We start from the raw sequence: 115,343 nt of genomic DNA on the forward strand, positions 1-115,343 counted from the left end.
TACATGATCGGTGCCTACACCGCGCTGATCGCCATCACTGGCCTCGCCACCCTGGGCATCGCCTGGTTACCACTGGTGCTGATCGTCGCGCTGATCTGCGCCATGATCGTATCCAGCTCCATGGGCTGGGCGGTGGAAAGGGTAGCCTACCGGCCAGTGCGCGGCCGGCACCGGCTGATTCCGCTGATCTCTGCCATCGGCATGTCCATCTTCCTGCAAAACTATGTTCACCTGGCGCAAGGCTCACGCAATGTTGGCTTCCCGGCGCTGATTGATGGCAGCTTCCGTTTTGGTACGGGCGAAGGCTTCCAGCTGTCGATTTCCTACATGCAGATCACCATCTTCATCACCACCCTGGTCTGCATGACAATCCTTTCGCTATTTATTGCCCGTTCGCGCATCGGCCGCGCCTGCCGGGCCGTATCCCAGGATCTGGGCATGGCCAACCTGCTGGGCATTGATACTAACCGCATCATCTCCGCCACCTTCGTGATCGGCGCCGCACTGGCGGCGGTGGCTGGCTTGCTGTTGGGCATGTACTACGGCTCGGTGGACCCCTTGTTCGGTTTTATCGCCGGCCTGAAAGCCTTTACTGCGGCGGTGCTCGGCGGCATCGGCAGCATTCCCGGCGCCATGCTCGGCGGGCTGATTCTGGGCGTTGCCGAAAGCATGACCTCCGGCTATCTGAGCGGAGAGTATAAAGACGTGGTGTCGTTCAGCCTGCTGATTCTGATTCTGCTGTTCAAACCCACCGGACTGCTGGGCAAACCGGAGGTTGAGAAGATCTGATGGCAGCACACAACTTCAAACATGCCTTGTTCTGCGCGGTGGTCACCATGGTCATCGCCTTCCCCATCCTGGGCCTTAACCTGGTGGCCCGGGGCACCCGGGTCGGCCTTGAAGGCGCTGATGCCAGCACCATTATTTCGGTGTTCGTAGCCGCCGCCATTGTGTTTTTCTTCCAGCTGTATCGTGACACCATCATGGGAAATCTCGGCAAGCTGCCGGCACTGAACCCGCTGGCTGGCCGGGAGCCCCTGCCCCAGGCCAAGCGGGTAAAACTGGAGTCCTGGGCCCTGACCGGCATCATTGTGCTGGCCCTGTTCTGGCCGTTCTTTGTGTCTCGGGGTTCAGTGGATCTGGCCACTCTGGTGCTTATCTACGTGATGCTCGCCCTCGGCCTGAACGTGGTGGTTGGCCTGGCCGGGCTGCTCGATCTTGGCTACGTCGCTTTCTACGCCGTGGGTGCCTATACCTTTGCCCTGCTGTCCCAGTACATGGGCATTTCATTCTGGATGGCCTTACCCATTGGCGCCCTGCTCGCCGCCCTGTTCGGCCTGGTACTGGGTTTTCCCGTACTGCGATTGCGCGGTGACTACCTGGCCATCGTGACACTTGGTTTCGGGGAGATAATCCGGATTTTGCTGAATAACTGGACCTCCATCACCGGCGGCCCAAATGGTATCGGTGGCATTCCCGAGCCCACTTTGTTCGGTATGGAATTCGGCCGGCGCGTTAAGGAAGAAGGCAATACCTCGTTCCACGAAACCTTTGGCATTGCATACAGCGGCGAGCACAAGGTGATTTTCCTGTACCTGATAGCCCTGGTACTGGCGGTGATGACCGCTCTGGTGATCCGCCGCCTGATGCGCATGCCAGTGGGCCGCGCCTGGGAAGCCTTGCGGGAAGATGAAATTGCTGCCCGTTCTCTGGGCCTCAGCCGCACCGCGGTGAAGCTGTCTGCGTTTACCATCGGTGCATTTTTTGCCGGCTTTGCCGGTACCGTGTTTGCCTCCAAGCAGGGCTTTATCAGCCCGGAGTCGTTCGTGTTCCTTGAATCCGCCATCATTCTGGCCATTGTGGTGCTCGGCGGTATGGGCTCGCAAATCGGCGTCATACTCGCCGCCATTGCGGTCACCATATTGCCGGAACTGGCCCGTGAGTTTGCCGACTACCGTATGCTGGTGTTCGGTGCAGCCATGGTGCTGATGATGGTGTGGCGGCCACAGGGTCTGATGCCCATGCGTCGGATTCACATTGAACTAAAACGGCAGGAGTGACAGACATGCTGGATGTAAAAAATCTGTCCATGCGCTTCGGCGGCCTGCTGGCAGTCGATCAGGTCAGCCTGGATGTGCAGGAACACGAAATCGTTTCCATCATCGGGCCAAACGGTGCCGGCAAAACCACAGTGTTTAACTGCATCAGCGGGTTCTACAAACCCAGTGGTGGCAAGATCCTGTTCGAAGGCAAAGAGGTGCAAGGCAAGCCCGACTACAAAATCTCGCGGCTGGGCATGGTGCGGACCTTTCAGCACGTTCGCCTGTTCAACAAAATGACCGTGGTGGAAAACCTTCTGGTGGCCCAGCATCGGCACCTGAACACCAACCTGCTGTCCGGACTGATTAAAACCCCCAACTACCGATCACGGGAGCAGAAATCCCTGGACCGGGCAGCCTACTGGCTGGAGCGGGTGGGTCTGCTTGAGCTTGCCAACCGGGATGCCGGCAACCTGGCCTACGGCCAGCAACGGCGCCTAGAGATTGCCCGCTGCATGGTGACCGAGCCCAAACTGCTGATGCTGGATGAACCCGCAGCTGGCCTGAACCCGGCAGAAACCAAAGACCTCAATCAACTGATTGTCAGCCTCAAAGAGGACTATAACGTCTCGGTACTGTTGATCGAGCACGATATGAGCCTGGTGATGGACATCTCCGATCGGATTACCGTGATCAACCAGGGCCGTCCCCTGGCTGCAGGCACACCGGACGAAGTGCGCCAGAACGATGACGTTATCAAAGCTTATCTGGGCGAGGCCTGAGGAAACACCATGCTAGTACTGGAAAACGTGCACACCCACTACGGCAAGATCGAGGCCTTGCACGGGGTATCGGTTGAAGTGAACAAAGGCGAGATCGTCTCGCTGATCGGCGCCAACGGCGCGGGCAAAACCACGCTGTTGATGACCGTTTGCGGCAACCCCCAAGCCAGTGCCGGGCGGGTGATCCTGGAAGGCCGGGATATTACCAATGACGCCACCTCCAACATCATGCGCTCCGGTATCGCTATCGTGCCTGAGGGCCGGAGGGTCTTCTCCGGGCTGACCGTGGAAGAGAACCTGGCCATGGGCGGGTTCTTCAACACCAAGGCCGAGATCCGTAAAAGCCAGGATCACGTGTACGAGCTGTTCCCCCGCCTGAAGGAGCGGGAACACCAGCGGGCCGGCACTATGTCTGGCGGCGAGCAGCAGATGCTGGCGATCGGCCGGGCCCTGATGAGCAAGCCCAGGATGATCATCCTGGATGAGCCGTCACTGGGTCTGGCGCCGATTATCATCAAGCAGATCTTCGAGATCATCGGACAGTTGCGAGAGGAAGGCATTACCGTGTTCCTGGTGGAACAGAACGCCCATCAGGCCCTGAACCTGGCCGACCGGGGTTATGTGCTGGAAACCGGGCGCATCCGGCTGCACGATACGGGTAAAAACCTGTTAGCCAACCCGGAGGTGCGGGAGGCTTATCTGGGCGGGTGATCGTTACCCGCCGCCGACAACGACAGAATTCGGAGTGACAGATATCAATAACCCTTTAATCCGTCAGTTTGTATTCTTCCCAAATACGGGTTTTCATCTATACTGAACCCAACGGTCACACCAATCACCGGTAACCATATCGGGGCCGTTAGCTTGCAGCCGATTCAGGACTTACAGGTTGCAGGGTATGCGACGAAAGCAAAAAACCACATAAAGGAGTGGATAATGAAAAAACTGATCGCAGGTGCAATTCTTCTTGGTGCTTCCTCCATGGCATTCGCTCAGCCTGGCTGTGGCGTAGGCGCCATGATCTGGAAAGGACAGTCCGGCATTGCGCCGCACGTTCTGGCCGCCACCACCAACGGAACCTTCGGTAACCAGACCTTCGGTATGACTACCGGTACCCTCGGCTGCCAGACTAACCAGTCTGTTCAGTCCATGGCCATGTACATGGACAGCAACATCGACAAGGTTGCCCGTGACATGTCCCGTGGTTCCGGTGAAAACCTGGAAACCCTGGCAGTGCTGCTGGGTGTAGACGCGGCTGACCGTGAGGCCTTCCGCAAAGTGCTGCAAGACAACTTTGCCAGCATTTTCCCGAACTCTGACACCACCTCTGGTGAAGCGGTAGATGCTATCGTTTCCCTGCTTGAACAGAACGAGTCTCTGAGCAAGTACGTGGCTGCGTAATAACGCATTCCCAAAGGATTAACGCGGCGCCACGGATGGCGCCCTCCTGCACCCAATCGCAATCCGGACTCTGATCTCCCCTATGGGTAACATCTTGCGCCCCCGGCAGGCCGCTCTGTGGCTTGCATGCTCACTCTCGGCTCAGGCCGCCCTTGCCGTTACACCCGATGAACTGCACCACCACCCGGTATGGCTGACCCTTGGCCACTACCAGCCTGACCGATTTGGCGCTGGCTACACCAGCCAGGCGGACGACCCTGCGTTCTTCCTGAGTGAGAACGGCAAAACCTCACCCAGGGAAGAGCTGGAGGCGACCCTTGCCGCCATTCAGCAACCCGGCGACGGCGACGATCACGCCCGATGCCGCTTTCCGGCCCGCGATGTCTGGCTTCGGGAGCAGCTCGACCTGCCGGATGACCCTGTCGGCTGCCCGGCCTATGACGAGTGGGCCGCCGAACTGAACACCGAGAAGGTCACACTGGTCTTTGCCGCCTCTTACCTGAACAGCCCGTCGTCCATGTTCGGCCACACCTTCCTGCGACTGGACCCACCCCAGAAGGATGAAGAAGCCGACCTGCTGCTGGCCAATACCATTTCTTACGCAGCGGACGCCGCCGAGCACGACAGCGAGCTGCTGTTTGCCTACCGGGGCATTTTCGGCGGTTATCCCGGGATTACCTCCATCCGCCCCTATTACGAAATGATCCGGCTGTACAACGACATTGAACACCGGGATCTTTGGGAATACACCCTGAACCTGACCCAGCCAGAAGTCGACACCATGCTGGCCCATACCTGGGAGATTCAGGACAAGAATTTCGATTATTACTTCTTTGACGAGAACTGTGCCTACCGCTTGCTGGCACTGATTGATGCCGCGCGCCCGGGCACCAACCTGCTGGGTGAAGTGAGCACGCACGCGATTCCGTCTGACACCGTTCGCTGGGTTCGCGATGCCGACCTTGTGGAAAGTATTCATTACCGGCCCTCGGCAGCGACAGCGGTGAGCCACACCCTGGACACCCTGCCCCGCGACCATCAAACCCTGGCCGCAGCCATCGCCAATGGTTACGTACAGGTGGATGGCCCTGAGATGCAACAGCTCTCGACACAGGAAAGAGCTTGGGTACTGGACGCCACCTACGATTACGTGCGCTATCAAAGCGAAGCCCGTGGCTGGCCAAGGGAATTTTCCGCCCCCCTGTCGCATCAGCTACTGATTTCACGCAGCCGGATAGACGACGCGCCGGAGATACCTCCTGTCCCGGAGCCTTTGGTTCGCGACGACCAGGGCCACGACACCTTTCGGGCAAGCCTCGGCAGTGGCCAACTGGACCACGCTGAGTTCACCCAGCTCACCCTGCGCCCCGCTTACCATGATGTGCTGGACCCACCGGAAGGCTACCGGTCTGGTGCCCAATTACAGTTCCTGCGGCTGGACGCCCGGCTCTATCACGACAATGACGAACTTCAGGTGGAACAGATCGTAGGTGTGGAGATCCGATCCCTGAGCCCTCGCAACCAGTTCTTCTCTCCCATTTCCTGGCAGGTAGGCTTCGGCGGGCGGCGCACAGACACCGGCACACAGCGAGTGCTCACGCCCTACCTGGAGGGCGGCGCCGGTGGGAGCTGGAGCCTGAACTACAACACCCAGGCCTTCGCCGTCGCCACCGCCGACCTGGAAATCGACGATGACATCCGCCGCGGCTACGACTTCGCCCCGGGCGCTGACTTGGGCCTGTTGCACCAGAGCAACCGGTTCAGCCTTCTGGCCGGCGCCAAAACCAAGGCCTGGATCATCAGCAGCCAACACCGGCAAGACCAGCTGTACCTCAAAGGCAATCTGCACATCGGCCGGAAATTCAGCCTGTTTGCCGAATTCACCCGGGAAGACCACTTCAACAGGTACCAAAGCACATGGCAGGCTGGCATTCACGCGTATTTCTGATGAACTTCAGGCTGAGCAAACGTCCAGTACAACTCATCTTGCTGGCCTTTATCGCCCTGCTGCAAACCGGCTGCAGCAGCGTGTTCTTCTACCCGGACAAGGTAACCTACATCACCCCGGACCGCCTGAACCTGGAGTATGAAGACATCTACCTGGATACCGCCGATGGCGAAACCCTCCACGGCTGGTGGCTGCCCGCCCTCACAGACGAACCCGCCAAAGGCACCGTCTATTACCTGCACGGCAACGCCCAGAACGTCAGCGCCCACATCCTCAACGTCGCGTGGTTACCGGAACAAGGCTACAACGTCTTTGCCATCGACTACCGGGGCTACGGCCAATCCACCGGCGCGCCAGACATAGAAGGCGCCCTGCACGACACCGAAACCGGTCTGCGCTGGCTTGCCGAGCGGCACCCCGACAACGACCACCCCCTGTTCCTCCTGGGCCAAAGCCTCGGCGGCGGCCTGGGCATTGCCCTCGCCAGTGAATGGGTGCAACGCGGCGAACAACCCCAACTCAGCGGCGTAATCCTCGACGGCACCTTCTCCGGCTTCCGCCTGATCGCCCGCGAAAAACTCGGAGAATTCTGGCTCACCTGGCCATTCCAGATCCCCCTGAGCTGGAGCATCACCGACGACTACGAAGGTGTAGACCGCAGCGCCAACATCGCCCCGGTCCCCGTCAAAATAATCCACAGCGCCCGCGACGGCATCATCCCGTTCCACCACGGCATGCGCCTTTATGAAGCCGCAGAACAGCCCAAACACTTCCTGAGAACCGATACACCCCATGGTGCGACGTTTATTCTCCCGGCGTATCGGGAGGCGTTGCTCGAATTCATGGAAGAGGCTTTTTAGCCACTGACGACACGGACATTCACGGACGAAAAGACAAGAGACTCCCCTAACGATGTTTGAGCAGGGGTTGGGAGAGCCTTCTCAAAAGTCTTGAGGGCCATGGATGGCCCGAACGAAGCGCACAGGGAAGTGCTCGTGGCGTCTTTTGAAAAGGCTCTCCCAACCCCTGCAGGGCACCATAGTCCGAGGCCCAGAAACGAGAAAACCCGCCAAAAGGCGGGTTTTCTCAATACTGACTAACTGAAAAATCAGTCAGCGAAGTCAGTCGGCTGCTCGCCTTCCCTAACTTCCTTCATGGACAGCTTAACGCGACCACGGTTGTCCACATCCAGCACCTTCACCAGAACTTCCTGACCTTCGCTCAGCTCGTCAGTCACGTTCTCGATACGGCGCTCAGAGATCTGGGAAATGTGCACCAGACCGTCCTTGCCAGGCAGGATGTTAACGAAGGCACCGAAGTCCACAATCCGCTCAACGCGGCCCTTGTAGATAGCGCCCACTTCGATCTCGGCGGTGATCTCCTTCACGCGATTCACTGCAGCTTGTGCAGCTGCTGCGTTATCGGCGTAGATCTTCACGTTGCCATCGTCGTCCAGATCAATAGACGCACCCGTCTCGTCACAGATAGAACGGATCACAGAACCGCCCTTACCGATAACGTCACGGATCTTGTCCGGATGAATCTTGATGGTGGTGATGCTCGGTGCACGCTCAGACAGCTCGGAGCGCGGAGCAGAGATTACCTTGTTCATTTCGTCCAGGATGTGCAGGCGCGCAGCGTGGGCCTGCTCCAGAGCGATTTCCATGATTTCGTCGGTAATGCCCTGGATCTTGATGTCCATCTGAAGGGCGGTAACGCCCTCTTTGGTACCGGCAACCTTGAAGTCCATGTCGCCCAGGTGATCTTCGTCGCCCAGGATGTCGGTCAGAACGGCAAACTTGTCACCTTCCTTGACCAGCCCCATGGCGATACCGGCAACCGGTGCCTTGATGGGAACACCCGCGTCCATCAGCGCCAGGCTGGAGCCACAAACGGAGGCCATGGAGCTGGAACCGTTGGATTCCGTGATCTCGGAAACCGCACGAATGGCATACGGGAACTCTTCCAGAGTCGGCATAACCGCCAGAACACCACGTTTGGCCAGACGCCCATGACCCACTTCACGACGGCCCGGCGTACCAACACGGCCGGCTTCGCCGACAGAGTACGGAGGGAAGTTGTAATGGAACAGGAACGGGTCTTTACGCTCGCCTTCAAGCGCATCGATAATCTGCACGTCACGGGTGGTACCCAGAGTGGCGGTTACGATGGCCTGAGTTTCACCACGGGTGAACAGGGCCGAGCCGTGAACAGACGGCAGAATGCCAACTTCCACTTCGATCGGGCGCACGGTCTTGTTGTCGCGGCCGTCGATACGCGGCTTGCCATCGATAACCTGCTGGCGAACCACTGATTTCTCGACTTTGCCGAAGTACTTCTTCACCAGCTCTTCGGAAGGCTGACCTTCTTCTTCACCGGCCAGCTTTTCAACAGCGGCGGCCTTGATCTCGCCCAGACGCTCGTAGCGAGCCATCTTGTCACGAATAGAGTAAGCCTCTTCAATCGCACCACCGAACTCGGACTTGATGGCATTCAGCAGTTCGGTGTTCTCGGCTTCAGGCTGCCATTCCCAGCGCGGCTTGCCGTTTTCTGCGGCAAATTCCTTAATGGCGGTAATGGCCGCCTGCATTTCCTGGTGACCGAACAGTACGCCGCCCAGCATCTGATCTTCCGTCAGGCCTTTGGCCTCGGATTCAACCATCAGTACGGCATCTTCGGTACCGGCAACCACCATATCCAGGTCAGAGCTGGCCAGCTCTTCAAAGGTCGGGTTCAGGAAGTAGCCTTTGTCGTTGGTGAAGCCGACACGGGCAGCACCGATGGGGCCATCGAACGGAATACCGGACACAGCCAGCGCAGCTGAAGCCGCCAGCATGGCTGCGATGTCAGGATCGTGGTTCTTGCTGGCAGACATAACCGTACAGATAACCTGTACTTCGTTCATGTAGCCATTCGGGAACAGCGGGCGGATCGGACGGTCGATCAAACGGGAAGTCAGCGTCTCTTTCTCGGACGGACGGCCTTCGCGCTTGAAGAAGCCACCGGGGATTTTACCGGCCGCGTAGGTCTTCTCGAAGTAGTTAACAGTCAGCGGGAAGAAAGGCTGACCCGGCTTGGCTTCTTTAGCACCGACAACAGTACCCAGAACAGCGGTATCGCCGGTAGACACCAGAACCGAACCGGTTGCCTGACGGGCAACACGACCCGTTTCCAGGGTGAAGGTTTCGCCACCCATTTCAAACGTTTTCTTACGTGGTTGCAGATCCACAATAAACTCCTGCTTTTTCAACGGTTAATACCTGACCGGGTGACACGCACCCTTGCCAGGTTTTCTTTACCACCGCAGCAGTCTGATCTGTGAACCGAAAGGCAACCCGTCTGAAAGCTAACAGGCTGTTGCAAAACCCCGGTATGGCTGGCAGCCAGTTTTGCTGCACCCGGGCTTTTCAACAACCTGCTATCAATATCGGCTTTCCATTAGACAGAGTAAATCCTTCGGTTTCACTGACAAATCAACTGCAGCATAAACACCGTCTGGCATCCCCTGAGCGGGTACACACAGACAGTGGGAGAGAAGCGCGGCTGAACCCGGGCAACCCCGGGCCAGCCTTCAGGTCGCTAAACCGGATTAGCGACGCAGACCCAAGCGCTGGATGAGTTCCAGGTAACGGTCAGCGTTTTTACGCTTGAGGTAGTCCAGCAGCTTACGACGCTGGTTTACCATCCGGATCAGGCCGCGGCGGGAATGGTGATCCTGCTTGTTGGCCTTGAAGTGATCCTGCAGCTTGTTGATGTTGGCGCTCAGCAGTGCAACCTGAACTTCAGGAGAACCGGTATCGCCTTCAACTTGCTGAAAATCCTTAACGATCTGAGCTTTCTCATTGGCAGACAGTGCCATATTACACCTCATGGTTTGCGATGCTGATAAATCCGGCCGAACCGCGCATCTCTACAGCCCGGCTAATCAGCGGTGGTGTTACCCGCCGCTGTTCTTTACCAGACGGCGTGGCACCAGTTTGGTGTCATCGCCCTCCGGCATAGCTTCTGCCAATCCCACGAAGTTACGATCGCCGTAGACACGCACGAAACCTTCAAGGAACTGACCCGGTATTCTAACCGGTTGTCCGTTCAATATCGATACCAGTGCCGAGCCAGACAGCCGGTGCTCGGGAAACATCGTCAGCGCGCTTTCCGGCGGCAGCAGCAAGCCGTCCAGGCTCTCACCGCGCTCGCGCATGGCTTCCAGGTCTTTGACATCGTGAGCATTTTCCAGCGTGTAGCCAGAGGCCAGGGTACGCCGCAGGGCACTGACATGGGCACCGCACCCAAGTACCGCACCGATATCTTCAACCAGTGAGCGTATATACGTACCCTTGGTACAGGTCACCGCCAGGTCAAGCTCCTGCTCGCGAACCGCCAGCAGGGTCAACTCATAGATGGTAACAGGACGCGCCGGGCGCTCGATCTCAATGCCTTCACGGGCATACTCGTAAAGTGGCCGGCCTTTGTGCTTCAGCGCGGAATACATCGACGGTACCTGCTGGATATCGCCCCGAAACCGCTCTAGCACCGTTTCCACCTGAGCTTCAGTCAACGCTGGCACCGGCTTTTCTTCAACCACTGCGCCTTCGCTATCACCGGTTTCTGTGCGTATGCCCAGCCGAGCGGTAGTGACATAAGCCTTGTCACTGTCGAGCATGGTCTGGGAAAACTTGGTTGCTTCGCCAAAACACAGGGGCAAAACACCAGTAGCAAGTGGATCAAGCGCACCTGTGTGGCCCGCCTTTGCGGCGCCATACAGGCGTTTTACCTGCTGAAGAATCCCGTTGGAGGTGACACCCTGGGGCTTGTCGATCACCAGGATGCCATTTACGTCACGGCCTTTACGTCTTCGGCTCAAGCATCACGCTCCGGATTATCTGAAACCGGATCGTCGTTATCATCGCGAGGAACAGCAGGCTGATCCCCCACGGCTTCGCGAATCAGACGGTCCATCTTGCGACTCTGGTTAAGCAGGCTGTCGAAGTGGAAACGCAGGTGGGGTACCACCCGCAGCTTCATCGCCCGCCCGACCTGGCCTCGCAGGAATCCCGAGGCCTTGTTGAGCACCGCCAGGGAATCCTGAACTTCCGGAGATTGCTCGGTAAGCTCTTCGGTCGACAACAGGGAAACGTAAATATCGGCATAGCCCAGATCGCGGCTGACCTTGACGGCATTCACCGTGACCATACCAACGCGAGGGTCTTTGACCTCGCGCTGGATGAGCTGGGCCAGTTCACGCTGCATCTGATCGCCGATACGATCTATGCGACTGTATTCCCGTGCCATCAGGCCCCCGTTGATTCGAGCTGACGCTCAACGCGAACGCGATCGAACACCTCGATCTGATCGCCCACTTTCACGTCGTAGCCTTTAACACCGATACCACACTCCATACCGTTGCGGACTTCCGGTACGTCATCCTTGAAGCGACGCAGGGATTCCAGCTCGCCCTCGAAGATAACCACGTTGTCACGCAGTACGCGGATCGGCTTGTTACGGTATACGGTACCCTCGGTCACCATGCAGCCGGCCACCTGGCCAAACTTCGGTGAACGGAACACGTCACGCACATCGGCGATACCCACGATGTCTTCCCGGAATTCGGGCTTGAGCATACCAGTCAGGGCCGACTTAACATCATCAATCAGGTTATAGATGATGCTGTAGTAGCGCAGATCCAGACCTTCCTGCTCAACCAGGCGTTTGGAAGCGGTATCCGCACGCACGTTGAAACCGAAAATAACGGCGTTGGTAGCCATGGCCAGGCTCACGTCTGTCTCGGCAATACCGCCGACACCAGATGAGACGATCTTGACCTGAACTTCCTCGTTACCCAGGTCCTGCAGGGCCTTGGTGATGGCCTCCAGGGAGCCACGAACGTCGGTCTTGAGAACAACGTTAAGGGTTTTGACTTCGTCTTTACCCATGTTCTCAAACATATTCTCCAGCTTGGCGGCCTGCTGGCGCTGCAGGCGCTGCTCGCGCTCGCGGGTCTGGCGGAATTCGGCCAATTCTTTGGCTTTCTTCTCATCAGCCACGGCTAAGAACTCATCACCCGCATCCGGCGTGCCGTTCAGGCCAAGAATTTCGACCGGAATGGACGGACCCGCTTCCTTCACCTGCTTGCCGGCTTCGTCGGTCATCGCCCGAACCTTGCCGTAGAATGAGCCGGCCACCACCATGTCGCCCTGGCGCAGGGTGCCGTTCTGAACCAGAACGGTCGCAACAGAACCACGACCACGCTCCAGGCTGGACTCAACAACCACACCACGGGCGGAGGCATCCGGTGACGCTTCAAGTTCCAGAATCTCAGCCTGCAGCAAGACAGCTTCCAGCAGATCATCAATACCAAGACCGGTATGGGCCGACACAGGCACAAACTGCACGTCGCCGCCCCAGTCTTCCGGAATCACATCCAGAGCAGACAGTTCGTTTTTGATGCGGTCCGGGTCGGCTTCTTCCTTGTCCATCTTGTTGATGGCGACCACCAGCGGCACACCGGCAGAGCGTGCATGCTGAACCGCTTCCTTGGTTTGCGGCATAACACCGTCATCCGCAGCCACAACCAGGATAACGATATCCGTGCACTGGGCACCGCGCGCGCGCATGGCGGTAAACGCTGCGTGGCCCGGGGTGTCCAGGAACGACACCATGCCGTGATCGGTTTCTACGTGGTAGGCGCCGATGTGCTGGGTAATACCACCGGACTCACCCGCGGCCACCTTGGTGCGCCGAATGTAGTCCAGCAGGGAGGTTTTACCGTGGTCAACGTGACCCATCACGCTCACAACCGGGGCGCGCTTGATCTTTTCCTTGCCTTCATGCTGCACGGTAATCTCGCTCAGCACTTCTTCTTCAAAGGCATCTTCACTGACCGCTTTGGGCTTGTGGCCCAGCTCTTCGGTTACCAGAACGGCGGTTTCCTGATCCAGTGCCTGGTTGATGGTGGCCATAACGCCCATTCCCATCAGGGTTTTAATGACATCAGCGGCTTTGACAGCCATGCGCTGGGCAAGATCACCGACGGTGATGGTTTCCGGAATCTGTACTTCTCTAACCATGGGCTTGGTGGGCCTCTCGAAAGCATGACGCTTTTCTTTCGGTTTCTTTTTAGCCCGCAGCTGCTTGCGAGGAACGGTTTCTTCCTCGTCTTCAGAAATCACCAGAGGTTCTTCAACCGGACGGCTGCGAGGGCCGCGATGGCCAGCCTGTTTCTTCTTCGGCTTGCCTTCTTCGATATCGTCGCCGCGCTCGCGTACCTTTTCTTTCTTTTTCTTTGGCTTGCGATCCCGACCTTCGTCTTCAGGCGGAGGCATGGGAATGTCCTCCGGCGCTGTTTCCAGTTCGGGTTCGGACTTTTCTTCCTGAACAGGCTCGGCCGCTGCCGGCTCCGATGGAGCGGCGGTTTCTACCGGCTGGTCTTGCGGCTGCTCTGCAGCCACTTTTGGTGCTTCATCAACCACCGGGGATTCAGCCGCAGGCTGTTCCGCTACCTCTTCCGGCTTCGGTGCTTCAACCTCTGGTTCCGGCTGCAGTTCCGCACGTTTGATATAGGTGCGGCGCTTGCGCACTTCCACGTTCACGGTTTTTGCCTTACCGGCCTTCAACGTGGTGGTGGTTTTCCGCTTAAGGGTGATCTTGTTCGGCTCTGCCTGAGCTTCACCGTGGGTCTTTCTCAGATAGGTCAGCAACTGCTGCTTCTCATCACTGGTGACAGCGTCGTTCTCACTGCGGGCTTTCAGGCCCGCTTCCACGATCTGCTTCAGCAAACGATCCACGGGAGCGCCTACATCTGCGGCCAGTTGTTTTACCGTTACATCAGCCATACTGGTCCTCCTCTCCCGAATCAGGCCTGGTCTTCAAACCAGGGGGCACGCGCGGTCATGATCAGCTGACCAGCACGCTCTTCATCCATACCTTCAATTTCGAGCAGTTCGTCAATTGACTGCTCAGCCAGATCTTCCATCGTACGCACGCCCATACCGGCGAGTTTGAACGCCAGTGAACGGTCCATACCGTCCATGTTGAGAAGATCTTCTGCGGGCTCCGCGCCCTCCAGGGCCTCTTCACTCGCCAACGCCTGGTTCAACAGGACGTCTTTGGCACGACGGCGCAGCTCTGTGACGGTTTCCTCGTCAAAGCCATCGATGGCTAGCATTTCTTCCATCGGCACGTACGCCACTTCCTCAATCGAGGTAAAGCCTTCGTCGATCAGGACACCGGCAAATTCCTCGTCAACGTCCAGGTGCGCGGTAAAGTGCTCAACCAGGCGAGAGTATTCCTGCTCCTGGCGCTCGCCGGCTTCTTCCTCGGTCATTACGTTCAAAGTCCAACCGGTCAGCTCGGTGGCCAGACGAACGTTCTGGCCGTTACGGCCGATGGCCTGGGCCAGATTGTCTTCGGCGACGGCAACATCCATGGTGTGGCGGTCTTCATCCATCACGATGGAGGCAACCTCGGCCGGCGCCATGGCGTTGATGACCAACTGGGCCGGGTTGTCGTCCCACAGCACAATATCAACGCGCTCGCCGCCCAGCTCGTTGGACACGGCCTGGACACGGGAGCCCCGCATACCCACGCAGGCACCCACCGGATCAATACGGCGATCGTTGGTCTTCACGGCAATCTTGGCGCGGGAGCCGGGATCACGGGCTGCACCACGGATCTCAATCAGGTCCTCGGCAATCTCCGGCACTTCAATGCGGAACAGCTCAATCAGCATCTGCGCGTCGGTACGGCTCAGGATCAGCTGCGGGCCCCGATGATCGGTGCGAATCTCCAGCAACAGGGAACGCACGCGGTCGCCCATGCGGAAGGTTTCCCGGGGAATCAGATGCTCACGGGGCAGAAGTGCTTCGGCATTACCACCCAGATCCACAATCACGTTGTCCCGTGTCACCTTCTTGACCGTTCCGGAAACCAGCTCGCCAACGCGGTCGCGGTAGCTGTCGACGATCTTCATGCGCTCGGCTTCGCGAACCTTCTGGAAAATAATCTGCTTGGCAGCCTGGGCGCCGATACGGCCAAAGGCGACTGATTCCACTTTCTCTTCGTGGATGTCGCCCGGCTTCAGGTCTGGACTGATTTCTTCGGCTTCCTGGAAGGTAAGTTCTGTACCCAGCGCAGGAACGGCGTCGTTGTCCACTACCAACCAGCGGCGGAAGGTCTCGTACTCTCCGGTGCGGCGGTCAATGGCAACCCGGATGTCCGCTTCTTCGTCTTCATAACGCTTCTTGGCAGCGGTCGCGAGCGCCAGCTCGATCGCCTCGAAAATCACGTCTTTCTCGACACCTTTCTCGTTCGAGACGGATTCTACTACCAGCAAGATCTCTTTACTCATTGGATTGCCCTGCCCTCAATATAATCGATGCATCCACAGTCTTGTTCGAATGGGTCATTCAAAAACCGGTACGATGTTGGCCTTTTCAATACTGTCAAAAGGCAACAAGTATTCGTGGTCATCAACAACCACGATGACTTCATCGCCCTCTATACCTTTGATCAGGCCAGTAAATTTGCGCCGGCCTTCAAACGCCATGCGCAGCTTGATCTGAACCTGATGGCCAACGAATTCCTGATACTGCTCGAGACGAAACAGCGGCCGGTCCATACCCGGCGACGACACCTCAAGGGTGTATTCACTTTGGATGGGGTCTTCCACATCCATCACGCCGCTTATCTGACGGCTGACTTTCTCGCAGTCTTCAATGCTGATGCCATTTTCCGCATCATCAATAAACACCCGAAGCATGGACTGATAGCCCCGGGAACGGTATTCGATACCCCAGAATTCATACCCGAGCCCTTCCACTACCGGGCGCAGAATGTCTTCCAGTTGTTTAAGCTTGGCTGACAAGAGTCGCCGCCTCCGTATTCAGATTTTCGGACTACAAAAACAAAAAAAGGGCTGTTGATCAGCCCTTTTTATGCACCAGGGCCCTTTGCGCCAGGCCCCTTAATCAAAAAGCCCCTATGAATGGGGCCTTTTGTTGCAAGAATTCGCAGAAAGCTAACCCAACTCTGCCCTCTGCCGACAGACACCTGGCCTGCCTGGACACCACAACGCCGTTGCAAGGTCCAATATCCGCCGGAGTATAGAGACGCCGCGCAGACTGGTCAAGGACTGACCAAAAAAAACGGCCTGGAACTTCCAAGCCGTCTTACTCAAATATGGTGCCCGGGGCCGGACTCGAACCGGCACAGCTTTCGCTACCACCCCCTCAAGATGGCGTGTCTACCAGTTTCACCACCCGGGCATCATTCTTTACTCGAGGTCAGGGAGCTGAGACTCCCCACCCTCGCTTTCGCCACCTGCAGATTCTTCGATACTCGGCGCAGCTTCAGCCGGCGCCTGACGGGATTCCTGAACTGTCGGAATCCCGGCCTCACCTGCCACTTCAGCACGCTGCTTGGCGAAGATTGCCAGCGAAAAACTCGTCACAAAAAACACAACCGCCATAAACGTGGTCAGACGGGTCAGAAAGCTACCACTACCCTGACTACCGAACACGGTCTGGGACGCACCGCCACCGAAAGCAGCACCGGCATCTGCACCCTTACCCTGCTGGATAAGGACCAAACCCACCAGAGCCACGGCGATCACGACGTGAACAACGACTACCAGTGTTTCCATCCAATCCATACAGACTCTCGTAAACGTTTTGGCTTACGCACCCACCGGAAACGCACGGCAGATACTTACAAAATCTTCAGCCTTAAGGGAAGCACCACCTATAAGACCGCCATCAATATCGGGCTCTGCAAACAGAGCGGCCGCATTATCCGCTTTTACACTGCCGCCGTAAAGTACTGAAATCGTCTCAGACGGCGCACCCATCTCTGCAAGCACCCGGCGAATATCCGCGTGCATGGCCTGGGCATCTTCTGCAGTCGCCGTCTTTCCAGTGCCTATCGCCCATACCGGCTCGTAGGCAACCACAATTTTCGACCACTGGTCACCAGCCACCGACGCCAGACCTTGCTGAACCTGGCTGGCCACTACCCGCTCAGCCGAACCGGCCTCGCGTTCTTCCAGAGTTTCACCGACGCAAAGTACTGCCGTCAGCCCGGATGCCAGAACACGCTCGATCTTCCTGGCAACCACTTCGTCGGACTCACCAAACAACTGGCGACGCTCGGAATGACCAACCAGGGCGTACTGACACCCCAGATCTTTCGCCATGTCAGAGGACACTTCACCAGTGTATGCCCCTGACTGCCACTGGCTGACGTTCTGCACGCCAGCAATCAGTTCAGAGCCACAAAGCGCAACCACAGAGTCAACATAAAGGGCAGGAGGTATGATAACCACCTCTGCCCTGGCATCAAGACTGGCAACCTGCTCGCGGACCTGACCGACCAGCTGCTGCACCAGGTCTTTCGACCCGTTCATCTTCCAGTTTCCAGCTACGATCTTGCGACGCATACCAAATCTCAATCGTCCCGACCTGAGGGAGGGCGAACTATACAGCAGACATTTGTCTCGCACAACCCGCCCTATTCCACAAAATCAGGGTGTTGAACGCTCCACGACGAGGGCCAGCTGCTCGGCAACCCGGGCAATGTCATCGGCATTCTGACCTTCTGCCATCACTCGAATCAGGGGCTCCGTTCCCGACGCCCGCAACAGGATTCTGCCGGCCTCGCCCAGTTCAGCCTCTGCCCTGCGCATCGCCTCAACGATGTCTGACCGGCTGAGCGGATCAAATCGCTGGGCCACCCGCACATTCACCATCGTCTGGGGCAACTTGGCCATACCCTGACGTAGCTCTCCCAGGGTCTTGCCAGACCGGCGAATCGCCAACAGCACCTGCAACGCAGAGACAATACCGTCGCCGGTACTGGTGCAGTCACGAATCACCATATGGCCGGAACCTTCTCCGCCAATAATCCAGTTGTTGGCCAGCAACCGCTCCATCACATAACGGTCACCCACATTGGCACGCTCGAATTCGATGCCAATCTCGCGCAGCGCCAGCTCAACCCCCAGATTGGTCATCAGGGTTCCAACCACGCCACCGTTCAACCGACCTTCAGCATGACGCTGGGAGGCCAGAATAAACAGCAATTCGTCTCCATCCACCTCGGAGCCATCCCGGTCGACCATCAGCACACGGTCGCCATCGCCATCGAAAGCAATGCCCAGATCAGCCTGCTTATCCGCAACGGTTTGTTTCAGAGCATCCAGGTGGGTCGACCCCACATTGAGATTGATATTCAGCCCGTCCGGTTCTGCGCCAATCACCGAAACCCTGGCTCCGAGCTCTTTAAACACCTTGGGGGCAACGTGGTATGTGGCGCCATGGGCACAGTCGAGCACGATATGCAGTCCATCGAGGGTAAACTCATTGGGCACCGTACTCTTGCAGAACTCCACGTACCGGCCCGGAGCGTCGTCGACACGGCTTGCCTTGCCCAGCTCATTGGGCTCGCACACCTGAATCGGCTGCTCGAGCCAGCGCTCGATCTCAGCCTCCAGGGCGTCATCGAGCTTGGTGCCGTTAGCCGAGAAGAACTTGATGCCGTTGTCGTGGTGCGGGTTATGAGAGGCACTGATCACAATGCCTGCAGATGCCCGAAACGTTCGGGTCAGGTAGGCAATGGCCGGCGTCGGCATCGGGCCAAGCAACTTCACATCCACCCCCGCAGCAGACAATCCCGCCTCAAGTGCGGATTCAAACATGTAACCTGACAAGCGGGTATCCTTTCCAATCAGTACGCTGTTTCGCTGGCCCTGCCTCTTGAATGCCTGGCCTGCTGCCCACCCAAGGTGCAACATAAACTCCGGGGTAATCGGACTTTCGCCCACTCTCCCCCGGATTCCGTCGGTTCCAAAATACTTGCGCTGGGACATCAGATTGCCTCCTTAACTGCCGTCACGACCTTGACGGCGTCCACCGTCTCCCGCACATCATGCACCCTGAGGATGCTTGCGCCTTTCATGGCGGATATTGTCGCGGCAGCGAGGCTTGCCGGCAACCTTTCGTTGACGTCTCGGCCGGTAATCGCTCCGAGCATGGATTTCCGGGACACCCCGATCAACAACGGATGCCCCAGCAAATGCAACTGCTCCAGAGTCGCCAACAACTGGATGTTGTGCTCAACGGTTTTCCCGAAGCCAAATCCCGGGTCCAGGATGATGTTTTCCTGCCGCACGCCGGCTTTTTCTACCACCCGCATCCGTTCGGTCAGAAACGAACTCACGTCGCGCCGAACGTTATGGTATCGGGGATTATCCTGCATGGTGTCCGGCTCACCCTGGATGTGCATGATGCAGACGGGTACGCCGGCTTTGGCCGCCACTTCCGGTGCACCCTCTCGCTGGAGCGCCCGCACATCGTTGATTAAACCGGCACCGAGACTGACCACTTCCGCCATCACCACGGGGTTGCTGGTATCCACTGAAATCACCGTATCCAGCTCTCGGGCAATGGCCTCCACCACAGGGCAAACCCGGTCCAGCTCTTCCTGGGTTGACACTGGTGCGGCGCCGGGCCGGGTTGATTCACCGCCAACATCAATAAACGAGGCGCCGTCTTCGACCATGGTCCTGGCGCGAACGAGCGCGGCATCGGCGGTATTGAAACGACCACCATCAGAAAAGGAATCGGGCGTGACATTGAGAATCCCCATCACCTGGCAGCGGGACAGGTCTACCGAACGGCCAGCAAAATTCATTTTCATAGCAGGTATTCCGAAGTTTTCTGTTCAGGGGTAACAAAAACAAACGCCGCCCGGAGGCCGGGCGGCGCTGTATTTGACTAGGCCTTGCGCGTGCGATCAGTGCTCGCCGGCGGGCCTGCCTACTCCGGGCTGACGCCCGTCATCCGATGACCGGGGCTCCGGAGCGGGCTCTTCAGCCTTCACTCCGCCGGTGGGACCGCTATCGCCCCAGTTTTTCGGGGGCCGCGGCTCTTTGCCTGCCATGATGTCATCGATCTGGTAGCGATCAATGGTCTCGTACTTCATCAGGGCCTCAGCCATCAGGTCCAGTTTGTCACGGTTCTCAATCAGGATCTGCTTGGCCGTGGCATAACACTCATCAATGATATTTCGAACTTCCTCATCAATCCTCTGGGCGGTCTCCGGAGAGTGATGGGAGTGCGACTGGCCGGCAGAACGACCCAAGAACGGCTCTTCGCTGTCGGTATCGTACTGCAGGGGACCCAACTTTTCCGACAACCCCCACTTGGTGACCATGTTGCGGGCCAGGCTGGTGGCACGCTCGATGTCGTTGGAGGCGCCAGTCGTCACACCGTCAAAGCCAAGCGTCAGCTCTTCGGCAATTCGGCCACCGAACAGACTGCAGATTGAGCTGGTCAGGTAGCGCTTGGAGTGACTGTACTTGTCCTCTTCCGGCAAGAACATGGTCACCCCCAGAGCGCGCCCCCGGGGAATGATACTGACCTTATAGACAGGATCATGTTCAGGCACCAGGCGACCAACAATGGCATGGCCAGACTCGTGATACGCGGTGTTCCGTTTTTCTTTCTCGCTCATCACCATGGATTTGCGCTCGGCGCCCATCATGATTTTGTCTTTCGCCAGTTCCAGCTCTTCCATGGAAACCAGACGCTGGTTACGACGCGCCGCGAAAAGGGCCGCCTCGTTCACCAGGTTAGCGAGGTCAGCACCGGAGAAACCAGGCGTACCACGGGCAATAACTGCCGGATCAATACCGTCGGCCAGGGGCACTTTCTTCATGTGCACCTTAAGAATCTGCTCTCGACCAAGAATGTCCGGCAGGCTCACCACCACCTGACGGTCAAAGCGACCCGGGCGCAGCAGCGCAGGGTCCAGAACGTCCGGACGGTTGGTAGCAGCGATCACGATGACGCCTTCGTTGCCTTCAAAACCGTCCATCTCAACCAACAGCTGGTTCAGGGTCTGTTCACGCTCGTCGTGGCCACCGCCCATGCCGGCGCCACGATGGCGACCAACCGCATCAATCTCATCGATAAAAATGATACAAGGGCTTTGCTTCTTGGCCTGCTCGAACATGTCACGAACACGGGAAGCACCCACGCCCACAAACATCTCTACGAAGTCAGAACCGGAGATGGAGAAAAACGGCACTTTCGCTTCACCGGCGATGGCTTTTGCCAGCAGCGTCTTACCAGTACCCGGAGGGCCCACCATCAACACGCCTTTCGGAATGCGGCCACCCAGTCGCTGGAATTTACTCGGGTCACGCAGGAAGTCGACCAGTTCTTTAACGTCTTCCTTCGCTTCATCAACACCGGCGACATCGCCAAAGGTGGTTTTGATCTGGTCTTCACTGAGTAAGCGTGCCTTACTCTTGCCAAAGGACATGGGGCCTTTGCCGCCGCCACCGCCCTGCATCTGGCGCATGAAGAATACGAACAACGCAATAATGATCAGAATCGGAAACGCGGCCACCAGCAACTGCGTCCACAGGCTCTGGCGCTCAGGCTCCTTGCCGATCACTTCGACGCTATTGGCGAGCAGATCATCCATAAGTTTGTTGTCAGAGACCTGCGGGCGAATGGTCTGGAACTGGGAACCGTCACCACGGACACCCTGCACCTGAAGACCATCAATGGTCACTTGCCGGACCTGGCCCTGCTGGACCATCTCCACAAACTGGGAATAGTTGACTTGTTGGCCGGTGGTGGTGGGAGAGAAATTCTGAAACACCATCAACAGCACGGCGGCTATGATTAGCCAGAGAACCAGATTTTTTGCCATATCGTTCAAGGATCATCACCTGTGAATTGCGGGGCTGTAGCCACGTGGCCGCCAACCCTTTTCCGACACCTTACACCAATTGTACGCCTGTCCACCAGAAACGGCCCATCCGTATCGACCACAGACCCGCTGATTGACCCGGCAAAAACACAATCTGAGGACTGTAACCAGCACCCCCTGGAGATTTCGTGAAACCTTTGACCCTGACCGCACAGGAAGGTTCCGGCCGACAACCGACAGGGCGCCAGGACCCGTCATCCCGCTGTGCACCGCGCCAGTGGGCGCGATTGTAGGTGATTACGACCATTTTTAGCGGGAATCTATCTGTTACAATTGCGAAATTATACGACGTCGTCAGCCGTTTCGCCGCTGACCTTTTGTTAATTGCACCGATAAAGAGATTACATCATGAGTCTTTCACCGGAACAGCGCCGGGAATACCGGGCGATTGCCCACAATCTGAAGCCCGTCATTATTGTTGGCGATAAAGGCCTGTATGAGGGCTTGCAGGATGAGCTTGAGCGCGCCCTGAATGATCATGAGCTGATCAAGATCAAGGTGGCCAGCACTGATCGCGAGGCGCGCCAGGAAGCGATTCAGGCGTTGTGCGAGAGCTCTGGGGCCGAGCTGGTGCAGACGATTGGTAAGATTGCGGTGATTCTGCGGCGGGCTAAGAAACCTAATCCGAAGTTGTCTAACTTGCTTAGAAACAAATAATCATAAGCCACTGATACTAAAAAGCCGCGCTGGGGAGTGCGGCTTTTTAGTTTTTGGTTAGGAGATCGGCGGGGTAAAAGGGGGTCAGTCCCCGTTCGGGGACAGACCCTGGGGGACAGACCCTGGGGGACAGACCCGTAGGACAGACCCTTTGATGCTAGATGTATTCTACTTCGGAGATTTCGTATTCTACGGTGCCGGAGGGGATGCGGATAGCGACTACGTCGCCTTCGTTCTTGCCTACCAGCGCACGGGCAATCGGTGAGGATACGGACAGCTTGCCGGCCTTGATGTCGGCTTCGTCTTCGCCAACGATCTGGTATTTAACCTCTTCGTCGGTGTCCATGTTCACCAGGTGTACCGTGGTGCCGAAGATCACCTTGCCGGTGTTCTCCATGGTGGTCACATCAATCACCTGGGCTACGGACAACTTGCCTTCAATTTCCTGAATCCGGCCTTCAATGAAGCTTTGCTGCTCACGGGCAGCATGGTACTCAGCATTCTCCTTGAGATCACCGTGCTCACGGGCGTCGGCGATTGCCTGAATCACCCGGGGGCGATCTTCGGACTTCAGCTTTTTCAGCTCCTCGCGCAGGCGGGCTTCGCCCGCCTTGGTCATGGGTACTCTGTCAGCCATAGTCTTACTTTCCTGCGTGAAGATCCTGGAGGCGACGTACTGTGCGCTCCGGGCCAAATTTGATAGCCCGACAGAAGGCTTCGCCGCCTGCCAGTGTGGTTGTGTAGGTCACCTTGGTCTGCAGGGCGGACTGGCGAATCTGGGCCGAGTCGGAAATCGCCTTGCGACCTTCAGTGGTATTGATAATCAGCTGGACCTGACCATTCTTGATGGCGTCAACAATGTGCGGGCGACCCTCGCGAACCTTGTTTACCCGCTCCACGGCAACACCTTCGGCTTCCAGCGCCTTGGCAGTGCCAGTGGTGGCAATCACTTTGAACCCGGCCTCAACCAGGTCACGAGCCACCTTCGCCGCACCGGGCTTGTCGACATCCCGCACAGACATGAACGCGGTACCCTGGGCAGGCAGGCGCTCACCGATGGCCAGAGCCGCCTTGGCAAAGGCTTCGTCGAAGCTGTCGCCCAGGCCCATCACCTCACCGGTGGACTTCATTTCCGGCCCAAGGATCGGATCTACCGCCGGGAACTTGTTGAACGGGAATACCGATTCTTTTACCGCATAGTAAGTCGGCACGATTTCCTGGGTGAAGTTCAGTTCTTTCAGGGTCTTGCCGGACATTACCCGGGCCGCCACTGCCGCCAGGGACACACCAATGGCCTTGGAGACAAAGGGCACGGTACGGGAGGCGCGGGGGTTGACCTCAATCACGTAGATTTCGCCATCCTGCCACGCCAGCTGCACGTTCATCAGGCCGATAACGTCCAGCTCGATGGCCATCTTCCTGACCGCTTCGCGCATTTCATCCTGCACCTCTTTAGGCAGGCTGTATGGCGGCAGCGAACAAGCGGAGTCACCGGAGTGAACACCGGCCTGCTCAATGTGCTGCATGATGCCACCAATGACCACATCTGTGCCGTCGCAGATAGCATCAATGTCTACTTCAACGGCGGCATTCAGGAAGTGGTCCAGCAACACCGGACTATCATTGGACACCAGCACCGCGTTACGCATGTAACGTACCAGCTCGGTTTCGTCATAGACGATTTCCATCGCCCGCCCACCCAGTACGTAGGACGGGCGCACCACCAGCGGGTAGCCGATTTCGCGGGCCGCCAGGATACCTTCCTCGTGACTGCGTACGGTGGCGTTTTCCGGCTGTTTCAGCCCCAGGCGCTGGATCATCTGCTGGAAACGTTCACGGTCTTCGGCACGGTCAATGGCATCCGGGCTGGTGCCGATAATGGGCACACCGGCCGCCTCGAGACCACGAGCCAGTTTCAGCGGGGTCTGGCCGCCGTATTGCACGATCACGCCCTTGGGTTTCTCAACGTGGATGATTTCCAGCACGTCTTCCAGGGTGATCGGCTCAAAATACAACCGGTCGGAGGTGTCGTAATCGGTGGACACGGTCTCCGGGTTACAGTTGATCATGATGGTTTCATAGCCGTCTTCACGCATGGCCAGAGCCGCGTGCACACAGCAGTAATCGAACTCGATGCCCTGGCCGATGCGGTTCGGGCCACCACCGATCACCACGATTTTCTCGCGATCACTGGCATCTGCCTCGCACTCTTCCTCATAGGTGGAGTACATGTAGGCGGTGTCTGAGGCAAACTCGGCGGCGCAGGTGTCTACACGCTTGTACACCGGGCGGATGCCCAGATCGTGACGCAGTTTGCGCAGGCTCACCTCGGAAATGCCCAGCAGTTTGGCCAGGCGGGCGTCGGAGAAGCCCTTGCGCTTGAGGCGGAATAGGGTGGCCTGATCAATGTCGGCCTTGCCGGCAGACTTCAGGGCTTGCTCTTCCCGGATAATGTCCTCAATCTGCACCAGATACCAGGGGTCGACCTTAGTGTGCTGGAACACTTCTTCCACGGTCATGCCGGCACGGAATGCGTCACCGATGTACCAGACACGGTCAGCGCCCGGCACGTTCAGTTCCCGGGTCAGGGTTTCCCGAGAATTCTCGGAATCCAGGTCATCCAATTTCTCATCAAAACCTTCAGAACCCACTTCCAGCCCGCGTAGCGCCTTCTGCATGGACTCCTGGAAGGTGCGGCCAATGGCCATAACTTCGCCAACAGACTTCATCTGGGTGGTCAGGCGAGCGTCGGCCTGGGGGAACTTCTCAAAGGTAAAGCGCGGGATTTTGGTGACTACATAATCGATGCTCGGCTCGAACGAGGCCGGGGTCACACCACCGGTGATTTCGTTCTGCAGTTCATCGAGGGTATAGCCAATCGCCAGCTTGGCCGCCACTTTGGCAATCGGGAAGCCGGTGGCCTTGGAGGCCAGGGCCGAGGAACGGGACACCCGCGGGTTCATCTCGATCACCACCATGCGGCCGGTGTCCGGGTTGATGCCGAACTGCACGTTGGAACCGCCGGTTTCGACACCGATTTCACGCAGTACCGCCAGCGAGGCGTTCCGCATGATCTGGTATTCCTTGTCAGTGAGGGTCTGGGCCGGTGCTACGGTGATGGAGTCACCGGTATGCACGCCCATGGCATCGAAGTTTTCGATGGAGCAGACGATGATACAGTTGTCGTTCCTGTCGCGAACAACTTCCATCTCGTACTCTTTCCAACCGATCAGGGACTCGTCAATCAGCAGCTCGTTGGTCGGGGACAAGTCGAGGCCACGGGTGCAGATTTCCTCGAATTCATCCTTGTTGTAGGCAATACCGCCGCCTGAGCCACCCATGGTGAAGGACGGGCGGATGATACACGGAAAGCCGATGTCTTCGGACGCCGCCCAGGCTTCGGCCATGGAGTGAACGATGGTTGCGCGCGGGCATTCCAGGCCGATTTTTCTCATGGCCTTGTCGAAACGGTCGCGATCTTCGGCTTTGTCGATGGTGTCGGCATTAGCACCGATCATTTCGACGCCATGCTTCTCCAATACACCATGCTTTTCCAGGTCCAGAGCGCAGTTCAGTGCGGTCTGGCCACCCATGGTGGGCAGCAGGGCGTCCGGTTTTTCTTTCTCGATGATCTTTTCGACCGTCTTCCAGGTGATGGGCTCGATGTAGGTGGCATCGGCCATGGCCGGGTCGGTCATGATGGTGGCCGGGTTGGAGTTCACCAGGATAACCCGGTAACCCTCTTCACGCAGCGCCTTACAGGCCTGGGCCCCGGAGTAATCGAATTCGCACGCCTGCCCGATCACGATGGGACCTGCGCCCAGGATCAGGATATTTTGGATGTCTGTACGTTTTGGCATGTCTCGGTAAACCTGTCAGCAACTTTTGAATTCTTTCAGCGCGTACGATGCGCCAGTGAGCTATCTAGGATGGCCTTGCCCTCAGGCAGATCGCGCTTCCATCAGCTGGATAAACTCGTCGAACAGGGGCGCCACATCATGGGGGCCCGGGCTGGCTTCCGGGTGACCCTGGAAGCTGTAAGCCGGCTTGTCGGTGCGGCGAATACCCTGCAGCGTGCCGTCAAACAGCGACTTGTGGGTGGCTTCAACATTAGCCGGCAGGGTTGCTTCGTCTACCGCAAACCCATGGTTCTGGCTGGTAATCATCACGGTGCCTTTGGCAATATCCTGCACCGGGTGGTTGGCGCCGTGGTGGCCGTGGCCCATTTTCATGGTTTTGGCGCCACTGGCCAGAGCCAGCAACTGGTGGCCCAGGCAGATGCCGAACACCGGGATTTCGGTTTCCAGCACTTGCTGGATAGCCGTGATAGCGTAGTCGCACGGCTCGGGGTCGCCGGGGCCGTTGGACAGGAAGATGCCGTCGGGATTCATGGCCAGCACTTCCGAGGCCGGGGTTTGCGCAGGCACCACGGTGATGTCGCAGCCACGGGCGGCGAGCATGCGCAGGATGTTGAACTTCACACCGTAGTCCCAGGCAACGACCTTGAATTTGGCGGCGGCCTGGTCACCGTAACCGTCTGTGATATCCCACTCGGTCTGGCTCCACTGATAGGATTTCCCGCTGGTGACTTCTTTGGCCAGATCCATGCCCTTGAGGCCTGGGAAGGCTTTCGCCAGTTCCAGGGCGCGCTCGGCGGTGGCGTTCTCGCCAGCAATGATGGCACCGTTCTGGGAGCCTTTGTCACGCAGGATGCGGGTCAGGCGGCGGGTGTCGATGTCTGCAATGCCAACAATGTTGTTACTTCGCAGGTACTCGCCCAGGCTCTGCTGGTTACGCCAGCTGCTAGCGACCAGGGGCAGATCGCGGATGATCAGACCAGATGCGTGGATGCGGTCGGATTCTACGTCTTCTTCGTTTACACCGGTGTTGCCAATGTGCGGATACGTCAGGGTAACGATCTGGCGGGAGTAGGACGGGTCGGTCAAGATTTCCTGGTAACCGGTCATGGCAGTGTTGAACACTACTTCGCCGCTGGTTTCTCCGTCTGCGCCGATGGCGGTGCCGTAGAAGAGGCTTCCGTCTGCGAGTGCAAGGATTGCTGGTGTGCTCAAGGCTTGTATCCTCATCGAGTGGCGTAAGTTCGTCACGAACAGGAACGCAAGCGCAAATTCAGGTTGCAAAAAAGCGAGACAAGGTAAAAAACCCGGTCCCGCTTTCTTATAAACTTTTCAAAGGTACGCTTGGTGCAGTCAAATCGCCTTATTGTAAGCTATTTTGGCGTTTTCTGTCCACGTCGAATTCTTGCCGGGAGTATGGCGGTTGTCCGGCAGGAGGGCTGGATCGCCTTCCCGAAAAACGCTACGAGCATATCCCTGTGCGCTTCGCTCCGGCCATCCATGGCCTCCGAGATTTTCGGGAAGGCGATCCAGCCCTCCTGCCTCAAAGTCCGCTGCTCCACAGCCTTTCACTCGAGGTCAACTTTTCACGAGGACATTCAGCCCTTCAGATTCAAGACATCCTGCATGTCATACAGCCCAGCGGCCTTCCCTTTCAGCCAGAGTGCGGCTCGCATAGCCCCCTTGGCAAAGGTCATCCGGCTGCTGGCCTTGTGGGTGATTTCGATGCGTTCGCCCTCGGTGGCGAACAGAACGGTGTGATCGCCCACCACATCGCCGGCACGAATGGTTTCGAAGCCGATTTCCTTGCGGGTGCGTTCGCCGGTGAAGCCTTCTCGGCCGTAGACTGCACATTCTTTCAGGTCGCGGCCGAGGGCGTCAGCTACGACTTCACCCATGCGCAGAGCGGTGCCGGAGGGGGCGTCTTTTTTGTGGCGGTGGTGGGCTTCGATGATTTCTACGTCGTAGTCGTCACCCAGGGTAGCTGCGGCAGTGCGCAGCAGGTTGAGGACGACGTTGACGCCAACGCTCATGTTGGGGGCGAAGACCACGGGGGTGGATTCGGCGGCCAGGGCGAGCTGTTGTTTTTCGGCGTCGGTCATGCCGGTGGTGCCGATGACGATCATTTTGCCGTTGGCGCTGCAGAACCTGGCGTTTTCCAGGGTGAGGTCCGGAAAGGTGAAATCCACCAGCACGTCGAAGTCGTCTTTGACGTCCTCGAGGCTGCCGGCCATTTTGATTCCGGTTTTGCCGATGCCGGTCATTTCGCCGGCGTCCGCGCCGATCAGGCTGCTGCCCGGCTCTACAATGGCAGCGCCAAGCTCGAGGCCTTCGGTGCCGTCTACGGCTTCGATCAGTACTTTGCCCATGCGCCCGGCGGCGCCGATGATTGCTACCCGCATCTGTTCTGCCCTCAGAATTTCATTTCGTCGAAGAAACTTTTTACACCTTCAAACCAGGAGGTTTTCTTCGGAGCGTGATGGGTGCCGTTGTTACCATCCAGGGTTTCCTGGAACTCTTCCAACAATTCTTTCTGGCGCTTGGTCAAGTTGACCGGCGTTTCCACCATCACACGGCACAGCAGGTCGCCGGCGGGGCCACCGCGGACGGGGCTGACGCCTTTGTTGCGCAGGCGGAAGAGTTTACCGGTCTGGGTTTCCGGCGGGATCTTGAGCTTGACCCGGCCGTCCAGGGTCGGCACTTCCAGTTCCCCGCCCAGCGCTGCGTCGACGATGCTGATGGGCACTTCGCAGTACAGGTTGCGACCATCACGGGTGAAGATGGAATGCTCGCGCACGGCGATCTGCACATACAGATCACCTGGCGGACCACCGTCAACGCCCATTTCGCCCTCTCCTGAGAGACGGATCCGATCTCCGGTATCCACACCGGGCGGCACTTTCACAGACAGGGTTTTTTCCTGCCTCACGCGGCCCTGGCCGTGGCACACTTTACAGGGATTCTTGATGACCTGACCGGAGCCCCGGCAGGTCGGGCATGCCTGCTGCACGGTGAAGAAACCCTGCTGCATGCGAACCTGCCCCATACCCTGGCAGGTTCCACAGGTTTCCGGACGGGAACCTTTTTCAGCACCGCTGCCGTCGCAGGCTTCACACTCTTTGTGGCCAGGAATATTGATCTTTACGGTTTTGCCTTTGACGGCTTCTTCCAGATCGATTTCCAGGGTGTAGCGCAGGTCGGAACCGCGAGTGTTGCGGCCCCGGCCACCGCCACCGAAAATGTCACCGAAGACATCACCAAAGATATCGGAGAAGCTGGCACCACCTCCGCCAAAGCCACCGCCGGCCTGGCCATCCACGCCGGCATGACCAAACTGGTCGTAGGCCGCACGCTTGCTGCCATCGGCAAGAATTTCGTAGGCTTCGCTGGCCTCCTTGAACTTGTTCTCGGCGTCTTTGTCGTCCGGGTTACGGTCCGGATGGTATTTCATCGCAAGCTTTCGGTAAGCCCGCTTTATGTCCTTCTCGTCCGCGTCCCGGGAGACCCCGAGTACTTCGTAATAATCGCGCTTGGCCATGCTTAAAACCCTGTTGCTATAACGCGGAAAACGCGGGGCTTACCCCCGCGTTTTCCAACTACCTGATGTACTGAGGATTTACTTCTTGTCGTCGTCTTTGACTTCTTCGAACTCGGCGTCCACCGCATCGTCAGCCGCCTGGGACTGGGCACCTTCCTGCCCGCCAGCCTGCTGAGCCTGATCTGCCTGATCCGCGTACATCTTCTGTGCCAGCTCGGAGGACACTTCGGTCAGTTTCTGAGTCTTGGTTTCGATGGCTTCCTTGTCAGAGCCGGTCAGGGCTTCTTCCAGATCCTTGATAGCCGCCTCGATAGACTCCTTTTCACTGTCAGAAACCTTGTCGCCGGCTTCGGTGAGGGTCTTGCGCACGGCGTGAACCATGGCATCACCCTGGTTACGGACCTGAACCAGCTCTTCGAACTTGCGATCTTCCTCGGCGTTGGCCTCGGCATCGCGAACCATCTTCTCGATCTCATCATCGTTCAGACCAGAAGAGGCCTTGATCACGATGGACTGCTCCTTGCCGGTCGCCTTGTCTTTGGCAGACACGTTGAGGATACCGTTGGCATCGATGTCGAAGGTTACTTCGATCTGCGGCACACCGCGAGCGGCCGGCGGGATGTCAGCCAGGTCGAAACGGCCCAGAGACTTGTTCTGGGCAGCCTGCTTGCGCTCACCCTGGACTACGTGAATGGTTACCGCAGTCTGGTTGTCATCCGCTGTCGAGAAAGTCTGCGACTTCTTGGTCGGGATGGTGGTGTTCTTGTCGATCAGCGGAGTCGCCACGCCACCCATGGTTTCGATACCCAGGGTCAGCGGGGTTACGTCCAGCAGCAGCACATCTTTCACGTCACCGGAAAGAACGGCCGCCTGGATGGCAGCACCCATGGCCACGGCTTCGTCCGGGTTCACATCTTTACGGGCTTCTTTGCCGAAGAACTCTTTAACCTTTTCCTGCACGAGCGGCATACGGGTCTGACCACCAACCAGGATAACCTCGTCGATTTCAGAAGCCTTCATGCCGGCGTCCTGCAGGGCCACTTTACAGGGCTCTAGGCTGCGATTAACCAGGTCTTCCACCAGGCTTTCCAGCTTGGCACGGGTCAGCTTCACGTTCATGTGCTTCGGCCCAGACGCATCTGCAGTGATGTATGGCAGGTTCACGTCTGTCTGCTGGCTGCTGGACAGCTCGATCTTCGCTTTCTCACCGGCTTCCTTCAGGCGCTGCATGGCCAGGGAATCGCCGCGCAGGTCGATGCCACTGTCTTTCTTGAACTGGTCTGCCAGGTACTCGATGACTTTCAGATCGAAGTCTTCACCACCCAGGAAGGTGTCACCGTTGGTGGCCAGAACCTCGAACTGATGCTCACCGTCGACATCCGCAATTTCAATAATGGAGAGGTCGAAAGTACCACCACCCAGATCGTATACAGCAACTGTGCGGTCACCGCTCTTCTTGTCCAGACCATAGGCCAGGGCAGCCGCGGTCGGCTCGTTGATGATACGCTTCACTTCCAGACCGGCGATCTTGCCCGCGTCTTTGGTGGCCTGACGCTGACTGTCGTTGAAGTAAGCCGGCACGGTGATAACTGCTTCCGTTACCTTCTCGCCCAGGTAGTCTTCTGCAGTCTTCTTCATTTTCTTCAGAACTTCTGCAGAGATCTGGGGCGGTGCCATCTTCTGGCCCTTCACTTCAACCCAGGCGTCGCCGTTGTCGGCCTTGGAGATTTTGTAAGGCACCATCTTGATGTCTTTCTGAACCACATCGTCCTCAAAACGACGACCGATCAGTCGCTTGATGGCGTAAAGGGTGTTATGGGGGTTGGTGACCGCCTGGCGCTTGGCGGACTGACCAACCAGGGTCTCGTTATCGTCGGTGTACGCGATAATGGAGGGAGTAGTACGATCACCCTCTGCGTTTTCAATAACCTTTACCTTGTCGCCATCCATGATGGCCACACAGGAGTTGGTCGTTCCCAGGTCGATACCAATAATCTTGCTCATCGAATCACTCCAAATCTTTCTGAATGCTGTCCCAGGGAGTTTTGCCCTGACTGTCGCTGTTTAATCGCTATATTGGCGCTTTAATCGGCTTTTCAAGCCTGCTCATCGATTTTTGGTGCATCTTCGGCCTTCGCCACAACCACCATGGCGGGACGAACCACGCGACCGTTCAGCAGGTAGCCCTTCTGCACCACGGCAACCACACTGTTCGGCTCGGCATCTGGCGCGGGCACCATAGACATCGCCTCGTGCTGTTGCGGATCGAACGGTTCACCCACCGGGTTCACCTGTTCAACGTTGAATTTCTTGAGCCCGTTCATGAACAGGCCCAAAGTCATTTCCACGCCTTCGCGAATAGAGCCAACCAGCTCACCGGCGTTTTCATGACCTTCAGTACTTTCCACTGCCTTTTCAAGGCTGTCTGCCACCGGAAGAAGCTCTTTCACAAACTTTTCCAGAGCGAACTTGTGGGCCTTTTCCACATCAATTTCGGCACGACGACGCACATTCTGCATCTCAGCCTGGGCTCTCAACGCCTGGTCCTGATATTCCTGCAACTGCGCCTTCAGCCGTTCCAGTTCGGAACCTTCTTCAGCACCGGCGGCTTCTGCTTCGCCCTGCTCTTCTGCGGCGTTTACTGCCTCGTTCAGCTCGTCTACTTGTTCGTTGCGCTTATCGTCAGCACTCATGACAACTCCTGATGACTTTCCCTGGGCCCGAGGGCCTGCGGCTAAATGAGCCCCGCCTTGCACAGGCAGGAAAATACGACTTTGCGAACGGATATGGGGCCCGCCCCTCAGGTTTCAACCTCAAACGATGCATTCTTTCAGATTTTCACGATTCGATTATTTGCAAACAGGAAAAACCCTGTATATATTCACAGCAACTGTATACATCAACAGTATCCAGACAATTTTCAGAGAGTCTCCAATCCTGAGCGGAGGTTATCGGCATGCTCACACAACTTACGGTCTCCAACTACGCCATCGCTGAACGGGTCGACCTGCATTTCAGCAAAGGCATGACGGCCCTGACCGGTGAAACCGGCGCCGGCAAATCCATTGTTCTGGATGCGCTCAGCCTGGCCATGGGCGGCCGAGCGGATGCCGGTGCCGTGCGCCACGGTGCAAAACGAGCCGATATCACCGCCAGCTTCGACATCTCACGTATTCCGATTGCCCGGCAATGGCTGGAAGAACACGAACTGGATGACAAAGACGACTGCATCCTGCGCCGGTCCATCAGCAAGGATGGTCGTTCAAAAGCGTTTATTAATGGCCAGCCCTGCCCACTCTCCCAGCTCAAGGATCTGGGCGGCCTGCTGATGGACATTCACAGCCAGCACCAACATCAGTCACTGCTGCAAAAAGACACTCATCGGAAGCTGCTGGACGAATTCTCCGGCGCCGAAGACCTGGCAGAGCAAACCCGGGATGCCTGGAAAGCCTGGCATAGAACCAGCCAGAAACTGGAACAGCGGCGCCAGAACGCCGACGAGGCGGAGGCAAAACTGCAACTGCTCCGGTACCAGGTGGAGGAGCTGGACCGGCTCGCACTGGGCGACGGCGAACAGGAAAACCTTGAACAGGAACAAGCGCAGCTGAGCCAGGCCGACGCGGTACTGCATAGCAGCCATCAGGCTGCCCTGCTGTGCACTGAGGACGAAACCAGTGCCGCCGATCTGGTGCGTCAGGCACTTCAGCAACTAGAGCAGCTGCCCGTGGAGGTGCCGGCACTGGCTGACACCATCCAGATGCTGACCGAAGCACAGATCCAGATTTCAGAAGCCGGGGACAACCTTCGGCACTTTGTTGAAGACTACGAAGCAGACCCCGCACGGCTGGCCGAAGTCGAGGAGCGCCTGAGCGCCATTTATCAAATGGCCCGAAAGCACCGCATCACACCGGAGGAATTGCCGGAACTGCACCAACGCCTGTCGAACGAACTGGCAGAGCTGGACGGCGGCGAAGGCAGCCTCGAGCAACTTGAGGCAGAGCAGCAATCCCTGCGCAAACGGTTTGATGAACTGGCCGGGCAACTAACGGCCAAACGGGAGCAGGCGGCGGCGGAACTGGATCAGCGCATTGCCCAGGAGCTTGCACAGCTGAGCATGCCGGCCGTCCAGTTTGTTACCAAACTGGGCCGTAACCACAATGATGAGCCGGCCCCACATGGAATGGAAGACGTCGAGTTCCTGGTCAGCGCCAATCCGGGGCAACCCGCACGTCCACTGGCCAAGGTTGCCTCGGGCGGCGAACTGTCCCGCATCAGCCTTGCCATTCAGGTGGTGGTCGCCCAGACCTCCACCACGCCCACACTGGTGTTTGATGAAGTGGATGTCGGTATTGGCGGCGGCACGGCCGAAGTGGTCGGGCGCTTGCTCAGGTCTCTGGGCAGCAATGGCCAGGTATTGTGCGTTACCCATTTGCCCCAGGTGGCAGCTCAGTGCCATCAGCACCTGTTCGTCAGCAAATTCACCGAACAGGACGCAACGTATTCACGCATTGAAACGCTGGATGACCAGGGAAGAATCGGCGAAGTGGCAAGAATGCTGGGCGGCGTAGACATGACAGAGCACACCATTGCCCACGCCCGGGAGATGTTCGTTAAGGGTCAGGCGACCCATCACTGAATCCCCCTCTCGATTCGGAGAGCTGTTGGGGCCGGCGCTTGCTGGCCCCTTTTTTTGACTTATTTCTTGGAAGAGCCCAACGGCTTAACGTAGAGGATCAGGCTGTGATCAACAATCTCATAGCCGTGCTCCCTGGCGATCTTCTGCTGGCGCTCTTCGATGATCTCATCCACAAACTCGATCACTTCTCCGGTTTGCGTGCATACCATGTGGTCATGGTGATCATCACCCGCCATTTCGAAGACGGCGTGGCCACCCTCAAAGTTATGGCGCAACACCAGGCCCGCGGCCTCGAACTGAGTCAGCACCCGGTAGACGGTTGCCAGCCCCACGTCATCTCCCTGATCCAGCAGCTTCTTGTAAACATCCTCGGCACTCAGATGGTGCTCTTCGGCGTTCTCCAGAATATTGAAGATTTTGACTCTCGGGAGAGTAACCTTCAAACCGACCTTTCGTAATTCGGCGTTTTCAGATGACATGTTACTATTCACTCTTTGGTGTGCCTCACGGCTTCCGGTATGATGAAGCCGCCGTTCAACGGACTACCCGATTCACACCTGCTTGATGCAGGCGATTTCAAGATAGAGGATTTCCCCCGGCGATGCAAAAGCTCACCGCTATCGTTCTTATTAGCATTTTATCCTTGTCCGGTTGCGCATTCCCTGGCGTTTACAAAATCAATGTGCAACAGGGTAATATCGTGACCGAAGACGACCTCAAGAGCCTCTCACAAGGCATGGCCCGCAGCCAGGTGCATGCGGTTCTCGGGTCGCCGCTGATGCTCAATCCGGTGGACCCCTCACGCGAGTACTATGTGTACACCTTCCAGCGCCGGGGTGGGGATATCCAGGAGCAGCGCATCATCGTCTATTACGAAGGTGACGAGTTCAGCCATTACGACGCGCGACTGCTGGAAGAAACTCCCGCTTACTGATTGTTCAGGCTTTCTTTTTGGCCCGGTTCAGCCGGGCCTGCTTTGGATCTATCTTCAGCGGTCGGTATAGTTCAACCCGGTCTCCCTCGCGCAGCTCATGGCCAGCGGGGTCTTTAATGACTTTGCCAAACACGCCCATATCCGTTGCGTCCGGGTCGATTTCCGGAAAAATATCCGTTATTCCAGACAGTTTCACGGCCTCGATGGCGGTGGTTCCCTCAGGCACTTCAATCGCCACAATTTGCTGCTTGTCTGGCCGGGCATACGCTACCTCTACCTGCATCAAATTACCCCTCCCCGATAAATCTGATCTGCCCGACGGCAAAACGCATCCACCATGGTGTTGGCAGCCTGGTTGAATACCGGGCCAAAGGTCATTCGGGACAAGGAGCCCGAAAACTCAAACTCCAGGGTCAGGATCACCTTACAGGCCTGCTCGTTGAGCGCCTTGAAGTGCCACCGACCCCGCAGATTTTTCAGCGGACCATCCACCAGGCTCATCTCGATCGCCTCGGGCATCAACAGCTGATTGCGCGTGGTCAGGCGGTGGCGCACACCGCCCTTGGCAATCTCCAGAGACGCCATGATCTCTGCATCCGTTTGCTCGTGCACCTCTGCCCCGGCGCACCAGGGCAGAAACTCGGGATACCGTGCAATATCATTGACCAGATGGAACATGCGCTCTGCGGAGTGCATGACCAATGCGGTCTTATCAATCTGATGCGCCATGAAAACGGGGGTTCCTGCGTTTTTTGCAACAAAAGAGCCTGACCGGCCCGCGGAGGCCAACTACACACTATGATAAAGGATATCGTCCCCGTTGGGGGCGTTTTCCGCCGGCTGGTTTTCTGCGCCCCGACCAGACGCGTCACCTTCTGGCTCCGGCCCCTCGCTTTGCGGGCTTGCGGGCACGCCGTTAAGGTCATCGTTTGCCGTCGCAGGCATCGGGTCTTCCGGCGCGCCATCTTGTGTGCACCAGATGGCTGCGCCGCCGTTATCACACAGGTTTGACAATGAGAACACCGTGTATTGTATGCCAATCCAGGCCACCAGAACCGGCAGAACAAGGCGCATGACCCAATACCAGATCTTGCGAATAGCCACCGGGGTGTTGCCAAGAATCCTTGAGGCATAGCGCCGGGTCAGGCACCAACCGGCAAAGGTGGCAATCAGCAAGGCCACCAGCGGAATCAGGATGCCGCCCGTCGTCAGCTCCAGCCATCGGAACAGGGTGGCACCGGCAAACCGGTAGTCTGCCCAGAGATTGAAAGAGAATAGCGAACCCAGCCCGGCAGCCCACACGGCGACACCGGTAATAACCGCAGACCAACCCCTGGGTGCGCCAGTCCACTCACGAAACCAGCCCACCACAGGCTCCAACAGCGATATGGCGGTCGCCCATACGATCATGAGCACCAGCAGGAACACCGCCGCGATGATCAACTGACTGTGGGGCAACTGGGCCAGCGTTACCGGCAGGGAGACAAACAACAGCCCGAAGCCACGCTCACCATCAAGACTGGCACCATCCAGCGCCACCGAGAACATCATCAGCCCCGCCAGGATGGCCACCAGAGTGTCCATCAACACCACCGCCAGCAATGACCGCTTTAACCGGGTATGTGACGTGCTATAAGCGCCGAAGATCGCCCACACCCCCATCCCAAGGCCCAGAGTATAGAACGCGTGAAAAAAGGCCGCCTTGACGCTATTGAAGCCAACGTCGTCCGGCCGCAACGCCAGGATGTGTTCAATACCCGAATCCAGCCGCCCATGACTGGCCGACAAGGCAAATAACCCCAACATCAACAACAACGCCGCCGGCACCAGAAACCGCAGAGATCGCTCCAGCCCTTTTACCACGCCCTGAGCAGATACCCAGACCACGAGAACCATGAAGAACGCATGCCAGGCCATGAACTCCCGATGCCCACCCGGCCTGGACACTAAGTCCGTCAGGATACCGGTCGCCGCCTCGGGCGTCGCTGCCCTGAAACTGTCTGCTGCCCCAAAGAAGACGTAGGCCAGCACGATGCCACCGAACACCGCGGTGAATGACAACACCAGGAATGCGGCAAGCACACTCAACGGGCCCGCCAGGCGCCACAGCGGCGAACAGCCTGCGTCTTTCACCATGCCGTCCATCGCCAGTACAATGCCATGGCGTGAGTGCCGCCCAAGCACCGCCTCAGTCACCATCAGCGGCAGGGTTACCAGCAGCAGGCAGGCGAGATACAGAAAGATGAACAACCCGCCACCGTGAATACTGGCAAGGTATGGAAACTGCCACAGATTGGCCAGGCCCACGGTTGCGCCCACCGAGGCCCAGAAAAACGTGGATTTTCGGGTAAATGACCCGATGGACGTGTGATACTTGCTCGCCATGGCGATCCCTGACAGTCAAATGCGCCCCATTGTAGCCGAAGGCGGCATCCCGGAACGACTGGATCTACAAGCCCGGCGGTGAAATCGTGACCCGTCTGGCAGTCCTGGGCTACAATGCCCGATTTACCGGCCAACAGTCACCCGGCCGGCACACACATTCTTCCGATCCCGGACAGGATTCATGAGCAAGAAGAAAGCAAACGGACCAACCAGCAATACCATTGCCCTGAACAAAAAGGCAAAGCACGAATATCATATTGAAGAACGCTTTGAAGCCGGCCTTGCCCTGCTGGGCTGGGAAGTGAAATCGCTGCGAGCCGGCAAGGCTCAGCTGGTGGACGCCTACGTACTTCTGAAAAATGGCGAAGCCTGGTTGTTGGGCGCTCATATCACGCCGCTCAACACCGCATCCACCCATGTCATCGCCGACCCGACCCGTACCCGCAAATTGCTGCTGCACGCAAAGGAAATTGCCAAGATCATCGGCCAGGTCAATCAGGCCGGGCATACCTGCATTCCACTCGCCCTGTACTGGAAAGGCAATAAAGTGAAATGCGAGATTGCCCTGGTGAAAGGTAAGAAGCTGTTCGACAAGCGTGCCACAGAAAAAGAGCGTGACTGGAATCGCCAGAAACAGAGAATCATGCGCGAGGCCAATACCTGAGCCTCGCTCGCACTGTCGCTTTTACCGCCTCTTTCCCGGCCTCGGAATCCCTCCTATACTCAGGTGTTCACACCTGCTCCGACCCCACAGGCAGTAACTGGAGCCCCTGTTAGTTGGCAAACAGCAAAGGGAGGGCTTATGTCATCTGAACGGACTGCAATGACGTCAGTCGACCGATCCTGGCTGCGTATGGACACCCCGGAGAACCCCATGATGATCTCCGCGGTGCTGATGTTCGAGCAACCGATTCCGATCAAACGGCTAAAACGCACACTCGAAGAACGATTTCTGAGATTCAGGCGCTTTCGCCAACGAGTGGTTGAGAAGGGCGACAGATGTTACTGGGAAGACGATCCCAACTTTGATCTCGACAACCATCTGCACCGCATTGCACTGCCAGGACAGGCCAGCAAGAAAGAGTTGCAGGAACTGGCCAGCGATTTCAACAGCACGGCGCTCGACTTTCGCCGGCCACTCTGGCAAATCCATTACATCGATAACTTCAACGGCGGCTGCGCCCTGCTGATCCGCATTCACCACTGCATTGCCGATGGTATTTCACTGGTTCGGGTTCTGCTTTCGCTCACCGACCGGACACCAGAACCCAAACTGGAACGCATCGCCAAGAAAGTTGCCATTCCCACACCTCAGGGCAACGCTGCCACCCGGTTTTTGCACCGTTTGGTGGACAGCAGCCAGGCTGGCTGGCAACAGGCGCAACTGTTCCTGGATTCCGTTCGGCAAGAGGCCAATTACCCCCTGAAACTGGCGCGGACCGCCGGCGGCATCGCCATGGACCTGGCGAAACTCGGGCTGGCCCCGTTTGAGCCGAAAACCAGCCTGAAGAGCCAGTTGGTAGGCCGCAAGAAAGTGGCCTGGGCGGAGCCCCTGGCCCTGGATGACGTAAAACACTGCGCCAAGACCCTGGGTGGAACGGTCAACGACGTATTGCTGTGCGCCGCCACCGGCGCCCTGAGCCGGCACTTTACCGAACACAAGCAAACCATACCCGATTGCGGTATTCGCGTTGCAGTGCCGTTCAACCTTCGGCCCCTGGACCAACCCATTGAATCATTGGGCAACCAGTTTGGCCTGGTTCTGGTATGCCTGCCCGTGGAAGTCCATGACCCGTTGATGTGCTTCCGCCAGGTGCAGGAAAACATGAACAGGCTCAAACAGTCCTACCAGGCTCAGGTAACCTACAGCCTGTTGGACCTGTTTGGCCGGGGTCCGGATATTCTTGAGCGCCGGGCCCTGGACCTGCTCAGCAATAAAGCCTCTGCAGTACTGACCAACGTGCCCGGCCCGAGGCATCCGGTTTACCTGGCCGGCAGCAAACTGGTGCAACCCATGTTCTGGGTGCCCCAGAGCGGCAACATCGGCATTGGCATGAGCATTTTCAGTTACGCCGACACCGTGCAGTTCGGCATCACCGTCGACAAGGGCATCCAGGCCGATCCGCAAGCGGTGATGAACTACTTCCGGGACAGCTTTCAGCACCTGTACGACGCGGCCATGTCTCACGCCCATGGCCTGTACATTGCGCAGGCCTCGTGAACAGGATAAGTACAAATAGTGACAAACAAGCCTTGAAGTCCGGCAAACCGGACACATATACTGGTCATAAGGGGACGACATGGCTTCGACGCTGGTGGCGAACCCTTGGGTGCATGTCGAGATGGCAGCCAATCTCGTTAATCCAAAGCTGCAACGCAATAGTCGCAAACGACGAAAACTACGCACTAGCAGCGTAAGCTGCTAGTCGTCCTGACCGGGTCGCCTGTAGCCCGGAAGCAACATCTCAGGACGTCATCGCTTACGGGATGCTCCTTTATCCAGAGCTCACTGGCTAAAGGCTAAGATTTAAAGAGCTCGCCTCTCGCACCCTGGCCTTCGGGTCGCAAGAGGTTAAATTAATAGAAGGACACTAAACATGTAGATCTCAAGGCCTAGTGCTGGCGGACGCGGGTTCAATTCCCGCCGTCTCCACCAACTTCCAAGAGAAAAGCCCCGGATTTTCGGGGCTTTTTTCGTTTTCATACCCCCGCCCCTTGCCAACCCTTCACCAATCCGTCATGCAATCCTCACTCATTCCCGTTATGGTCGTGTCATTCCAAGCCACACAACCAACGCTATGAACCAACCCAACGACCCAGACAACCTGCAGGAACTCATCGCCCGTATCCGCGACCACACACGCGAGATGGACGAGGTGTCCGTGGGTGACCTGCTGTCAGCTGCAGGCGAGCGCTCTTTTGGTCCGGTGGTGCTGGTTGCCGGGCTTATCACACTGGCGCCGTTGATTGGTGATATTCCGGGCGTCCCCACGCTGCTGGGGCTTCTGGTACTGCTAACGCTGGGGCAGTTGCTGTTTCAGCGGGAGAGCATCTGGATTCCAGCGCGGCTTTCAGAACGGCGGATATCACGGGACAAACTGTTCAAGGGGCTGGACTGGATGGATAGGCCCGCACGCAAGCTGGATGACTGGACTCGCCGGCGGCTGACCGTTCTGGTGCGCGGCCCAGGGCAGTTGGCCATGGCAGTGGTGTGCATGCTGGTATCAATGGCCATGCCGCTAATGGAATTCATACCGTTCAGTGCCAATGGCGCCGGGCTGGCGCTGATGGCGTTCGGGCTGTCGATCGTTGCCCGGGACGGCCTTCTGGCTCTGCTGGCACTAGCCTTCACTGGCGGTACCGCCTGGTTCGTGCTGACCAATCTGCCCGGTTGAGACGGCCTCCGTCGGCCCCCTGTCGTGATCACCGGCCTGTCACCAATTGATACAATTACCCTCACCTGTCCGTGTTGGGAAAACTGCTACTATAGAGACAGGTTATCGTTCGGCGCTCCATCTCAGGAGCATTTTTGTCGGTAAGGATGCATGCATGTCCAGCAAAGCGAAGCAGTCCCAGAAACTCCTACTGTTCCGCCTTTTCGGATCGCGCCTTTTTGGTCTGGGTACGCTCAAGATTCGGGAAATCCTGCCCTTTCAACGTCTGACCAAGCTGCCCCACAGTCATCACGCGGTTATTGGCACCGCGACGTTCCGGGGTTCAGCGGTTCCTGTTATTGATATGTCGGCTGCCGTTGGTTATCCGGCACTGACAAAGGAAGAGCAGGCCAAGGGCTCCATCATCGTGACCGACATTCAGCGCCAGGAGATCGGCTTTCTGGTGCGCAGCGTTCAGCAGATTATCGAGACCGACTGGAAGAGTGTGATGCCGCCACCCAAGGCGCTGGGCACCAATGCCTTCATCACGGGGCTACTGGATGTGGAGGGCGACATCATTCAGCTGTTGGATGTGGAGCTGTTGCTGGCGAAGGTGTACCCGGAGTCTCTGGACGCCGGCGAGGTGGTGCTGTCAGATGTTCAGAGCGAAACCCTGCGGTCCCTGAACATTCTGCTGGTGGATGATTCACAGGTGGCCCGCAAGCAGCTCAGCGATGTGCTGGACAGCAAAGACATTACCTACCATGTAACCACCAACGGTGACGATGCCCTGCAGGTGCTGCTCAGTCAGCATGAGCGCGGCACGCCGATCGACATTCTGGTCAGCGATATCGAGATGCCTGGGCTGGATGGCTACGAACTGACGTTCAATGTTCGCGACAATAACGCCCTGAAGCAGCCATACATCATCCTGCACACCTCGCTGAACAGTGAGATGAGCCTGAGCTATGCCAACCAGGTGGGTGCCAACGAGGCGCTCACCAAGTTTGATGCCGAGGAACTGATGGAGGCGATGCTCAGAGGGGCTGAGCAGGCCAGTTAAGGCCGAATGTCTTCGATGAAAGCTTCGGCATCGGCCCGCATTGCCGCGAGTTTTTCGTTCAGTTCTTCCTGATAGCGGTTGAGCGTTTCCCGGCTCAGTCGGCTGAAACGCTCGGCGGTTTCGGCAACCGTACGGCTGGCGTTCGCCAGGGCTTCCATGGTGGGCTGGCTCAGTTCATCTGCCTGGCGCTCAAGGTCCCGGGCGGCCTGTTCCATGATGGCCTGATCTTCGGCGGATTCAGGCTGATCATCTCTCAGTGCCCCGTCAAGCGAAAGCTCAAGGGCGCGCATGGATTCCTGCGATCGCCTGGCAAAATCCTCCATGGCGCTCTCGGCCCTTCGGCTCATCTCGTCTGAGTAGGTTCCCAGGTCTCTGGCCAACTGCTCCATTTTGTCTTCAAGCTCGCTGCTTGAAGAGGAAAAGGTCGCACTGAGCCTCTGCCCCAACCGGCTCAACTCACCCATGATGTTACTGAACGGGAACGGGTTCAGTATGGCCTCCCCTGTGCGCTGATAGTCAACCAGCCACTGGTCCTGCCCCCGCACCAGATAGGTGGTCAGTTCCAGACGTTCTCCGCCGGAGCGTTCTTCCGCCGGTAGGCGGGTAACGATCGTTGCTTCACGCTCATCAATAACAACCCGGCCAAAGGAGGGAACGGCATTGGCCCAGCTTCGCTGGTAGCCGTCAACGTCACGGGGGTCGTCCAGGGTGGAGAATCTCACCACGTCACCTGCGTCGTTGTCGGCCATGGCCTGCCAAAAGGCCGCGGCCACTTCCTGGGGCGTTTCAGGCTTGCTGCAGCCGGTTATCGCCAGCACAACGAGCGCCATCACAAATCCACGAACACCAAGACGAATCATTCATCAGCACCTTGCATACAATACTTTCTCGCATCATACACGCGTCACAGCCGACAGGTCAGTTCCGCCAGTTCCTCATCAAACACCCGGCGGTTCTCACTGTAATCCACCGGCACTTCCACCAGGTGAACACCGCCTTCGGCCAGGGCACTTTCCAGGGTGGGGCGAAGATCTTCTGTCCGGTTAACGCGGTGTCCTCTGGCGCCATACGATTGTGCATAGGTTACAAAGTCCGGGTTGCCGTAATCCAGACCATAATCGGCATAGCCTTCCTGTGCCTGCTTCCACTTGATCATGCCGTAGGCGCTGTCATTAATGATCAGTACCACCAGGTTAAGTTTGAGGCGAACCGCGGTCTCCAGTTCCTGGCTGTTCATCATGAAACCACCATCACCGCAGACGGCCATCACTTTCAGGTGCGGGTAGAGCATGGCCGCCATCATGCCGCTGGGCAGACCGGCCCCCATGGATGCCAGGGCGTTGTCCAGCAGTACGGTGTTGTTATCGTAGGCAGGGTAGTTGCGGGCAAACCAAAGCTTGTACATGCCGTTATCGAGGGCAATGATGCCGTCGTCGGGCATCACCTGGCGCACATCGTGGACGATCCGCTGAGGAATCACCGGGAACCGGCCATCTTCCGCCCGTTCCTGCAGATGCGCATCCACAGCCTTTTTGACCTTCATCAGGCCGGAGAAGTCATGGTTCGCACACTGGCCACAGTGCTCGGCCAGATACTCGACGCTGTTGGCGATATCGCCGACCACCTCATGCTGGGGAAAGTACACTGGGTCGACATCCGCAGCACTGAAATTCACGTGGATGACTTTTTTGCCGCCGGGGGTCATAAAAAATGGCGGCTTTTCTACCACATCGTGGCCCACGTTGATCACCAGGTCCGCCCGGTCTATGGCGCAGTGCACAAAGTCACCGGCAGACAGCGCAGCGTTGCCCAGGTATCCGGGGTGGCGTTCGTCGACCACGCCCTTGCCCATCTGGGTGGTGAAGAAGGGAATGCCGGTTACGTTCACCAGGTGCAGCAGGGCCTGGGATACCCGTTTTCGGTTGGCCCCGGCACCGATCATGATTAATGGGTGTCTTGCTTCGCGCAGCATGTCGCAGGCCATTTCCAGGCTCTTCCGGCTGGCCGAGGGCCGGCGGGCGTCACTGGGCTGGAAGATGTGGGTGTCGCGGGCCGGTTGCTCCGCTGCGATGTCCTCGGGTAACTCGAGATGAACGGCCCCTGGGCGCTCTTCAGAAGCAAGACGGAAGGCCTCCCGGACTTTCGCGGGAATGGTATTGGCGTTGCTGATTTGCCGGGTGTATTTGGTCAGGGGGCGCATCAGGTCCACCACATCCAGAATCTGGAACAGGCCCTGTTTTGAGGATTTGATCGGCTTCTGCCCGGAGATCATCATCATCGGCATGCCACCCAGCTGGGCGTAAGCAGCGGCGGTCACCAGGTTAGTGGCGCCTGGGCCAAGTGTGGACAGGCAAACGCCCACCTGCCCGGTAAGCCGCCCGTAGGTGGCCGCCATAAAGCCTGCGGCCTGTTCATGGCGGTTGAGCACCAGTTCGATGCTGGAGTTTCTGAGGGCATCCAGGAAGGCCAGGTTTTCCTCACCTGGCACGGCGAAAATGTACTTAACGCCTTCATTCTCGAGCGCGCGAATAAACAATTTGGCGCCGTTACCGACCGGTCGTTGATCTTTAGCCATGCTCGCCCTCGCGATCAGTGGGTGTCTGTGTCTGGATCAATCAGTTCTCGGTGGCTCCGCCTGCAGGGTATCTGCGGGCACCCGGTCTACGCACCAACTGCGATAAACGCCGTCAATAACGCGACCGAGCTCGTCATCGTTCACTTAAGCAGGCTCACCACGTTCCAGGGGATCGTAATGGTATATGTACAAACGCGATGTGAACTGTTCGAAAAGCAGCGACGATTCCCCGAAGCGCTCACCAAAGCCGGAGGTACTTACCTGCACACCGTCGCCCCAGTTCTGCCCGCTGTCGTTGTTCGGGTTAAAAAAATACACCCGCATCTCGCTGTCCGGGTCCAGGGCCACCCGGAGAATGGTAATCGCATGCCAACCGATGAAGCGGGCTGCGCTGTCTGTGACCGCAATACCCGCCGGCTGCGGGTGTATCAGCGGCTGGTTACCATTGTAATACGGGTGGTAACTGGCATAGAAGTGGCGAATAAAGCCTTCGAGGTCGGTCAGTTTGCCGGTGGCCACATCGACATTGATGGCAAAGCCCCGACCAGCAGACCAACCGTGAAATTCCGGGTTAACCCATTTATGGGGGTCGCCTTTACGGCCTATGCATAACCGCCCCATTTCGGCATATATGCGGTCAAGATGTGGCACAACAATCAGGGATACCGGGTCCAGGTCCAGAGTCACTTCAGACGCCACGCCAGCCATGCTCTGGGCGGACGAAACCGGCTGCCCCTCAAAGTGCATGACAATCTCATTATCCCTGGCGGCCCAGGCCACCATCTGCAGCAGATAGTCCGGATCATTTTAGGCCCACATGGATAACGCCCGGGCAGACTGACAGGTGGGGTTCTTGCCCTGCCCCACGCCCAGCGGCTGGCCCAGCATGTTCAACACCCCCTGAATCAGCCAGGCGGAGGGATTAGGCTGATAGCCATAGGCAAACTGCAAACGTTCAAGGGCTTGCGGGCACAATGTCAGCCGTACCTGGCGCCATAGCGCCGGTGCCACCGGGGGCTGATAAAGAATTCCCCTTTCCAGCAACAGGGCCAGGCCGTAAAGGCCCTGGGCGGTTTTTGGGAACAGGGATTCCTGGATCAGCGTGTGCACCAGATCCCGGTAACACAACAGACAGTCGCGCCCCGTAGTGGACAGCCCCAACGCCTCGCTCAGCAGGGAATCCAGACGCTGCTGGTAGATCGCGGTGCCGGGGTCCTCGCTACAGGCGCGGGTTGGAGCATAGAGGCTGGAAATCAACCGATCGGCACCCCGGCCGGCACTTCCCAGGTCAGCACTCGGATCGGCCCGGCAAATGGCAATCTGGGTAATCATTTTGCGAACGTCGCTGACACGGATCGGCCGCTGCTCGAGTATCCGCCAGATTTCTTCAATCAGGCTGTCGATCACATGCTCGTAACCGATGTGCCCGGCCACATATTGAACCAGTGCCTGCGCAATGAGTGCCAGCTTGCCTTGTTCCCGCTCGGCTTCGCCGGTCATGCCAAACAGCAACCCCAGATTGATGGCCAGCACCTGGGTCAGGTAATGGTGCGCCTGTTCGGCTGACACGCTGGGGTGCTGGTATTCGCCACGGGCCACGGCCAACAGGCGCAGCTCACTCAACGCCTCGATCACTACGGTATCGGCGTTCGGGCTTTGCAGGGAATAAGTGGTCAAAGAGGGTAAGAGAATAGAAGGGTCGGCCCAGTCGGTACCCACAAAAATGCCCGCCTCTTCCATTGACCGGGCGCGGGCTTCGATAGCCTCACAACCACCCGGCTGGAGCAGTACCCGCCGGGCGAGGTCAAACAGTTTCGGGAGCTTGCCGGCCTTTGCAAAGGGCCGGCTCTCCTCGAGAGCCAGAATGGACTCGTCCAGTTTTTGCACCAGCCTGTCGATATTGACGGCTGGCGCCTGGCTGGCCGGTTGATGATCACTCAAACGAGGTTCCTCAGGGCCTGCATCAAACCCTTTTTGTTAATGCATGGCTCGATTATACATAGAAATCGAGCTCTTCCTGATGTTTGAGCAGATCCCGCAGCATAGGGATCCTCACCGAAGAAATAGACCAGCCCCCAATGGGTACCAAACGCTGTTCGCTTGGTCACCGTTTCCTCTACCGGCGGCGTCAGTTCGTGGGATTCAAAGTAATCGTGGTTCTCGGTTTCTTCGGGGATCTCCAGACGGCTGACCACACGGCGGCGCGGGTATACCCCGAAACAGCCGGCATAGCCCTTCGCGTCCACCACCTCTTTCGGGAAGAAGGCCTTGATCTCCTCTTCGGTGGTTTTCGGGTCAAAGGCCATGATCAATCCCTGATAGGCATTGAAGCCGTATGCGCGCTCAAGCAGCTCGAACACTTTGAAGCCCGGAGGGCGATAGGCCACTTCACCAAAGTACATGGTGCCGTCGCTGGTCACGAAATACTCGGGGTGAACAAAGCCGAAGTCGATATCGAACGTCTTGATCAGTTTCTCGATTTCCGTGGTGATCTGGGCCCGGTATTTCTCAAGATCCGGGGTGGCCGGAACGAACACGGAATAGCCGAGGGTGACGTACTCGGAAATATTGAGGAAACAGATCTTGCCATTATGGATCCAGGCCTCCACGGCAAACTCCCAGCCATCCAGGTGGGATTCCATCAACACCGGAAATTCTTCGTCAGGAATGGTGTCCACTTCATCCGGGGTACGAATAACCCGATGGCCCAGGCAGCCGGCCTTGTCGAAGGCCTTGAGGTGGATTGGGTCGTTGGGATCGCCGTCCAGCTTCAGCAGGGTCTGGTTGACTCGCTTCAGGAAACGGACCACATCTTCCCGGTCGTGGGCTTCCTCAAAGATACCAACACGAATGCCACCGAGCTGGGCGCGCCGCTTCATCAGGGCCTTGTCACGCAACAGCATGGCCTGCCCGAACAGCCTTGGATTAGCCATCAATACCGAATTGATGGCGCCGGCCCACTCTACGGTTTCTTCAAACAGAGGGATGGCGACGTCGACGCCCATATCCTTCAACGTCTGGGCGATCTCAAACGAACGATCATTGAGGCGTTCAAAGTTCCAGGGAACGTATGGAATGTTGTGTTACTGGCAGTAGGGTTCTGCCCAGTCCGGAGCAACCACCGCATAGCGTCGGTCGAATTTGTCCGCCGCTTCTACGGCATTCAGGCTCCAGCCCAGCAGGGCGACATACCCTTTGTCGGGATTGTAGTTCTGTTCAGTCACAGCGCTCTCCTCGTCAGGGTTGGCCTTTCAGACTGAACCTGTTAGCTGCAAATCGCAACTTTTGGGCAGAGAGTCCTCAAACAAAAACGGGCGCCAGAACCACGTCTGGAGCCCGTTAAAGAGACATCCTGCTGTATCAACCTCGCCGATCAACCCAGCTTCAATGTCGAGAGAGTGCGCTCTCTAACCCGATTGAGCAGTTGTTCATCGTTCACCAGGGATTGTCCGTAGGAAGGCACCAATTCCTTCATACGCTCCTGCCATTGGTCCGTTTTCAATTTCTCCGGGAAGCAACGCTCAATCACGTTCAACATCGCGTTAGCTGCTGTCGATGCGCCAGGAGAAGCGCCCAACAGGGCCGCCAGCGTGCCATCCTTTGCTGCCACGATTTCGGTACCGAACTCCAGTTTGCCGCCACCTTCCGGGGTTTGCTTGATGATCTGCACCCGCTGGCCAGCCATCTGCAGCTTCCAGTCGTCTTCCCGGGCATCCGGGAAGAAGTTACGCAAAGATTCAACCCGGTCGCCGTGGGACTGGAACACCTCACCAATGAGGTAACGCGTCAAATCCATATTGCTTTTGCTCACTGAGAGCATCGGACGAAGATTCGTGGCACGAACGGAGCCGAACAGATCAAATACCGAACCCTGCTTCAGAAACCGGGTAGTGAAGCCGGCAAACGGGCCGAACAGAAGTGCCGGTTCGCCGTTAATAATCCGGGTATCCAGGTGAGGAACGGACATCGGCGGGGCGCCAATGGGCGCTTTGCCATATACCTTGGAATCGTGTTGTTCAACGATATCTGGCTTCTGGCACACCAGCCATTGGCCACTGACCGGGAAACCACCATAGCCCCGGGCCTCATCAATGCCGGACTTCTGCAGCAGCGGCAGGGCACCACCACCGGCCCCCAGGAATACAAACCCGGCTTCCAGCTTGGTCAGCTCGCCGGTTTTCTGATTCTTCACCCGCAGCTTCCAGCGACCATTATCCCGCTGATCAATATAGCGCACCGGGCTGCTCAACATCAGTTCGAAATTAGGCTGGGTTTCCAGCCACTTGACCATGCTGCGGGTCAGGGAGCCGAAATCCACGTCCGAACCGTGCTTGATGCGGGTAGCCGCAACCCGCTGCATCGGATCCCGCTGATTGACCACTAAAGGCATCCATTCAGCCAGATCTTCCGGGCTCTCGGTGTATTCCATCTCGCGGAACAGATGATGGGCCTTCAGGCGTTCAAAGCGGCGCTTGAGGAAAGCGACGTCTTTCTCGCCCCAGACAAAGCTCTGGTGCGGCGTGCGGTTGATGAAAGAGGACGGTTCCGGCAGAATGCCCTGCTCCACCAGGTACGACCAGAACTGCAATGAAACCTCGAACTGGGCGTTAATTTGCAGCGCTCGTGCAATTTCAACGTCACCGTCGTCGGTTTCGGGGGTGTAGTTGAGTTCGCAGTAGCCGGCGTGGCCGGTGCCTGCGTTATTCCATCCGTCTGTGCTTTCATGGGCAACGTGGTCTAGACGCTCCACCATGACGATGTCCAGAGACGGGTCCAACTGCCTGAGCATCATGCCGAGGGTTGCGCTCATGACGCCCCCTCCGACCAGCACTACGTCTGCCTGTCTAACGGCCATTGGTTTTCACCCTAACTAGTATTGAGCCTGTTGCCACTCCACGATCAGCGAAAGCGGCCTGTCGGAAGCCAGCGGGGCGCGAGGTAGACGGCGCTGCTGTGTGCCTCCGGTCTGAAATTGAGCGCATTATCCCGATTTTTTCCGGAATAATAAATTGCGATTGTCAATCGATGTGTGTCGGACTAACTATTATGGTTTGCCACGATTTTCGCGCGTTTTGTTAACAATATCAGCGCCACTTTAGTCTGATACCTTTTTCCGGGTAGTGCGGATCAGTGCCGGAATCAAAAATTTCATCTCCATCAGGGCTGACCTGAAGCCGTGACTTGCGGTATCTTGTGCGCCACCTGCCCCGCCGGCCGCCCGGTGCGGAGTTACATCACATTCTGATTGAGGTCTGTTCTATGTTGATGGCAATCGGTGCCATTCTTGCCGGTCTTGTCTTGCTGGTCTGGAGTGCTGACAAATTTGTTGAGGGCGCAGCAGCCACCGCCAAGCATCTGGGCATGCCGTCACTGCTGATTGGCATGGTGATTATCGGCTTCGGCACCTCGGCACCGGAACTGGCGGTATCTGCCATGGCTGCCGCAGACGGCAATCCCGGGCTGGCACTGGGCAACGGCTACGGCTCCAACATTACCAACATTGCCCTGATTGTGGGCCTGACTGCCCTTATTGCGCCTATTACCATGCACTCTCAGGTTATCCGTAAGGAACTGCCGCTGCTGGTGGTATTGACCCTCATCGCCGGTGCCCAGTTAATAGATGGTGAACTAACGCGACTGGATGGCTGGGTGTTACTGGGCGTTTTTGCAGCGGTGATGGGCTGGTCAATCTATCAGGGCATCAAGAATAAAGACGACCCACTGGGCAACGCTGCCGATGCCGAGTTGATCGAACATCCCATGCCGCTAAAGCACGCCGTTATCTGGCTGATCATCGGGCTGGTTCTGCTTATTGCCAGCTCCAGATTGCTGGTTTGGGGAGCCGTCACCGTGGCTCAGACCCTTGGCGTAAGCGATCTGATTATCGGGCTGACCATTGTAGCCATTGGCACGTCGCTACCGGAACTGGCCTCGGCCATCGCGGCGGTGCGCAAGAATGAGCACGATCTGATTCTGGGCAACATCCTTGGCTCGGGCATCTTCAACACCCTGGCCGTGGTTGGCCTGGCCACTGCCATTCAGCCATTATCCGTAGACCCGGAAGTGCTTTACCGGGACTGGACTCTGATGCTGGCACTTACCGTTGGCCTGCTGTTGATGGGCTTCGGCCTGACCGGCTGGCGCAAGCTGGTCTCGCGGGTGGACGGCACAATACTGGTGACAGTGTACTTCGCCTACACTGGCTACCTTTTCTACACCGTGGTGGCCGCCAATACAGGCGGCTAGAAAACACAGGGCCCGGTTACTCGGGCTCTCCGTCACCCAACAGTTGTTTCAGGCTCTGGCGTACATCTGACATGATCTGCGCAAGGTCTTCTTTGCTTTTACCCGCTGTTTCAATGGGCGTCCCGACTCGAACGTCGACCGGCTGACCAAGATTGATTTGCAAGCTCCGGGCCGGTAGCACCTGATGTATACCGCGAATGGCTACCGGCACAATCACCGCCTCAGTATCCAGTGCCAGGTGAAAACAGCCTTTCTTGAACGGCAACAGTGTGCCATCGGAGGAGCGGGTGCCCTCTGGAGCCGCCCAGAGCACAATACCGTTTTCCATCATCTGCTTTGCCCGCTCCAGGTCCCGGACGGCGCGGATACGATTAGACCGGTCGATCGAGGGAAACTCCGCTGCCGCCATCGCCTGCCCCAGCAGGGGAATCCGGAACAGTTCCTTTTTGGCAAGCATCCGGATGGAGCCAGGCAAAGACACAAAACTCACCGGAATATCATAGTGGCTGGCATGGGTACTCATAATGATGTAGCGACGCCCGTCATTGAAGTCCGGAACCTCGCCCCGCACCGTCAGGCTTGCCCGAACCAGCTTCAGCAGCGCGGCAGACCACTCCCGGCAGTATTTGTCGACAATCGGCCGATTCAAACGACCAAACAACGCCCTCAGCAGTACCAGCAAGGAGTAGATGGCGGTAAGCCCGACCGAGCCCAATACAACAGCGGCACGTCTTAGCAGCGTTGCAGACTCCGTCAGGGGGCTCAAGTTCAATCGTTTCATGCACACATCCTTTCCGCTATGGGACGGGCGCCGTGGGCCCGGAACAACAGAAAGGGATTATAGCGGCTCAATCGTCCCCTGAATAACCGCCAAAGGGAGAACAAGGAGGGTGCCTGAGTGTTACTCCTGTTCCTCAAACACCATGGCAATGGAGTTCAGGCAATACCGCTGACCGGTGGGCGCCGGACCGTCCGGGAACACGTGCCCGAGATGACTGTCGCAGCGGGGGCAGCGGATCTCGGTGCGACTCATACCCAGGCTGTGATCTTCAAGGTACCGGATATGCTCCGGGTCGAATGGCTGAAAGAAGCTTGGCCAGCCGGTTCCGGAATCGAATTTGGCGTCCGAGCTGAACAACGGGAGATCACACAGCCGGCACAGATAAACCCCGGCTTTCTTGTTGTCCAGCAAAGTGCCACAGAACGGATGCTCGGTACCATGATCCAGCAGTACCCGTTTCTCCTCAGCAGTCAATCCCGCCGCTTTATCGTCCACCTCTGCTTTGCTCAGGGGGGTCAGGTCATAGCCTTTTGCCGATACCGTCATTAGGGAACTCCTCAGGCCAGGTCAGGATCATCGTCACTGAATTCGGGTTTCAGGTGGTCTGGCCAGGTGCTGACCAGCTTGGCCATCTTGGGTGCTGCCACCGCCAGAATGTAGGGCTGCCTGGGATTACGAGCTGCAAAATTCTGATGGTATGCCTCCGCAGGGTAGAACGCGGTGAGCGGCTCCAGTCGGGTAACAATCGGATCGGAATACACGCCGGCGGCATCAAGCTGGCGAATGTAGGCCTCAGCCACCTGTTTCTGGTCATCCGTCTCGTAGAACACCGCTGAGCGGTACTGGCTGCCAATATCATTGCCCTGGCGATTCAGTTGCGTTGGGTCGTGAGCCACGGAAAAGAACACTCTCAGCAGCTCGCCAAAACTGACCTTCGCCGGGTCATAGCGAACACTCACTACTTCTGCATGTCCGGTGCTACCGCTGCAAACTGCCTCGTAGTTCGCCGTCTCGGCCGCACCACCGGCATACCCCGATTCCACATCGGTTACACCGTCAATCGCCACCAACACCGCTTCAACACACCAGAAACAGCCTCCGGCCAGAACAATCCGGGACTCGCCCGCCGGCTCATGCAGGTCTTTTTCAGAGGACGGAAACCGGCTACGAGGCACGGTCAGTCCGGGGATGTTGCATGCGTCACTCATCAGATTGCTCCAGCGGATTTCTGTTTACTCGATTGTGGCGGTTCTGGTTCAGAATTCCAAACGAGGGATTCACGCTTTTATACGCACAGTTATTGCAAAAAGACCGCTCCGACCAGCGCACTGGCTGGTGCCAGCAGCCATACCGGCACCCTCAGGATGGCCAGTGCCAGCCAGAACACCAACGCCAGGGCGAAATAGCCGGCACCATGAATGGCGGAGGTCCAGACCGGATCGTACAGCGCCGCGAGCAGCAGGCCCACCACCCCGGCGTTGACGCCTGCCAGTGCTGCCCGGGCTTTTTCGTGCCTGCGCAACCATTGCCAGAGCGGTAACCCGGCGAAGACCAGCAGGGTGCCTGGTAGAAACACCGCAACCACCGCAATCAGACCCCCTGCCATACCGCCCTCGGCTCCGCCAAGAAACGCCGAGAAGCTGAACAGCGGCCCAGGCACGGCTTGCGCTACGCCATAGCCAGCCAGGAAGGTGTCGGCAGACATACCACCGGAAACCACAAACCCCTCCTGGAGCCACGGCAGAACCACGTGGCCTCCGCCGAACACCAGGGCTCCAGCCCGATAGAGCTCCGCGCCTATCCAGGCGAGGGATCCCGTTGCCTGAGGCACAAAAGAGAGTGCCAGCAACGCAACGAACAGCAGAGCAAATACCTTGGGTTTTCGGGATTGAAGTGGTACCTGCAGTGATTCCTGCTTGCTCGGGGAAGGCAAGCCCAATGCCGCTCCAGCACCGGCGGCCATCGCCAGAACCAGAACCTGCATCCAGACGGCGCCGGCCACCAACAGAACAACCGCCACCAGCATGGCAATCACGATGCGAAGCCGATCAGGACACAGCGACTGCCCCATCTGCCAGACGGCTTGTGCCACCACCGCCACCACAAAAAGCTTCAGGCCGCTGACCCAGCCACCCTCACCCAGGTCCGGCCAGAGCGAGAGCCCGAAGGCAAAGAGCGCCATAACCAGTACCGAAGGCAAGGTAAAGCCTACCCAGGCCGCCAGGGCGCCGCCATAATGCCCCTGCAAGAAACCGATGGTCAGCCCCACTTGGCTAGAAGCAGGCCCCGGCAACAACTGGCAAAGCGCCACCACTTCACCATAGGCGCTGTCTGACAGCCATTTCCGGCGTTTGACGAACTCGTCATGAAAGTACGCCAGATGGGCGGCCGGGCCACCAAAAGACGTCAGGCCCAGCCGAAGAAAGATCAGGAATACCTGCCAGCGGCCTGGCCGCACCGACGTCTCGGATTCGGTCATTACTCGTTGCCTCTCCTGTATCCGGGGTCCGTCAATAAAACATGAACATTGTGTCTATCCGGTTGCACTACCCTGCTGACCATCCATAATAAAAGAAGGAATCAATTATAAGATTCCGCTCGGCATCAGGACGATTCACATGACCGCAAGGGTTCGCGCACCAGAAGATCAGAACGAACTTCTCCAGTACCGACTCAGCCTTCGGCTTGGCCCGGTGCATGCCCGCCAGCGATTGGGGATTGAACAGGAAGCCGAAGCCCGGGTGTTCGGGCGCGACAGCCGCTCGTTCCACCTGGAGAACATCACCACCGCACCACGGCTGATCCGGTTTTGCCTGCAAGCCGTTGGCCTGTTCGGCCGGGCCCGGGCGAACAGCCGCAAACTGACCACTGCCCACAACACCTTTACCCTGCCCGATTTACCCGAGGCGTTTGAGGGCTTTCGCATCCTGCACCTGACCGACTTACACGTCGATATGGATGAACAGAACCTGAACGCAGTGATCAATCAGATCACGCCTCTGGACTATGACCTGTGTGTGCTGACCGGCGATTACCGGAAGCTCACCTGGGGGCCGATAGACGAGGCCCTGGCTGGCATGGCCCGCCTGCGTAATGCCATCAAGGGTGAAGCCTACGCCGTTCTGGGCAACCATGACAGCGTTCGCATGGTACCGGCCCTCGAAGACATGGGCTACCGCTTGCTGATGAACGAGATGGCGCCGCTGACCCGCGGCCAGAACACCCTCTACCTGTCCGGTGTGGATGATGCCCATTACTACAAGGTTCACAACCTGCACCGGGCCGGTGATGACATCCCTCCCGGTGGCATCAGCCTTCTGCTGAGCCACACGCCCGAAATCTGGCGGGAAGCGGCCCATGCCGGCTACGACCTGTTCCTGTGTGGACATACCCACGGCGGGCAACTCTGCCTGCCCGGAGGCATTCCAGTGACCCTGGATTCCGACTGCCCCCGCCGGCTTGGCCGTGGCTTCTGGCAGGTCAATGGTATGCAGGGCTATACCTCTCCCGGCGCGGGCACTTCCGTGCTGAACGTACGCCTGAACTGCCCCCCGGAAGTTACCCTGCACACCTTGTCCAGGGGACCGGGATAAAACCCGTCAATGGGGCTGTTTGCGAATACCGAGACGATAAAGCACTGGTGAGAAGAGCATATTGCTCAGCGCAAACAGCAGCGCCACGGCAATCGCTTCCCACAACGGCAACGATAACCAGAGCCACGCCATGGCCATGGGCAACAGGGCCTCCGGCAACTGGTCCAGCCATAACGCCCTGGAACTGGACTCAAGCCCCAACCGCCGCTTGATAAAACTGCTGATGAGATCCCCCAGTAGCGCCACCAAACCGAACAGTGCTCCGAATAACCAGCCCAGGCCAACCCAGGCCGAGAACAGCAGGCAGGCCACCGTGCCCGATAACAATCCACGCCAGGTCTTGCTGGGGCCGAACACCGGGCGACCGTCTCGCCAGACCTGACCGCCATCCACTGGCCTGTTACCAGTCTGATGCAACAGCCTCGCCACGACCACCGGCGAGCCGTTGGCCAGAATCAGCATCACAAACAGCTCCAGGGACAACAGCAAGAATGACTCCTCCGGTCCTGCCGGCTCAGGTCAACCCGCCAAGGGTCAGCTGGAGCGGGTCCATCAGTTTTTCAAGGCGTTGACGGCTCAGGCCGCTGCGCTCTTCAGCCACATCAATCACGGGCCGACCGGTGCGGTAGGCCTCTTTGGCGATATCCGCCGCCAGGGTATAACCGATTTCCGGATTCAACGCCGTGACCAGTACCGGATTACGCCCAACACCGGCATTCAGATTATCGGCATTCACGGTAAAGCCTTTCATCGCTTTGTCGGCAAGAATAGAAGAAGCCCCGGTTAACAACCGAATCATATCCATCAGATTGCCACCCACCAGTGGTAGCATCACATTGAGTTGAAAGTTCCCGGACTGGCCGGCGATTGCCACCGCATTGTCCAGCCCCATCACCTGCGCGCCCACCATGGCGACCGATTCCGGGATAACCGGGTTCACCTTGCCAGGCATGATGCTGCTGCCAGGCTGCAACGCCGGCAGGCTGATTTCCGCCAGCCCGTGAATTGGCCCGCTGTTCATCCAGCGCAGATCGTTAGCAATTTTGGTGAGCACCACCGCCACGCCCCGCAACTGGGCCGACAGAGCCACCGGTGCATCCACGGCACTTTGCCCGACAAACTTGTGCTCCATGGAACGAAAAGGATAGCCGGTATTGCTGCGCAGGAACTTGATGAACTGACCGGGAAATTCTGACGCGGCATTAACCCCGGTACCCACTGCGGTGCCGCCCTGGGGCACATCCGCTAGTTCATCCATCACCTGCTCAAGACGCTTCTCAGCCGCCGCCAATTGCTCCCGCCAGGTTCGTAGTTCCTGGCCAAGGGTCACTGGCATGGCGTCCATCAGGTGGGTGCGACCGGTTTTGACCTGGGCGCTCAATTCGGCTTCCCGCTCATAAATCACACCGCGAAGGTGCGACAGCGCCGGCAAAAGCTGTTCCTTCACCGCCAGCAACGAACTCACATGGATAGCGGTTGGTATCACATCGTTGGAGCTCTGGCTCATATTGACATGATCATTGGGGTGCACATCGACACCCTGATTCCCGGCGATGGCCGCGATCACTTCGTTCACATTCATGTTGGTGCTGGTACCAGAGCCGGTCTGGTATCGATCCACCGGAAACTGATCCGCGTGTTCACCCTGGATCAACTGATCACAGGCCTCGGCAATAGCATCCCGCAAACCGGCATCCAGCAATCCCAGGGAGGCGTTGGCTTGGGCTGCAGCCCGCTTGATCTGAGCCACGGCCACAATGAACTCTGCCGGCATCGGCTGGCCACTGACCGGAAAGTTATCGATGGCCCTCTGGGTTTGCGCGCCCCACAGGGCATGCGCTGGTACCTTCACCTCACCCAGGCTGTCTTTCTCCGTTCTGAACTCGCTCATTGCGTCCTCCTGTTTGCTTGGCAGCCTCGCCACCGAGGCTGGGGGGGCGCTATGCTCCCCGGTCCTGCGATCTTAGCCTGACATGGTCGCAAATGCCGGTGACTTGCTCAAAGTTGAGAATCAGTGTGTGGACGGTGTTGGTATAGGTATCGTGCAGGTGAAATTTGTAACGGCGCTGTTTCTCACCCTGCAGGAAGGCATCGTATTCCCGCACAAGCTCCCGCACGTCGCCACCTTCGTCCTGGCTCCAGGTGGCATTGAAGGGGCCCAGCACGGCGCCGCCGGCCAGGCAAACCGTCACTTCGTGGTTGGTGAGCGCATGTTCTGTTTGACTCATGACTTTCTCCCGAAACAAGGAATGGTTCAGGATTAAGTGTAGTCGGAAAGCAGGAGAACGAGAGTCAGTTCAGTGGTGGTGCGAGACTCGCCAGCAATGCCCGCAATCGATTGGGCTTTACCGGTTTATTGAGCATTGGCAGGTACTGGGCGCGCATCAGCGTGCGGATATCGTCGCTTCGGTCAGCCGTGATAATAGCCGCTGGAACGTCCCGCCCCAGGGCACGGCGAACCGCGTAAACGGCTTCGCAACCCGTTGAATTATCATCCAGATGAAAGTCTGCAAGAATCACATCTGGCTGCAGGCCCGCTTGCAGCATGGCCAGAGCCTTTGCCTCTCCGTCAGCCGGAAACACGTTGCAACCCCAACGTTTCAGTACGGCAGCCATGCTCTCCAGTACCGCCGGCTCGTTGTCGATTACCAGTACGGCCAGCCCATCGAAGTCTCCCGAAACGCTGCCCATGGTCCCAGGTTGGTTCGGCAAGGCTTCGGGAACCTGATGCTCGAGCGGTATGGAGACTTCGAATTTTGAGCCCCGTCCCGGCCGGGACGCAACCCGGATGCCATAACCCAACACCCGCACCATCCGCTCGACAATCGCAAGCCCCAAGCCTACACCTTGGCGGCCGCCGGTGCCCTGAGGCAGAAGCTGATGAAATTCGGTGAAGATATCCTGCAGTTTGTGAGCTTCAATACCGACACCGGTATCCCAGATTTCAATGCAGAGCCGATCACTGCGTTGCCGTAAAGCCAGCACTACTCCACCCTCGCGGGTATACCGGAACGCGTTGCTGAGCAGATTACGGACAATGCGCGCCAGCATTCGGGGGTCGGTTCGGAGCGATACTGGCTGAACCCTGAGCCGGAACTGCAACCCGGCATTGGCAGCGACAGCCTCAAACTCCTCGCCCAGCCCTTTCAGCATGGCGGCCAGATTAAGGTAGGCCAAATCCGGCTTCATTGCCTGCTGGTCAAGTTTGGAAATATCCAACAGATCGGCCAACAAATCCTCGGCACCTTCCAGGGCCCGGTGCACCTGATGCACCATCCGGTTTTCCGCCTCGGGTAACTGACTGTCCTGCAGGGCCGAAATCATCAGCCTGGCAGCATTCAGGGGTTGCAGCAGGTCATGACTGGCCGCCGCAAGATACTTGTCTTTACTGCGATTGGCTTCTTTGGCGGCGTTCACCGCCACTTTTAACTCCTGCTCAACCTTTTCCCGTTCCTCGATCTGGTAACGAAGGTCAACGTTGGCGTTCTGGAGCGCTTCGGTGCGTTCTTCCACTCGTTTCTCCAGCTCCTGATTGAGCTGCTCCAGCTTCTGCCGTGCCTGCACCCGGTCGGTAATGTCGGCAACGAAGGTTTCCACGACTTCCGGCCCGAGGTCTGGCCGGCGAAGCATGGTTAACGCCACATACACCGGCGTCTGGTCCGATCGCCGAAGGCGGGTTTCGCGAGCGCTCAGGCTGCCATGGTCGAGCAGTTCCTGGCGAATCTGATCAAACTCAGCCGCGCTGCAGAACAGCTGCTCCCTGAGTCGGATAACTCTGTTTTGCAGTTGCTCCGGGTTGTCATAGCCGCAGATTCGGGCCATCGCCGGATTGCAGGCCAGAAAGCCACCCCGCAGGTTGGCCTGGAAGATACCATGTAGGGCGTTTTCGAAAAGCCACTTGTAGCGGTTGCGTTCCTGCTCCAGTTCCTCCAAGCGTTCCTGCAACGCGGGGTAGTAGCTTTTACGGGCAGACTGACTGCTGAGCCCCAACAGATCGCCAATATCGTAATCGGTGTTAGCTGGGTCAGAGGGCTTCTTCATAGACCACCTGAACATCCCGAAGTGACGACTTCCTTGGGTTGGTCAGTATGCAGGGGTCCTTCAATGCATAGCCCGAAAGGTACGGAATGTCGGAGGTGGTCACGCCGAGCTCCTTGAGCCGCGCTTCCAGGCCAACGGTTTTCTTGAGTTCCACAATCCGGGTCATCAGTCGCTTCTTGATTTGAGCCCCGTTCATACCTCGGGTATCAATGTTCATAGCCTCGGCTACACGGCGGAATCGGTCCTCGGCAGAGGGGAAGTTATAGGCCACCACATGTTCCAGCAGTAGCGCATTGCAAAGACCATGAGGCAGGTCCAGAAAACCACCCAGGCTGTGGGACATGGCGTGGACCGCTCCCAGAATAGCGTTGGAGAACGCCAACCCTGCCTGCATGGAGGCCAGCATGATCTGCTCCCGCAATACGGGGTTTAACGGGTTCGCCACGAGTGCTTCCAGGTTGCCGTTGATCAGCCGGACCGCTTCCAATGCGTGGGTATCGGTCAGCGGGCCGCTGCCGGTGGAAACAAACGCCTCAATGGCATGCACAAGGGCATCTACCCCGGTGCAGGCCGTGAGGTAGGCGTCCATGGTTTCGGTCACTTCCGGATCAATCAACGACACATCCGGCACCACCGCTTTACTGATAATGGAAAACTTGAAGCGCCGGTTCGGGTCGGAAATGATGGCAAACTGCGAGACGTCTGCTGAGGTGCCAGCGGTGGTGGGAATCAGAATCAGCGGCGGCGAGGGATTACGGATGGTATCCACTCCCTCAAACTCCAGGATGCTGCGGCCATGGCTAGCGACAATGCCGATGCCCTTGGCGCAATCCATCGGACTGCCACCGCCGATAGCCACAATGACATCGCATTCGCTGGCCCGGTAGAGCTCGGCACCGGCCATCACCTCATCAACCTTGGGATTGGGTGAAACCGCGGTAAAGGTGGTACAGCGCAGCCCCGCCTCCAGCAACAACGTTTCCACCTCGGCAACCCATCCGGCGGCGACAACGCCAGGGTCAGACACAAGAAACACGTGGCGGGCACCGAAATTACTGGCAAAGTTGGCCACCGACCGTCGAGAACCGGCACCGAACACAATCTCGGGAGAAACAAACTTACGCAGCGCAGAAATATCGTAGCTCATGACGCTCAGGGACAACCGTTTGTTGTTATAGGAATAGCTGAGAGTTTAACTCAGTTTGTGCGCTGGTTCATTGTCCTTTTGGCGTATCTGAGAGCCGTTTGAGGCCAGGTTTCCATAAAACCGGTACAGCGATTCAAGCATGTGAGCCTGATTATCTGCCTTCTGAAACCCGTGGCCTTCATCTTCATAGCAGTGCAGTTCCACCGGCTGCCCCTGAGCCCTAAGCGCGGCCACCATTCGTCGGGTCTGATCAGGCACCACGACGGCATCTCTCATACCCTGAAAAAAAATCGCAGGGCCGCTTATTAGGCCAGCGTGCAGCGACGGTGTGCGCGCCTGCCAGCGGGCATGATGTAATTGCGGATCGCCCAGCAACCAGTCCAGGTAACCGGATTCAAACCGGTGGGTCTCTGCACGAAGGCGCCATGGATCAGTCACGCCAAACAGGCTGCCAACGGCCTTGAAGCGGTCAGTCTGAACCGCCGCCATCAGCGCCGTATAGCCCCCAGAACTTCGACCCTGAATGAATACATTGTTGGCACAGACCAGCCCTTGCGTCGCCAGATAATCCGCGCAGCGCACCATATCCTGCACATCAGCCTCGCCCCAACGGCCGGCAAGGCGAAGGCGAAAATCCCGGCCTGCACCGGTGCTGCCACTGTAGTTCACTTCCGCAACGGCAAAGCCCCTCTGGCACCAGAACTGCACCTGGGGGTTGTAGACCGCATAGGCGGCTGACGTCGGTCCGCCGTGCGCAATCAGGATAACCGGTGGGGCAGCAGCGGGCGCCAGTGCCGGAGGGTAGAGAAAACCCTGAACCGGCGGCGAATCGGGTGCTTCTGCATCCACTACAAATGCAACGGGTGCCATCGGCGCCATGGTTGAGCGATCCGGCATTTGCCCGCCAGCCAGCACGGTTACAGAGCCGGAGTCCGCACACACCTTCAGCACCGCATCGTGCCGGTCTGCAGCACGCCCGATGCACACAAGGCCATCGACTGACGGACTCAGATCCCGGAAATCCGTCCAGCCCTCAGCCACTCTCTGACACTGGCCGGCCCGCTCCAGCCAAAGTTCACCGATACCCTGACAGTATTGAACTCTGGCCCAGCCTCCCTCACGCAACGGACAACTATGGCGCTCACCCAGTTGCCATGGGGCGTTGGCGTGATCGAGCATGGGCGCCGTGCTTTTCAGCCACTGGTCGTGGCCACCCTGACGCGTTACCTGCCAGGGTTGCCACCAGCCCTCATGGTCGGATATGACCCACAGATGTTCACCGGCAAACTGCGGTTGCTGAACCGAGCCGGAAACCGGCGGGGACTGCCCTGACGCACCTTCAATATTACCGTCAGCAGTGACCGTTGCCTGCCAGAGCGTTGACTGCAACCAGGGCATATCCGGCAGTTGCCAGCTGCACCAGGCCACTCGAGTACCGTCCTGGCTGACCGTCGGCGCGCCGTAGAAATCCAAGCCCTGATGTAACACCCGAACTTGCCCCGTAGCTTCCAGTGCCAACAGCGCCTGATGATCGCGCTGTTCACGCACCGCCAACACCCGATCCCGTTGTGGATCCGCCACCAGCCCACCCCAGGTATTGTCATCGTCCGGCACCAGCAAGGTTCGTTTACCCGTTATGCGGTCCAGCTGCCAGACTCGTTGGTCATCCGCCACCCAGATCACTCGCCCCGGAAGTACCGCATAGGCGCCACCCCCGTAGCCATTCAGGCGACTCCTGATACTGCCCGGGCCGATGTTGACCTGGCAAATACCAGAGTGATCGGCTTGCCAGAGGGCAACAGAACCGGTTTCAGGATGGGAGGCAAGCCAGAAAATGGTGTCGCCGCACACTCTCAACTGGGCGTATTGGGAGAAACCAGCGCAGGCGTCAAGCGCGGAAATCAGCTCAGCCACGGTAAAGCAGTTTGGAGTTCCGGGCATTGCGGTATATCAGGTCATCCAGCCCAGCCGTGGCGTGATCAGCGGCGGTGCGGGCCGCCAGAATCCGACCATGGTGGGGTGATTTGGCGCAGACCGGGTCGGCGTTATCAGCATTACCGGTCAGCAAATAGGCCTGGCACCGGCAGCCGCCATAATCCTTGTCTTTTTCATCACAGGATTGACAGGGTTCTGGCATCCAGCTGTCGCCCCGGTAGTGATTGAAGCCAGGGCTGTGATACCAGATGTCCTTCAGGGACTGGCTTTGCACATTGGGAAAATCGATCGGTAACAGGCGGGCACTGTGGCAAGGCAAGGCGGTACCGTCCGGCGCCACGGTCAGGAACAGGTTTCCCCAACCATTCATGCAGGCCTTCGGGCGCTCCTCGTAGTAGTCCGGGGTTACGAAAATCACCTTCATGGGGCGACCACGGTGATGGAGATCGTGCCGGTAGTCATTGACCTCCTGTTCTGCCTGGACCAGCTGGGCCTTGGAGGGCATCAGTCCTTCCCGATTTTTGAATGCCCAGCCATAGTATTGGCAGGTCGCCAACTCCACGTAATCCGCATCCAGATTTTCGCACAGGGCCAGTATGTCGTTCATCTGGTGGATGTTGTGCCGGTGGATGACGAAGTTGAGCACCATCGGGTAGCCCGCTGCCTTAACCGCACGGGCCATGGCCAGCTTCTGCTCGAAGGCTTTCCGGGAACCGGCCACAGCGTTGTTGAGTTCCGGATCTGAGGCCTGAAAGCTGACCTGAATATGGTCCAGCCCCGCTTCGGCAAATGCCTGTACTTTCCGTTCGGTCAGACCAAGGCCCGATGTGATCAAATTGGTGTAATAGCCCAACTCCCGGGCTCCAGCAATCAGCTCCGGCAGGTCCTGGCGCACCAGCGGTTCACCACCGGAGAACCCCAGCTGGGCGGCTCCCATGGCTCGCCCCTGGCGCAACACATCCAACCACTGTTCGGTGTTTAGTTCCTGTTGCTGACTGGCGTAATCCAGCGGGTTGGAGCAATAAGGACATTGCAGCGGGCAGCGATAGGTGAGCTCCGCCAGCAACCAAAGCGGTGGCCCCACCGGTGCTTCCGAGGGCGCCGTCATGACCACTCAATCCACTGCTGCTGAACCGCTTCCGCCAGAAACGCTTCCACATCGGCCGCGAGCGGGCCTGCATCCGGGAACTGCTGCTCCAGGGACTGGATAATCTCGTGTACCGGGCGAATGCCATCCACTTCTGCCAGGATGGCGCCGGCGCTGCCGTTGAGCTTGACCATACCTTCCGGATACAACAATACATGGCTTTCCTGAACCGGTTCCCATTGGAACCGGAAACCACGGCGGAGTCTGGGTGTTTTCTCCAGGGTCATGGTAACGCTCCTTACAGGCCCCGATGCCAGACTGGCTGATCAGTGACCGTATGGTACGGTGGTGTCTGGTGAACGTAAGCCATGGTCAAGGCGTCCAGCAACGACCAGAGAATGTCCAGTTTGAACTGCAGGATTTCAAACGCCCGCTGTTGCTGGGCTTCGGTGGTGAAATGGTCGAGAGTAATGGCCAGGCCATACTCCACATCCCGCCGGGCTTCCGATAAACGCTTCCGGAAGTAGCGATAGCCATTCGCCTCAATCCACGGGTAATGCTGTGGCCAGCTGTCCAACCGCGACTGGTGGATTTCCGGCGCAAAAAGCTCGGTCAGTGACGAGCAGGCGGCCTCTTGCCAGGTTGCCCGGCGAGCGAAGTTGAAATAGGCATCCACTGCAAAGCGCACACCCGGGAGAACGTGGCGCTCGTCGATCACCTCTTCCCGGCTCAGGCCCACGGCTTCGGCCAGCGTCAGCCAGGCCTCGATGCCACCCACATCTCCTTCATGACCATCGTGATCCAGAATGCGCTGCAGCCACAGGCGGCGCACCGAGGCATCCGGGCAGTTCGACATGATGGCGGCGTCTTTCTGGGGAATCCGCACCTGGTAGTAGTAGCGGTTGGCCACCCAGCCCCGAATCTGCTCTTGCGTGCACTGGCCACTGTACATGGCACGGTGATAAGGGTGATGAATATGGTAATAGGCACCTTTGGCCCTCAGGGCCTGTTCGAAATCCTGCCGGTTCATGGCGGTGTTGGCTTTGGCGTTCATGGCTGCCCCGTCAGTTCAAAATGCATTCCGTCCCGGGCGACTTCGATGCCGTGAGCGCTCAGCTCTGCCCGCTCCGGCGAGTCTTCGTCCAGAATCGGATTGGTGTTGTTGATATGAATCAGCACCTTGCGAGAAGCTGGCATGCTGTCCAGCAGTTCGATCATGCCGCCCGGCCCGGTCTGAGCCAGATGCCCCATGGCCTGGCCGGTTTTGGTGCCGACTTCCTGACGGATCATCTCGTCGTCATGCCAGACGGTGCCGTCGACCAGAAGCACGTCCGCCTGCTGCATCCAGCTGCGAATGCGGGCATCGGGTTGCCCCAGGCCGGGCGCATAAAGCAAGGTCTGTCCGGTGCGGGTGTCGCGAGTGAAGAGACCGATATTGTCGCCCGGATGGGGGTTGTCCCGGCGCGGGGAGTATGGCGGTGCGTTGCTGAGCAACGGAATGGCGGTCAATTCAAGGGAAGGCGCGCAAGGCAGACTGAACGGCTGCAACTCATCCGCCGGAATCTCGCGCCAGTTCAACCCGCCGTTCCAGTGGCTAAGCATGGTGAATAACGGAAACCCGGAACTCAGGTCGTCGTGTACCTGGCGGGTACACCAAACATCCATCGGAAGCCCTTCGCGCAGGGACAGTAGGCCCGTGGTGTGGTCCACCTGGCTGTCCATCAAGACAACAGCGGCGATACCCGTATCCCGAAGTGAGCGGGCCGGCTGCATGGCCGGGAAAGCCGCGAGTTGGGCACGGATATCCGGTGAGGCGTTGAACAGAATCCAGCGTTCGCCATCCTCGGAGATGGCAATCGATGACTGGGTGCGGGCATGAGCGTTCAGTGTACCGGCGCGAAAGCCAGCGCAGTTTCGACAGTTGCAGTTCCATTGAGGAAACCCGCCTCCGGCGGCCGACCCCAGAATATGCAGGTGCATCAGCAGATCTCCCGAACGGGAACGACCAGCCGGAAGACTGGTCGGCCAGGTTTCAACGGTTAGCGAAGTACATGGTTACTTCAAAACCGATACGCAGGTCTTCATAAGCTGGCTTGGTCCACATGATGCTCACCTCTTGTCGTGATTATTAGTGCGTTGCATGTTGGTGCGAACGGGCTTTTGCCAGATGCACACTTCCATCGTAATCACAGACGCTGGCACCCCATATGGTACTTTGGAACTGTTTTCCGCCGGCTGAAAGTAGCAGTGGATTGCCCCCGAGGTTGAATTGAGCCTGCCTCCCAGCGGCATAGCATGGGAGAATGACAATAATAACTTCAGGAGACCACCATGGCCGGGCGAATTCTGCTCTCGCTACTGCTTTGCTGTTTCGCTGCCACACCGGTAGGGGCAGAGCTCTCAGACGACACTCGGCAAGTCATTCAGGAACTGTTTCCCTCCGCCACGGTGATTGAAGACCAGTTGGCCGATTTCCCGGTGTATCCGGTGTATCAGCTGCAGGAACTGCTCGGCTACGCTTACCTTTCAACAGACTTCAGCAAACTGCCGGGCTTTGCCGGCAAACCGATTACCATGATGATCGGCCTGGATACCCGGGGCCGGTTTACCGGAGTCAGGGTGCTGCACCACCACGAGCCGGTATTCCTTCATGGTCTGGGCGAAGAATCGCTCTACGAATTTGTCGACCAGTACGAGGGCCGCGCGCTCACAGAGCAGATTGTGGTCAGCTCATCCGGCCGATCAGGCCGAACCTCATCCGGCAACGTGGTGTATTTTGACGGTGTCAGCAAGGCCACCGTTTCGGTTCTGATCATCAACGATTCGGTGTTGTCCTCAGCCCTTCAGGTGGCCCGCAACAAACTTGAGGGGTTCGCCCAGGCCGCGCCCACCCGGGCTCGCGAGGACATCTACGAGCCTCTCACCTGGGAGCAGTTGCTGGAACGAGGTTACGTCACCCGCGTTGAGATCACAGCCGGGGACGTGGAACAGCAACTGGGGCGCCCGCTGTCAGATTATCCGGGCAACCTTGAACCGGACCATGGCGAGCCCTTCTCGGAACTCTATCTGGCCTACATGAACTCCCCCATGGTCGGCCGCAACCTGCTGGGCGATGAGCGATACCAGGCCTTCCGGGAGCGGCTCGGCGACAATGGCAAAGTAATGCTGGTGATGTCACAGGGCAGCTATCCACACATCGGCCCCGATTTCGTGCCAGGCAGTACGCCAGACCGGTTCGGCCTGAGTCAGAACCAGCTTTCTATCGAGATGCGAGATCTGAACTGGCTGGAACCGGGCCAACGCTTTGCGGCTGCGGGTGTTCCGGACATGACAGCCATCAATCTGTTCCGGGTCGGTGGCAATGCCGGCTTCAATCCCGGAGCGGAATCCACCCTCACCCTGAACGCGGTGCTACCCCGCAATCATCTGATTTCCGATACCGCCCGTTTCGAGCTGCCGGTCACATTCCCTGAAGAGCTTTTTGAAACGGTAGACATCGCTGCCGGGCCGGAACAGACCCGGGAGCCCATGTGGGTGGGACTGTGGAAAGAGCGCTGGTGGCAAATCACCTTGCTGGTGCTGGGCCTGACGGTGTTGACGATTTTCTTTGCCCGCCAGAAAACCCTGACCCGGTACCCGAAGCTGGTCCACCGTTTTCGCTGGGGGTTCCTGTTCTTCACCCTGTTTTTTATCGGTTTCTATGCCCAGGGCCAGCTGTCGGTGGTGAATATCTACACCTTGCTGTTGGCCATCAAGGATGGATTCAGCCTGAACATGTTCCTGCTGGATCCGGTGATTTTTATTCTCTGGAGCTACACGTTTGTAACCCTGTTTATCTGGGGGCGAGGTTTGTTCTGCGGCTGGCTTTGCCCTTTCGGCGTGTTACAGGAAATGGCTGCCTGGCTGGGCCAGAAGCTCCGGTTTCGGCAAATCAAGGTGCCCGAGCGCTGGCACAGGAAGCTGATTCTGATCAAATACCCGCTGCTGCTGGCCATCGTCGCTTCGTCATTTTATTCACTGACGCTCGCCGAGCAGCTATCGGAGGTGGAACCCTTCAAAACCAGCATCACTCTGTTCTTCGTGCGCTACTGGCCCTTTGTGGTCTACGCCGTGGCCCTGCTGGCGGTGGGCATGTTTATCCACAAGTTCTACTGCCGTTACCTGTGCCCCCTGGGGGCAGGCCTGGCGGTATTGGGCAAGTTCCGGGTTTTCAGCTGGCTGGAGCGGGTTGATCGTTGCGGACAGCCCTGCCAGCACTGCAAGAATGCCTGCGGCATCAACGCCATTCGCAAGGATGGCCGGATAGATTACAACGAGTGCATCCAGTGCTTGGAATGCGTGGTAATCCTCCGTGACCAGAACCAGTGCGTGGATGCGATTGTGCGCAACAAGCAGCAACAAAAGCAGGCACGGATTCTGGCCACGGACGCCGCCGGGGCCTGAATCAGCCCGCCACGGAGATAACGATACGGCCGCGGATCTTGCCATCCATCAAACGGCCGGCGGCATCGATGGCATCATCGAAGGCCACTTCGGTGATCATGCTGTCCAGCAGTTCCGGAGAAAGATCCTGCGCCAACCGCTTCCAGGCGTGCAATCGGTCCGCCTTCGGTGCCATCACACTGTCGATGCCGCACAGGGTCACGCCGCGCAGGATGAACGGCGCCACGGTGGCCGGGAAGTCCATACCGGCGGCCAGGCCGCAAGCCGCGACCACACCCTGGTATTTCATACCGGCGCAGACATTCGCCAGCACCTGACCACCGGCCACATCGACGGCCCCAGCCCAGGTTTCGCGCGCAAGGGGTTTACCCGGTTCACTCAGCTCGGCGCGATCCATGATCTGTTTGGCGCCCAGCGACTTCAGATAAGCTTCTTCTTCCTTGCGGCCGGTCACCGCGGTCACGGAATAACCCAGCTTGGCCAGAATGGCCACCGCCACACTGCCTACACCACCGGTGGCACCGGTCACCAGAATGTCGCCAGACTCCGGTGTTACGCCATGCTTCTCCAGGGCCAGGACACACAGCATCGCCGTGTAGCCAGCGGTGCCAATCGCCATTGCCTGTCTTGCCGTGAACGGAGCCTGTAACGGGATCAGCCAGTCACCGGACAACCGCGCCTTCTGGGCCAGACCTCCCCAGTGCTTCTCGCCAACACCCCAGCCGTTCAGGACCACTTCATCCCCTGGTTTGAATTCCGGATTGGACGATTCGGTCACCACACCGGCCAGGTCGATGCCCGGCACCATCGGATAGCTTTTGGCGATGGGCGCACGGCCGGTAATGGCCAGGGCATCCTTATAGTTCAGGGTGCTATACGCGACATCAATGGTGACGTCGCCTTCCGGCAACTGCGCTTCATCAATGGATTTGAGGGATACCTGCTGGTCGCCCCGGCTACCTTCAATCAGAATACCTTTGAACATATGCCCTCCTGGAATTAATCACTGAGGCAAACGCCAGATCTCCAACGATACGCTCAGCAGAAAACAGTTAACGAAATCACCCTCACTGTAGCGTAAACGGCTGTAAAAATAGAGGAATAAAAAAGGCCCTGGGAAGGGCCTAAGGAGAGTGTAGAAGATCCCGCGCTCCGCGAAGGAGCTACCTGACAAGTGCCAGGCCAACAATGTGCACCGTCCCTGTGCGGTCACACGAAACGGGGCCCGTGTGGATGGGCCCCAACTGCCACTTGCAGATCAGAAGAACCCGAGCGGGTTGGTGTCGTAGCTGGTCAACATACACTTGGTCTGCTGGTAGTGCTCCAGCGCCATCTTGTGGGTTTCGCGGCCAACACCGGATTTCTTGTAACCACCGAACGCGGCGTGAGCCGGATACGCGTGGTAGCAGTTCATCCATACCCGACCGGCCTGAATGTTACGGCCCATGCGGTAAGCCAGGTTGGTGTCGCGGGTCCAGACGCCGGCACCCAGGCCAAACTCGGTGTCGTTGGCGATCGCCAGAGCTTCTTCCTCGGTCTTGAAAGTGGTTACACCCACCACCGGCCCGAAGATTTCCTCCTGGAATACGCGCATCTTGTTGTCGCCCTTGAACAGGGTCGGCTGGATGTAGAAGCCGTTGTTGAACTCGCCTTCCAGGTGCTCACGGTCACCACCGGTCAGCACAACCGCGCCTTCCTGACGGCCGATTTCCATGTACGACATGATCTTGTCGAACTGTTCCTTGGACGCCTGAGCGCCTACCTGAACGTCGGTATCCAGCGGGTTGCCGCGCTTGATGGCCTTGGTGCGTTCAATCACTTTCTGCATGAACTCTTCAAACATGTCTTCCTGAACCAGTGCCCGTGACGGGCAGGTGCACACTTCACCCTGGTTGAAGAACGCCAACACCAGACCTTCCACGCACTTGTCGATGAACTCCGGCTCGGCCTTCATCACGTCAGAGAAGTAGATGTTCGGGGACTTGCCGCCCAGCTCAACGGTAGACGGGATGATATTTTCCGCCGCGCACTTGAGGATGTGCGAGCCAACCGGGGTGGAGCCGGTGAAGGCGATCTTGGCGATGCGCTTGCTGGTGGCCAGAGCCTGGCCGGCTTCGATGCCGTAACCGTTAACAATATTGAGTACGCCCGGCGGCAGCAGGTCGCCGATGATTTCCATCAGTACCAGGATACTGGCAGGGGTCTGCTCGGCAGGCTTGAGCACGGTACAGTTACCGGCCGCAAGGCACGGGCCCAGCTTCCAAGCCGCCATCAGCAACGGAAAGTTCCAGGGGATAATCTGGCCAACCACACCCAGTGGCTCATGGAAGTGATAGGCCACGGTGTTGTGGTCGATCTCACCCATATGGCCTTCCTGGGCGCGCAAGCAGCCAGCGAAGTAACGGAAGTGATCCGCCGCCAGAGGAATGTCGGCATTCAGGGTTTCGCGAACGGCCTTGCCGTTATCCCAGGTTTCCGCAACGGCCAGTTTTTCCAGATTGGCCTCAATGCGGTCAGCGATTTTCAGCAGTATGTTGGAACGCTCGGTAACGGAGGTCTTGCCCCAGGCCGGTGCAGCCTTGTGCGCGGCGTCCAGCGCCAGCTCGATGTCTTCAGCGGTCGAACGCGGAATCTCACAGAAGGCTTCGCCGGTGACCGGCGTGATGTTCTCAAAATACTGGCCTTTAACCGGCGCTACCCATTCTCCGCCAATGTAGTTCTCATAGCGGGATTTAAAAGAAACGACGGAGCCGTCCTTTCCTGGTTGTGCGTAGATCATGATATCGACCTCTTTGTTGTGTTTGTCGCATGGCAACGCGGCCTTTCGCGTTTACCTATTCAATGTAGACCCCATACCGGATTCCGTGAATGCGTCGTTGGGGGCGAAAAACTCGTTCCTTGGTAGTAGATGACGCCACCCCTGACGCTCGGCCCAAACCAGCATGGCCACCGTGCACCATTGCCGGCGCACACACACAACCCTCGCACCAAAACAGGGCAGGTGCACGATAGCGAATCACGCCACTTCCTGACGCAACAAATAAGCACATTAAAAACAGCCAGTTAGGTTTTGGCACAAACCCTGCTAAATACGGTTTACGCAACGAGAAGTCGGTGATTGAAGCCACCATCGAAGCGCAACAATCTGACCAATGGTCAACTAGGGTTCCGGTCTGTACGCCATCAAAACAGATGCCTGGTCCGAGAGTTGACGACCTTTTCCAAGGTTACACGGCGGGACAAAAGCCCGGGAGAATCGTTCAGTGACTGACGTCTCTCGTTTTTTGACACCCGACCCAGAAGGAAAAGGTTATGCTCGAAACAGCAGCCCCCCTCTACGACGATCTGATTCCCGGCGGATCCCACTGGTCGTTCATCATGCGTCGCGGCCACGTGCTGCGGCTGATTGACGAAACCGGCGGAGCCAACGTCGGCATGTTGATGTACAACCCCGAGAATCCCCTCGAGCGCTACAACATGCCGGATACCCTGAAAAACCAGCACACGTTTCTGCTCACCAAAGGTCATGTGCTGCTGTCCGATATGGGACGGGTATTTGCATCCATCATTCGCGATGATCTGGGCTGGCACGACACCGTCAGTGGCACCTGCAACGTCGATCTGGTGGAACAGCGCTGGGGCAGGAAGACCTATCAGGAAGCTCATAACCATTATCACCGCAATGGCTTCACCAGCTTTCTGAACGAACTGGCCAAGTATGGCCTGGGCAAGAAAGATCTGACTGCCAACCTGAACTGGTTCAGCAAGGTGAAAACCGATGACGACGGCAATATGGCGTTTGTCAGCGACCACTCACACGCCGGTGCCACCCTCGATCTGCGTTTTGAAATGGATACCCTCGTGGTGCTGCACACCTGCCCGCACCCGATGAACCCTGCCACCGAGTATCCGCGCAACCCGGTGCGCTACCAGCTGTTCAAGGCCGCACCGGTGACCGATGCCGACCCGTGCAAGACCTCGTCGCCGGAGGCCACCCGTGCCTTCGCCAATAACGCCCTGTATCACCTGTTCCAGTAACGGAGGCCGGACATGATCAAGCAAAGCGCACTGAAGCCCGAACACGCCGCCTTCCGCGAAACCGTACCGGCAGGCGAATACTTTCTGAAAGTGGTCAAGGCCGGCGAGACCGTCCGGATTCTGGATCTGGAAGGCAACCAGGCCGCCGACACCCTGTTCTACAACGCTCACAATCCCACCGAGCGTTACAGCGCCGTGGACACCATCCGCGAGCAGGGCAATGTGTACCTGACCGCCGGCTCGAAGCTGATGTCCTCGGAAAACAACGTGATGCTGGAAATCACCGCGGACACCTGCGGCCGCCACGACACCCTGGGCGGCGCCTGCGCGGCAGAGAGCAACACCACCCGTTATGCCCTTGAAAAAAAGTGCATGCACGCCTGCCGGGACAGCTGGCTGGTAGCCGTCACCGAGCATGAAGAGCTGGGCCTGACCAAGCGGGACATTACCCACAACATCAACTTCTTCATGAACGTTCCGGTCACCGCCAATGGCGGCCTGACCTTCGCCGACGGCATTTCCGATGCTGGCAAATACGTGGAGCTGGAAGCGAAGATGGACGTGCTGGTGATGATCTCCAACTGCCCGCAGCTGAACAATCCCTGCAACGGCTGGAACCCGACACCGATCGAGGTGCTGGTATGGAGCTGAACGGAAAATTTGAAAAGGTTCTCATTGCCAACCGGGGCGCCATCGCCTGCCGGGTGATCCGCACCCTACGGGACATGGGCATTACCTCGGTGGCGGTCTACGCCGAGGCGGATGCAGATTCGCTGCACGTGCGTCAGGCCGATGAGGCGTATTCCTTGGGCGAGGGCCCGGCGGCAGCCACCTATCTAGACCAGGACAAGCTGTTTGCCGTCATCCGCGAGAGCGGAGCCGGCGCCATCCATCCGGGTTACGGTTTCCTGAGTGAGAACGCCGACTTTGCCCGCCGCTGCGATGCCGAGGGCGTGGTGTTTCTTGGCCCTACTCCGGAGCAGATGGAGCAGTTCGGCCTCAAACACACCGCCCGGGCCCTGGCCGAGAGCGCCGGCGTACCCCTGCTGCCCGGCACCGGGCTGCTGACCGATCTGGACGATGCCCTGCACGCCGCCGAAGCCATCGGCTACCCGGTGATGCTGAAAAGCACCGCCGGCGGGGGTGGAATCGGCATGTCCCGCTGCTACGGCCCGGACAACCTGAGCAAAAGCTTCGAGTCGGTCCAGCGCCTGAGCCAGAACAACTTCAGCAACAGCGGGGTATTCCTGGAGAAGTTTGTCGAACACGCACGCCATGTGGAAGTGCAGCTGTTCGGAGACGGCCGGGGCCAGGTACTGGCCCTCGGCGAGCGGGATTGTTCGGCCCAGCGCCGTAACCAGAAAGTCATTGAGGAGGCCCCCGCACCAGGGCTGTCGGATGACGTTCGCACCCGAATGCACACTACCGCCCGCCAGCTGGGTGAAAGCATCAGCTACCGCAGTGCCGGCACCGTAGAATTTATCTACGACCCGGAGACCACCGAGTTCTACTTTCTGGAAGTGAATACCCGCTTACAGGTGGAACATGGCGTCACCGAGCAGGTGTACGGCGTCGACCTGGTGCGATGGATGGTGGAACTGGGCGCCTGCACCCTGCCCGACCTGTCAGAACTTGGCAGCAACCTTGTGCCTTCCGGACACGCCATTCAGGCCCGGATCTATGCAGAAGATCCCAACAAAGACTTCCAGCCCGGCGCCGGACTGCTCACCAACGTGGCCTGGCCCCAGGATGATGGCCTTCGTATTGACACCTGGATTCAGCCGGGCACGGAAGTGTCGCCACTGTACGACCCCATGCTGGCCAAGGTCATCGTGCACGAACAGGATCGGGAGTCCGCCCGCCAGCGGCTGATGCAGGCACTGGATAACAGCCAGCTTTACGGTATCGAGACCAATCTCAAATACGTGCGCCAGGTTCTGGACGACCCGCGCTTTGCCGAAGGTCGTCTGTTTACCCGCACCCTCAATGAATTCAATTACCAGCCCGCCACCGTGGATGTGCTCAGCGGCGGCACCCTGACCACGATTCAGGACTACCCGGGCCGAATCGGCTACTGGGAAATCGGTGTTCCGCCCTCCGGGCCGTTCGACAGTTATTCTTTCCGGCTAGGCAACCGCTTGCTCGGCAATCCGGAGGGGGCACCGGGGCTGGAGATTACCCTCAAGGGCCCGGTGCTGACCTTCAATCGCGCCAGCCAGATTACCCTGACCGGTGCCCCGCTGGAGGCCACGCTGGACGACGAGCCGGTCGATTTCTGGCAGGTGATTGATGTGCCCGCCGGCGCCACCCTGAAACTCGGCGCCACCACCGCCGACGGCGCTCGGGCCTACGTGTTGTTCCGGGGTGGGCTGGATTGCCCGCAATACCTGACCTCATACAGTACCTTTACCCTCGGGCAATTTGGCGGGCACTGCGGCCGGGCACTGCGGGCCGGTGATGTGCTGGCACTGGCAAACGCTGAACCCACCAACCCGCTCACCCTGCCCGCAGATCTGAAACCGACCATCGGCAAGACCTGGAAGCTGCACGTTACCTATGGCCCCCACGGTGCGCCGGACTATTTCACCGGTCAGGACATCGACACCTTCTTCGACAGCGAGTGGGAAATTCACTACAACTCCAGCCGCACCGGCGTGCGCCTGATTGGCCCGAAACCGGAATGGGCTCGCAGCGACGGCGGCGAGGCGGGCATGCACCCGTCCAATATCCATGACAATGCCTACGCCGTGGGCACCGTGGATTTCACCGGCGATATGCCGGTGATCCTGGGGCCGGATGGCCCGAGCCTGGGCGGTTTTGTCTGCCCGGTCACAGTGATCAGCGCCGACCTCTGGAAACTGGGCCAACTCAAGGCCGGCGACAGGGTGCAGTTTGTGCCGGTCAGTCAGGACCAGGCCGTGGCCCTGCGGGAAGCCCTGGACGAATCGGTCGCCACACTGACCGCGGCCACCGTGCACATCACGCCCATCAACCCGGAAACTCCGATTCTGGAGAGCCTGAGAACGGACGTGCATGAAACCGGCGTGGTGTACCGGGCTGCCGGCGACAACTATGTGCTGGTGGAATACGGCCCGATGGAGCTGGATATCCGCCTGCGTTTTCGCGCCCATGCCCTGATGCTGTGGCTGCGTGACCAGAACCATAAGGCCATTCTGGAACTGACGCCGGGCATCCGTTCCCTGCAGGTGCACTACGACAGCCAGAAGCTGAACCAGCGTACTCTGCTGGACCTGCTGATCCGCGCCGAAAAAGAACTGGAAAAGCAGCCGGAATGGGACGTTCCCGCCCGTATCGTGCACCTGCCCCTGTCCTGGGACGACGAGGCCTGCCAGACCGCCATCGCCAAGTACATGCAGTCGGTGCGCAAGGATGCCCCCTGGTGCCCGAGCAACCTGGAATTCATTCGCCGCATCAACGGCCTGGACAGCATCGACGAGGTCAAGAAGACCGTGTTCGACGCCAGTTACCTGGTGATGGGGCTGGGCGATGTCTATCTCGGCGCCCCGGTAGCCACACCCCTGGACCCGCGCCATCGACTGGTGACCACCAAGTACAACCCGGCCCGTACCTGGACCGCAGAGAACTCCGTGGGCATCGGCGGCGCCTATCTGTGCATCTACGGCATGGAAGGCCCCGGCGGCTACCAGTTTGTCGGCCGCACCCTACAAATGTGGAACCGCTACCGCACCACGGACTTTTTCGAGGAAGGCAAACCCTGGCTGCTGAGGTTCTTTGACCAGGTGCGCTTCTACGAAGTCAGCGCCGAGGAACTGCAGCAGATTCGCCGGGACTTCCCCAACGGTGACTACCCGATCCGCATTGAAGAAACCCGGTTCAACCTGAAGGACTACAAACAGTTCCTGGCGGACAACAACGAGGAGATCGAAGCCTTCACAGGCAAGCGCAAACAGGCCTTCGACGAGGAACTGCAGCGCTGGATCGAGTCTGGCCAGATCAACTTCAGCTCTGAAGCACCGATCGATGAAACCGGGGAAGACGACATCGCCAACCTGCCCGCAGGCCAGCACGCGGTGGAAAGCCACATCGCCGGCAACGTGTGGGAGTGCCTGGTCAAACCCGGCGATGTGATCAGCGCCCAGCGCCCGGTGGCGGTGGTTGAGTCGATGAAAATGGAAATCGAACTGCTGAGCCCGATTGCCGGGAAGGTCATTGAAGTTCGGCGAGAGCCGGGCCAGGCGGTCGCCCCGGGCACCCCCGTGGTGATCGTGGAAGAAATCACCGAGTAATCAGGAAACGTGACAAATCGAAATAATATCAAACCCGAAAACACGGGCATGGCCCGAGGAGAGACACCATGAAAACACGCACTTTCACAAAACGTCTTGCGGCCGGTCTGATGACCGCCTCCCTGTCCATGGGCGCCCTGGCCCAGGAAAAGGATTCCTTCAGCATTGCCTGGACCATCTACGCTGGCTGGGTGCCCTGGCAGTATGCCGAGGACTTCGGAATCATGAAGAAGTGGGCAGACAAGTACGATATCGAGGTGGATATCGTGCAGGTGAACGACTACATCGAATCCATCAACCAGTTCACCGCCGGTCAGTTTGACGGGGTCGTTGCCACCAGCATGGATGGCCTGTCGATTCCCGCAGCCTCCGGCATCGATACCACCGCGCTGATTGTGGGCGACTATTCCAATGCCAACGATGGCCTGGTATCCAAAGACGCCAAATCCATTGAAGACCTGAAAGGCGAGACGGTGCATCTGGTGGAGCTGTCGGTGTCCCATTACCTGCTGGTACGGGCGCTGGATACCGTGGGGCTGGAAGAGCGTGACATCCGGGTGGTGAACATTTCCGATGCCGATCTGGTGTCTGCCTTCCAGACCAACGACGTGCGCCATGTGGCTACCTGGAACCCGCTGCTGACCGAGGTAGCCAACTACCCCGGTGCCACGGCATTGTTCGATTCCAGCCAGATTCCGGGGCACATCAAGGATCTGACGTTGGTGAATACCAAAACTCTGGAGGATAACCCGAAGCTGGGCAAGGCGATGGTGGGTGCCTGGTATGAAACCATGAGTATTCTGGCGTCTGACTCGGAGCAAGGTCAGGAGGCACGGGCATTCCTGGGTGAGATTTCCGGGACGGATCAGGCCGGTTATGAGGCGCAGTTGGCGGGTATGAAGATGTTCTGGAAGCCGGAGAATTCGGTGGAGTTTATTCGCAGCGATGAGGCCCGGGAGGCGATGGATAGCGTTCGTCAATTCTCGTTTGATAAGGGGTTGCTGGGCCAGGGTGCGATGAGTCCGGACTTTGTCGGCATCGAGTTTCCGGATGGCTCGATCATGGGTGACTCCAGCAATGTGAAGCTGCGGTTTAACGATAGCTACATGCAGATGGCCGCTGACGGCGAGATCTGAATTCGTTGTTGCTTGCCTTACCAGGAAGCCGAGGGCACGATATTCGTGCCCTTTTTTGTTGGATCCAGAGTACGGGTGCAGCGGCAAGGGCTTTCCGAAACACGCCGTGAATACATCCCTGTAGGCTCCGCTCCGCCATCCATGGCTCCGCAGGGTTTCGGAAAGCCCTTGCCGCTGCACCCTGCGGACTTGTGAGTATGCAAACGAGTAAAAACAACTGATGCGACGTACCAAAGAAGATGCCGAGAAAACCCGCCAGACCGTCCTGGAAGCCGCACTCACCCTATTCAGCCGGGACGGCTATTCCCTGACAACCCTGAGCCGGATTGCCAAGGAAGCCGGTTGCAGTCGCGGGCCGATTTACTGGCATTTTCAGACCAAGGACGACCTGTACGAGGCGGTGCTGGGCTACTCCCAGGAACCGCTTGAGGTGCTGGTTGCCGAGTGTGCGGCGATGCGGGATACGCCGATTGAGGCAATGGACCGGTTTATCGAGCAATGGCTGAGCCTGTTGGCCAACAACCGGCAGTATCGGCAATCGTTCGAGATTCTGTTGAACAAAACCGAACTGACGGACGCCATGAGCCGGACGTTGAAGCGTGAACGGGCTTTGACTAAGTCGATCATCGGGTTGTTTCAGGATCTGGTGGGGCGGGCTGTTGAGGATGGGATGATAACGACGCAGGAAGATCCGAAGGATCTGGGCTTGCTGTGTTACACCTATCTGATGGGTATTACCCAAACCTGGCTGTTTGCGCCGAAGTTGTTCTCGCTGAAGAAGGAAATGCCGTTTTTTCAACGGCAGTTCTGGACCCTCCTGGGAAGGAAATCGCAGTAAAGCGTTATGGGATTGGCACTGTAGCCGCAGGCAATACCGGGGTAGCGATGGTGAGTGGGTAGCCTGTCAGGGACTGTCGAAAACAGGGATGTTTTCGTCAAGCGTACACGGACGTATTCACAGCGTGTCCCTGACAGGCTACCCGCTTGCCAGCGCGGGCGCCTGTCTCTATGAGCAGGGGCGACTCAGAACATCTTCAGGTACCGCTTCACCTCCCACTCAGACACGTGGTTCTGGTAGCTCTCCCACTCCCCTTTCTTGTAGTCAACGAAGCTCCTGAACATGGCTTCGCCGAAGACTTCCTTGGCCAGCGGGTCGGCCTCGAAGGCTTCCACCGCTTCCCCCAGATTCCGGGGCAGGTACTCGATGCCCTGCTCCACGATCTCGGCATCGCTGTAGTTGTACATGTTCTCGTGGTGCGGGGCTCCGGCATCCAGGCCATCACGAATGCCCTCTAGGCCAGCGGCCAGGATCAGGGCGCTGCCCAGGTAGGGGTTGCAGGCAATGTCCGCTGCACGGCATTCGATGCGGCCGCCCACGCCGGGGATTCGAACCATATTAGTGCGGTTGTTGGAGCCATAGCACATGAACACCGGCGCCCAGGTAGAGCCAGACATACTGCCCTGTCGCACCAGGCGTTTGTAGCTGTTGACCGTGGGGGCAATGACGGCGCTGATGGCGGCACCGTGTTTCAGCACGCCGGCGATGAAGTGATAGGCGATCTTGCTGATGCCGCAACTGTACAGATCGTCACCGTTGGGCTCGAACAGGTTCTCGCCGGTTTTGATGTCCGCCAGCGACATGTTGAAGTGGGCGCCGCTGCCGGTGCGGTCAGCGAAAGGCTTGGGCATAAAGCTGGCGAAGGCACCGTGTTTGCGGGCGATTTCGTTGGCCATCATGCGGAAGAACACCAGGCGGTCTGCCATGGTCAGACCATCGGCGTATTTGAAGTCGGTCTCGAACTGGCCGTTGGCGTCCTCATGGTCGAAGGAATACACATCCCAGCCCAGCTCGTTCATGGCATCCACCAACTCGTTCATGATGGTGAAATTGTCCATCAGGGTACGCGGGTCGTAACAGGGTTTGCCAAGGGTGTCGCGGTCGCTCAGCGGGGCAAAACCACCGTCTTCGGTGTCCTTGAACAGGAAGAACTCGGTTTCAATACCCAGATTAAAGCGGTAACCCATTCCGGCTGCCGCTTCGAGCTGGCGCCGAAAGATGTTGCGGGAGCAGGCTTCAAACGGTTGTCCGTTCAGGTACAGGTTGCCGGGGAACCACGCCAACTGCCGGTTCCAGGGGCAGATGGCGATGCCACTGGCGTCTGGCATGGCCGCCACTTCATCATCGGAGATGTCCTGGGGCACGCCGTCCAGGGCGGCGCCGGTGTATAGCTCCGAGCCCTCCATCATCTGGCCGAGGTGGGCCACCGGGACGAATTTGCCCTTGCTGATACCGTGAATATCCACATAGCTGGCAATGGCGTATTTCACGCCGGCATCGGTTAATTGCTGTTTCAGGGCCTGGGTGTTGGTCAGGTCAGTCATCTTGATTCCTCTTGTACCCGTTAACACGGGCTGTCGTTGTGTGTTCTGGCACGTTTCTTTCTACGTTTTCCCCATTCAACTTACATGCCAGCATGTATATATAAACTGAATAGGCGGAATTCCAGAACCTGAAAACATCTGGAATTAGGAGAACCAAAATGACGAAAAACCAATGGCTTAAAGATGACTTCGAGGCAGGAGACCTGCCGTTATCCAGTGGCGAGACCCTTCGTTCGGCTCGCCTGCACTATCATCAGACCGGGCACCTCAATGCACCAAAAGACAACCTGATCCTGCTGCCCACGTACTATGGTGGTGCAGCGGCGGGCAACCACCCCTGGGTGGGGCCAAACAGCCCGCTCAATCCCGACAAATACTGCATTGTGATCCCCGCCATGCTTGGGGCGGGCGAATCTTCTTCACCCTCTAACACGCCAGGGTCGCAATCGGGCAGCCGCTTCCCGGCCATCAGCCTTTACGACAACGTGATGCTGCAAAAACGGCTGGTCGACGAGGTGTTCGGTGGTGCCAGCCTGGCGCTTGTAAAGGGCTGGTCCATGGGTGGTATGCAGGCATTGCAGTGGGGCTGCCTGTTCCCGGAGCAGGTCCGTTCCGTGCTCGCCACCTGCTGTACCGCCCACTGCACCCCGCACAATCAGGTTTTTCTGGACGGTGTTAAAGCCGCCCTGACATGCGACCAGGCTTTTCAGGACGGCCGGTATCAACAACCGCCGGAACGTGGGCTGCGTGCCTTTGGCCGGGTCTATGCGGGCTGGGCGTATTCCCAGGCATTTTTCCGGCACGAGCGCTGGCGCGAACTGGGATTCCAGTCGATTGAAGAATTATTGCAATTCTGGGAACAGGACCACCTGGCGCAGGATGCCAACAATCTGCTCACTGTGCTCAACACCTGGCAGCAGGGAAATATCAGCAACAACCCGGTGTTTGAGGGCAACTATGGGGCAGCACTTGCCACGTTAACCATGCCAACGCGCGTGATGCCGAGCGCGACCGATCTCTATTTTACCGCCGAAGATGCCGCACAGGATGCTTTACAGATGCCGGGTGCCAGGCTCGAGGTGCTGGCATCGGAGTGGGGCCATATTGCTGGTGGTGCCGGGCGGGAATCACAAAGCCATGGAAAGATTCTGGCCGCCGCCGCGGATCTGCTGTCAGGGTCAGCATCATAACGGTGCACTCTTTGCAGCCACGCACCGGGATGGCGCAGCCCGGCGCTGGCTCCAGCGTCGCACGGCACCGGAAATGCGGTATTGCAGCATCTGGCACGCCACCTGCAAAGGCTTCTGATGAAACCGATAAGCAAACGCTGTTTTCAAAAAGCCAGTCCGTTCACAGCAACACCGTAATGTGTGCGGCAACACAACGAAGACAAATGGGTGACTAGGGTTCCGGTCCTGGCTGTTGTCAGCAACAGCCTGGATGGCTGGTCCGAGAGTTACCGACCTCTGGGAGGTTACACGGCGGGACAAAAGCCCGGGAGACCGAATCGCAAGGGATGCCAACCCGCGATCACCTTGCCGTGTTGTGTGACCAGAGGAGACCGACTATGCGATTGATCAACCGCCACCCCGGGCGCTTTTCAGCAATTCTGCTGGGATTATTGCCCTTTCTGTTGATCATGCTGATATACAGCCTGGCCTCCCAGCAGCGCCTGGCAGACAACCCCAACGACAAGCTCCTGCCCGGCCTTGAGCAGATGACCGCCGCCGTTGATCGTATGGCGTTTCAGGAGGATCGCCGCAGTGGCAATTACCTGATGTGGGAGGACACCGCCGCCAGCCTGAAACGGTTGGGTATGGGAGTAGGTATCGCGGCGTCACTGGCGCTGGTGGTGGGTTTGCTGAACGGCATCCTGCCTCTGGTGCGAGCCAACCTCGCACCACTGGTTTCCTCGCTGTCCATGGTGCCACCACTGGCGATACTGCCCATTCTGTTTATCGTTTTTGGTCTTGGCGAGCTGTCCAAAGTGATGCTGATTGTCATTGGTACGGCGCCGGTCATGATGCGGGATGTGGCACAACGAGTCCGGGAACTGCCCGGCGAACAGCTGATCAAGATCCAGACCCTGGGCGCCAATTCGTGGCAGGTGATCACTCGCATGGCCCTGCCGCAAACCCTGCCCCGCCTGATTGACTCGGTTCGGCTCAGCCTGGGCCCTGCCTGGCTATTCCTGATTGCCGCTGAAGCCATCGCTTCAACCGAAGGCCTCGGCTACCGCATCTTTCTGGTGCGGCGCTATCTGGCTATGGACGTGATCCTACCCTACGTCATCTGGATCACCATTCTGGCCATCGTGATCGACCAGATTCTTCGCTTTGCCAATCGCAGCCTGTTCCCGTGGTACAACGCCGGAGGCCATTAATGAGCTTTATTACTGTTAACAATCTCTGGAAAGAATACGGCGACCAGGTGGTTCTGGAGAACCTGAACCTGTCGGTAAAGCAGGGGGAGTTCTGCACCCTGGTGGGGGCGTCCGGCTGCGGCAAGTCTACCTTCCTGAAGATGCTACTGGGGCAGGAAACCCAGACCCGAGGCGAGCTGCTGCTGGACGGCGCGGCCTTTCCTGCCGAGCCGGATCGTAACCGTGGCATCGTATTCCAGCGCTACTCGGTCTTCCCCCATCTCACCGTTCGCCAGAATGTGCTGATGGGGCTCGAACTGGAACAGAAACCGTTGCTCGGCAAGCTGTTCGGCAGCGCCCGCAAGGAGGCTTTGGCGCGGGTAGACGCCATGCTTGAGTCGGTTGGGCTGACCCCATCTGCCCACAAGTGGCCACATGAACTTTCCGGCGGCATGCAGCAGCGCCTGGCCATTGCCCAGTCCCTGATCATGAAACCCCGGGTGTTATTGCTGGATGAGCCATTCGGGGCACTGGACCCGGGCATTCGCAGCGACATGCACAACCTGCTGCTGAAGCTGTGGCAGGAAACAGGCACCACCATTTTCATGGTAACCCACGATCTGAGAGAGGGTTTCTATCTGGGTACCCGCCTGCTGGTATTTGATAAAACCCGACATGACCCCCACAGTCCTGACGCTTTTGGTGCCACCATTACCTATGATTTGCCGATCGGGCAAACGGACCGGACGGTGCTGGAGGACATCGATCATTCGGTTACAAAAACCGCTCGCTACCAGGCGGCCTGATACAAAAAGGGCTGCCCGAAGGCAGCCCGAAGGTCGATATGCAGAACCGCTTACTTAGCAGCCACCCGATCTTTTGGCAGCTTGAAGGTCCAGACCGAGCCACCCTGGTTAAAGTCTTTGACCACTTTGGCGACTTCACCACCCCACAGCGGCACCGCACCGCCCCAGCCAGAGGCAACGGACACGTATTGCTCGCCGTCCATTTCCCAGGTTACCGGGGTGCCGACCACGCCGGAGCCGGTGTTGAACTTCCAGAGCTCTTCGCCGGTTTTGGCGTCAAAAGCCTTCAGGAAACCTTCCGGCGTGCCGGTGAACACCAGGCCGCCAGCGGTCGTCATAACGCCACCCCACAGCGGAGCCGGGTTATTCTGGCGCCACACTTCCTTACCGGTTTTCGGGTCCATGGCACGCAGTACGCCGATGAAGTCGTCGTTGGCCGGCTTGATGGTGAATCCGGCACCCAGGTAAGCCGCGCCCTTCTTGTAGGAGACCGGCTCGTTCCAGATATCCATGGACCACTCATTGGAAGGCACATAGAACAGCTCGGTTTCCGGGCTGTAAGCCATAGGCATCCAGTTCTTGCCACCAAGGAACGCCGGGAAGGCGACCACGGTTTCGCCCTTCTCGCCGTCCATGTCTGCCGGGTTACCCGGGCGACCACCGTCTTTCAGAATCGGACTACCGGTTTTCGGGTCCAGGCCGGTGGCCCAGCTGATGGTGTCGACAAACGGGAAACCCCGGATAAAGGAGCCATCTTCACGGTTCAGTACATAGAAGAAGCCGTTACGGTCAGCCGTGGCCGCTGCTTTGACAGTTTTTCCGTTCTCCTTCAGATCAAAGGAAATCAGTTCGTTGACACCGTCGTAATCCCAGCCATCATTCGGGGTAGTCTGGAAATGCCACTTGATGCTGCCGTCGTTCGGGTCGATCGCAACCCGGGATGCGGAGTAGAGGTTATCACCCGGGCGCAGGTGCGAGTTCCAGGGGGCCGGGTTACCGGTGCCGAAGAACAGGGTATCGGTTTCCGGATCGTAAGTGCCGCCCAGCCAGGTTGCCGCGCCGCCGGTCTTCCACATGTCACCAGGCCAGGTTTTGCCAGCCTCGCCACCGGAAATGCCGTTCTCAACCTTCTTACCGTCTTTGTAGACGTAGCCCATGTGGCCTTCAACGGTCGGGCGGGTCCACAACAGGTCACCGGTGTTGGCGTCGTAAGCTTCAACCTTACCCACAATTCCGAATTCACCGCCGGACACGCCGGTAATCAGCTTGCCATTAACCACAATCGGGGCGGCTGTGATGGCATAGCCTTCTTGGTAATCGGCTACTTTCTTGATCCAGACCACCTTACCGGTATCTTTATTCAGCGCGACCAGCTTGGCATCCAGGGTACCAAAGTAGACCTTATCGCCGTAAATCGCGGCACCGCGGTTGATGACATCACAACAGGGCATGATGCCATCGGGCAGGCGGGCGTCATATTGCCAGAGTTCCTCGCCGGTACGGGCATCCACCGCCCAAATACGGGAATAGGAGCCGGTCACGTACATCACACCGTCTTTGATCAGCGGTTGTGATTCCTGGCCACGTTGTTTCTCTCCGCCGAAGGAGAACGCCCATGCTGGCTGAAGATACTTAACGTTGCTGGTGTTAAGGGCTGTCATCGGGCTGTGGCGCTGCCCTTGATAGCCCATGCCATAAGTAACAATACTGTCAGTGGTTTGATGGTCTTTCAGCAAGTCATCATCAGTAACCGCATGGGCCCCGAAGGAAACGGCCAATGCCAGGGCACTGGCGGCAAAGGTCTTGCCGATGTCGAGTGATCTCATGGTTGCGTTCTCCAATTCTCTTGTTTTCAGATTCGATGGCGAACCGGGAACTTTTCCCGCCTCTGTACCCATTCTTGTTGGCACCCGCATTTGCAACAATTAACCCCACGCACAGGTTTTCTCATCACTTGGTAGTACGACTCCGCGAGAAATGAAAAAGCCCGCTCCGGGGCGGGCTGAACTCACGGCAAAATAGTTACTCGGCCTCTTCCGACCCGAGAATCGCGTCGTAGTATCCTGGGCGGCTAAAGGACAGCCCATGCTGCTGATACAGCGCTGCTACCTCGCCATTGCGGATCATTCGGTCAACAGCGCCTTCCACCGCGTAGCCGAGGGCGCGATGGGTATGGCGTATGGCTATGCCGACATCCCAAGCCGGTTTACTGATGCCTGGAAAGCCATTGCCGGCGTGTTTAAACGGCCGATCCGGGTAGGCCTTCAGACTGTGCTCAAGTTCCGCCCGCATCCCCATTACCGCGCTGACCTCACCAGCCGCCATAGCGTCAAAGGCTTTGGCAATGTTCTTATAATGATGCACCTGGTCACGCATGCGGCCAGCAAAAGACGACGTCATATAGGTTGCAGGCAAGGTATCGATCTCTACACCGATCGGGTGATACTGGAATTTGGCAACGGTATTGACTTCATCCAGCTTGTCGGCATCGAACACAATCTGCCAACGTTCCTGCTGATACGGTGCCACAAACACCACCTGCTCGTTGATCATCTCGCCCGTGGAGTCCCGCATGTACTTGAATACACTGTCGTAGGGCACCCGCATCATGATGTCGGCCACGCGGGTTTTAGAGAGGTAATGACCTTTCCAGATGTGGTTGCGAAGGTCGTCGCCCAGGTTTTCGTCGGGGATAATCCAGTAGGGTCGGAATTCCACTCCCAGCGCTTTCGCAATCTGACGCCCGAGTTCTGCGTCCACGCCTTTCGCCTCACCATTCTCCTCATAGGAATACGGTGGAAAGTCCTTGTACATGCCGACGTTCAGATAACCCGAATCCTGGATAATATCCAGGGTACGGTCCGGGATAAGCAGGCGCGGCTGCTGGCCATGCGCCACTGCCGCCAGCATCGCAAACACCACAAGCACTACACGAAACGCAGTTTTCATCACTTACCCTCCGGGCGACAAATCGTGATCAAACCGGGTTATTCAGGTTTGGGCAGCGATTCAACGTAGGTACGAATGGCCCAGATCGCGGTCTGATCCAGGTTATCCTTGAAGGACGGCATACCGCGGCCAGTGCCATTGGTGACCCGGCCAATAAAGTATTCGTCGTCCCACTCTTCCAGTTCCCGCAGATCCGGTGTCAGGCCGCCAGACATGGCCTCAATGCCGTGGCACACAGCACAGTTACCGGCATAGCCACTGCGGCCGACTTTGATGGCTTCTTCATTAAGATCGCCATGTTCGTTACCGGCCCGGAACGGATTTTCAGCGCGCAGCTCTTTGCCAAGATCCGGCAAGGCACCGGTATCAACCGGTTGTGGCGTCACGTCCCCGTGGGACCAGGCGGATGAAGCGCCAACAGCCAAAGTGGCAGCGAGCAGGGTTCGAATGAAAACGTGTGTCAGCATGGGTAGACCACCTCTTGTTTTGAATCACGATGGCTGGCGCTATTTTGTGTGACGTCAACCAGCAGCTTCCCACAAGTATGGTGAGGCCGTGCTAGCGATAGAATGCCACTTTCGCTTTCAGACACTAGTTCCTTAGTAGTAAACGCTGAGAGTCAACGCCAAAGCATGAGTTTCCCCATTGCCCACAGAGAACGCCCGGTTTTTCATGATGATGGCCATACCCTGGGAACTTTTCCCGAATCCTATTGGTTTCATCCCATTGATCCGATGCTTTTTTCCGTCGCCACAGCGTCCCCCCAAGCCAATACTCGTGGCGTCGATGCCTTGAGCAAGACGATGGGTACAACAAAAAACAAGGGGAAAGACAATGAACTTCAAGACACGCAAGCGCCCGCTACTACGGGGGATAGGACTGGCTCTGGCCGTCGGATCAGCGGTAGGTCTCGCCAGTCAGGCAAATGCCGGAAACGTAACCTGGGAAGATATCGCCAATGATGCGCAAACAACCGAGAACGTGCTGGGCTATGGCATAGGCCCCAAGGCCCAAAGATACAGCCCGATGACCACCATCAACCGGGACAACGTGGAGCGACTCGTTCCGGCCTGGTCATTTTCGTTCGGCGATGAAAAACAACGGGGGCAGGAATCCCAGGCACTGGTTCATGACGGTGTTATCTATGTAACCGGCTCCTACTCTCGCATGTGGGCCCTGGATGCAAAAACCGGAAAACGGCTATGGGAATACAGTCACCGGTTGCCAGAAGGCATTCGCCCCTGTTGCGATGTGGTCAACCGTGGCGCTGCCATTTTTGGTGATAAAGTCTTCTTCGGTACTCTGGATGCGGGCATTGTTGCCCTGAACAAGGATACCGGTAAGGTCGTCTGGCGAGAGAAATTCGGTGACCACGAAGCTGGCTACACCATGACCGGCGCACCCACGCTCGCGAAGGATCAGAAGACCGGTAAAGTTTTGCTGATTCACGGATCCTCAGGTGATGAATTTGGCGTTGTAGGCAAGCTGTTTGCCCGAGACCCGGATACCGGCGAAGAAATCTGGATGCGCCCGTTCGTCGAGGGCCACTATGGCCGTCTCAACGGTAAAAAAAGCACGCCAACCGGTGATCCTCGCGCGCCCAGTTGGCCCGACGACGCCTCCCGTGACACCGGTAAGGTTGAAGCCTGGAGTCATGGCGGCGGAGCCCCCTGGCAAAGCGCCAGCTTCGATGCAGAGACCAACACCATTATCATAGGTGCCGGCAATCCCGCACCCTGGAACACCTGGGCCCGCACATCACCGGGTGGCAACCCTCAGGATTACGACAACCTCTATACGTCGGGACAGGTTGGCGTAGACCCCACAACAGGTGAGGTGAAGTGGTTCTACCAACACACACCGAACGATGCCTGGGATTTTTCCGGTAATAACGAGCTTGTGCTGTTTGAGTACACAGATGACGGACGCGAGGTAAAAGCCACCGCGCACGCTGACCGCAATGGCTTCTTCTACGTGGTCGACCGCACGAACGGTAAGCTCGAGAAAGCGTTCCCATTTGTTGACAACATTACCTGGGCCAGCCACATCGATCTGGAAACAGGCCGCCCCGTGGAAAGAAAAGGCCAGCGCCCACCGCCAGTCCCGAAGGGTGAAACCCGTGGCGAATCCATCGAAGTCTCTCCGCCCTTCCTGGGTGGCAAAAACTGGAATCCTATGGCCTACAGCCAGGACACCGGCCTGTTCTATATACCCGCCAACCATTGGAAAGAAGATTACTGGACCGAGGAAGTTACCTACAAGAAAGGGGCTGCCTACCTGGGACAAGGCTTTCGAATCAAGCGAATGTATGACGACCACGTAGGCATCCTTCGAGCCATGAACCCGCTCACCGGCGAGATCGAATGGGAACACAAAGAGCGGTTGCCACTTTGGGCCGGCGTTCTGACCACCAAAGGCGGCCTTGTATTCACAGGCACTGGAGACGGCTACCTGAAAGCGTTCGATGCCAAGACCGGTGAGGAACTTTGGAAATTCCAGACCGGCTCGGGAATCATCTCTTCGCCGATCACCTGGGAGATGGACGGCGAGCAATACATAGGCATCACCTCCGGCTACGGCGGTGCAGTTCCGCTTTGGGGCGGCGATATGGCCGAACTGACCAAACCTGTCTCCCAGGGAGGTTCGTTCTGGGTATTCAAGATGCCCTCCTGGGCACAGGCCTCCCGCTAACCTTCCTCCGGACTGGGCCTGGCAGTTCGCCGGGCCCTTTTTTTCTGCCTATGAGTCAGAGGTGAAATCATGAAACCTGTTATTACCGCCTCATTGTTACTGTTCACCGCATCGGCACTGGCCAGTGACTATATGGCCGATATGGGTCAAATCCCCGTCATCAACGGTTGTAAGCTGGAACGCAAAGCTAGTTGCGCCGGCGCTGACCTACAGGGGGCGGATCTGTCCAATATGGACCTGCACTCAGCCAACTTTCGCGGTGCCAACCTGTCTGGCGCAAATATAAGCCATACCAGCCTCCGCGGTGCCAACCTTGATGGGGCGACTCTCGACAATGTTACCGGATATCGGCTCCAGGCCTACCGGGCCAGCATGAGGGGCGCGTCACTGAAGAATGCCCAGTTACAGGGTATGCAGGGCGAGTATCTGTTCGCCCAGGGAGCGGACTTCAGCGAGGCAGACCTGACCGGAGCCAACTTCGACTTCTCGCGGTTTTCCGGTGCCACTCTGGTGAACGCCACCATGCCCTTCAGCAGCTTCGAGATCTCCTGGATGCCAAAGGCCAACCTGAAGGGCGCCAACCTGAGGGGGGCAAACCTTCAGGAAGCCAAGCTGGGGCTGGCAAACCTTGCCGATGCCGACCTGACCGGAACCCGCATTCACTACGCCACGTTCGAGGGAACCCATATGGAGGGCTGCACAGCCTGCCCCTTCGACTGGTGAACCAGGGCGGGCTCAGACCCGCCTTGCTTCCTCCAGCTGACCATAACGAACAAGGCCAGCATCCACCGCCAGATGAATCAGCTCCACTGACGAGGTAACCTGAAGCTTGCTCTTCAGGCCCGCCAAGTGGTTAGACACCGTCTTGTTGCTGACGCACAATCGACCAGCGATACCTGAAACACTCTCGCCCCGGGCATACATCAGAAGAACCTCCATTTCCCTTTGGGTCATATCCCTGAGCCGATGGTCTACCGGCCGCTCCTGATTCATTGCCAGACGGGTCGCAATCGGATGCTCGATGTAGGGCTGACCAGCAGCGACCCGTTTCACCGCTTCAGCCAGCTCCTCAGGGGCGCAGCTTTTTGAGACAAACCCCAAACCGCCAATGTCCAGAGCCTGCCTGACCATGGGCAGCTCGTCATGCATGGTGAAGAAAAGAATGGCCGCACCACGCCAGCGCTGGCGCAGTCGGCGCCCAACCTCCAAACCAGAGATATCGGGAAGCCCCACATCGAGCAACACCACATTTGGCCGCAACCCTCCATAGCAAGTGACCGCATCCTCGCCGTTGTCGACTTCAGTGATCGCCACCGCGGGCAGCATTGAACGCAGGAGATTCGCAATCCCCTGGCGAACGACCTGGTGATCATCCACAATCATGAGCTTCACACGATGCTCCCCGGAATTGGGCACAGTCGGGTAAGCGGGACGGCAAGCCGGATTCGGGTGCCCTCGCCTATTCGACTGAAGAACTTTACTTCACCACCCAGGCATCTGGCACGCTCACGCATGGACCGCACACCGAGGCCGGCGTTATCGGGCAGACAATCGTTTCCGACGCCATCATCACGTACCTCAATGCTCAGTTCCGTGGCGTTTAGGGCTACCGCCAATGTCGCGCAGGATGCATTGGCATGACGGGATACGTTGTTCAAGGCCTCCTGGAGAAACCGGTACAGGTGTGTCTGCTGCTCACCGGTAAATTCTGGCAAGCGGTCGTCCATCGCAAGGCGACACTCCAGGCCGCTAAGCTGTTGCCATTGTTCGGTCAGATGCCGGATTGCGCTGCCCAGACCCAACTGCTCCATCACCAGAGGATGCAAATCCTGGAGCAGGTGACGGAAATGCCTCTGGATGGTCTCACAGTTTTCCGCCAGGTCACTGGCCTGTTTCTTCTGCCGATCGCTCAGGCCGGGATCGTACAGCAGGCTTCGCGCCTGGGCACGAATGCCCGTCAGGTATTGCCCCAGGTCATCATGGAGTACACGGGCGATATGTTCACGCTCCCGGTCCTGCAACCGAAGCAGTTCGTTGAGCAGTCGACTGACGGTCTGCTGTTCCGACTGAAGCGCCTCGGCCATGGAATTGAAACGGCAAATCAGAGAGTCCAGCTCTTGTTCTTGCTGACGCGGTAGCCGGGAAGTGAGTTGACCCGCCGAGATTGCCCCCATGGCTTCAGAGAGGCTGGCGAGGGTACGCATGCCGCCCCTGACCATAACAAACAGCGCGAGGAAGCACAGGCAGGTACCAATCGCGTAGGCACCGGAAACCAGCAGGAACCCTTCCCAGATTTCCTCAACCTCATCGGCGGGATCAACCTGCCAGCCATTAACCACTGGCCGGTGGAATTCTCTGGCAATTAGTGCTGAGAACCAGGCAGGCACATCCTTGCTTACGCCAGAACCTGTATCACCCACCGGCGTCAGGTGACGCATGCTGATAACGACAGATTCCGGGAGATCTTCGGGGCTTTCCAAACTCTGTGCAAGGCCCGCAACACCGTCAAGTTCCCGCTGGACATCATGGCGGGCCTGCTGGATGTAAAACAGCGCTCCGAGCAGATAGATGAGCAGAAAAACCGCCAGCATCAATAGAGATATCTTCCGATATACCGTCATTGTTTCTATCCATTACGGGTAAACAGCCTATCCACACTCATGCTAAACCCGCCAGCTTTAACCGGAATAGTTCTTTAGTACTGGCACTTTCCTACTTTCTGAATATTTCACCGGCATTGCCCCTTCTCTAAGCTGGAATCACAATAACAAACCGGAGAATCCAATGTCTTTGTTATCCAGGACAGCGGCAGCAACTCTTGTCATCATGCTCGGCGCCAGCCCTCTTCAGGCGGAGTCACTCGACGTTCGTATTGGCTATCTGCAATGGGTGCCCGATAAAGGGCCGGTGCTGTCTAACGTTATTCCCGAGCCCGAGGATGCTGGCTTACGGGGAGCCGAGCTGGGGCTGGCCGACAATCAGACCACCGGTCGCTTCCTGGGGCAAAACTACGAGCTGGACAGTGAAGTTGCCGGTTCACATGAAGAGGCCCTGACAGCGTTCGAGTCCATGCAAGCCAACGGCACGCGCCTGTTTGTGATCAATGCACCAGCGCAAACCGTGCAGGCCATCATGGGTCAGGCTGATAACAACACACTGGTCTTCAATGCCGGCGCCAAAGACGATGCGCTTCGCACCGCCGAATGCCACGCTAACCTGCTTCATACCGTGCCCAGCTACGCCATGCTGACGGATTCACTGGGCCAGTGGCTGAATATGCGGCGCTGGAACAATCTGTTCCTGATTACCGGGCCAACCGAGGACGACAAAGCCTGGGCTGACGCGTTTCGCCGGTCTGCCAAGCGCTTTGGCCTGAAGATTGTTCAGGACAAACCCTGGACGTTCGACGCTGACCTGCGCCGCACGGCTGCCAAGGAACTGCCCGCCTTCACCCAGGCCCGCGCCTACGATGCGGTAGTCGTGGCCGATGTGCGCGGTGATTTCGGCGAATACGTTCCGTTCAACACCTGGCTGCCCAGACCGGTAGTCGGCACCCAGGGCATGATGCCGGTTACCTGGCACCGGGTGGTTGAAGCCTGGGGCGCGGCACAGCTTCAGAACCGGTTCCGGGCCCTGGCCGAACGGGATATGACTGGTGATGACTACGCCGCCTGGGCCGCTGTCCGTTCCATCGGTACTGCGGTCACCGACCTGAAAGTGGCCGACGCCAACGAGATTCGCGACTTCCTGTTTACCGACAAGTTCCAGCTGGCCGCCTTCAAGGGGCGCAGCCTGAGCTTTCGGGACTGGAACGGACAGCTGCGCCAGCCTATCCCGCTGGTTCATCCCAGAAGTCTGGTCGCACAAGCACCCTTCGAGGGCTTTCTGCATCCCAATACCGAAATGGACACCCTCGGGTTCGACAAACCCGAAAGCCAGTGTCGCATCAACGGCTGACCCTGAGCGGCGCCAACCTGAAAACAAGAAGGAGCAACACCGTGAAATCAATATTCAAGAAAGCCGCACTGGCAGCCATGATCGGGCTCTCTGGGCCAGCAATGGCCAGCCTGGCCTACGTATCCAACGAGAAAGACAACACCCTTTCGGTCATCGATACCAAAACCCACGAAGTTATTGAAACCATCGACGTGGGCGCACGCCCCCGGGGCATACTGCTGTCCAAGGACTTCACCAAGCTCTACATCTGCGCCAGTGACGACGACACCGTTCAAGTGCTGGATCTGGCCACTCGCAAGATCATCGACACTCTGCCCTCAGGCGAGGACCCCGAGCAATTTGCCCTGCATCCGAACAACCGGCACCTGTATATTGCCAATGAGGACGATGCCATCGTGACGGTGGTAGACGTGCAAACCAAGGATGTGTTGGCGCAGATCGATGTCGGCATTGAGCCGGAAGGCATGGCCGTGAGCCCTGATGGCAAGTGGGCGGTGAACACCAGTGAAACCACCAGCATGCTGCACTGGATCAACACCGAGACCTATGAAATCGAGAAGAACGTGGTGGTTGGCCAGCGACCCCGCCATGTGGAGTTCACCAAAGACAGCAAGATCGCCTGGGCCTCTGCCGAAATCGGCGGCACCGTGCACATTTTTGATGTCGACACCATTGAAGAGATCAAGCAGCTTGAGTTCAAGATTCGCGGCGTTCCGCAGGATCGCGTTCAGCCGGTTGGCATTCAGCTGACCTCAGACGGCAAGTATGCCTTTGTGGCCCTGGGGCCGTCTAACCACGTCGCTGTTGTGGATGCCCAGACTTATGAAGTGCTGGATTACCTGCTGGTCGGTTCCCGGGTATGGCAACTGGCCCTGGATAAGGATGAGAAGTTCCTTTACACCACCAACGGTGTCTCTGGCGATGTTTCGGTGATCGATGTGGACCAGCTCAAGGTCGTCAAATCCATCAAAGTGGGCCGCTACCCCTGGGGTGTGGTGATCGATCCGACTTCATGAGCATTGAGGCCCGGGACATCAGTTTCCGCTACGGTGACAAAGCGGTTCTTAAGGAGGTCAGCTTCACGCTGACCTCTGGCCGTTTCCATGCCCTGCTGGGCCCGAACGGAGCCGGTAAATCCACCCTGTTCGGCTTGCTGACCCGACTACTGGCGCTGCAGCAGGGGGACGTACTGCTGTCTGGACAGTCCCTGAAAAAGCAACCCGCTGAAGCCATGCGCAAGATTGGCGTGGTGTTCCAGCAGAATGCCCTGGATCTGGACCTGACCGTGCGCCAGAACCTCCACTACCATGCGGCCCTGCACGGCTTGTCCCGCAAAGACGCCCGGGCACGAGGCGATCGGGAACTCGCGCGCTTTAATCTGCTCGATCGTGCCAATGACGCGGTTCGCCAACTCAATGGCGGGCACCGGCGGCGGGTGGAAATTGCCCGGGCGTTGCTTCATCAACCCTCCCTGTTACTTCTGGATGAGCCCACCGTAGGGCTGGACGTCGCCAGCCGCAAGGCACTCAACGAGCACGTTCGGACCCTGTGCGAACAAGACGGGCTCACCGTGCTCTGGGCCACCCACCTGATCGAGGAGGTTCAGGAGCAGGACAAGGTGCTGATTCTGCACCAGGGCCGCTTGCTGGCAAACGGTACCGGCCAGGTGATCTGCGAGGAGCAAGGCACACAGAATCTGGCAGACACGTTCCACAAACTGACCGGAGCCGGCTGATATGAAAGCCATCGATTACTGGCACTGTTTCGTGGGTATCCAAGGCCGGGAATGGCTCAGATTCTGGCAACAGCGCACCCGATTTGCCAGTGCCCTGGTAAGACCCCTGCTCTGGCTGGTGGTATTTGCCGCCGGGTTCCGGGCAGTACTGGGCATTTCCATCATTCCGCCCTATCAGACCTATATCACCTATGAAACCTACATCGTGCCGGGGCTGTGCGGCATGATCATCCTGTTCAACAGTATGCAGGGCGCGCTCTCGATGGTATACGACCGGGAACTGGGCAGCATGCGGGTGCTGTTGATGAGCCCATTGCCAAGGCCGTTTCTGCTTTTGACCAAACTGCTGGCAATGGGATTTGTGTCAGTGGCTCAGGTCTATGTATTCCTGCTGATCGCATGGCTGGTGGGTGTGGAGCCCCCCCGCTGGGGCTATCTGGCCATTCTGCCGGCGCTGATTCTCACCAGCCTGATGCTGGGCGCACTGGGGCTGCTGATTGCCACCTGGATAAAGCAACTGGAGAACTTCGCCGGAGTGATGAACTTTGTCATCTTCCCCATGTTCTTTATGTCTTCCGCCCTGTATCCGCTGTGGCGGATGAACGAAGCCAGCCCATGGCTGTACTGGATTTGCCAGTTCAATCCATTTACCCACGCGGTCGAAGCGATCCGGTTTTCACTCTATCTGGAATGGAATCATCTGGCCGTCGGCATTACCGCCGGGGTAACCATCGCGCTTTCGTTGTTCGCGACCGCGGGTTTCCGCCCCCAGCGAACGAAGATTCTGGGTAATAAGCCAGCCTGATCAGGCTGGCTTACCCGGGTTCAGGCGCCGGTCACGTCTACTCGTCGCAGTTGCTCCAGTAACTCCGGCACAGCACCGGACTCCACAACCCGGTCATCCCATTGCAACCGGGCAGGCTTACCATCCAGATACCAGAGCCGGTTTGCCAGTAATTTTGCATCGCCACTGTCGTGCGTCACGCAGATCATGGCCATTGCCGGGCTTTCGTCCAGTATGCGGGCAATCAGCTGTTTCAGGTCACCGGCCATGACCGGGTCGAGCGAGGCGAAGGGCTCATCCAGCAGCAACAGATCCGGCTTGACCGCCAGACACCGGGCCAAAGCGGCACGGCGGGCCATACCCAGGGAAAGCTGATCCGGCAGGTACTTGCCATAACCGGCCAGGCCTACCTGACCCAGGAGATTCTCCGCCTCTTCATGACTTGCACCCACCAGGCGGAGGTTGGCATTCAAACTGCGCCAGGGCAACAGCCGATGCTCCTGAAACAGGTATCCCACTCGCAATGAGTCGCGGCCCCGCACGGCGCCGGCCGGCATTGTGCGGTCCAGGCCGGCAATGGCATTGATCAGCGTGGTCTTGCCGATACCGGATGGTCCCAGCAAGCAGATGCGATCACCACGCTCGACGGTGGCAAACACTTCGCCCAGCACCGGCTGGGCATAGTCTCGCCCGCGTATTCTCAGCTCAAGCATGGGCTTGCTCCGGTTGTCGCCAACGGTTGGCCCGTCGCTCCACAGGCTGCAACAGCCCCAGCTCAATCAGTTGCACAACGGCGATGAACGCCAGGCTATAGGCCAGAATGGCTGCAACGTCGAACACCTGGAAAGCCAGGTGCAACTGAAAACCGACACCACTGGAACGCCCCAGCAGCTCCACCACCAGAACGATTTTCCAGATCAGCGACAGCCCGCCCCGGGTAGCCGCCATCAGATAAGGGAAAAGCTGCGGCACCCACACCTCACGGAGCCTCTGCCAGCGGGTAAATCCGTAGACCGTGGCCATCTGCTCCAGACGGTAGTCCAGGCTGCGGGCTCCCTCTCGCACGGTGACGGCGACGTTCGGGATCTTGTTGACGACCACCGCCATCACTGCCGCCACCTCCACCAGCCCGAACCAGACGTACATCAGGATGATGGTAACCAGCGCAGGCAGATTCAAAAGCAACACCAGCATCGGGTCAAACAGTGCGTTTGCGGTGCCCGAACGTCCCATCACGATGCCAATAAACGTCCCCAGCAGCATCGCCAGGGTAAACGCCACGGCAACCCGCGCCAGCGTGGCCCCCAGATGAAACCAGAGCTGACCACCCCGCGCCTCCTCCATCAAGGTGTCCAGCACCTGCATTGGCCCGGGTAACAATGGCGTTGCCAGGTGCCAGGCAAACAGGCCCCAGAACACGACAAACAGCGGCAGCACCAGCCAGTAACTCCAGACAGGCGGGCGACCTGTCCGGTTGCTCATGGCCGGCTCCGGTAGAACAGTTCTTCAGGCATCAGAGCCCCGGCATCAGCGCCCGTCAGCACCAACAGCCTCTGAAGATCGGCACGGCGTTGCGCGGTCATAGGCGCCGGAGTTCCCGCGACAAAGCCATCCCGAAGTGCCTCGAACACCGCGTCTGTGGATTGTCCCATTAGCGGCCGCAAACGCTGCCAGTGCGATGGTTCACCGGCCAGCTCGGCTTTTGTCTGTTGCAACGAACGGGCAAAGCTTTCAATCAGCCCGGCATGCTGTTGTGCCCACGCCTCGGGAAACACATACCCCAGCACCGGCAGGTTCGGATCCAGGTCCAGCGCTCCGAGGAGATCGGCCATTCCGAAGGCCGAGCGCCAACCCCCCTCGCCTCTGAGCCGGGCAGAGAAGTGCCAGTAGGTAACGATAGCGTCAACCTGGCCACGTTTTAATGCCTGGTTCAGCAGTGGCGGGGCCGCATACTGCACCCGGGCATCCTTGCTGAGATCAATGCCTTGGTTCGCCGCCACCCGGTTCAGCAGCACCCAACCCTTGCTGTCCGGGCCACCGGCTACCCCGATGCGTTTTCCGGCCAGGTCTGCCACCGAGCGGACAGCCGACGTTTCAGGCACCACGATATCGCCAATCTGGGATGAGAAGGGCACATACCGGTAAGGGGTGCCGGCTGTGAATCGCGACTGCGCCCAGAGCAAATCAGCCACCGCGCCATCCACGGAACCACTGGTGACCGCCAGGCGGGACGCCGGCAGATTGGCTACCAGTTTCAGATCAAGCCGGTAGCCGTTCTGCTGGTCCAGTTTCCGGTGCTGAAGATGATCCAGCTCCCAGTGGGCGGTACCAAACTGGAGCACACTGATGGTAACAACCGGCAAATCCGCCGGTTCACTGGAATAGCCATTGTCGGGGGACAGCAGCAAAACCGTGGCGAACACCAGGCTTAGGGCGCGGGAGGTTCGGGCTAACCACCACCTGAGGCCCGGCTGTGCAGTTTGGGTTATTTTTGTGTGATGCTTCATAGCACCACGATACGAAGCCGTCAGCCCTTCAAGAATAGTACTTTGGTGCCTGTTTTTTGGTGCGATGGTCGCATTCAACCCCAGGTTAATATGGCGTGTAATGAGATCATCACAATAATAAACGGAAGGTGCTCTTGCCCAGGCAGACACCTTCTGCACAGGAGGCCGCCATGTTAACCGAGCTTGATGCCGCACTCTCGTCGGAAAAACGCTATGATGATCCCGACACCATCCCCGATGACGACAACAAACAGGCAGAAACATCCATGGAGCCGGCGTACAAGATTCTGATTGCCGACGACCACCCCCTGTTCCGGGAAGCGATCAGCAGTGTGATCGCCTCAGGATTCGAGGGCAGTGACATTATCGAAACTGATGACCTGGACAGCGCGCTGGAAATCACCCGGGAGAACGACGACCTCGACCTCATCCTGCTGGATCTGAACATGCCTGGTATGCACGGCCTGAACGGACTCATCACCCTGCGTAACGAGGCGCCAACCATTCCGGTGGTCATCGTTTCTGCTGAGGAAGACAAACAGGTGGTTCTGCAGGCGATCACTTACGGCGCGGTGGGTTTCATCACCAAATCCTCACCCCGGGCCCAGATGACTGAAGCCATCCAACAGATCCTGAATGGCAATGTATACCTGCCGTCAGACATCATCCGCACCGGCAAGGAAAGTAACAGCCGCAGAGCCCGGCACGAAGATAACCCCATTTCTCCGGAACTACTCAATTCCCTGACCCGCAGGCAGTTACTGGTGCTGGAAAGAATGTCTAAAGGCGAGTCCAACAAGCAGATTGCCTACAACCTGAACATTGCCGAAACGACGGTGAAGGCCCACGTCTCGGCGATTCTGCGCAAACTCGGTGTGCACAACCGGGTACAAGCCATTTTGTCCGCCACCGACGTGGATTTCAGCCAGTATCTGAAGCGTTGATCTGTCTTGTGGGGCTCAGCCACTCAAGACATGATTAAGCACCGCTCTTAATTTCAATGGCTTGACCGGCTTGTTCATCAACAGATACCCCAGCTCGCGGATGTGCTGCTTCAGTTCGTTGGAGTAATTGGCAGTAATCATCAACACCGGCGCAGGCTGACTGCGCCGGGCATTGATCTCGGCAACCGCATCCACACCATTCTCATCGTTATCCAGGTGGTAATCCGCCAGAATCAGGTCTATCGGTGCCCCGGCAATATCCACTTTGGCGTCAAGATCCGGCACAGATACCGCAGTCACTACCCGGCAATCCCAACCCTCCAGCAGGGTTTTCATACCCTCGCAGATGGCCAGATCGTTATCGATAACCCACACCCTGGCGCCGGACATGCCACGATCCACCTCGAGCGCCTGCGTGTCAGTGGCCGCCGCCGGTGAAGGCTGCAATTGCCCAAGCGGCACTCGCACGCTGAACACCGAGCCTTTACCCTCTTCCGACGCCACAGACACCTCGTGCCCAAGCATCCGGGATATCTTGTCGACGATCGCAAGTCCCAGCCCAAGCCCCTTGTCGGCCTGGGAACCACTTGGGCGAATACGCTTGAACTCCTGGAAAATCTCGGTCAGCTTGTCCTCGGGAATGCCCGGGCCGGTGTCACACACCTGCAGCAAGACGTGATCATCCCGGCGGCGAACACCCAGCAGGATGCGCCCCTGGCCAGTGTAACGGATCGCATTGGTCAGGAAGTTTCTTAGGATCCTGGCCAACAGTTGGGAGTCGGATCTCACCACCGCCGAAGACGGCACGAAATCCAGCCTCAGCCCCTCTGCCAGAGCCATCTGACGAAATTCCCGGGCAATATTGTTGAGCAGATCGCGCAGGTCAAACGCGGTCACGTCTGGTTTGATCACCCCGGCGTCCAGTTTGGAGATATCCACCAGTGTGCCCAGCAAGTTCTCGACGTCGTCCAGCGAGGTGCTGACGGAACGCACCAGGCCCTCCGCCCGGGGGCCGAAGCTTTGCTCCTGCAAGGCGCTGGTAAACAGACGGGCCGCATTCAGCGGTTGCAGCAGATCGTGACTGACGGCGGCCAGAAACTTGGTTTTCGACAGGTTGGCACGTTCAGCTTCCAGTTTGGCGTCCCTGAGGCGCGCCTCAACTGCTGCGCGTTCCAAGATCTCCTGGCGAAGCTGGGCGTTGAGACCGGTCAGTGCCGCCGTGCGCTCCCGCACCCGCTTCTCCAGGTTGTCGTAGGCCTGTTCCAGAGCCAGCGCGGTTCTCCGGCGGTCGGTGATATCCCGAATCAGTACAAAGAAGCCGACCACTTCGCCATTGTCGTCAACGTTGGGCACGTAGGATCTGAGCATGTACCGCTGCTCACCCCGAACACCGGTTTCGTCGAACTCAAAAGTCACACTACGGCCTTCCATAACCTCCAGAATCTGGGGCAGCAGCCGCTGGTAAAACTCAGATTCGTGCACCTCGTCCAGGCGCATACCCAGGGGCGACTGCCCGGGGCGGCCGTACCAGGCCTGATATACCTTGTTGCAGAACTGCACAGTTAAATCCGCACCCACATACGCAATCAACGCGGGCACATGATCGGTCACCACGCGAATCCAGCGCTCGCTTTCTTCCAGCGCCTTGATACGACGAGCCATTTCGCTGTTCTTGACGTCGGTGATATCAGAATACAGCACCACCAGCCCGCCTTCCCGGGTGGACCTTTCGGTCATCTGAACCCAGCGGCCGTTGGATAACAGGAACACGGTGCCCTCGGCATCTTCGTGGCTGTGCTCCTCCACGATCAGCCCGGAGCTCAACGCCTTCGATTTCACCTCGTCTATCGGAGTGCCTGGCTCGGGCACCGGCACGCCGGCGTGCCGCCAGTAACTCCGGAAACGGCTATTGGTCTGAATCAGGCAGTGGTTGTGGTCGAACAGCACAAAGCCGTCGGCAATGCTTTCAATGGCGTCGTTCAGACGCTGGCGCGAAGTTTCGGCCTCTTCCCGGGCCCGAATCAAGGCCTTGTTACTGGCCTTCAGTTCTTCCATGGTCAGGTTCAGGGCTTCCGTGCGCTCACGCACCTGCTCGGCCAGAATGACCGAATGCTCAAACGCCGCGTAGGGCTCTGGCTTGTGGGCTGAACCAGACTCCACGCGAACAATCAGAGCATCCCGAATGTCCCGCAGGCGCCGGTTCTCAGCTTCCAGTTCCGCAATTCGCTGGTCTTTGTCGGACTGACCGGGAGCCCCGGGGAGGTCAGTTACTGAGCTCAGGCTGGCCAATGACCACCCCCGTAAAAGTCTGGTTGATGTGCATACCGTTAAACTGCTCGCCGTAGGTGTTAAACCCCACCACACGGTGCGCCCTGAGGAATTCGGAAACCGCCTCGCCCTGGCCGGTCAGCTCCGCCTCGAGCCGGCGCAAAAAGCAGTCACAACCCAGGGTAATCAGGGGCGTACCCACGACCCGCTCAGAGGCTTCAATCTGGGTCCGGACACTGTCCAGAAGCGAGCCTGGTGCCATGGCGGTCATCACAATGCCAGTCTCCACGGCGCAATAGAATGTGAGACTGCGATCAGGATTGACTCTCTGGATGGAGCGAACGAAATAGTTCCCTCCCACACGAACACCCAACGGCCGCAGGGCAAACACCTTGCGGTCCAGCTCATCCGGGGAAACTCCCACAGCCCGGGCGTATACTTCTGCGGCCGGTTCCGCGTTTAACTCGTAAACGGTCCGACTTTGCGGACAAGCCCGGGTAACCACCAGTTTCTCATCCAGTGGTTCCATGTGGTGGGTCGAGAACACCCGGAAATCCAGCGGGGTATTGACCAACATGACGGTTGCCGCCCCGCAGTGAAATTCACCATCGTAATAAACGTGGGTATCGGCCAGGCGCTCATCATCCCCTGCAGAACCGCCAAACTGGGGAATAGTGCCCAAGGCCGCATTAAGGGTCGCCAGTACCAGCTCTTCACGACTGGAAAGCCCGTCGAGCAAGGTAATGGCGAAGGTATTGCCTTTGACCGGCGCCAGGTTTGCATCCCGACAGGTGGTCAGCATCTGGTCAATAACACCCTGGGCATCCTGCAGGGTGAACCGGTCCAACTCGCGAATCAGCGCGCAATCGATCGCAAAATACCGTGCGTCGAAGCCGATGGCACTGATGCAGCCACGGCCATATCCCTGTTCGGTAATCTCACCGGCCGAGGTGCAGCCATAGACGCGCACGCCAGCAAAGGCTTTCTGTAGAGCAGGGCCCAGTTTCCGCAGGTCGTACTCAACCGAGCAGAAAAACAGCACGCAACCCAGGTTGTCGTGCATGAGCTGTTCGGCAAGCTCAGCAGCTGCCAGCTCTGGCTCGCGAACACTGGAACTGGCCACTCGCACGGCGGGTAACTGACTGACTGGCTTCATCGGTAGCCTGCTCGGAGTACGGGAATCTGATAACGATTCTACGCCTCCTGAACTACCAGCCAATGCAACTTCAGTGCACTTTGTCGGCGCGCCAAATCTTCCGTAAGCCATTGATTATTTACCTCTTGAATCAATGTCCGGCGACGCAGCCAGGTTTTGGCAAGAGCAAACCGGCACTTTAGTCTGAGACGGCCATCGCAAGCACACCGGCATCCTGCCAGGTGCCTGCGATGCCAACTACAGGAGGCAAGCCCCTCAGAACATTACAACGGCGCCTAAAGCCAGGGTGTTCGCATCTTCCGTTTTCGCACCGCTGGGTTTGGCCTTCTGTTCAAACATGTTGTACTCGGCCACCAGCTTGAAGTTGCTGTTTACATCGTGGAACACGGCCACAGACATGTTCTCGGTCTCGAAATTGCCCTGATCGGAGTCAGTCTCACCGTAAGACAGTACAAACCGGTTCGCGCCCAGCGTGTAAGACGCCTGAGCCAGGTAGCCATCAGCGTCTTCTTCGGATGCAAGACCAGCAGGAATGGTAGCCTCGTTGATCAGAATTGGCACATCACCCTTGGAGGTAAAACCAGAAGCCGCCAGCGATATTCCAGCGATAGACGCCTTTACACCATAACCAACGCCCTGGCTGTCGATCTTGGTCGTGGCGTTTTCCGAGCTCTGGTGGCGACCGTTCACCCAACCGGTCAGTGCCACACCATTCAGGTCAGCGCTATAGGTCACTTCCGCTTCAAAACGAGGGGCGGACTGCTCAGACTGGGCGCCCGGCGTAGTATTGGCAGGCTCAAAGATACCCGCGGCAACATTCAGCCCACCCATATCCGGTGAGCGATAGGTGATCTGCGCTGAAGGATTCGGGTAAGGGTATCCAGTACGAATATTCCCAAAGGACACACCAGTAGAGGCGGCTCCTGGAGAACCGAAGCCCATCAGAATCTCATCGAGGAAAATGTTAGAGCGAGCGTAGAGGCCAAAATCCTTACCAATCAATACCTGACCAAAACTACCGTCTACGGTAGCGTACAACTGACGCACGTCAATCGCGGTATCGGTTGGCGACTCCAAACCATCATTGATAGTACTCCAGAACGATGAACGCCCGCCCAATGTCAGGTCGCCCATCTCCTTGCTGAAATTGAAGCCGATGGTGTTCGGAAGAAAGCCCATCTTGACGTCTGAATTACGTACATCAGCCACTTTGTCATCACGGTTCACGTAAAACGCGTTGAAATAGCCATCCACCGAAAAACTGGTGCCGTCTTCGTTGTAAAGTTCAATCGCCGCATTGGCTCCGGCACTGACTCCCATGGCCGCCATCATGGCAATGGCCAACCCTGACTTTCTGAAGTTGTTGTTTTTCATACATCCCCCGGTTGTTTTTTTGGAAATCTGGGATCGGAGGGCCGGTTATCCGGCCGCTCCAGGCGAGGTCTGACGCCTGATTTCCATGGTCGGTGATGCAACAACAGGGTGGAATGCTTCCAGCGAGCAGGTTTTCTGCTCATTTGGGAGGCATCTGAAATGAAACTTTGGGAGTACGACTACGTGGAAAAACCACCCGGGAAGTGGTCCAGTTCAGACAAGCAGTCATCAAGAAATTCACGGGGGTTGGCCAGAATGGCCTCGTCCGCCACCACACCAAACTGCACCTGACCGGCATAGCTGACAATACTCACACCCAACCCGATATCGCCAGCCTGGGGTACCCAGAACATCTGCTCGGTGATGGCGCAACCGGCCAGGTAGCGGGTCTCCGGCGTGCCAGGCACATTGGAGACCACCGCCGAGGCCTTTCGGAAAAACAGGTCGGCCAGTGGTTTGCGGCCAACCTCAGGCAACAGGGCGGCGCTGGCGGCAAGCCCCCAGGCGATCCCCGGCTGCCAGCTCTTCTTGAGTTTGCGGGTTTCATGCTTGATGCGGAACAGCCGCTCAAGGGCGCTTTCGCCATCCACCGGCAAGGGCACAAACACCGTACCGAAACAGTTGCCGGGCTCGCCCTCTTCCGGTCGGATTCCCTCCGGCAACCGGGACCGTATATCCACCGGCACCGCCGCATGCATAACCGCATCATCCAGTTGTTGCGATGACATTCCAAGGCGCGGGCGTACCGCTGCCGCCACACAGGCCAGTAACACGTCGTTGATGGTGGTGTGGGTGGCCGAAGCAGCCGCACGAAAACGCTCAAGGGGTACCGGCTCAGACCACCGACAACTGCGCCGGCCCAGCAATGGCCGCCGAAGCTCCGAGGGAGTATCGGCCGGCTCCACCAGAAACTCGCTGAGCTCATGCACCATCCGGGCACTGACCTCCAGCACCCTGGCCGCTTGCCCCGCTCCGCCGGTGGGGCCTTCACCCGGTGTCGCCCCGGAACCCTGGCTTATCTGCCCAGCCATATTCCCCAACCATTGCTGGGCCGATGTTTTCCATCGCTCCAGTTGCGGCACCTCGGCGGCGCCATAAATGGCTGGATACTGCCGGGGCGATGGCGGGCAAAGCGTTGCGAAGATGCCCAGCAGGGACAAACCGTCGGCATAACAATGGTGCAGGCGCAGCAGCAGGGCCGCGCCCCCCTGGGCATTGGGCGCCAGCCAGAACTTCCAGCCCGGGCGATACCGGGGCAGGGGCTCGTTCAGCCGCGCCGACACCCAGTCCTGCAACTGATGCTGATCAAAGCGGTCAATCACCACATCAAGGTGGTGGGAAACGGAAAAGGTGGGGTCTTTTTGCCAGTACCAGGCCGGCGCTTTCCAGACCGGGCGACAGAGAAAGCGCTCCCAGGCTGTCCAGTACACATCCAGAAACTCCCGGAAGCGGCTGGCAGTGAGGCCGTCAACCCGAAGCATGATGGTGATGGTCATGGGGTTTTCCGGGCGTTCCAAAGCCAGCCAGGCCGAATCCGAAGGCAGCATGAGATGCGATTGCTCCTGGTTCAAACCTGATAGTCCCCGATGAATAACGTGCCCGGTAAGTAAAAAGCCAATCCCGCATTGTGCCAGAGTCCTTTACGGGGCTCCATCACCGTGCGTCGCCCGCAGCGTTACAAAAAATTACCTGTAAGTAACCCTTCGGCTCTATACTGGTTATATGTAATGATGCAATGGTTATAGAGAAGGACCACGATGCTGCGCGATTGGCTACAGATCTCCGGATATCCCGGCGGTAGTGCCACTAACTCGCCCAGCCAAACGCGGTACAAATGAAAGACCGGCACAACCAAAACCAATAACAGTCCATTGCAATGCCGGGGGAGATGAATCATGAAAGCCAGTCATGTTCGCAAACTGATCAAGCCTATCGAGAGCGCCTATTCTGAGATGTTCTCAGGCCGGGTTTACCGTGTTGGCAAAGGCGCCGTGTCGGTGCGTAATCACAGTGGCGCTGCTGAGCATACCGTCATTGGCGTACACGGCTTTCTGGAAAATCACTGCTACTTCACTCAGGCCTATGACGGCCCGACCACCGAACTGATTCTGCTCACCTGCAGCAACTACCACATCCCGGTAAACGGGGTAACGCCGGAGAGCCCGGACTGGGAAGTGCCCATAAAGCACCTGGAAGGTACCATCGAGTACGATGCCTGTATTCTGAACCAGGCACTGCAAAACCTGCCCAGCACCCGCAATATCCGGATCCACGGCCACTCCAGGGGTGGTGCGGTGATTCTTGAAGCCATCAAGCAGTGGCCGGAATTGTACGAAGATGTCGAAATTGTGCTGGAAGCGCCGGTGCTGCCCCAGGGCAAACTGCACGCCCTGGTGACCACGCTGCTGGAGCCGGTCAGCCACGGCATGTGGCCCTGGCTGATCCGCCTGATCAACAGCGCGCCGCAATCCGCCTACGGCCAGACTTTCTTCGGCAAGATGAACCCGCGAAAACGGCAACTGCTGAGTAAGCTGTTCTACGCCACCAAAGATCACCTGACCATCGTGCGCAACATCGAAAACATCATGGAATGGATGGTGCGCACAGACACTTCGGTGTACCAGCACGTGCGCCATGGCACGTTCCTGATCCCTGCCACTGATCGTATTCTGGACCGTAACGCCATGCTGGCCAGTGCCCGTACCAGCCCGACCAACATGCGCATCATCGAGACCGAAGCCCCCAGCCACTTCATCACACTGGACAGCAAGGAATGGGTGCCCGGGCTGGAAACCCTGCCCATTGCCGCCGAAGGCTGAACCTGAACAGGTGCAGCCCGGTTTCTGCTCCGCTAAACTGAGCGCCTTTTTCTGAGGCAATGCCTCTTGTCGCCCGGTTTTATTGGAGCCCCTGCATGTATCGTGAGCGCCTGGTCACAACGGAAGTGCATTCAGAAAACGCCCACCGGCTCAAACGGCTTCTGCTGGAATACCACGACTTTCGCCAGCTCAAGGCCACCCACCCATTGCTGGAAGACACCCGCCGCATCGCCGACTGGCAGGCAAAACGGCTTAAAGCCACGCACCAGGATCTCTACCAGAACCCCGGGTACCATACCGGCCTGGAATTTCTGCTGACCGATCTGTACGCCCCGGCCGGCATGACCCAGCGGGACGATAACATCGACCGCATCTTCCCGAAGATGGTGAAGTGGCTGCCCGACCACCTGCTGGGCACCTTTGCCGGACTGGTTGAACTCAATCTGGTGACCCAGAGCCTGGATCTTGAGCTGGCACAGTGGTTTGACCAGCAAAACCTGAGCACAACCACGATCACCACCCGCCATTATTGCGACGCATACCGGGCCAGTGGCCAGATGGCTATCCGCCACCGGCAACTGGAACTGGTGGCAGACACCGGCCAGCAACTGGACCGTTACGTGCGCAACCGCACCCTGGGCTGGCTGCTGTCGATGAGCCGGGGGCCGGCAGAGATGGCCGAACTGGGCGACCTGCACAGTTTCCTCCACCGGGGTTACAGTGCGTTCCGCAAGATGGAGGGTGTCGATGTGCTGATTGAGCGGCTGATTGGCCGGGAAAAACAGGTGATGGAGAACATACTGGCCGGCCACCCGGAACCCTTCTCGGTACCGGGCGACCTGTAACCCGGCTCAGGCCGTGAGAATCTGGTCCAGCTGGGAGTGAATTTCCTGCTCGATACGGGACTTGAACGGGCGAAGCATCAGCCCCAACTCCAGGCGGATGTGCAAATCACTGTCAGAGAGGTCCAGGTGGCCTTTTACCCCACTGCGCTTGAACGTCAGCAGGTCACCGTCCCACTGGTAATTGACATCGAACTGCTTCGACAGGTCTTTCGCCAGGGTTTCTGCCGCTTCTCGTGCGTGGGCTTTGTCCAGGGAGTGGGCGCGATGAATATCAATGACAGACATGGATCAGTTTTCTCGGTTGTTTGGAGACAGAATTACAGTGTAAGTCGGCAATAAACTTGTAGCCAACCCCTCAAAGGTTAGAATACCAACCTGAGATTCTGACAGGACCAACACCCATGAGCGAGCAGCAAGCACCGGGCACCCCCGGCAACGGCCAGGACGACGTCACCCACTTCGGGTTCCGCAACGTACCCAAGAGCCAGAAAGCCAGCCAGGTGGCCCAGGTTTTCCACAGCGTGGCCGGAAAATACGACCTCATGAACGATTTGATGTCGATGGGCATTCACCGGCTGTGGAAGCGGTTCACTATTGAGCTCAGCGGTGTTCGCCCGGGCCATCAGGTGCTGGACATTGCCGGCGGCACCGGTGACCTGACCATGAAGTTTTCCGATCTGGTCGGCCCCTCTGGCAAAGTGGTACTGGCCGATATCAACGCCTCCATGCTGCAGGTGGGCCGCAGCCGGCTGACCGACCGGGGCTACGCCGGCAACATCGAGTACGTGCAGGCCGACGCCGAGCACCTGCCGTTCCCCGACAACAGCTTCCAGGCGGTGTCCATCGCCTTTGGCCTGCGCAACGTCACCGACAAGGATCAGGCCCTGCGGGACATGGCCCGGGTACTGAAACCCGGCGGCAAGTTGATGGTACTGGAATTCTCCAAGCCCACCAATCCGCTGCTGAGTAAAGCCTACGACACCTATTCTTTCACCGCCCTGCCGTTGATGGGCCAGTTGATTGCCGGCGACAGTGAAAGCTACAAGTACCTGGCCGAGTCCATCCGCATGCACCCGGATCAGGAAACCCTGAAATCCATGATGGAAAAGGCCGGCCTGGTGAACTGCAAGTACTACAACATGACCGGCGGCATTGTTGCCCTGCACGTGGGAATCAAACCCTGATGTTCCCCGGCCCGACCCTTCTGTCCGCTGCCAGCGCCATCGTAGAGGTCGCGCTGAACCGGGCACTGGAGCTGGATACAGCGGGCCGCCAGGCTTTGCTGAATGCCCTGACCGGGCCGGCACAATTCAACATCAACGCACCGGTCTCGTTGACCTGGACCCTGGAGCGCGTAGGGGAGCAGGTTCAGGTACGCAGCCAGCCTGCCGACGCCCCGGAGCTGGTCATAACCGGCCGGCCCCTGGCCTTCGTTGCCCTCGCCCTGGGCGATGACCGGGTGTTTGCAGACGATCGGCTGAGCGTGCAGGGCAATACCGCTCTTGCTCACCAGCTGCAGCGCGCCCTGAACCAGCTGGAGCCAGACTGGGAAGCCGCCATGGCCCGGCACCTGGGCGACCTGCCCGCGCACTTTCTGGGCAAACGCATCCGCAGTGCTGTGCAATGGAGCCGGCAGGCGGCCAGTACCATGAACGCCAATCTGGAAGAGTATCTGCACGAAGAAAGCCAGGCTCTGCCCGGTCGCAGGGAGCTGGAAGCCACGTTCCAGGACATTGACCAGCTCAACCTGCGCACTGAACGCCTGGAAGCCAGACTGACGCAACTGGAAAGTACCGGCAGCGATAACGATACGGAGACCCTGTGACCCGCCTGCAACGCCTGTTCCGAATTGCCTGGGTATTCTGCCGCTACCGGCTCGACACGTTTCTGCCACTGGCGGAACTGCCTACCCCATTGAAGATTTTCTTCCTGCTGGCGCCGTGGCACCTGTTTCCCCAGCCAAAACTGAGCCGCGGTGACCGCCTGCGCCTGGCGCTGGAAGAACTGGGGCCAGTGTTTGTCAAATTCGGCCAGATTCTCTCCACCCGCCGGGACCTGCTGCCGGACGACATGGCCGAATCCCTGAAACAACTGCAGGACCGGGTGCCGCCCTTCCCCAGTGACCAGGCACGGGGCATCATTGAGAAGTCCCTCGGCGCATCGGTGTCGAAATTGTTCGCCGAGTTCAGTCCGGACCCGATGGCCTCTGCCTCCGTCGCCCAGGTGCATGCCGCTACCCTGCCCAATGGCCAGAAAGTGGTGGTCAAGGTACTGCGCCCGGGTATCGACAAGGTCATCCGCCAGGATCTGGGCCTGATGTACCTGATGGCGGGCCTGCTGGAGAAATACTGGTCCGAGGGCAAGCGCCTGCACCCGGTGGATGTGGTGGCCGATTACGACGCCACCATCCACGATGAGCTGGACCTGCAACGCGAAGCCGCCAATGCCAGCCAGTTGCGCCGCAACTTCGACAACTCACCGCTGATCTACATCCCGTTCATCGACTGGGACTACACCAGCAAATCCGTGCTGGTGATGGAGCGCATTCACGGCATCCCCATTGCCGATGTTGATAAACTGGAAGCGGCCGGCGTCAACATGAAAGTGCTGGCCGAAAAAGGCGTCGAGATTTTCTTCACCCAGGTGTTCCGGGACAGCTTCTTCCACGCCGACATGCACCCCGGCAACATTTTTGTCGACGTCTCCAACCCCGCGGACCCGAAATACATCGCCATTGACTTCGGCATTGTGGGCACCCTGGCGCCAGACGACCAGAGCTACCTGGCCCGCAACCTGCTCGCGTTCTTCCGCCGGGATTACCGCCAGGTGGCCCAGCTGCATATCCAGTCCGGCTGGGTACCACCGGATACCCGAGTGAATGAGTTCGAAGCGGCCATCCGTACCGTATGCGAGCCCATCTTCGAGCGCCCGCTGAAGGACATTTCCTTCGGCCACTTCCTGCTGCGGCTTTTCCAGACCGCCCGCCGCTTCAATATGGAAGTGCAGCCGCAACTGGTGCTGCTGCAGAAAACCCTGCTGAATGTTGAAGGCCTGGGCCGCCAACTGTACCCGGATCTGGATCTGTGGAGCACCGCCCAGCCCTTTCTGGAGAACTGGATGCGCCAGCGCATTGGCCCCGCTGGGCTGATCAAATCACTGCAAACGCACCTGCCCGCCTGGCTTGAACAGTCGCCGGAGATGCCGCAGCTGGTTCACGATACGCTATTGCAGCTTCGGGGGAGCGGCCCCACAGAAGAGCAGAACCGCGCTACTCTGGCGCTGATGAAAGAGCAGCAACAGCGCAGCGACCGCCGGTGGCGCCGGGGTTTCATTGCCGCCGTGCTCGCTGCCGCAGCCCTGGCTGGCACTCAGGAGCAGGCCACGCAGCTGATGGCCGATGCCCCCCTTTGGAGCTGGGCCTTGCTTGCACTGGCCGGCGCGGTCATGCTCCGGGGCAGCCGTTAAACGAATGGATTTATCAGGATTCACAAAAATGCAAGATTCCCCCGCTAACGTCGTACAGCCTGACTGGCTTAACGAGATTCGCTGGACAGACGACGGCCTGGTACCGGCCATCGCCCAGGATGCCGACAATGGCGACATTCTGATGATGGCGTGGATGAATGCCGAGTCGCTGAAGCTGACCGTTGAGGAAGGCCAGGCGGTGTACTGGTCCCGATCCCGGGGCAAACTCTGGCGCAAGGGCGAAAGCTCCGGGCACCAGCAGATACTGAGGGATATCCGGCTCGACTGCGACGCCGACGTCATTTTGCTGAAAGTGGAACAAAAAGGCGGTATTGCCTGCCATACTGGTCGGCGAAGCTGTTTTTACCGGACCCTGAAAGACGGCCAATGGGTCAGCGCCGAACCGGTTTTGAAAGACCCGAACGCCATCTACGGCAGTGATTGAGGAGCAGAGACCGTGAGTGATGTACTGGAACGCCTGGCCCAGGTACTTGAAGCCCGCAAGCAAGCCGACCCGGAAACCTCCTACGTGGCCAGCCTGCACGCCAAGGGGCTGAACAAGATTCTGGAGAAAGTGGGCGAAGAGTGCACCGAAACACTGCTGGCCGCCAAAGACGCCGAACAGTCCGGGAACACCCGGGATGTGGTGTACGAAACGGCCGACCTGTGGTTTCACAGCATGGTGATGCTGTCCCGGCTCGGGCTTGGGCCGAAAGATGTGATCGATGAACTGGCCAGTCGTTTCGACCTGTCAGGCCTTGAAGAAAAAGCGTCACGGAACTCGTAGAGAGGTACCCCTAACGGGGATTTCCGCGAACGGCCGCCGTTGGCGTACAATGTCATGGAACAGCAACAATTGAACGAGGAACCCTCATGGGTATCAGCATCTGGCAACTTTTAATCGTACTCGGCATCGTCATCCTGTTGTTCGGAACCAAGAAACTGCGCAACATCGGCAGTGATCTGGGCGGCGCGATTCGTGGTTTCAAGAAATCCATGAGTGACGAAGAAGAAAAATCCGCCGATCAGAGCACGCTGGAAGGCCAGCAGGCCGGGAAAACAGAGGCCTCGGCCGAAGAAAAGCCCCGGGAAAAGCAAAGCTGAGTACCGTCTGAATGTTCGATATTGGCTTCATTGAGCTGCTGATCTGCGGCATCATCGCGCTGCTTGTGCTTGGGCCCGAGCGCCTGCCTACCGCTGCCCGGGCTGCCGGCCGGTGGATTGGCGGCGCCCGGCGCATGGTGGGCCAGTTCACCTCGGAACTGGATCGCCAGCTCAAGGCAGAAGAACTGCGGGAAGAGCTCCGCAAGGCCGGCGACGTCGGCCTGGAGGATATGGAGAAAACCGTCCGCGGTGCACTCGATGAAGCCAGGAAATACGAGCACATGATCCTGCCAGACAGCGAGACCCGAAAACCACGGCCCGCACCGGCAACCCGAAGACTCGCCGGCGAGGATGGCACAAACCAGACTGCCGCCGAGTCTCCGCAACCCGCTCCGCAAGGCGACAGCGCCGATCACGAGACCAACGGCGAGGCCAGCAGCACAACATCAGAACGGCCTTCGGATAATCGTTCATGAGTGGTAACCCAGGCAGTAACCCGATCCCCCCTGAACAACAGGAAATGCCCCTGATCGAGCACTTGCTCGAATTGCGCAACCGGCTCCTGAAAATGGTGCTGGCGGTAATTGTGTGTTTTGCCTTTGTCTACCCGTTCGCCAACGACCTGTACCTGTGGCTGTCGTTACCACTGCGTGAACTGCTGCCGGTGGGCCAGACCATGATCGCCACCGACATCACCTCGCCGTTCTTCGCGCCCCTGAAACTGGCCCTGGTACTGGCAGTCTTTGCCGCCATTCCGGTGATTCTGTATCAGATCTGGAGCTTTATAGCGCCGGGCCTGTATGCCCATGAAAAACGCCTGGCGTTTCCTCTGCTGTTCACCTCAGTCATCCTGTTCTACGCCGGCGCCGCGTTTGCCTACTTCGTGGTGTTCCCGCTGGTGTTCGGTTTCTTCACCGCCATCGGGCCCGAGGGCATTGTCGAGCTGCCAGACATCAGCAGTTACCTGAACTTCGTTCTGAAAATGTTCTTTGCTTTCGGGGTGGCCTTCGAGATTCCCATTGCCACGGTGCTACTCATCCTCACAGGTGCCACCACGCCCCAGGATCTCGCCGCGAAACGCCCCTACGTGGTGGTAGCCTGCTTTATCATTGGCATGCTGCTGACCCCGCCCGACATTATTTCCCAGACCCTGCTCGCGGTGCCCATGTGGATTCTGTTTGAGTTCGGCATTCTGTTCGGGCGCCTGGCATACCGCCGTGTCGATGACGCCTCCGAGGGCGAGTCCGACTCCGCATGAATCTGGCGCTGCTGTTCGACGAAGACTTTACCGGAACAGACCGGGTGCTGCTCCGCGGTCGCCGCCTTGAACACCTGAGGACCGTACTCAAAGCCAGTACCGGCCACCAGATTCCGGTCGGCCGGGCCAACGGCGCCATGGGCACCGGTGAAATCCTGACCCTGACAGACACCGAAGCGGAGCTGAAGGTCACGCTAAGCCAGCGCCCACCACAGCCTCTGCCACTGACCCTGATCCTGGCCATGCCGCGGCCAAAGATGTTCCGCCGCGTGCTGCAGACCTGCGCGTCCTTGGGCGTGAAGGATATCTGGCTGATCAACAGCTACAAGGTGGAAAAAAGCTTCTGGCAAACTCCGTGGCTGTCAGACGACAACCTGAAGGAAAACCTGACACTGGGCCTTGAGCAGGCTAAAGATACGGTGATGCCACAGGTGCATATCCGCAAGCTGTTCAAACCCTTTGTGGAAGACGAACTACCGGCCCTGCTGGCAAATAAAATCGCACTGGTGGCGCATCCCGGCACCACCGCACCCTGCCCCGTTCACCTGAACGAGCCGGCAGCCCTGTGCATCGGGCCGGAAGGCGGTTTTACCAATTACGAAGTGGGCAAACTGGAAGAGGCCGGATGCCAGGGTGTGCATCTGGGGCCCCGCATTCTGCGGGTGGAAACGGCCGCGCCAGTGTTGATCAGCCGGCTGTTTGACGCCTGCGGCTGAGCTACCCGCAAAGCCGTCTCTTATTCCGTGATACCCATGGCTTCTGCCGCCACCCGATTCTTCAGCATGGGCAACTGGTTGAGCCAACGCATACCGGTATTCCGCAACCATCTGACTGGCAGTTCATCCCGGGCAAACAGCTGCTTGAAGCCTTCCATCGCCGCCATCATGGTGAGATTCTCCCCTTTCCGGCGACGCTGGTAGCGGGCCAGCACCAGGGCATCGTCCGGGGCCAGGTTGCGGGCCTTGGCCCGGGCCAACTCTTCCAGCAGGGCCCTCACATCGCCATAGCCCAGGTTGGCACCCTGGCCCGCCAGCGGGTGAATGGTGTGGGCGGCGTCCCCAACCAGTGCCAGGCCGTCGGTAACATAGTCCTTGGCGTGGCGCTGGCGCAGCGAGAAGGCAAAACGCCCGGAGACCTCCAGTACCTCACCCAGTTGCTGCTCAATGGCAACGCCTAACGCCTGCCTGAACGGTTCGGTGTCCAGCGCCATCAGGCGTTTGGCTTCCAGCGTATCCTGAGACCAGACAATCGAGCAGAAATGGTCATCGCCGGCTTCGTTCAGCAGCGGCAAAAAGGCCAGCGGTCCTGTTGGCGAAAAGCGTTGCCACGCGGTATAGCGGTGCGACTGACGGGTGCGAACCGTGCACACAATGGCCTGCTGGTCGTAATCCCATTCCCGCGTGGCCAGGCCACTCCATTGCCGCAAGCGTGACAGGGCGCCGTCGGCTCCCACCACAAGGCGGGCATTCAGATGCCGGCCGTCTTCCAGCTCAACGCCGTCACGGCCATGCCAGGCTTTCACCCGGACACCGTCAAACAGGGTAAGGTCACTGTCGGCCAGCTCTTTAAACAGCGCGCGCACAATGTTCCGGTTCTCAACAATGGTTCCCAGTGAACTGGCGTGCAGCTCCGCAGCATCAAAATGGATACGCCCGGTGCCGTCACCATCCCACACCGTCATCTGGCGATAGCCACAGTGGCGACTGCCCTGCACCCGCCGCCAGGCACCCAGCTCATCCAGCAGACGCTGGCTGGCCAGGGAGATGGCGCTGACCCGGGGCTCAAAGTCGTGCACATTCGTTGCCGGGGCCGCCGGTGCGAGCAACTCCGCTACCGGGGCGCCTTCAATTAAACCGACCTGCCAGCCCTGGCGGGATAGCCCCAGAGCCAGGGCCGAACCAATCATGCCACCGCCGACAATCAGGATGTCCATAGGCTGATTACCGGAATTACTGGTCATTGCGGGCAGGCTCCTTCAAACAATCAGCGCGGGAAACAACGGGTTTGCGGCCACCGGTGCCCATGGCTTTGCGGGCAAACCAGCGCTTGGCGCCGGGTAACAGATCAAGGCCCACCAGGCCAGCGTCCCGGGCGGCCGCCAGAGGTGGCAATGATTGCCCGAATACACGAATCAGGGAATCCGAAAACTGCACGGTTTGCTGCCAGTCCTGCCGGTGCAGGCGCTGGTACTCTCCCAGAATCGACAGATCACCCAGAGGCGTGCCTTGGTCCACCGCCCGCCGGAACTGCTCCACCAGAGTC

Annotated in this window: 104 protein-coding genes, 1 tRNA gene, 1 other RNA gene, 1 pseudogene and 2 riboswitches (2 of these 109 running past the window's edge); of the genes and pseudogenes, 44 read left to right on the forward strand and 63 right to left on the reverse strand. The window is 58.3% G+C overall.

The window, feature by feature from the left end:
- The 7 genes from livH to ACTZWX_RS08480 all read left to right on the forward strand — a co-directional run.
- Window positions 1–789 carry the 3' portion of a high-affinity branched-chain amino acid ABC transporter permease LivH gene (gene livH / locus ACTZWX_RS08450; protein ID WP_072678122.1) on the forward strand. 135 nt of this gene lie to the left of the window's left edge, so the window shows 789 of its 924 coding nt (coding positions 136–924); the start codon falls outside the window, past its left edge; the stop codon is at window positions 787–789.
- Window positions 789–2,060, forward strand: a complete 1,272-nt coding sequence (locus tag ACTZWX_RS08455) for a high-affinity branched-chain amino acid ABC transporter permease LivM (protein WP_444713559.1) — start codon at window positions 789–791, stop codon at window positions 2,058–2,060. Before livH ends, ACTZWX_RS08455 begins: the two co-directional genes overlap by 1 nt.
- A gap of 5 nt (window positions 2,061–2,065) precedes the next feature.
- Window positions 2,066–2,821, forward strand: coding sequence for a high-affinity branched-chain amino acid ABC transporter ATP-binding protein LivG (gene livG, locus ACTZWX_RS08460; RefSeq protein ID WP_444713560.1), 756 nt, complete (start codon window positions 2,066–2,068; stop codon window positions 2,819–2,821).
- A 9-nt stretch (window positions 2,822–2,830) separates the two neighbouring features.
- Window positions 2,831–3,532, forward strand: a complete 702-nt coding sequence (locus ACTZWX_RS08465) for an ABC transporter ATP-binding protein (RefSeq protein ID WP_444713561.1) — start codon at window positions 2,831–2,833, stop codon at window positions 3,530–3,532.
- Window positions 3,533–3,757: 225 nt separating this feature from the next.
- Entirely contained in the window at window positions 3,758–4,222 is a 465-nt protein-coding gene (locus ACTZWX_RS08470) for a DUF3015 domain-containing protein (protein ID WP_444713562.1), read from the forward strand.
- A gap of 82 nt (window positions 4,223–4,304) precedes the next feature.
- Entirely contained in the window at window positions 4,305–6,170 is a 1,866-nt protein-coding gene (locus tag ACTZWX_RS08475; protein ID WP_444713563.1) for an Lnb N-terminal periplasmic domain-containing protein, read from the forward strand.
- Window positions 6,140–7,030: an alpha/beta hydrolase gene (locus ACTZWX_RS08480; RefSeq protein ID WP_444713564.1), complete on the forward strand. Its 891-nt coding sequence runs from the start codon at window positions 6,140–6,142 to the stop codon at window positions 7,028–7,030. The genes ACTZWX_RS08475 and ACTZWX_RS08480 overlap by 31 nt, the downstream gene beginning before the upstream one ends.
- A 248-nt stretch (window positions 7,031–7,278) precedes the next feature.
- Here ACTZWX_RS08480 and pnp read toward each other — a convergent pair whose 3' ends face one another.
- The 13 genes from pnp to ftsH form a co-directional block, all read right to left on the reverse strand.
- Entirely contained in the window at window positions 7,279–9,393 is a 2,115-nt protein-coding gene (gene pnp, locus ACTZWX_RS08485; RefSeq protein WP_444713851.1) for a polyribonucleotide nucleotidyltransferase, read from the reverse strand.
- Between the two features lie 366 nt (window positions 9,394–9,759).
- The gene (gene rpsO, locus ACTZWX_RS08490) at window positions 9,760–10,029 is read right to left on the reverse strand and encodes a 30S ribosomal protein S15 (RefSeq protein ID WP_058092554.1); all 270 of its coding nucleotides are present in this window, start codon (window positions 10,027–10,029) and stop codon (window positions 9,760–9,762) included.
- Between the two features lie 78 nt (window positions 10,030–10,107).
- Window positions 10,108–11,031, reverse strand: a complete 924-nt coding sequence (truB, locus tag ACTZWX_RS08495; protein WP_444713565.1) for a tRNA pseudouridine(55) synthase TruB — start codon at window positions 11,029–11,031, stop codon at window positions 10,108–10,110.
- Window positions 11,028–11,459: a 30S ribosome-binding factor RbfA gene (gene rbfA / locus ACTZWX_RS08500; protein WP_061330634.1), complete on the reverse strand. Its 432-nt coding sequence runs from the start codon at window positions 11,457–11,459 to the stop codon at window positions 11,028–11,030. Before rbfA ends, truB begins: the two co-directional genes overlap by 4 nt.
- Window positions 11,459–13,999 carry a translation initiation factor IF-2 gene (gene infB, locus ACTZWX_RS08505; protein WP_444713566.1) on the reverse strand — a complete coding sequence of 847 codons (2,541 nt, stop codon included), beginning with the start codon at window positions 13,997–13,999 and terminating at the stop codon, window positions 11,459–11,461. Before infB ends, rbfA begins: the two co-directional genes overlap by 1 nt.
- A 20-nt stretch (window positions 14,000–14,019) precedes the next feature.
- The gene (nusA, locus tag ACTZWX_RS08510; protein WP_072676297.1) at window positions 14,020–15,513 is read right to left on the reverse strand and encodes a transcription termination factor NusA; all 1,494 of its coding nucleotides are present in this window, start codon (window positions 15,511–15,513) and stop codon (window positions 14,020–14,022) included.
- A 54-nt stretch (window positions 15,514–15,567) separates the two neighbouring features.
- A complete protein-coding gene (rimP, locus tag ACTZWX_RS08515; protein ID WP_058092549.1) occupies window positions 15,568–16,029 on the reverse strand; it encodes a ribosome maturation factor RimP in 462 nt (153 codons plus the stop codon).
- A 315-nt stretch (window positions 16,030–16,344) separates the two neighbouring features.
- A tRNA-Leu gene (locus tag ACTZWX_RS08520) sits at window positions 16,345–16,429 on the reverse strand.
- A gap of 8 nt (window positions 16,430–16,437) precedes the next feature.
- Window positions 16,438–16,815 (reverse strand): preprotein translocase subunit SecG, encoded by a 378-nt coding sequence (gene secG, locus ACTZWX_RS08525; protein ID WP_444713567.1) that lies wholly within the window; start codon window positions 16,813–16,815, stop codon window positions 16,438–16,440.
- A gap of 24 nt (window positions 16,816–16,839) precedes the next feature.
- Window positions 16,840–17,598 carry a triose-phosphate isomerase gene (gene tpiA / locus ACTZWX_RS08530; RefSeq protein WP_444713568.1) on the reverse strand — a complete coding sequence of 253 codons (759 nt, stop codon included), beginning with the start codon at window positions 17,596–17,598 and terminating at the stop codon, window positions 16,840–16,842.
- Window positions 17,599–17,682: 84 nt separating this feature from the next.
- Entirely contained in the window at window positions 17,683–19,026 is a 1,344-nt protein-coding gene (glmM, locus tag ACTZWX_RS08535) for a phosphoglucosamine mutase (protein ID WP_444713569.1), read from the reverse strand.
- Window positions 19,026–19,856: a dihydropteroate synthase gene (gene folP / locus ACTZWX_RS08540; RefSeq protein WP_444713570.1), complete on the reverse strand. Its 831-nt coding sequence runs from the start codon at window positions 19,854–19,856 to the stop codon at window positions 19,026–19,028. The genes glmM and folP overlap by 1 nt, the downstream gene beginning before the upstream one ends.
- Before the next feature lie 96 nt (window positions 19,857–19,952).
- Complete coding sequence (gene ftsH, locus ACTZWX_RS08545) at window positions 19,953–21,890, reverse strand: ATP-dependent zinc metalloprotease FtsH (protein WP_172972290.1); 1,938 nt, start codon at window positions 21,888–21,890, stop codon at window positions 19,953–19,955.
- A 399-nt stretch (window positions 21,891–22,289) separates the two neighbouring features.
- On the opposite strand from ftsH, the gene yhbY reads away from it, so the two are divergent.
- Complete coding sequence (gene yhbY, locus ACTZWX_RS08550) at window positions 22,290–22,598, forward strand: ribosome assembly RNA-binding protein YhbY (protein WP_444713571.1); 309 nt, start codon at window positions 22,290–22,292, stop codon at window positions 22,596–22,598.
- Window positions 22,599–22,755: 157 nt separating this feature from the next.
- Here yhbY and greA read toward each other — a convergent pair whose 3' ends face one another.
- The 7 genes from greA to grpE form a co-directional block, all read right to left on the reverse strand.
- Complete coding sequence (gene greA, locus ACTZWX_RS08555; RefSeq protein WP_076657186.1) at window positions 22,756–23,235, reverse strand: transcription elongation factor GreA; 480 nt, start codon at window positions 23,233–23,235, stop codon at window positions 22,756–22,758.
- A gap of 4 nt (window positions 23,236–23,239) precedes the next feature.
- Entirely contained in the window at window positions 23,240–26,458 is a 3,219-nt protein-coding gene (gene carB, locus ACTZWX_RS08560; RefSeq protein ID WP_444713572.1) for a carbamoyl-phosphate synthase large subunit, read from the reverse strand.
- Between the two features lie 81 nt (window positions 26,459–26,539).
- Entirely contained in the window at window positions 26,540–27,670 is a 1,131-nt protein-coding gene (gene carA / locus ACTZWX_RS08565; RefSeq protein WP_444713573.1) for a glutamine-hydrolyzing carbamoyl-phosphate synthase small subunit, read from the reverse strand.
- Window positions 27,671–28,053: 383 nt separating this feature from the next.
- Window positions 28,054–28,857, reverse strand: coding sequence for a 4-hydroxy-tetrahydrodipicolinate reductase (gene dapB / locus ACTZWX_RS08570; RefSeq protein ID WP_444713574.1), 804 nt, complete (start codon window positions 28,855–28,857; stop codon window positions 28,054–28,056).
- 11 nt (window positions 28,858–28,868) lie between these two features.
- Window positions 28,869–29,993, reverse strand: coding sequence for a molecular chaperone DnaJ (gene dnaJ, locus ACTZWX_RS08575; RefSeq protein WP_444713575.1), 1,125 nt, complete (start codon window positions 29,991–29,993; stop codon window positions 28,869–28,871).
- Between the two features lie 78 nt (window positions 29,994–30,071).
- Window positions 30,072–31,997 carry a molecular chaperone DnaK gene (gene dnaK / locus ACTZWX_RS08580; protein ID WP_152439084.1) on the reverse strand — a complete coding sequence of 642 codons (1,926 nt, stop codon included), beginning with the start codon at window positions 31,995–31,997 and terminating at the stop codon, window positions 30,072–30,074.
- A 92-nt stretch (window positions 31,998–32,089) separates the two neighbouring features.
- The gene (grpE, locus tag ACTZWX_RS08585; protein ID WP_444713576.1) at window positions 32,090–32,686 is read right to left on the reverse strand and encodes a nucleotide exchange factor GrpE; all 597 of its coding nucleotides are present in this window, start codon (window positions 32,684–32,686) and stop codon (window positions 32,090–32,092) included.
- Between the two features lie 263 nt (window positions 32,687–32,949).
- On the opposite strand from grpE, the gene recN reads away from it, so the two are divergent.
- Window positions 32,950–34,629 (forward strand): DNA repair protein RecN, encoded by a 1,680-nt coding sequence (gene recN / locus ACTZWX_RS08590; RefSeq protein WP_444713577.1) that lies wholly within the window; start codon window positions 32,950–32,952, stop codon window positions 34,627–34,629.
- A 59-nt stretch (window positions 34,630–34,688) separates the two neighbouring features.
- Here the strand turns inward: recN and fur are convergent, their stop codons facing one another.
- A complete protein-coding gene (fur, locus tag ACTZWX_RS08595) occupies window positions 34,689–35,108 on the reverse strand; it encodes a ferric iron uptake transcriptional regulator (protein ID WP_106694153.1) in 420 nt (139 codons plus the stop codon).
- A gap of 122 nt (window positions 35,109–35,230) precedes the next feature.
- Here fur and ACTZWX_RS08600 point away from each other — a divergent pair, with 122 nt between their 5' ends.
- On the forward strand, window positions 35,231–35,563 hold the full coding sequence (locus ACTZWX_RS08600) for an outer membrane protein assembly factor BamE (protein WP_058092535.1): 333 nt from the start codon (window positions 35,231–35,233) through the stop codon (window positions 35,561–35,563).
- 4 nt (window positions 35,564–35,567) lie between these two features.
- On the opposite strand, the gene ACTZWX_RS08605 is transcribed toward ACTZWX_RS08600, so the two are convergent.
- From ACTZWX_RS08605 to ACTZWX_RS08615, 3 genes are read right to left on the reverse strand one after another with little or no spacing between them, the layout of a single operon-like run.
- Complete coding sequence (locus ACTZWX_RS08605) at window positions 35,568–35,846, reverse strand: RnfH family protein (protein ID WP_058092534.1); 279 nt, start codon at window positions 35,844–35,846, stop codon at window positions 35,568–35,570.
- A complete protein-coding gene (locus tag ACTZWX_RS08610; RefSeq protein ID WP_444713578.1) occupies window positions 35,846–36,292 on the reverse strand; it encodes a type II toxin-antitoxin system RatA family toxin in 447 nt (148 codons plus the stop codon). Before ACTZWX_RS08610 ends, ACTZWX_RS08605 begins: the two co-directional genes overlap by 1 nt.
- A gap of 60 nt (window positions 36,293–36,352) precedes the next feature.
- Window positions 36,353–37,948, reverse strand: a complete 1,596-nt coding sequence (locus ACTZWX_RS08615) for a sodium-dependent transporter (protein WP_444713579.1) — start codon at window positions 37,946–37,948, stop codon at window positions 36,353–36,355.
- 181 nt (window positions 37,949–38,129) lie between these two features.
- Between ACTZWX_RS08615 and smpB the strand changes: the two genes are divergently transcribed.
- The 5 genes from smpB (at window position 38,130) to ACTZWX_RS08640 (ending at window position 42,385) form a co-directional block, all read left to right on the forward strand.
- Window positions 38,130–38,612 carry an SsrA-binding protein SmpB gene (gene smpB / locus ACTZWX_RS08620; protein ID WP_058092531.1) on the forward strand — a complete coding sequence of 161 codons (483 nt, stop codon included), beginning with the start codon at window positions 38,130–38,132 and terminating at the stop codon, window positions 38,610–38,612.
- A gap of 138 nt (window positions 38,613–38,750) precedes the next feature.
- Window positions 38,751–40,169 carry a wax ester/triacylglycerol synthase family O-acyltransferase gene (locus tag ACTZWX_RS08625; protein ID WP_444713580.1) on the forward strand — a complete coding sequence of 473 codons (1,419 nt, stop codon included), beginning with the start codon at window positions 38,751–38,753 and terminating at the stop codon, window positions 40,167–40,169.
- A gap of 70 nt (window positions 40,170–40,239) precedes the next feature.
- Window positions 40,240–40,604: a transfer-messenger RNA gene (gene ssrA, locus ACTZWX_RS08630) on the forward strand.
- Window positions 40,605–40,746: 142 nt separating this feature from the next.
- Window positions 40,747–41,343, forward strand: a complete 597-nt coding sequence (locus ACTZWX_RS08635) for an exopolysaccharide biosynthesis protein (protein WP_444713581.1) — start codon at window positions 40,747–40,749, stop codon at window positions 41,341–41,343.
- A 154-nt stretch (window positions 41,344–41,497) separates the two neighbouring features.
- Window positions 41,498–42,385 (forward strand): chemotaxis protein, encoded by an 888-nt coding sequence (locus ACTZWX_RS08640; RefSeq protein WP_286251889.1) that lies wholly within the window; start codon window positions 41,498–41,500, stop codon window positions 42,383–42,385.
- On the opposite strand, the gene ACTZWX_RS08645 is transcribed toward ACTZWX_RS08640, so the two are convergent.
- The 6 genes and pseudogenes from ACTZWX_RS08645 to mqo form a co-directional block, all read right to left on the reverse strand.
- The gene (locus tag ACTZWX_RS08645; RefSeq protein WP_444713582.1) at window positions 42,382–43,245 is read right to left on the reverse strand and encodes a hypothetical protein; all 864 of its coding nucleotides are present in this window, start codon (window positions 43,243–43,245) and stop codon (window positions 42,382–42,384) included. The two genes, ACTZWX_RS08640 and ACTZWX_RS08645, sit on opposite strands and share 4 nt — an antisense overlap.
- 44 nt (window positions 43,246–43,289) lie before the next feature.
- Window positions 43,290–44,960 (reverse strand): acetolactate synthase large subunit, encoded by a 1,671-nt coding sequence (locus ACTZWX_RS08650; RefSeq protein ID WP_444713583.1) that lies wholly within the window; start codon window positions 44,958–44,960, stop codon window positions 43,290–43,292.
- A gap of 144 nt (window positions 44,961–45,104) precedes the next feature.
- Window positions 45,105–45,743, reverse strand: coding sequence for a hypothetical protein (locus ACTZWX_RS08655; RefSeq protein ID WP_444713584.1), 639 nt, complete (start codon window positions 45,741–45,743; stop codon window positions 45,105–45,107).
- Between the two features lie 24 nt (window positions 45,744–45,767).
- Window positions 45,768–46,901 (reverse strand): hypothetical protein, encoded by a 1,134-nt coding sequence (locus tag ACTZWX_RS08660; protein WP_444713585.1) that lies wholly within the window; start codon window positions 46,899–46,901, stop codon window positions 45,768–45,770.
- A 52-nt stretch (window positions 46,902–46,953) separates the two neighbouring features.
- Window positions 46,954–48,184, reverse strand: a pseudogene (locus tag ACTZWX_RS08665) (ATP-grasp domain-containing protein).
- 149 nt (window positions 48,185–48,333) lie between these two features.
- Complete coding sequence (gene mqo, locus ACTZWX_RS08670; protein WP_444713586.1) at window positions 48,334–49,815, reverse strand: malate dehydrogenase (quinone); 1,482 nt, start codon at window positions 49,813–49,815, stop codon at window positions 48,334–48,336.
- A gap of 404 nt (window positions 49,816–50,219) precedes the next feature.
- Here mqo and ACTZWX_RS08675 point away from each other — a divergent pair, with 404 nt between their 5' ends.
- A complete protein-coding gene (locus tag ACTZWX_RS08675) occupies window positions 50,220–51,206 on the forward strand; it encodes a calcium/sodium antiporter (RefSeq protein ID WP_444713587.1) in 987 nt (328 codons plus the stop codon).
- 16 nt (window positions 51,207–51,222) lie between these two features.
- Here the strand turns inward: ACTZWX_RS08675 and ACTZWX_RS08680 are convergent, their stop codons facing one another.
- The 4 genes from ACTZWX_RS08680 to chrA all read right to left on the reverse strand — a co-directional run bounded on the left by ACTZWX_RS08680 (window position 51,223) and on the right by chrA (window position 54,466).
- Entirely contained in the window at window positions 51,223–51,987 is a 765-nt protein-coding gene (locus ACTZWX_RS08680) for a lysophospholipid acyltransferase family protein (RefSeq protein ID WP_444713588.1), read from the reverse strand.
- A gap of 120 nt (window positions 51,988–52,107) precedes the next feature.
- Complete coding sequence (gene msrB, locus ACTZWX_RS08685) at window positions 52,108–52,533, reverse strand: peptide-methionine (R)-S-oxide reductase MsrB (protein WP_072676275.1); 426 nt, start codon at window positions 52,531–52,533, stop codon at window positions 52,108–52,110.
- Window positions 52,534–52,544: 11 nt separating this feature from the next.
- Entirely contained in the window at window positions 52,545–53,195 is a 651-nt protein-coding gene (gene msrA, locus ACTZWX_RS08690; protein WP_444713589.1) for a peptide-methionine (S)-S-oxide reductase MsrA, read from the reverse strand.
- Window positions 53,196–53,284: 89 nt separating this feature from the next.
- Window positions 53,285–54,466 (reverse strand): chromate efflux transporter, encoded by a 1,182-nt coding sequence (gene chrA / locus ACTZWX_RS08695; protein ID WP_444713590.1) that lies wholly within the window; start codon window positions 54,464–54,466, stop codon window positions 53,285–53,287.
- A gap of 139 nt (window positions 54,467–54,605) precedes the next feature.
- Between chrA and ACTZWX_RS08700 the strand changes: the two genes are divergently transcribed.
- Window positions 54,606–55,580 (forward strand): metallophosphoesterase, encoded by a 975-nt coding sequence (locus tag ACTZWX_RS08700; protein ID WP_444713591.1) that lies wholly within the window; start codon window positions 54,606–54,608, stop codon window positions 55,578–55,580.
- A gap of 6 nt (window positions 55,581–55,586) precedes the next feature.
- Here ACTZWX_RS08700 and ACTZWX_RS08705 read toward each other — a convergent pair whose 3' ends face one another.
- The 11 genes from ACTZWX_RS08705 to pqqA form a co-directional block, all read right to left on the reverse strand.
- The gene (locus ACTZWX_RS08705; RefSeq protein WP_444713592.1) at window positions 55,587–56,069 is read right to left on the reverse strand and encodes a CDP-archaeol synthase; all 483 of its coding nucleotides are present in this window, start codon (window positions 56,067–56,069) and stop codon (window positions 55,587–55,589) included.
- Window positions 56,070–56,094: 25 nt separating this feature from the next.
- Window positions 56,095–57,471 (reverse strand): class II fumarate hydratase, encoded by a 1,377-nt coding sequence (locus ACTZWX_RS08710; protein WP_444713593.1) that lies wholly within the window; start codon window positions 57,469–57,471, stop codon window positions 56,095–56,097.
- Between the two features lie 49 nt (window positions 57,472–57,520).
- On the reverse strand, window positions 57,521–57,808 hold the full coding sequence (locus tag ACTZWX_RS08715; protein WP_342631193.1) for a hypothetical protein: 288 nt from the start codon (window positions 57,806–57,808) through the stop codon (window positions 57,521–57,523).
- Between the two features lie 64 nt (window positions 57,809–57,872).
- Window positions 57,873–59,621, reverse strand: a complete 1,749-nt coding sequence (locus tag ACTZWX_RS08720; RefSeq protein WP_444713594.1) for a NahK/ErcS family hybrid sensor histidine kinase/response regulator — start codon at window positions 59,619–59,621, stop codon at window positions 57,873–57,875.
- Window positions 59,605–60,768 carry an alcohol dehydrogenase-like regulatory protein ErcA gene (gene ercA, locus ACTZWX_RS08725; protein ID WP_444713595.1) on the reverse strand — a complete coding sequence of 388 codons (1,164 nt, stop codon included), beginning with the start codon at window positions 60,766–60,768 and terminating at the stop codon, window positions 59,605–59,607. The genes ACTZWX_RS08720 and ercA overlap by 17 nt, the downstream gene beginning before the upstream one ends.
- A 45-nt stretch (window positions 60,769–60,813) precedes the next feature.
- Entirely contained in the window at window positions 60,814–62,709 is a 1,896-nt protein-coding gene (locus ACTZWX_RS08730) for a prolyl oligopeptidase family serine peptidase (protein ID WP_444713596.1), read from the reverse strand.
- Window positions 62,675–63,811, reverse strand: a complete 1,137-nt coding sequence (gene pqqE / locus ACTZWX_RS08735; protein ID WP_444713597.1) for a pyrroloquinoline quinone biosynthesis protein PqqE — start codon at window positions 63,809–63,811, stop codon at window positions 62,675–62,677. The genes ACTZWX_RS08730 and pqqE overlap by 35 nt, the downstream gene beginning before the upstream one ends.
- A complete protein-coding gene (gene pqqD, locus ACTZWX_RS08740) occupies window positions 63,808–64,077 on the reverse strand; it encodes a pyrroloquinoline quinone biosynthesis peptide chaperone PqqD (RefSeq protein WP_444713598.1) in 270 nt (89 codons plus the stop codon). The genes pqqE and pqqD overlap by 4 nt, the downstream gene beginning before the upstream one ends.
- An 11-nt stretch (window positions 64,078–64,088) precedes the next feature.
- Complete coding sequence (gene pqqC / locus ACTZWX_RS08745) at window positions 64,089–64,844, reverse strand: pyrroloquinoline-quinone synthase PqqC (protein ID WP_444713599.1); 756 nt, start codon at window positions 64,842–64,844, stop codon at window positions 64,089–64,091.
- A complete protein-coding gene (gene pqqB, locus ACTZWX_RS08750; RefSeq protein ID WP_444713600.1) occupies window positions 64,841–65,770 on the reverse strand; it encodes a pyrroloquinoline quinone biosynthesis protein PqqB in 930 nt (309 codons plus the stop codon). The genes pqqC and pqqB overlap by 4 nt, the downstream gene beginning before the upstream one ends.
- Window positions 65,771–65,822: 52 nt before the next feature.
- Window positions 65,823–65,894, reverse strand: a complete 72-nt coding sequence (pqqA, locus tag ACTZWX_RS08755) for a pyrroloquinoline quinone precursor peptide PqqA (RefSeq protein ID WP_007153157.1) — start codon at window positions 65,892–65,894, stop codon at window positions 65,823–65,825.
- A gap of 227 nt (window positions 65,895–66,121) precedes the next feature.
- On the opposite strand from pqqA, the gene ACTZWX_RS08760 reads away from it, so the two are divergent.
- Complete coding sequence (locus ACTZWX_RS08760; RefSeq protein WP_444713601.1) at window positions 66,122–68,233, forward strand: 4Fe-4S binding protein; 2,112 nt, start codon at window positions 66,122–66,124, stop codon at window positions 68,231–68,233.
- 1 nt (window position 68,234) lies between these two features.
- Here ACTZWX_RS08760 and acuI read toward each other — a convergent pair whose 3' ends face one another.
- Window positions 68,235–69,218, reverse strand: coding sequence for an acrylyl-CoA reductase (NADPH) (gene acuI / locus ACTZWX_RS08765; protein ID WP_444713602.1), 984 nt, complete (start codon window positions 69,216–69,218; stop codon window positions 68,235–68,237).
- 273 nt (window positions 69,219–69,491) lie between these two features.
- Window positions 69,492–71,012, reverse strand: coding sequence for an acetaldehyde dehydrogenase ExaC (gene exaC, locus ACTZWX_RS08770; RefSeq protein ID WP_444713603.1), 1,521 nt, complete (start codon window positions 71,010–71,012; stop codon window positions 69,492–69,494).
- Between the two features lie 370 nt (window positions 71,013–71,382).
- Window positions 71,383–71,489: riboswitch (guanidine-I (ykkC/yxkD leader) on the forward strand.
- 56 nt (window positions 71,490–71,545) lie between these two features.
- On the opposite strand from exaC, the gene ACTZWX_RS08775 reads away from it, so the two are divergent.
- The 5 genes from ACTZWX_RS08775 (at window position 71,546) to ACTZWX_RS08795 (ending at window position 78,513) form a co-directional block, all read left to right on the forward strand.
- Window positions 71,546–72,271: an urea amidolyase associated protein UAAP1 gene (locus tag ACTZWX_RS08775; RefSeq protein ID WP_444713604.1), complete on the forward strand. Its 726-nt coding sequence runs from the start codon at window positions 71,546–71,548 to the stop codon at window positions 72,269–72,271.
- Between the two features lie 12 nt (window positions 72,272–72,283).
- The gene (locus ACTZWX_RS08780; protein WP_444713605.1) at window positions 72,284–72,922 is read left to right on the forward strand and encodes an urea amidolyase associated protein UAAP2; all 639 of its coding nucleotides are present in this window, start codon (window positions 72,284–72,286) and stop codon (window positions 72,920–72,922) included.
- A complete protein-coding gene (uca, locus tag ACTZWX_RS08785; RefSeq protein ID WP_444713606.1) occupies window positions 72,913–76,539 on the forward strand; it encodes an urea carboxylase in 3,627 nt (1,208 codons plus the stop codon). Before ACTZWX_RS08780 ends, uca begins: the two co-directional genes overlap by 10 nt.
- 68 nt (window positions 76,540–76,607) lie before the next feature.
- Window positions 76,608–77,675, forward strand: a complete 1,068-nt coding sequence (locus tag ACTZWX_RS08790) for a putative urea ABC transporter substrate-binding protein (protein WP_444713607.1) — start codon at window positions 76,608–76,610, stop codon at window positions 77,673–77,675.
- A 220-nt stretch (window positions 77,676–77,895) separates the two neighbouring features.
- Window positions 77,896–78,513 (forward strand): TetR family transcriptional regulator, encoded by a 618-nt coding sequence (locus tag ACTZWX_RS08795; RefSeq protein WP_444713608.1) that lies wholly within the window; start codon window positions 77,896–77,898, stop codon window positions 78,511–78,513.
- A gap of 185 nt (window positions 78,514–78,698) precedes the next feature.
- Here the strand turns inward: ACTZWX_RS08795 and glnT are convergent, their stop codons facing one another.
- Complete coding sequence (gene glnT / locus ACTZWX_RS08800) at window positions 78,699–80,057, reverse strand: type III glutamate--ammonia ligase (RefSeq protein WP_444713609.1); 1,359 nt, start codon at window positions 80,055–80,057, stop codon at window positions 78,699–78,701.
- A 158-nt stretch (window positions 80,058–80,215) separates the two neighbouring features.
- Between glnT and ACTZWX_RS08805 the strand changes: the two genes are divergently transcribed.
- From ACTZWX_RS08805 to ACTZWX_RS08815, 3 genes are all read left to right on the forward strand, one after another.
- Window positions 80,216–81,247, forward strand: coding sequence for an alpha/beta fold hydrolase (locus ACTZWX_RS08805; RefSeq protein WP_444713610.1), 1,032 nt, complete (start codon window positions 80,216–80,218; stop codon window positions 81,245–81,247).
- Between the two features lie 200 nt (window positions 81,248–81,447).
- Window positions 81,448–81,560: riboswitch (guanidine-I (ykkC/yxkD leader) on the forward strand.
- Window positions 81,561–81,624: 64 nt separating this feature from the next.
- On the forward strand, window positions 81,625–82,440 hold the full coding sequence (locus ACTZWX_RS08810; RefSeq protein WP_444713611.1) for an ABC transporter permease: 816 nt from the start codon (window positions 81,625–81,627) through the stop codon (window positions 82,438–82,440).
- The gene (locus tag ACTZWX_RS08815; RefSeq protein WP_444713612.1) at window positions 82,440–83,225 is read left to right on the forward strand and encodes an ABC transporter ATP-binding protein; all 786 of its coding nucleotides are present in this window, start codon (window positions 82,440–82,442) and stop codon (window positions 83,223–83,225) included. Before ACTZWX_RS08810 ends, ACTZWX_RS08815 begins: the two co-directional genes overlap by 1 nt.
- A 50-nt stretch (window positions 83,226–83,275) precedes the next feature.
- Here the strand turns inward: ACTZWX_RS08815 and ACTZWX_RS08820 are convergent, their stop codons facing one another.
- From ACTZWX_RS08820 to pedF, 3 genes are all read right to left on the reverse strand, one after another.
- The gene (locus ACTZWX_RS08820; protein ID WP_444713613.1) at window positions 83,276–85,051 is read right to left on the reverse strand and encodes a PQQ-dependent methanol/ethanol family dehydrogenase; all 1,776 of its coding nucleotides are present in this window, start codon (window positions 85,049–85,051) and stop codon (window positions 83,276–83,278) included.
- A gap of 196 nt (window positions 85,052–85,247) precedes the next feature.
- A complete protein-coding gene (locus ACTZWX_RS08825; protein WP_444713614.1) occupies window positions 85,248–86,174 on the reverse strand; it encodes a substrate-binding periplasmic protein in 927 nt (308 codons plus the stop codon).
- Window positions 86,175–86,212: 38 nt separating this feature from the next.
- Complete coding sequence (gene pedF, locus ACTZWX_RS08830; RefSeq protein ID WP_444713615.1) at window positions 86,213–86,641, reverse strand: cytochrome c-550 PedF; 429 nt, start codon at window positions 86,639–86,641, stop codon at window positions 86,213–86,215.
- Window positions 86,642–87,008: 367 nt separating this feature from the next.
- Here pedF and ACTZWX_RS08835 point away from each other — a divergent pair, with 367 nt between their 5' ends.
- Entirely contained in the window at window positions 87,009–88,865 is a 1,857-nt protein-coding gene (locus tag ACTZWX_RS08835; RefSeq protein ID WP_444713616.1) for a methanol/ethanol family PQQ-dependent dehydrogenase, read from the forward strand.
- A gap of 69 nt (window positions 88,866–88,934) precedes the next feature.
- On the forward strand, window positions 88,935–89,588 hold the full coding sequence (locus ACTZWX_RS08840; protein ID WP_444713617.1) for a pentapeptide repeat-containing protein: 654 nt from the start codon (window positions 88,935–88,937) through the stop codon (window positions 89,586–89,588).
- 12 nt (window positions 89,589–89,600) lie between these two features.
- Here the strand turns inward: ACTZWX_RS08840 and ACTZWX_RS08845 are convergent, their stop codons facing one another.
- Entirely contained in the window at window positions 89,601–90,257 is a 657-nt protein-coding gene (locus ACTZWX_RS08845; RefSeq protein ID WP_444713618.1) for a response regulator, read from the reverse strand.
- Complete coding sequence (locus ACTZWX_RS08850) at window positions 90,254–91,486, reverse strand: HAMP domain-containing sensor histidine kinase (protein ID WP_444713619.1); 1,233 nt, start codon at window positions 91,484–91,486, stop codon at window positions 90,254–90,256. The genes ACTZWX_RS08845 and ACTZWX_RS08850 overlap by 4 nt, the downstream gene beginning before the upstream one ends.
- Before the next feature lie 163 nt (window positions 91,487–91,649).
- Between ACTZWX_RS08850 and ACTZWX_RS08855 the strand changes: the two genes are divergently transcribed.
- Genes ACTZWX_RS08855 through ACTZWX_RS08870 form a run of 4 tightly spaced genes read left to right on the forward strand, consistent with a single transcriptional unit; the run spans window position 91,650 to window position 95,362 of the window.
- Window positions 91,650–92,822, forward strand: coding sequence for an ABC transporter substrate-binding protein (locus ACTZWX_RS08855; RefSeq protein WP_444713620.1), 1,173 nt, complete (start codon window positions 91,650–91,652; stop codon window positions 92,820–92,822).
- A 41-nt stretch (window positions 92,823–92,863) separates the two neighbouring features.
- The gene (locus ACTZWX_RS08860; RefSeq protein WP_444713621.1) at window positions 92,864–93,838 is read left to right on the forward strand and encodes a YVTN family beta-propeller repeat protein; all 975 of its coding nucleotides are present in this window, start codon (window positions 92,864–92,866) and stop codon (window positions 93,836–93,838) included.
- Window positions 93,835–94,557 carry an ABC transporter ATP-binding protein gene (locus ACTZWX_RS08865; RefSeq protein WP_444713622.1) on the forward strand — a complete coding sequence of 241 codons (723 nt, stop codon included), beginning with the start codon at window positions 93,835–93,837 and terminating at the stop codon, window positions 94,555–94,557. Before ACTZWX_RS08860 ends, ACTZWX_RS08865 begins: the two co-directional genes overlap by 4 nt.
- Before the next feature lies 1 nt (window position 94,558).
- Window positions 94,559–95,362 carry an ABC transporter permease gene (locus ACTZWX_RS08870; protein ID WP_444713623.1) on the forward strand — a complete coding sequence of 268 codons (804 nt, stop codon included), beginning with the start codon at window positions 94,559–94,561 and terminating at the stop codon, window positions 95,360–95,362.
- Window positions 95,363–95,382: 20 nt separating this feature from the next.
- Here the strand turns inward: ACTZWX_RS08870 and ACTZWX_RS08875 are convergent, their stop codons facing one another.
- Genes ACTZWX_RS08875 through ACTZWX_RS08885 form a run of 3 tightly spaced genes read right to left on the reverse strand, consistent with a single transcriptional unit; the run spans window position 95,383 to window position 97,749 of the window.
- A complete protein-coding gene (locus ACTZWX_RS08875) occupies window positions 95,383–96,054 on the reverse strand; it encodes an ATP-binding cassette domain-containing protein (RefSeq protein WP_444713624.1) in 672 nt (223 codons plus the stop codon).
- Entirely contained in the window at window positions 96,047–96,823 is a 777-nt protein-coding gene (locus ACTZWX_RS08880; RefSeq protein WP_444713625.1) for an ABC transporter permease, read from the reverse strand. The genes ACTZWX_RS08875 and ACTZWX_RS08880 overlap by 8 nt, the downstream gene beginning before the upstream one ends.
- Entirely contained in the window at window positions 96,820–97,749 is a 930-nt protein-coding gene (locus ACTZWX_RS08885) for an ABC transporter substrate-binding protein (RefSeq protein WP_444713626.1), read from the reverse strand. The genes ACTZWX_RS08880 and ACTZWX_RS08885 overlap by 4 nt, the downstream gene beginning before the upstream one ends.
- A 365-nt stretch (window positions 97,750–98,114) precedes the next feature.
- On the opposite strand from ACTZWX_RS08885, the gene ACTZWX_RS08890 reads away from it, so the two are divergent.
- Window positions 98,115–98,792, forward strand: a complete 678-nt coding sequence (locus tag ACTZWX_RS08890; RefSeq protein WP_444713852.1) for a response regulator — start codon at window positions 98,115–98,117, stop codon at window positions 98,790–98,792.
- A 15-nt stretch (window positions 98,793–98,807) separates the two neighbouring features.
- On the opposite strand, the gene ACTZWX_RS08895 is transcribed toward ACTZWX_RS08890, so the two are convergent.
- From ACTZWX_RS08895 to ACTZWX_RS08910, 4 genes are all read right to left on the reverse strand, one after another.
- A complete protein-coding gene (locus tag ACTZWX_RS08895) occupies window positions 98,808–101,072 on the reverse strand; it encodes a NahK/ErcS family hybrid sensor histidine kinase/response regulator (RefSeq protein ID WP_444713853.1) in 2,265 nt (754 codons plus the stop codon).
- On the reverse strand, window positions 101,056–102,216 hold the full coding sequence (gene nosP, locus ACTZWX_RS08900; protein WP_444713627.1) for a nitric oxide-sensing protein NosP: 1,161 nt from the start codon (window positions 102,214–102,216) through the stop codon (window positions 101,056–101,058). The genes ACTZWX_RS08895 and nosP overlap by 17 nt, the downstream gene beginning before the upstream one ends.
- Window positions 102,217–102,471: 255 nt before the next feature.
- Window positions 102,472–103,590, reverse strand: coding sequence for a porin (locus tag ACTZWX_RS08905; RefSeq protein WP_444713628.1), 1,119 nt, complete (start codon window positions 103,588–103,590; stop codon window positions 102,472–102,474).
- Between the two features lie 179 nt (window positions 103,591–103,769).
- Window positions 103,770–105,137, reverse strand: coding sequence for a WS/DGAT domain-containing protein (locus ACTZWX_RS08910; protein ID WP_444713629.1), 1,368 nt, complete (start codon window positions 105,135–105,137; stop codon window positions 103,770–103,772).
- A gap of 348 nt (window positions 105,138–105,485) precedes the next feature.
- Here ACTZWX_RS08910 and ACTZWX_RS08915 point away from each other — a divergent pair, with 348 nt between their 5' ends.
- Both ACTZWX_RS08915 and ACTZWX_RS08920 read left to right on the forward strand, forming a co-directional pair.
- Complete coding sequence (locus ACTZWX_RS08915) at window positions 105,486–106,409, forward strand: alpha/beta hydrolase (protein WP_444713630.1); 924 nt, start codon at window positions 105,486–105,488, stop codon at window positions 106,407–106,409.
- A 95-nt stretch (window positions 106,410–106,504) separates the two neighbouring features.
- Complete coding sequence (locus ACTZWX_RS08920) at window positions 106,505–107,254, forward strand: FFLEELY motif protein (protein WP_444713631.1); 750 nt, start codon at window positions 106,505–106,507, stop codon at window positions 107,252–107,254.
- Window positions 107,255–107,260: 6 nt separating this feature from the next.
- On the opposite strand, the gene ACTZWX_RS08925 is transcribed toward ACTZWX_RS08920, so the two are convergent.
- Window positions 107,261–107,539, reverse strand: a complete 279-nt coding sequence (locus tag ACTZWX_RS08925) for a polyhydroxyalkanoic acid system family protein (RefSeq protein WP_444713632.1) — start codon at window positions 107,537–107,539, stop codon at window positions 107,261–107,263.
- A 116-nt stretch (window positions 107,540–107,655) separates the two neighbouring features.
- Between ACTZWX_RS08925 and ubiE the strand changes: the two genes are divergently transcribed.
- From ubiE to ACTZWX_RS08970, 9 genes are all read left to right on the forward strand, one after another.
- A complete protein-coding gene (gene ubiE, locus ACTZWX_RS08930) occupies window positions 107,656–108,438 on the forward strand; it encodes a bifunctional demethylmenaquinone methyltransferase/2-methoxy-6-polyprenyl-1,4-benzoquinol methylase UbiE (protein ID WP_444713633.1) in 783 nt (260 codons plus the stop codon).
- A complete protein-coding gene (locus ACTZWX_RS08935) occupies window positions 108,438–109,079 on the forward strand; it encodes a ubiquinone biosynthesis accessory factor UbiJ (RefSeq protein WP_444713634.1) in 642 nt (213 codons plus the stop codon). The genes ubiE and ACTZWX_RS08935 overlap by 1 nt, the downstream gene beginning before the upstream one ends.
- Window positions 109,076–110,719: a ubiquinone biosynthesis regulatory protein kinase UbiB gene (gene ubiB / locus ACTZWX_RS08940; RefSeq protein WP_444713635.1), complete on the forward strand. Its 1,644-nt coding sequence runs from the start codon at window positions 109,076–109,078 to the stop codon at window positions 110,717–110,719. Before ACTZWX_RS08935 ends, ubiB begins: the two co-directional genes overlap by 4 nt.
- 28 nt (window positions 110,720–110,747) lie before the next feature.
- Window positions 110,748–111,164: a phosphoribosyl-AMP cyclohydrolase gene (gene hisI, locus ACTZWX_RS08945; protein WP_444713636.1), complete on the forward strand. Its 417-nt coding sequence runs from the start codon at window positions 110,748–110,750 to the stop codon at window positions 111,162–111,164.
- Between the two features lie 12 nt (window positions 111,165–111,176).
- Complete coding sequence (locus ACTZWX_RS08950) at window positions 111,177–111,506, forward strand: phosphoribosyl-ATP diphosphatase (RefSeq protein WP_354445991.1); 330 nt, start codon at window positions 111,177–111,179, stop codon at window positions 111,504–111,506.
- 86 nt (window positions 111,507–111,592) lie between these two features.
- The gene (tatA, locus tag ACTZWX_RS08955; protein WP_444713637.1) at window positions 111,593–111,823 is read left to right on the forward strand and encodes a Sec-independent protein translocase subunit TatA; all 231 of its coding nucleotides are present in this window, start codon (window positions 111,593–111,595) and stop codon (window positions 111,821–111,823) included.
- Between the two features lie 11 nt (window positions 111,824–111,834).
- Window positions 111,835–112,299: a Sec-independent protein translocase protein TatB gene (tatB, locus tag ACTZWX_RS08960; protein ID WP_444713638.1), complete on the forward strand. Its 465-nt coding sequence runs from the start codon at window positions 111,835–111,837 to the stop codon at window positions 112,297–112,299.
- On the forward strand, window positions 112,296–113,081 hold the full coding sequence (gene tatC / locus ACTZWX_RS08965; RefSeq protein ID WP_444713639.1) for a twin-arginine translocase subunit TatC: 786 nt from the start codon (window positions 112,296–112,298) through the stop codon (window positions 113,079–113,081). Before tatB ends, tatC begins: the two co-directional genes overlap by 4 nt.
- Complete coding sequence (locus ACTZWX_RS08970) at window positions 113,078–113,797, forward strand: 16S rRNA (uracil(1498)-N(3))-methyltransferase (RefSeq protein ID WP_444713640.1); 720 nt, start codon at window positions 113,078–113,080, stop codon at window positions 113,795–113,797. The genes tatC and ACTZWX_RS08970 overlap by 4 nt, the downstream gene beginning before the upstream one ends.
- A gap of 20 nt (window positions 113,798–113,817) precedes the next feature.
- Here ACTZWX_RS08970 and ACTZWX_RS08975 read toward each other — a convergent pair whose 3' ends face one another.
- Window positions 113,818–115,041, reverse strand: a complete 1,224-nt coding sequence (locus ACTZWX_RS08975) for an FAD-dependent monooxygenase (RefSeq protein WP_444713641.1) — start codon at window positions 115,039–115,041, stop codon at window positions 113,818–113,820.
- On the reverse strand, window positions 115,031–115,343 hold the end of the coding sequence (gene ubiH, locus ACTZWX_RS08980; protein WP_444713642.1) for a 2-octaprenyl-6-methoxyphenyl hydroxylase. Its footprint extends 974 nt past the window's final position; 313 of the gene's 1,287 nt are visible here — the last part of the coding sequence; the start codon falls outside the window, past its right edge — the gene reads right to left on this strand; its stop codon occupies window positions 115,031–115,033. The genes ACTZWX_RS08975 and ubiH overlap by 11 nt, the downstream gene beginning before the upstream one ends.

Source organism: Marinobacter sp. NSM, from assembly GCF_052380025.1.
Taxonomy (GTDB): Bacteria; Pseudomonadota; Gammaproteobacteria; order Pseudomonadales; family Oleiphilaceae; genus Marinobacter.

Excerpts from the sequence above, each read along its gene's own strand:
- uca (WP_444713606.1), top strand. The coding sequence starts at position 72,913 with ATGGAGCTGAACGGAAAATTTGAAAAGGTTCTCATTGCCAACCGGGGC.
- ACTZWX_RS08865 (WP_444713622.1), top strand. The coding sequence starts at position 93,835 with ATGAGCATTGAGGCCCGGGACATCAGTTTCCGCTACGGTGACAAAGCG.
- infB (WP_444713566.1), bottom strand. The coding sequence starts at position 13,999 with ATGGCTGATGTAACGGTAAAACAACTGGCCGCAGATGTAGGCGCTCCC.
- ACTZWX_RS08850 (WP_444713619.1), bottom strand. The coding sequence starts at position 91,486 with ATGACGGTATATCGGAAGATATCTCTATTGATGCTGGCGGTTTTTCTG.
- ACTZWX_RS08870 (WP_444713623.1), top strand. The coding sequence starts at position 94,559 with ATGAAAGCCATCGATTACTGGCACTGTTTCGTGGGTATCCAAGGCCGG.
- ubiE (WP_444713633.1), top strand. The coding sequence starts at position 107,656 with ATGAGCGAGCAGCAAGCACCGGGCACCCCCGGCAACGGCCAGGACGAC.
- rpsO (WP_058092554.1), bottom strand. The coding sequence starts at position 10,029 with ATGGCACTGTCTGCCAATGAGAAAGCTCAGATCGTTAAGGATTTTCAG.
- ACTZWX_RS08475 (WP_444713563.1), top strand. The coding sequence starts at position 4,305 with ATGGGTAACATCTTGCGCCCCCGGCAGGCCGCTCTGTGGCTTGCATGC.
- pqqB (WP_444713600.1), bottom strand. The coding sequence starts at position 65,770 with ATGCACCTGCATATTCTGGGGTCGGCCGCCGGAGGCGGGTTTCCTCAA.
- recN (WP_444713577.1), top strand. The coding sequence starts at position 32,950 with ATGCTCACACAACTTACGGTCTCCAACTACGCCATCGCTGAACGGGTC.
- ACTZWX_RS08680 (WP_444713588.1), bottom strand. The coding sequence starts at position 51,987 with ATGAAACGATTGAACTTGAGCCCCCTGACGGAGTCTGCAACGCTGCTA.
- ACTZWX_RS08795 (WP_444713608.1), top strand. The coding sequence starts at position 77,896 with ATGCGACGTACCAAAGAAGATGCCGAGAAAACCCGCCAGACCGTCCTG.
- ACTZWX_RS08840 (WP_444713617.1), top strand. The coding sequence starts at position 88,935 with ATGAAACCTGTTATTACCGCCTCATTGTTACTGTTCACCGCATCGGCA.
- ACTZWX_RS08925 (WP_444713632.1), bottom strand. The coding sequence starts at position 107,539 with ATGTCTGTCATTGATATTCATCGCGCCCACTCCCTGGACAAAGCCCAC.
- yhbY (WP_444713571.1), top strand. The coding sequence starts at position 22,290 with ATGAGTCTTTCACCGGAACAGCGCCGGGAATACCGGGCGATTGCCCAC.
- ercA (WP_444713595.1), bottom strand. The coding sequence starts at position 60,768 with ATGAGCTACGATATTTCTGCGCTGCGTAAGTTTGTTTCTCCCGAGATT.
- rbfA (WP_061330634.1), bottom strand. The coding sequence starts at position 11,459 with ATGGCACGGGAATACAGTCGCATAGATCGTATCGGCGATCAGATGCAG.
- ACTZWX_RS08625 (WP_444713580.1), top strand. The coding sequence starts at position 38,751 with ATGTCATCTGAACGGACTGCAATGACGTCAGTCGACCGATCCTGGCTG.
- ACTZWX_RS08855 (WP_444713620.1), top strand. The coding sequence starts at position 91,650 with ATGTCTTTGTTATCCAGGACAGCGGCAGCAACTCTTGTCATCATGCTC.
- ACTZWX_RS08465 (WP_444713561.1), top strand. The coding sequence starts at position 2,831 with ATGCTAGTACTGGAAAACGTGCACACCCACTACGGCAAGATCGAGGCC.
- dnaJ (WP_444713575.1), bottom strand. The coding sequence starts at position 29,993 with ATGGCCAAGCGCGATTATTACGAAGTACTCGGGGTCTCCCGGGACGCG.
- smpB (WP_058092531.1), top strand. The coding sequence starts at position 38,130 with ATGAGCAAGAAGAAAGCAAACGGACCAACCAGCAATACCATTGCCCTG.
- exaC (WP_444713603.1), bottom strand. The coding sequence starts at position 71,012 with ATGATCTACGCACAACCAGGAAAGGACGGCTCCGTCGTTTCTTTTAAA.
- glmM (WP_444713569.1), bottom strand. The coding sequence starts at position 19,026 with ATGTCCCAGCGCAAGTATTTTGGAACCGACGGAATCCGGGGGAGAGTG.
- tpiA (WP_444713568.1), bottom strand. The coding sequence starts at position 17,598 with ATGCGTCGCAAGATCGTAGCTGGAAACTGGAAGATGAACGGGTCGAAA.
- greA (WP_076657186.1), bottom strand. The coding sequence starts at position 23,235 with ATGGCTGACAGAGTACCCATGACCAAGGCGGGCGAAGCCCGCCTGCGC.
- dapB (WP_444713574.1), bottom strand. The coding sequence starts at position 28,857 with ATGCGGGTAGCAATCATCGGCGCCGCCGGGCGCATGGGCAAAGTACTG.
- ACTZWX_RS08635 (WP_444713581.1), top strand. The coding sequence starts at position 40,747 with ATGAACCAACCCAACGACCCAGACAACCTGCAGGAACTCATCGCCCGT.
- nosP (WP_444713627.1), bottom strand. The coding sequence starts at position 102,216 with ATGAAGCCAGTCAGTCAGTTACCCGCCGTGCGAGTGGCCAGTTCCAGT.
- acuI (WP_444713602.1), bottom strand. The coding sequence starts at position 69,218 with ATGTTCAAAGGTATTCTGATTGAAGGTAGCCGGGGCGACCAGCAGGTA.
- ACTZWX_RS08905 (WP_444713628.1), bottom strand. The coding sequence starts at position 103,590 with ATGAAAAACAACAACTTCAGAAAGTCAGGGTTGGCCATTGCCATGATG.
- ACTZWX_RS08710 (WP_444713593.1), bottom strand. The coding sequence starts at position 57,471 with ATGAGCGAGTTCAGAACGGAGAAAGACAGCCTGGGTGAGGTGAAGGTA.
- ACTZWX_RS08650 (WP_444713583.1), bottom strand. The coding sequence starts at position 44,960 with ATGGCTAAAGATCAACGACCGGTCGGTAACGGCGCCAAATTGTTTATT.
- ACTZWX_RS08720 (WP_444713594.1), bottom strand. The coding sequence starts at position 59,621 with ATGAAGAAGCCCTCTGACCCAGCTAACACCGATTACGATATTGGCGAT.
- ACTZWX_RS08605 (WP_058092534.1), bottom strand. The coding sequence starts at position 35,846 with ATGCAGGTAGAGGTAGCGTATGCCCGGCCAGACAAGCAGCAAATTGTG.
- ACTZWX_RS08915 (WP_444713630.1), top strand. The coding sequence starts at position 105,486 with ATGAAAGCCAGTCATGTTCGCAAACTGATCAAGCCTATCGAGAGCGCC.
- ACTZWX_RS08810 (WP_444713611.1), top strand. The coding sequence starts at position 81,625 with ATGCGATTGATCAACCGCCACCCCGGGCGCTTTTCAGCAATTCTGCTG.
- ACTZWX_RS08615 (WP_444713579.1), bottom strand. The coding sequence starts at position 37,948 with ATGGCGAGCAAGTATCACACGTCCATCGGGTCATTTACCCGAAAATCC.
- dnaK (WP_152439084.1), bottom strand. The coding sequence starts at position 31,997 with ATGAGCAAGATTATTGGTATCGACCTGGGAACGACCAACTCCTGTGTG.
- ACTZWX_RS08455 (WP_444713559.1), top strand. The coding sequence starts at position 789 with ATGGCAGCACACAACTTCAAACATGCCTTGTTCTGCGCGGTGGTCACC.
- msrB (WP_072676275.1), bottom strand. The coding sequence starts at position 52,533 with ATGACGGTATCGGCAAAAGGCTATGACCTGACCCCCCTGAGCAAAGCA.
- livG (WP_444713560.1), top strand. The coding sequence starts at position 2,066 with ATGCTGGATGTAAAAAATCTGTCCATGCGCTTCGGCGGCCTGCTGGCA.
- mqo (WP_444713586.1), bottom strand. The coding sequence starts at position 49,815 with ATGGCCGTTAGACAGGCAGACGTAGTGCTGGTCGGAGGGGGCGTCATG.
- ACTZWX_RS08815 (WP_444713612.1), top strand. The coding sequence starts at position 82,440 with ATGAGCTTTATTACTGTTAACAATCTCTGGAAAGAATACGGCGACCAG.
- ACTZWX_RS08655 (WP_444713584.1), bottom strand. The coding sequence starts at position 45,743 with ATGGTGGCCTGGGCCGCCAGGGATAATGAGATTGTCATGCACTTTGAG.
- chrA (WP_444713590.1), bottom strand. The coding sequence starts at position 54,466 with ATGACCGAATCCGAGACGTCGGTGCGGCCAGGCCGCTGGCAGGTATTC.
- hisI (WP_444713636.1), top strand. The coding sequence starts at position 110,748 with ATGCAAGATTCCCCCGCTAACGTCGTACAGCCTGACTGGCTTAACGAG.
- pqqC (WP_444713599.1), bottom strand. The coding sequence starts at position 64,844 with ATGAACGCCAAAGCCAACACCGCCATGAACCGGCAGGATTTCGAACAG.
- ACTZWX_RS08790 (WP_444713607.1), top strand. The coding sequence starts at position 76,608 with ATGAAAACACGCACTTTCACAAAACGTCTTGCGGCCGGTCTGATGACC.
- nusA (WP_072676297.1), bottom strand. The coding sequence starts at position 15,513 with ATGAGTAAAGAGATCTTGCTGGTAGTAGAATCCGTCTCGAACGAGAAA.
- msrA (WP_444713589.1), bottom strand. The coding sequence starts at position 53,195 with ATGAGTGACGCATGCAACATCCCCGGACTGACCGTGCCTCGTAGCCGG.
- ACTZWX_RS08470 (WP_444713562.1), top strand. The coding sequence starts at position 3,758 with ATGAAAAAACTGATCGCAGGTGCAATTCTTCTTGGTGCTTCCTCCATG.
- ACTZWX_RS08880 (WP_444713625.1), bottom strand. The coding sequence starts at position 96,823 with ATGAGCAACCGGACAGGTCGCCCGCCTGTCTGGAGTTACTGGCTGGTG.
- ACTZWX_RS08775 (WP_444713604.1), top strand. The coding sequence starts at position 71,546 with ATGCTCGAAACAGCAGCCCCCCTCTACGACGATCTGATTCCCGGCGGA.
- ACTZWX_RS08835 (WP_444713616.1), top strand. The coding sequence starts at position 87,009 with ATGAACTTCAAGACACGCAAGCGCCCGCTACTACGGGGGATAGGACTG.
- tatA (WP_444713637.1), top strand. The coding sequence starts at position 111,593 with ATGGGTATCAGCATCTGGCAACTTTTAATCGTACTCGGCATCGTCATC.
- tatB (WP_444713638.1), top strand. The coding sequence starts at position 111,835 with ATGTTCGATATTGGCTTCATTGAGCTGCTGATCTGCGGCATCATCGCG.
- carB (WP_444713572.1), bottom strand. The coding sequence starts at position 26,458 with ATGCCAAAACGTACAGACATCCAAAATATCCTGATCCTGGGCGCAGGT.
- ACTZWX_RS08825 (WP_444713614.1), bottom strand. The coding sequence starts at position 86,174 with ATGAAAACTGCGTTTCGTGTAGTGCTTGTGGTGTTTGCGATGCTGGCG.
- ACTZWX_RS08875 (WP_444713624.1), bottom strand. The coding sequence starts at position 96,054 with ATGCTTGAGCTGAGAATACGCGGGCGAGACTATGCCCAGCCGGTGCTG.
- grpE (WP_444713576.1), bottom strand. The coding sequence starts at position 32,686 with ATGAGTGCTGACGATAAGCGCAACGAACAAGTAGACGAGCTGAACGAG.
- ACTZWX_RS08730 (WP_444713596.1), bottom strand. The coding sequence starts at position 62,709 with ATGCCCGGAACTCCAAACTGCTTTACCGTGGCTGAGCTGATTTCCGCG.
- ACTZWX_RS08760 (WP_444713601.1), top strand. The coding sequence starts at position 66,122 with ATGGCCGGGCGAATTCTGCTCTCGCTACTGCTTTGCTGTTTCGCTGCC.
- folP (WP_444713570.1), bottom strand. The coding sequence starts at position 19,856 with ATGAAAATGAATTTTGCTGGCCGTTCGGTAGACCTGTCCCGCTGCCAG.
- pqqD (WP_444713598.1), bottom strand. The coding sequence starts at position 64,077 with ATGACCCTGGAGAAAACACCCAGACTCCGCCGTGGTTTCCGGTTCCAA.
- glnT (WP_444713609.1), bottom strand. The coding sequence starts at position 80,057 with ATGACTGACCTGACCAACACCCAGGCCCTGAAACAGCAATTAACCGAT.
- pqqE (WP_444713597.1), bottom strand. The coding sequence starts at position 63,811 with ATGACGGCGCCCTCGGAAGCACCGGTGGGGCCACCGCTTTGGTTGCTG.
- pedF (WP_444713615.1), bottom strand. The coding sequence starts at position 86,641 with ATGCTGACACACGTTTTCATTCGAACCCTGCTCGCTGCCACTTTGGCT.
- ACTZWX_RS08805 (WP_444713610.1), top strand. The coding sequence starts at position 80,216 with ATGACGAAAAACCAATGGCTTAAAGATGACTTCGAGGCAGGAGACCTG.
- ACTZWX_RS08910 (WP_444713629.1), bottom strand. The coding sequence starts at position 105,137 with ATGCTGCCTTCGGATTCGGCCTGGCTGGCTTTGGAACGCCCGGAAAAC.
- tatC (WP_444713639.1), top strand. The coding sequence starts at position 112,296 with ATGAGTGGTAACCCAGGCAGTAACCCGATCCCCCCTGAACAACAGGAA.
- ACTZWX_RS08610 (WP_444713578.1), bottom strand. The coding sequence starts at position 36,292 with ATGGCGCATCAGATTGATAAGACCGCATTGGTCATGCACTCCGCAGAG.
- ACTZWX_RS08480 (WP_444713564.1), top strand. The coding sequence starts at position 6,140 with ATGGCAGGCTGGCATTCACGCGTATTTCTGATGAACTTCAGGCTGAGC.
- ACTZWX_RS08700 (WP_444713591.1), top strand. The coding sequence starts at position 54,606 with ATGACCGCAAGGGTTCGCGCACCAGAAGATCAGAACGAACTTCTCCAG.
- ACTZWX_RS08715 (WP_342631193.1), bottom strand. The coding sequence starts at position 57,808 with ATGAGTCAAACAGAACATGCGCTCACCAACCACGAAGTGACGGTTTGC.
- ACTZWX_RS08600 (WP_058092535.1), top strand. The coding sequence starts at position 35,231 with ATGCAAAAGCTCACCGCTATCGTTCTTATTAGCATTTTATCCTTGTCC.
- ACTZWX_RS08920 (WP_444713631.1), top strand. The coding sequence starts at position 106,505 with ATGTATCGTGAGCGCCTGGTCACAACGGAAGTGCATTCAGAAAACGCC.
- ACTZWX_RS08935 (WP_444713634.1), top strand. The coding sequence starts at position 108,438 with ATGTTCCCCGGCCCGACCCTTCTGTCCGCTGCCAGCGCCATCGTAGAG.
- ACTZWX_RS08640 (WP_286251889.1), top strand. The coding sequence starts at position 41,498 with ATGTCCAGCAAAGCGAAGCAGTCCCAGAAACTCCTACTGTTCCGCCTT.
- ACTZWX_RS08970 (WP_444713640.1), top strand. The coding sequence starts at position 113,078 with ATGAATCTGGCGCTGCTGTTCGACGAAGACTTTACCGGAACAGACCGG.
- fur (WP_106694153.1), bottom strand. The coding sequence starts at position 35,108 with ATGTCATCTGAAAACGCCGAATTACGAAAGGTCGGTTTGAAGGTTACT.
- ACTZWX_RS08975 (WP_444713641.1), bottom strand. The coding sequence starts at position 115,041 with ATGACCAGTAATTCCGGTAATCAGCCTATGGACATCCTGATTGTCGGC.
- ACTZWX_RS08820 (WP_444713613.1), bottom strand. The coding sequence starts at position 85,051 with ATGAGATCACTCGACATCGGCAAGACCTTTGCCGCCAGTGCCCTGGCA.
- ACTZWX_RS08645 (WP_444713582.1), bottom strand. The coding sequence starts at position 43,245 with ATGATTCGTCTTGGTGTTCGTGGATTTGTGATGGCGCTCGTTGTGCTG.
- secG (WP_444713567.1), bottom strand. The coding sequence starts at position 16,815 with ATGGATTGGATGGAAACACTGGTAGTCGTTGTTCACGTCGTGATCGCC.
- ACTZWX_RS08675 (WP_444713587.1), top strand. The coding sequence starts at position 50,220 with ATGTTGATGGCAATCGGTGCCATTCTTGCCGGTCTTGTCTTGCTGGTC.
- ACTZWX_RS08780 (WP_444713605.1), top strand. The coding sequence starts at position 72,284 with ATGATCAAGCAAAGCGCACTGAAGCCCGAACACGCCGCCTTCCGCGAA.
- ACTZWX_RS08890 (WP_444713852.1), top strand. The coding sequence starts at position 98,115 with ATGGAGCCGGCGTACAAGATTCTGATTGCCGACGACCACCCCCTGTTC.